83 protein-coding genes are annotated in these 83,608 nt (G+C 71.9%); 50 read left to right on the top strand and 33 right to left on the bottom strand.

The genetic code is table 11. From position 1 onward, the window contains the following. Window positions 1–521: NAD(P)H-binding protein (locus ACX6XY_RS16760; protein ID WP_460331184.1), on the bottom strand; the 521-nt coding region annotated here is incomplete at its 3' end. An 87-nt stretch (window positions 522–608) separates the two neighbouring features. On the opposite strand from ACX6XY_RS16760, the gene ACX6XY_RS16765 reads away from it, so the two are divergent. After that, window positions 609–1,034, top strand: coding sequence for a winged helix-turn-helix transcriptional regulator (locus ACX6XY_RS16765; protein WP_460331187.1), 426 nt, complete (start codon window positions 609–611; stop codon window positions 1,032–1,034). Window positions 1,035–1,114: 80 nt separating this feature from the next. After that, entirely contained in the window at window positions 1,115–2,362 is a 1,248-nt protein-coding gene (locus ACX6XY_RS16770; protein ID WP_460331377.1) for a DUF2786 domain-containing protein, read from the top strand. Between the two features lie 92 nt (window positions 2,363–2,454). On the opposite strand, the gene ACX6XY_RS16775 is transcribed toward ACX6XY_RS16770, so the two are convergent. The 3 genes from ACX6XY_RS16775 to rpmB form a co-directional block, all read right to left on the bottom strand. Further along, window positions 2,455–3,006 carry a hypothetical protein gene (locus ACX6XY_RS16775; RefSeq protein ID WP_460331189.1) on the bottom strand — a complete coding sequence of 184 codons (552 nt, stop codon included), beginning with the start codon at window positions 3,004–3,006 and terminating at the stop codon, window positions 2,455–2,457. Window positions 3,007–3,083: 77 nt separating this feature from the next. Further along, window positions 3,084–3,389: a 30S ribosomal protein S14 gene (gene rpsN, locus ACX6XY_RS16780; RefSeq protein WP_460331191.1), complete on the bottom strand. Its 306-nt coding sequence runs from the start codon at window positions 3,387–3,389 to the stop codon at window positions 3,084–3,086. Continuing rightward, complete coding sequence (gene rpmB / locus ACX6XY_RS16785) at window positions 3,389–3,625, bottom strand: 50S ribosomal protein L28 (protein ID WP_460331193.1); 237 nt, start codon at window positions 3,623–3,625, stop codon at window positions 3,389–3,391. Before rpmB ends, rpsN begins: the two co-directional genes overlap by 1 nt. A 73-nt stretch (window positions 3,626–3,698) precedes the next feature. Between rpmB and rpmG the strand changes: the two genes are divergently transcribed. From rpmG to ACX6XY_RS16810, 5 genes are all read left to right on the top strand, one after another. Continuing rightward, entirely contained in the window at window positions 3,699–3,863 is a 165-nt protein-coding gene (gene rpmG / locus ACX6XY_RS16790; protein ID WP_460331196.1) for a 50S ribosomal protein L33, read from the top strand. A gap of 1 nt (window position 3,864) precedes the next feature. Then, complete coding sequence (locus ACX6XY_RS16795; protein WP_460331199.1) at window positions 3,865–4,119, top strand: type B 50S ribosomal protein L31; 255 nt, start codon at window positions 3,865–3,867, stop codon at window positions 4,117–4,119. Further along, window positions 4,120–5,268, top strand: a complete 1,149-nt coding sequence (locus ACX6XY_RS16800; RefSeq protein WP_460331202.1) for a CobW family GTP-binding protein — start codon at window positions 4,120–4,122, stop codon at window positions 5,266–5,268. It abuts the gene before it with no gap. Next, window positions 5,268–5,522, top strand: coding sequence for a 30S ribosomal protein S18 (gene rpsR, locus ACX6XY_RS16805; RefSeq protein ID WP_460331205.1), 255 nt, complete (start codon window positions 5,268–5,270; stop codon window positions 5,520–5,522). The genes ACX6XY_RS16800 and rpsR overlap by 1 nt, the downstream gene beginning before the upstream one ends. Before the next feature lie 191 nt (window positions 5,523–5,713). Continuing rightward, entirely contained in the window at window positions 5,714–5,947 is a 234-nt protein-coding gene (locus tag ACX6XY_RS16810) for a DUF397 domain-containing protein (protein ID WP_460331208.1), read from the top strand. Window positions 5,948–6,001: 54 nt separating this feature from the next. Here the strand turns inward: ACX6XY_RS16810 and ACX6XY_RS16815 are convergent, their stop codons facing one another. After that, the gene (locus tag ACX6XY_RS16815) at window positions 6,002–6,562 is read right to left on the bottom strand and encodes an ATP-binding protein (protein ID WP_460331211.1); all 561 of its coding nucleotides are present in this window, start codon (window positions 6,560–6,562) and stop codon (window positions 6,002–6,004) included. A 280-nt stretch (window positions 6,563–6,842) separates the two neighbouring features. Between ACX6XY_RS16815 and ACX6XY_RS16820 the strand changes: the two genes are divergently transcribed. The 3 genes from ACX6XY_RS16820 to ACX6XY_RS16830 all read left to right on the top strand — a co-directional run bounded on the left by ACX6XY_RS16820 (window position 6,843) and on the right by ACX6XY_RS16830 (window position 10,003). After that, entirely contained in the window at window positions 6,843–7,703 is an 861-nt protein-coding gene (locus ACX6XY_RS16820) for a helix-turn-helix domain-containing protein (RefSeq protein ID WP_460331214.1), read from the top strand. Window positions 7,704–7,803: 100 nt separating this feature from the next. Beyond that, window positions 7,804–9,261, top strand: a complete 1,458-nt coding sequence (locus ACX6XY_RS16825) for an aldehyde dehydrogenase family protein (RefSeq protein ID WP_460331217.1) — start codon at window positions 7,804–7,806, stop codon at window positions 9,259–9,261. 103 nt (window positions 9,262–9,364) lie between these two features. Then, complete coding sequence (locus tag ACX6XY_RS16830) at window positions 9,365–10,003, top strand: PadR family transcriptional regulator (RefSeq protein WP_460331219.1); 639 nt, start codon at window positions 9,365–9,367, stop codon at window positions 10,001–10,003. Between the two features lie 88 nt (window positions 10,004–10,091). Here ACX6XY_RS16830 and ACX6XY_RS16835 read toward each other — a convergent pair whose 3' ends face one another. Together ACX6XY_RS16835 and wrbA are read right to left on the bottom strand one after the other, a co-directional pair. After that, a complete protein-coding gene (locus ACX6XY_RS16835; RefSeq protein ID WP_460331222.1) occupies window positions 10,092–11,504 on the bottom strand; it encodes a glutamate decarboxylase in 1,413 nt (470 codons plus the stop codon). Between the two features lie 7 nt (window positions 11,505–11,511). After that, window positions 11,512–12,141 (bottom strand): NAD(P)H:quinone oxidoreductase, encoded by a 630-nt coding sequence (wrbA, locus tag ACX6XY_RS16840; protein WP_460331225.1) that lies wholly within the window; start codon window positions 12,139–12,141, stop codon window positions 11,512–11,514. A 161-nt stretch (window positions 12,142–12,302) separates the two neighbouring features. Between wrbA and ACX6XY_RS16845 the strand changes: the two genes are divergently transcribed. Further along, window positions 12,303–13,061: a MerR family transcriptional regulator gene (locus ACX6XY_RS16845; RefSeq protein WP_460331227.1), complete on the top strand. Its 759-nt coding sequence runs from the start codon at window positions 12,303–12,305 to the stop codon at window positions 13,059–13,061. A gap of 59 nt (window positions 13,062–13,120) precedes the next feature. Here ACX6XY_RS16845 and ACX6XY_RS16850 read toward each other — a convergent pair whose 3' ends face one another. The 3 genes from ACX6XY_RS16850 to ACX6XY_RS16860 form a co-directional block, all read right to left on the bottom strand. Further along, window positions 13,121–14,068, bottom strand: a complete 948-nt coding sequence (locus ACX6XY_RS16850) for a DUF368 domain-containing protein (protein ID WP_460331229.1) — start codon at window positions 14,066–14,068, stop codon at window positions 13,121–13,123. Between the two features lie 196 nt (window positions 14,069–14,264). Beyond that, window positions 14,265–15,914 (bottom strand): threonine/serine exporter family protein, encoded by a 1,650-nt coding sequence (locus tag ACX6XY_RS16855; protein ID WP_460331231.1) that lies wholly within the window; start codon window positions 15,912–15,914, stop codon window positions 14,265–14,267. A 272-nt stretch (window positions 15,915–16,186) separates the two neighbouring features. Then, on the bottom strand, window positions 16,187–16,678 hold the full coding sequence (locus ACX6XY_RS16860; RefSeq protein WP_460331379.1) for an inorganic diphosphatase: 492 nt from the start codon (window positions 16,676–16,678) through the stop codon (window positions 16,187–16,189). A 176-nt stretch (window positions 16,679–16,854) separates the two neighbouring features. Here ACX6XY_RS16860 and dacB point away from each other — a divergent pair, with 176 nt between their 5' ends. The 6 genes from dacB (at window position 16,855) to folE (ending at window position 24,598) form a co-directional block, all read left to right on the top strand. Then, window positions 16,855–18,378 carry a D-alanyl-D-alanine carboxypeptidase/D-alanyl-D-alanine endopeptidase gene (gene dacB, locus ACX6XY_RS16865; RefSeq protein WP_460331233.1) on the top strand — a complete coding sequence of 508 codons (1,524 nt, stop codon included), beginning with the start codon at window positions 16,855–16,857 and terminating at the stop codon, window positions 18,376–18,378. 216 nt (window positions 18,379–18,594) lie between these two features. Further along, window positions 18,595–19,737 carry a zinc-dependent metalloprotease gene (locus tag ACX6XY_RS16870; RefSeq protein WP_460331235.1) on the top strand — a complete coding sequence of 381 codons (1,143 nt, stop codon included), beginning with the start codon at window positions 18,595–18,597 and terminating at the stop codon, window positions 19,735–19,737. 170 nt (window positions 19,738–19,907) lie between these two features. After that, window positions 19,908–21,068, top strand: coding sequence for a tRNA lysidine(34) synthetase TilS (gene tilS / locus ACX6XY_RS16875; RefSeq protein ID WP_460331237.1), 1,161 nt, complete (start codon window positions 19,908–19,910; stop codon window positions 21,066–21,068). Window positions 21,069–21,107: 39 nt separating this feature from the next. Beyond that, window positions 21,108–21,647 (top strand): hypoxanthine phosphoribosyltransferase, encoded by a 540-nt coding sequence (gene hpt / locus ACX6XY_RS16880; RefSeq protein ID WP_460331381.1) that lies wholly within the window; start codon window positions 21,108–21,110, stop codon window positions 21,645–21,647. A 191-nt stretch (window positions 21,648–21,838) separates the two neighbouring features. After that, a complete protein-coding gene (gene ftsH / locus ACX6XY_RS16885) occupies window positions 21,839–23,893 on the top strand; it encodes an ATP-dependent zinc metalloprotease FtsH (RefSeq protein WP_460331240.1) in 2,055 nt (684 codons plus the stop codon). A 99-nt stretch (window positions 23,894–23,992) separates the two neighbouring features. Beyond that, window positions 23,993–24,598 (top strand): GTP cyclohydrolase I FolE, encoded by a 606-nt coding sequence (folE, locus tag ACX6XY_RS16890; RefSeq protein WP_156727379.1) that lies wholly within the window; start codon window positions 23,993–23,995, stop codon window positions 24,596–24,598. Between the two features lie 44 nt (window positions 24,599–24,642). Here folE and ACX6XY_RS16895 read toward each other — a convergent pair whose 3' ends face one another. From ACX6XY_RS16895 to ACX6XY_RS16920, 6 genes are all read right to left on the bottom strand, one after another. After that, a complete protein-coding gene (locus ACX6XY_RS16895; protein WP_460331243.1) occupies window positions 24,643–25,125 on the bottom strand; it encodes a DUF3180 domain-containing protein in 483 nt (160 codons plus the stop codon). 42 nt (window positions 25,126–25,167) lie between these two features. Next, the gene (gene folK / locus ACX6XY_RS16900; protein ID WP_460331245.1) at window positions 25,168–25,923 is read right to left on the bottom strand and encodes a 2-amino-4-hydroxy-6-hydroxymethyldihydropteridine diphosphokinase; all 756 of its coding nucleotides are present in this window, start codon (window positions 25,921–25,923) and stop codon (window positions 25,168–25,170) included. Next, window positions 25,809–26,168 carry a dihydroneopterin aldolase gene (gene folB, locus ACX6XY_RS16905; protein ID WP_460331247.1) on the bottom strand — a complete coding sequence of 120 codons (360 nt, stop codon included), beginning with the start codon at window positions 26,166–26,168 and terminating at the stop codon, window positions 25,809–25,811. Before folB ends, folK begins: the two co-directional genes overlap by 115 nt. A 192-nt stretch (window positions 26,169–26,360) precedes the next feature. Next, the gene (locus ACX6XY_RS16910; protein ID WP_460331250.1) at window positions 26,361–26,840 is read right to left on the bottom strand and encodes a nuclear transport factor 2 family protein; all 480 of its coding nucleotides are present in this window, start codon (window positions 26,838–26,840) and stop codon (window positions 26,361–26,363) included. Continuing rightward, window positions 26,837–27,706, bottom strand: a complete 870-nt coding sequence (gene folP, locus ACX6XY_RS16915; protein ID WP_460331252.1) for a dihydropteroate synthase — start codon at window positions 27,704–27,706, stop codon at window positions 26,837–26,839. Before folP ends, ACX6XY_RS16910 begins: the two co-directional genes overlap by 4 nt. 91 nt (window positions 27,707–27,797) lie before the next feature. Next, window positions 27,798–29,597: a phosphatidylglycerol lysyltransferase domain-containing protein gene (locus tag ACX6XY_RS16920; protein ID WP_460331383.1), complete on the bottom strand. Its 1,800-nt coding sequence runs from the start codon at window positions 29,595–29,597 to the stop codon at window positions 27,798–27,800. A gap of 204 nt (window positions 29,598–29,801) precedes the next feature. Between ACX6XY_RS16920 and ACX6XY_RS16925 the strand changes: the two genes are divergently transcribed. Then, complete coding sequence (locus ACX6XY_RS16925; protein ID WP_460331255.1) at window positions 29,802–30,923, top strand: alpha/beta hydrolase; 1,122 nt, start codon at window positions 29,802–29,804, stop codon at window positions 30,921–30,923. Between the two features lie 111 nt (window positions 30,924–31,034). Here the strand turns inward: ACX6XY_RS16925 and ACX6XY_RS16930 are convergent, their stop codons facing one another. Next, window positions 31,035–32,198 carry an ABC transporter ATP-binding protein gene (locus tag ACX6XY_RS16930; RefSeq protein WP_460331258.1) on the bottom strand — a complete coding sequence of 388 codons (1,164 nt, stop codon included), beginning with the start codon at window positions 32,196–32,198 and terminating at the stop codon, window positions 31,035–31,037. 154 nt (window positions 32,199–32,352) lie between these two features. Between ACX6XY_RS16930 and ACX6XY_RS16935 the strand changes: the two genes are divergently transcribed. The 4 genes from ACX6XY_RS16935 to ACX6XY_RS16950 all read left to right on the top strand — a co-directional run bounded on the left by ACX6XY_RS16935 (window position 32,353) and on the right by ACX6XY_RS16950 (window position 36,176). Continuing rightward, on the top strand, window positions 32,353–33,123 hold the full coding sequence (locus tag ACX6XY_RS16935) for an ABC transporter permease (RefSeq protein WP_460331260.1): 771 nt from the start codon (window positions 32,353–32,355) through the stop codon (window positions 33,121–33,123). After that, window positions 33,120–33,815, top strand: a complete 696-nt coding sequence (locus ACX6XY_RS16940) for an ABC transporter permease (RefSeq protein ID WP_460331262.1) — start codon at window positions 33,120–33,122, stop codon at window positions 33,813–33,815. Before ACX6XY_RS16935 ends, ACX6XY_RS16940 begins: the two co-directional genes overlap by 4 nt. A 98-nt stretch (window positions 33,816–33,913) precedes the next feature. Continuing rightward, on the top strand, window positions 33,914–34,894 hold the full coding sequence (locus ACX6XY_RS16945) for an ABC transporter substrate-binding protein (protein ID WP_460331265.1): 981 nt from the start codon (window positions 33,914–33,916) through the stop codon (window positions 34,892–34,894). A gap of 106 nt (window positions 34,895–35,000) precedes the next feature. Next, entirely contained in the window at window positions 35,001–36,176 is a 1,176-nt protein-coding gene (locus ACX6XY_RS16950; protein WP_460331268.1) for a coiled-coil domain-containing protein, read from the top strand. Window positions 36,177–36,234: 58 nt separating this feature from the next. On the opposite strand, the gene ACX6XY_RS16955 is transcribed toward ACX6XY_RS16950, so the two are convergent. Continuing rightward, the gene (locus ACX6XY_RS16955; protein ID WP_460331386.1) at window positions 36,235–37,527 is read right to left on the bottom strand and encodes a PH domain-containing protein; all 1,293 of its coding nucleotides are present in this window, start codon (window positions 37,525–37,527) and stop codon (window positions 36,235–36,237) included. A 53-nt stretch (window positions 37,528–37,580) separates the two neighbouring features. After that, the gene (locus tag ACX6XY_RS16960; protein ID WP_460331270.1) at window positions 37,581–38,147 is read right to left on the bottom strand and encodes a PH domain-containing protein; all 567 of its coding nucleotides are present in this window, start codon (window positions 38,145–38,147) and stop codon (window positions 37,581–37,583) included. A 31-nt stretch (window positions 38,148–38,178) separates the two neighbouring features. Here ACX6XY_RS16960 and ACX6XY_RS16965 point away from each other — a divergent pair, with 31 nt between their 5' ends. Next, window positions 38,179–39,330, top strand: a complete 1,152-nt coding sequence (locus ACX6XY_RS16965; RefSeq protein ID WP_460331277.1) for an NADH-quinone oxidoreductase subunit D — start codon at window positions 38,179–38,181, stop codon at window positions 39,328–39,330. On the opposite strand, the gene ACX6XY_RS16970 is transcribed toward ACX6XY_RS16965, so the two are convergent. Further along, window positions 39,295–40,461, bottom strand: coding sequence for an SAM-dependent methyltransferase (locus tag ACX6XY_RS16970; RefSeq protein WP_460331279.1), 1,167 nt, complete (start codon window positions 40,459–40,461; stop codon window positions 39,295–39,297). The two genes, ACX6XY_RS16965 and ACX6XY_RS16970, sit on opposite strands and share 36 nt — an antisense overlap. Before the next feature lie 105 nt (window positions 40,462–40,566). Between ACX6XY_RS16970 and ACX6XY_RS16975 the strand changes: the two genes are divergently transcribed. Further along, the gene (locus ACX6XY_RS16975) at window positions 40,567–41,769 is read left to right on the top strand and encodes a sensor histidine kinase (RefSeq protein ID WP_460331282.1); all 1,203 of its coding nucleotides are present in this window, start codon (window positions 40,567–40,569) and stop codon (window positions 41,767–41,769) included. A 35-nt stretch (window positions 41,770–41,804) separates the two neighbouring features. Next, on the top strand, window positions 41,805–42,488 hold the full coding sequence (locus ACX6XY_RS16980; RefSeq protein ID WP_460331284.1) for a response regulator transcription factor: 684 nt from the start codon (window positions 41,805–41,807) through the stop codon (window positions 42,486–42,488). Window positions 42,489–42,523: 35 nt separating this feature from the next. Here the strand turns inward: ACX6XY_RS16980 and ACX6XY_RS16985 are convergent, their stop codons facing one another. After that, a complete protein-coding gene (locus ACX6XY_RS16985) occupies window positions 42,524–43,633 on the bottom strand; it encodes a DUF5937 family protein (RefSeq protein WP_460331287.1) in 1,110 nt (369 codons plus the stop codon). 169 nt (window positions 43,634–43,802) lie between these two features. On the opposite strand from ACX6XY_RS16985, the gene ACX6XY_RS16990 reads away from it, so the two are divergent. Then, window positions 43,803–43,988 (top strand): hypothetical protein, encoded by a 186-nt coding sequence (locus ACX6XY_RS16990; protein WP_460331290.1) that lies wholly within the window; start codon window positions 43,803–43,805, stop codon window positions 43,986–43,988. A 19-nt stretch (window positions 43,989–44,007) separates the two neighbouring features. On the opposite strand, the gene ACX6XY_RS16995 is transcribed toward ACX6XY_RS16990, so the two are convergent. Further along, window positions 44,008–45,165 (bottom strand): threonine aldolase family protein, encoded by a 1,158-nt coding sequence (locus ACX6XY_RS16995; RefSeq protein ID WP_460331292.1) that lies wholly within the window; start codon window positions 45,163–45,165, stop codon window positions 44,008–44,010. 197 nt (window positions 45,166–45,362) lie between these two features. On the opposite strand from ACX6XY_RS16995, the gene ACX6XY_RS17000 reads away from it, so the two are divergent. From ACX6XY_RS17000 to ACX6XY_RS17045, 10 genes are all read left to right on the top strand, one after another. After that, entirely contained in the window at window positions 45,363–46,328 is a 966-nt protein-coding gene (locus tag ACX6XY_RS17000) for a Rossmann-like and DUF2520 domain-containing protein (protein ID WP_460331294.1), read from the top strand. After that, window positions 46,325–47,317 carry a pantoate--beta-alanine ligase gene (gene panC / locus ACX6XY_RS17005; RefSeq protein ID WP_460331296.1) on the top strand — a complete coding sequence of 331 codons (993 nt, stop codon included), beginning with the start codon at window positions 46,325–46,327 and terminating at the stop codon, window positions 47,315–47,317. Before ACX6XY_RS17000 ends, panC begins: the two co-directional genes overlap by 4 nt. Continuing rightward, a complete protein-coding gene (locus ACX6XY_RS17010; protein ID WP_460331299.1) occupies window positions 47,314–49,071 on the top strand; it encodes an L-aspartate oxidase in 1,758 nt (585 codons plus the stop codon). The genes panC and ACX6XY_RS17010 overlap by 4 nt, the downstream gene beginning before the upstream one ends. Before the next feature lie 83 nt (window positions 49,072–49,154). Continuing rightward, window positions 49,155–50,156, top strand: a complete 1,002-nt coding sequence (gene nadC / locus ACX6XY_RS17015; RefSeq protein WP_460331388.1) for a carboxylating nicotinate-nucleotide diphosphorylase — start codon at window positions 49,155–49,157, stop codon at window positions 50,154–50,156. Further along, complete coding sequence (locus tag ACX6XY_RS17020) at window positions 50,156–50,962, top strand: type III pantothenate kinase (RefSeq protein WP_460331302.1); 807 nt, start codon at window positions 50,156–50,158, stop codon at window positions 50,960–50,962. The genes nadC and ACX6XY_RS17020 overlap by 1 nt, the downstream gene beginning before the upstream one ends. Before the next feature lie 127 nt (window positions 50,963–51,089). Next, window positions 51,090–51,728 (top strand): hypothetical protein, encoded by a 639-nt coding sequence (locus ACX6XY_RS17025; protein ID WP_460331305.1) that lies wholly within the window; start codon window positions 51,090–51,092, stop codon window positions 51,726–51,728. Window positions 51,729–51,742: 14 nt separating this feature from the next. Then, window positions 51,743–51,943, top strand: coding sequence for a hypothetical protein (locus ACX6XY_RS17030; RefSeq protein ID WP_460331306.1), 201 nt, complete (start codon window positions 51,743–51,745; stop codon window positions 51,941–51,943). 112 nt (window positions 51,944–52,055) lie between these two features. Then, entirely contained in the window at window positions 52,056–52,580 is a 525-nt protein-coding gene (locus ACX6XY_RS17035) for a BlaI/MecI/CopY family transcriptional regulator (protein WP_460331309.1), read from the top strand. Between the two features lie 9 nt (window positions 52,581–52,589). Further along, window positions 52,590–53,138 carry an amino-acid N-acetyltransferase gene (locus ACX6XY_RS17040; protein WP_460331311.1) on the top strand — a complete coding sequence of 183 codons (549 nt, stop codon included), beginning with the start codon at window positions 52,590–52,592 and terminating at the stop codon, window positions 53,136–53,138. A gap of 234 nt (window positions 53,139–53,372) precedes the next feature. Next, window positions 53,373–53,708, top strand: a complete 336-nt coding sequence (locus ACX6XY_RS17045) for a histone-like nucleoid-structuring protein Lsr2 (RefSeq protein ID WP_460331314.1) — start codon at window positions 53,373–53,375, stop codon at window positions 53,706–53,708. A 32-nt stretch (window positions 53,709–53,740) separates the two neighbouring features. Here ACX6XY_RS17045 and ACX6XY_RS17050 read toward each other — a convergent pair whose 3' ends face one another. After that, window positions 53,741–54,358, bottom strand: coding sequence for an SCO3374 family protein (locus ACX6XY_RS17050; protein ID WP_460331316.1), 618 nt, complete (start codon window positions 54,356–54,358; stop codon window positions 53,741–53,743). Between the two features lie 430 nt (window positions 54,359–54,788). On the opposite strand from ACX6XY_RS17050, the gene ACX6XY_RS17055 reads away from it, so the two are divergent. Both ACX6XY_RS17055 and ACX6XY_RS17060 read left to right on the top strand, forming a co-directional pair. Then, on the top strand, window positions 54,789–57,314 hold the full coding sequence (locus tag ACX6XY_RS17055) for an ATP-dependent Clp protease ATP-binding subunit (protein ID WP_460331318.1): 2,526 nt from the start codon (window positions 54,789–54,791) through the stop codon (window positions 57,312–57,314). Between the two features lie 187 nt (window positions 57,315–57,501). Further along, on the top strand, window positions 57,502–57,954 hold the full coding sequence (locus ACX6XY_RS17060) for a hypothetical protein (RefSeq protein WP_460331321.1): 453 nt from the start codon (window positions 57,502–57,504) through the stop codon (window positions 57,952–57,954). A gap of 15 nt (window positions 57,955–57,969) precedes the next feature. Here the strand turns inward: ACX6XY_RS17060 and ACX6XY_RS17065 are convergent, their stop codons facing one another. Further along, entirely contained in the window at window positions 57,970–61,131 is a 3,162-nt protein-coding gene (locus tag ACX6XY_RS17065; protein WP_460331324.1) for an NACHT domain-containing protein, read from the bottom strand. A 479-nt stretch (window positions 61,132–61,610) separates the two neighbouring features. On the opposite strand from ACX6XY_RS17065, the gene ACX6XY_RS17070 reads away from it, so the two are divergent. After that, window positions 61,611–62,318 (top strand): M23 family metallopeptidase, encoded by a 708-nt coding sequence (locus ACX6XY_RS17070; protein WP_460331326.1) that lies wholly within the window; start codon window positions 61,611–61,613, stop codon window positions 62,316–62,318. Between the two features lie 107 nt (window positions 62,319–62,425). Here the strand turns inward: ACX6XY_RS17070 and cseC are convergent, their stop codons facing one another. The 6 genes from cseC to ACX6XY_RS17100 form a co-directional block, all read right to left on the bottom strand. Next, window positions 62,426–63,760: a two-component system sensor histidine kinase CseC gene (cseC, locus tag ACX6XY_RS17075; protein ID WP_460331328.1), complete on the bottom strand. Its 1,335-nt coding sequence runs from the start codon at window positions 63,758–63,760 to the stop codon at window positions 62,426–62,428. Then, complete coding sequence (gene cseB, locus ACX6XY_RS17080) at window positions 63,757–64,473, bottom strand: two-component system response regulator CseB (RefSeq protein ID WP_460331331.1); 717 nt, start codon at window positions 64,471–64,473, stop codon at window positions 63,757–63,759. The genes cseC and cseB overlap by 4 nt, the downstream gene beginning before the upstream one ends. A gap of 74 nt (window positions 64,474–64,547) precedes the next feature. Then, window positions 64,548–65,147, bottom strand: a complete 600-nt coding sequence (locus ACX6XY_RS17085; RefSeq protein ID WP_460331333.1) for a hypothetical protein — start codon at window positions 65,145–65,147, stop codon at window positions 64,548–64,550. Between the two features lie 110 nt (window positions 65,148–65,257). Then, window positions 65,258–65,806 carry a SigE family RNA polymerase sigma factor gene (locus ACX6XY_RS17090; RefSeq protein ID WP_460331336.1) on the bottom strand — a complete coding sequence of 183 codons (549 nt, stop codon included), beginning with the start codon at window positions 65,804–65,806 and terminating at the stop codon, window positions 65,258–65,260. 199 nt (window positions 65,807–66,005) lie between these two features. Further along, window positions 66,006–66,968, bottom strand: coding sequence for an HhH-GPD family protein (locus ACX6XY_RS17095; RefSeq protein WP_460331339.1), 963 nt, complete (start codon window positions 66,966–66,968; stop codon window positions 66,006–66,008). Window positions 66,969–67,093: 125 nt separating this feature from the next. Continuing rightward, a complete protein-coding gene (locus tag ACX6XY_RS17100) occupies window positions 67,094–67,912 on the bottom strand; it encodes a phosphatase PAP2 family protein (RefSeq protein ID WP_460331341.1) in 819 nt (272 codons plus the stop codon). Between the two features lie 122 nt (window positions 67,913–68,034). On the opposite strand from ACX6XY_RS17100, the gene ACX6XY_RS17105 reads away from it, so the two are divergent. Beyond that, window positions 68,035–68,901, top strand: coding sequence for a hypothetical protein (locus ACX6XY_RS17105; RefSeq protein ID WP_460331344.1), 867 nt, complete (start codon window positions 68,035–68,037; stop codon window positions 68,899–68,901). Between the two features lie 38 nt (window positions 68,902–68,939). Here ACX6XY_RS17105 and disA read toward each other — a convergent pair whose 3' ends face one another. Further along, the gene (disA, locus tag ACX6XY_RS17110) at window positions 68,940–69,998 is read right to left on the bottom strand and encodes a DNA integrity scanning diadenylate cyclase DisA (protein ID WP_460331390.1); all 1,059 of its coding nucleotides are present in this window, start codon (window positions 69,996–69,998) and stop codon (window positions 68,940–68,942) included. Window positions 69,999–70,214: 216 nt separating this feature from the next. Continuing rightward, on the bottom strand, window positions 70,215–71,633 hold the full coding sequence (radA, locus tag ACX6XY_RS17115) for a DNA repair protein RadA (RefSeq protein ID WP_460331347.1): 1,419 nt from the start codon (window positions 71,631–71,633) through the stop codon (window positions 70,215–70,217). A gap of 172 nt (window positions 71,634–71,805) precedes the next feature. On the opposite strand from radA, the gene ACX6XY_RS17120 reads away from it, so the two are divergent. Next, window positions 71,806–73,626 carry a BACON domain-containing protein gene (locus tag ACX6XY_RS17120; RefSeq protein WP_460331350.1) on the top strand — a complete coding sequence of 607 codons (1,821 nt, stop codon included), beginning with the start codon at window positions 71,806–71,808 and terminating at the stop codon, window positions 73,624–73,626. An 89-nt stretch (window positions 73,627–73,715) separates the two neighbouring features. Here the strand turns inward: ACX6XY_RS17120 and ACX6XY_RS17125 are convergent, their stop codons facing one another. After that, complete coding sequence (locus ACX6XY_RS17125; protein WP_460331352.1) at window positions 73,716–74,558, bottom strand: hypothetical protein; 843 nt, start codon at window positions 74,556–74,558, stop codon at window positions 73,716–73,718. 71 nt (window positions 74,559–74,629) lie between these two features. Between ACX6XY_RS17125 and ACX6XY_RS17130 the strand changes: the two genes are divergently transcribed. The 9 genes from ACX6XY_RS17130 (at window position 74,630) to proC (ending at window position 83,147) form a co-directional block, all read left to right on the top strand. Next, complete coding sequence (locus ACX6XY_RS17130) at window positions 74,630–75,595, top strand: Ppx/GppA family phosphatase (RefSeq protein WP_460331355.1); 966 nt, start codon at window positions 74,630–74,632, stop codon at window positions 75,593–75,595. 105 nt (window positions 75,596–75,700) lie between these two features. Then, window positions 75,701–76,594: a sugar phosphate isomerase/epimerase family protein gene (locus ACX6XY_RS17135; RefSeq protein WP_460331358.1), complete on the top strand. Its 894-nt coding sequence runs from the start codon at window positions 75,701–75,703 to the stop codon at window positions 76,592–76,594. Next, window positions 76,591–77,202: a TetR/AcrR family transcriptional regulator gene (locus tag ACX6XY_RS17140; RefSeq protein WP_460331361.1), complete on the top strand. Its 612-nt coding sequence runs from the start codon at window positions 76,591–76,593 to the stop codon at window positions 77,200–77,202. Before ACX6XY_RS17135 ends, ACX6XY_RS17140 begins: the two co-directional genes overlap by 4 nt. Before the next feature lie 105 nt (window positions 77,203–77,307). Next, window positions 77,308–79,158 (top strand): dihydroxy-acid dehydratase, encoded by a 1,851-nt coding sequence (gene ilvD / locus ACX6XY_RS17145; protein WP_460331364.1) that lies wholly within the window; start codon window positions 77,308–77,310, stop codon window positions 79,156–79,158. A 47-nt stretch (window positions 79,159–79,205) separates the two neighbouring features. Continuing rightward, the gene (locus ACX6XY_RS17150) at window positions 79,206–79,748 is read left to right on the top strand and encodes an EamA/RhaT family transporter (protein WP_460331366.1); all 543 of its coding nucleotides are present in this window, start codon (window positions 79,206–79,208) and stop codon (window positions 79,746–79,748) included. A gap of 26 nt (window positions 79,749–79,774) precedes the next feature. Next, the gene (locus ACX6XY_RS17155; protein WP_460331369.1) at window positions 79,775–80,521 is read left to right on the top strand and encodes a class I SAM-dependent methyltransferase; all 747 of its coding nucleotides are present in this window, start codon (window positions 79,775–79,777) and stop codon (window positions 80,519–80,521) included. A gap of 97 nt (window positions 80,522–80,618) precedes the next feature. After that, complete coding sequence (locus ACX6XY_RS17160) at window positions 80,619–81,464, top strand: ABC transporter ATP-binding protein (protein ID WP_460331392.1); 846 nt, start codon at window positions 80,619–80,621, stop codon at window positions 81,462–81,464. Then, window positions 81,461–82,231: an ABC transporter permease gene (locus ACX6XY_RS17165; RefSeq protein ID WP_460331372.1), complete on the top strand. Its 771-nt coding sequence runs from the start codon at window positions 81,461–81,463 to the stop codon at window positions 82,229–82,231. The genes ACX6XY_RS17160 and ACX6XY_RS17165 overlap by 4 nt, the downstream gene beginning before the upstream one ends. A 106-nt stretch (window positions 82,232–82,337) precedes the next feature. After that, the gene (gene proC, locus ACX6XY_RS17170; protein WP_460331374.1) at window positions 82,338–83,147 is read left to right on the top strand and encodes a pyrroline-5-carboxylate reductase; all 810 of its coding nucleotides are present in this window, start codon (window positions 82,338–82,340) and stop codon (window positions 83,145–83,147) included. The last annotated feature ends 461 nt before the right edge of the window (window positions 83,148–83,608 follow it).

The raw sequence follows: 83,608 nt of genomic DNA on the forward strand, positions 1-83,608 counted from the left end.
GCCGGGGCGACGGCGACGCCCGCCGCGACCTCCGCCAGGTCGTCGCGGGCGACCGCCGCGAGGCGTCCGTCGCCCAGCGGCGCGGTGATCGTGCCGTCCGGGCCCGGCGCGGCGATCGCGGCGAGGAACTCCGCGTACAGCCCGTTGCGCAGCACCGTCCACTCCAGGGACGAGGCGCGCAGCCGCCGCTCGGTCCAGCGGTGGGCGAGCGCGTACGCCAGGTGGTCGCCGTCGCCGCTCAGGCTTGTGTAGACGAGGTGTCCGACACCGGCCTTCTCGGCCGCCGATATCGCCGCCTCATGGCGCGCGATCACGGTGTCGTCCTCGCCGAACCCGGCCGAGATCAGCAGCACCGTGTCCACCCCGGCGAACCCGTCGGCCAGCGACGCCGGGTCGTCGAAGTCGATACGGCGCTCACCCGCGGCGGGCCGCCGGGTGCCGAGTACGACGTCCTCGCGCCCGGCCAGTCGGCCGGCGATCAGCTGGCCGAGCCCGCCCGAGGCTCCGGTGATCAGCAGCATGGGATGGTTCCCCCTCGTTTCGTGGTTCTCCCCGTTGGCTGAAACCATCGTCATCGGCCGCGTACGTCAGCGTAAGGAGGCACTTTGATGTCAGCAGGGCACACCGGTGTAACCGCCCCCGTGGCCGACCCGGTGTTCGGCTGCGAGACTTCGCAGGAAGAGTGCGGGGTCCGGGACGTCCTGGACCGGCTCGGGGACAAGTGGTCCGTGTACGTGCTCGTCGAGCTCACCTCGGGCATACGCCGCTTCAAGGAGCTCCAGCGCGCGATCCCCGGTGACGTCTCGCAGCGCATGCTCACCCTCACGGTGCGCCGCCTGGAGCGCGACGGCCTGGTGCGGCGCACGGTGTACCCGACGGTTCCCCCGCAGGTCGAGTACGAGCTGACGGAGCTGGGCCGCAGCTTCACGCACCCGGTCAAGGCACTCGCCGACTGGTCGATCGCGCACCGCCCGGACATCGCCGCGGCCCGCGCCGCGTACGACCTGGCGCACCCCGAGTCGGCGGCCCGCTGATGGACCCGACGGAGGCGGCGACGGCGACGGCGCGCGACGCGGTCGAGCGGGCCTTCGCCGCGGCCCTGTACACCGGTGGCATCGGTGATGACGGCACCGGTGGCGGCGGTGCCAAAGGCCGTGGCGGCAGCGGCCGTGGAGGCAACGGCCGCGGCGGCGGGAGCCCCGGCGACGACGGCCTCGACCTCGGGGCCTCGCTGCTCGCGGCCGCGCCAGCGCCGGAGACGGGCGGCGAGCTGCTGCGCCGTGGCGCGGAGTTCGTCCGGCGCGCCTGGGAGCGCGGCTGGCAGCCCGCCGACGTCGTACGCCTGCTGCGCCGCGAGCTGCCGTACGGCGCGCAGGCTCCGCACGTCCGGATCGCCGCCGACCTGATCGCGGCGGAGGCGCGGCGGTACACCTGCCTTGAGCCCCGCTGGGCCGCCCAGCTGCGCGCTCTGGACGCGGCGGAGCCCTGGTGGGGTACGGAGGACACCGCTTACCTGGACGCCTTGGCGCGCCGTGTGCCGGCCGACCGCTTCGCGCTCTGCACGGCCGTGCTGGAGGTGCTGCGGCTGCTGTTCCGGCTGCCCGCGATCGAGCCGGTCGGTCCGGTGCCGGGCACGCCCGTCCACGTACCGCCGCCCCATCCGGAGTCACGGCTGCTGACTCGGGTACGGGCGCTCCTCGCCAAGGCCGAGGCGACGGACTTCCCCGAAGAGGCGGAGGCGCTCACCGCCAAGGCGCAGGAGCTCATGGCCCGGCACACCATCGATGAGGCGCTGCTCGCCACGGCCCAGGGCGGCGGCCTGGCGGCGGATGTGCCCGCCGCCTGCCGTATCGGCGTCGACGGGCCGTACGAGACCGCGAAGGCGATCCTGCTGGACGCGGCGGCGACCGCGAACCACTGCCGCGCGGTGTGGAACGAGGCGCTCGGCTTCGCCACGGTGATCGGCTTTGAACCCGACCTGGAGTCGGTCGAGCTGCTCTATACGTCCCTGCTGGTGCAGGGCGACGCGGCGATGACCAAGGCGGAGGCGGGGCAGCGGGCCGGTGGCCGTAAGCGGACCAAGACGTTCCGCCAGTCGTTTCTGCTGGCCTATGCCCATCGTCTGGGCGACCGCCTCGCGGAGACGGCCGCCCGGACCGCCGCGCAGACCGCCGAGCGGACCGCCGCCGACGCGGGCGCGTCGCTGCTCCCGGTGCTCGCGGCGCGCGATGTCGCGGTCGCCGGGCGCGCGGAGCGGATGTTTCCGGAGACGACCGTCAGCCGGGTACGGGGCGCCACCGACCTGGCGGGCTGGGAGCACGGCACAGCGGCGGCGGACCGGGCGACGGGCGCCGGTCTGTAACCCCCACCGCTGCCCGCGCTGCCCACCGCTGCCCGCGCTGCCGGGCCCCGTAGGCGGCCGACCGGGCGTGCCTCAGGGCTGCCGGGCGTGCCTCAGGGCTGTGGCACCGCCGTCACCAGGCCGCCCGGCAGCTTGCCGTCCTCGGACTTCTGGAAAGTCTCCTCGCCGCGGTCGTCCCAGGCGATCTTCAGCGAGGTCGCGTCGACCGACTCGACCTTGCCCACCTGACGCGAGCTGTCGCCCTTGCACACCAGCCGGAAGACCTGGGTGCCCTTGAGGTCGCCGACCGTCCCGGAGCACGTGGTGCCCCCGAGACCGAACAGCGCGGCCTTCTTGCCGTCGATGAGCAGCCCGACCGGCTTGCCGTCGGTCATCGCGATCCAACTGCCCTCCAGGCTCTCGGCCTTCACGTCCCCGGAGCCGTCCCCGGAGCCGTCCTCCGAGGAGCCGTCCCCCGAGCCGTCCCCAGAGCCGTCGCCGCCCGAGCCGTCGGGCGTCTCGCTCGGCCCGAAGCCGCTCGCCGAAGGCTTGGGCTCCTTGTCGTCGTCGGATCCGCTGTCACCGCTGCACCCCGTCAGGGCGAGAGCGGCCGCGACAGCGGCGGCGGCGATACAAACACGCGGACTGCGTACGCGCTTCAGCACAGGAGATCCCCCAGTCAGCTCGACTTGGCTCGACGAGAAAGCCCGGCCAAGCTACCAGGACGGTTCTACGGCGGTTTCTACCAGGACGACTTGCGGACTCCGGGCAGGAACCCCGCGTGCGCCTGCTCGCGCAGATTGACCCGAGACAGCCCGAAGGTCCGCAGATACCCGCGCGGCCGCCCGTCCACACTGTCCCGGTTGCGCACCCGCGTCGCGCTGGCGTCGCGCGGCTGCGCCCGCAGCTCGCGCCGCGCGGCGAGGCGTTCCGCCTCGGGGGTGCCCGGCTTGCGGATGAGTTCCTTCAGCTCGGCCCGCCGCGCGGCGTACCGCGCGACGGTCCGCCGCCGCTGCTCGTTCTTCGCGATCTTGCTCTGCTTGGCCATCAGATCCTCACCCCACGCGCGCGGATCCGCGCCACGGCCGCCTCGACCCCGATCGTGTCGACGGTCTTGACCGCCTTCGCGCTGAGGGTCAGCCGGACGTGCCGCCCCTCGCTCTCCAGCCAGTACCGCTTGCGCTGGATGTTCGGGTCGAAGCGGCGCGGGCTGCGCCGGTGTGAGTGGGAGACGTTGTTGCCGAAGCCGGGCTTGCGGCCGGTCAGCATGCAGTGCGCGGACACGTGGCGTACCTCTCTTCCGTCGGGGCGCCCATCGTATTGGTAATGGAAACCGTTTCCATTTACTCTAGCCCACATGGCCCGCAACGAACTACGCCCCGTCATCAAGCTCCGGTCCACCGCCGGGACCGGCTACACCTACGTCACCCGCAAGAACCGCCGTAACGACCCGGACCGGATGGTCCTGCGCAAGTTCGACCCGCGCGTCGGACGGCACGTCGAGTTCAAGGAGGAGCGCTGACATGAAGCAGGGCATCCACCCCGCCTACGGCCCGGTCGTCTTCCGGGACCGCGCCGCGGACTACGCCTTCCTCACCCGGTCCACCGCGACCAGCGACAAGACCGTCGAGTGGGAGGACGGCAACACCTATCCGGTGATCGACGTCGAGATCTCCGACGCCAGCCACCCCTTCTACACGGGCACCGCCCGCGTACTGGACACGGCGGGCCGCGTGGAGCGCTTCGAGCGGCGCTACGGCCGACGCGGGGCGAACTAGATGGACCCCAGGCCCTTCCCCGAGCTCGCCGTGGCCATCGTCGGCGGCCTGCACTCCGACGCCCGCGCGGCCGCCGTGCGGCGCCTGCTCGCGACCGTGCCGGACAGCGTCGCGCTCCACCACGACCTGGCGACGGCCGTCCAGGGCACCGTGACCCGCACCGTCCGCGACCACACCGGCGTCCTGTCCAGCGGGGACGCGCCCCTGGTCAACGACTGCGCCTGCTGCGCCCTGCGCGAGGACCTGGTGCCCGAACTGGAGCGGCTGGCCGACGCGGGTCTCACCAGGCTCGCGATCGTCGAGCTGTGGGACTCCGTCGAGCCCAAGGCGATGGCCGAGGTGGTCGCGTCGGGCGGGCTGACCGTGAGCTCCGTGATCACCGCCGTAGACCCGGCGCTACTGCTCCCGTACCTCGGCAACGGCGACGACCTGATCGAGGTCGGCCTCGCGGCCGCCACCACCGACCAGCGCACCGTCGCCGACACCTGGGCCCGCCAGCTGGAGTACGCCCCGGTCCTGGCCGTCGTCGGGAACGACGAGGCGGACGCCGAGGACCGGGCGCTGCTCGCCCAGCTGCACCCCACCGCGCGTCAGGTCCCCGTCGAGCGCGGCGGTGAACTGGCCGCCGCCGCGCTGGCCGGGTTCGACGTGGAGGCGGCCGCCGCGGCCCAGCATCCCGCCTGCGCGCTGCTCCCGCAGGAGGCCGACGAGGCGGGAGTCGGCACCTACGTCTGGCACGCCCGCCGCCCCTTCCACCCGGAGCGGCTCTACCAGGCCCTGGAGGACCTGACCTGCGCCGCGGCCCGCAGCCGCGGCAGGTTCTGGCTCGCCGACCGCCCGGACACCCTGCTGGCCTGGGACGCGGCGGGCGGCGCGCTCTGCGTGGAGAACGCCGGGCCCTGGCTGGCCTCGCTCCCGGACGCGGCCTGGGAGATGGTGCCGCCGGTCCGCCGGGCCGCCGCCGCCCTGGACTGGCACCCCGAGCACGGCGACTGCTGCCAGCACCTGGTCTTCACCTCGCCGGGGCTCGACCGCGACGGACTCTGCCGGGTCTTGGAGTCCTGCCTGCTCACCGACGCCGAATACGCCGCCGGGCGCGCCGCCTGGAAGCGGCTGCCGCCCGCCTTCGACACCCTCCTGGAGGTCTGATGTCCCCCCGCCGCTCCGACGGCCGCAAGCCCCACAAGCCCGCCAAGTCCCGCCCCAACCCGCTGGACGCGGCCGGTATCACGTATATCGACTACAAGGACACGGACCTGCTGCGGAAGTTCCTCTCCGACCGCGGCAAGATCCGCAGCCGCCGGGTCACTCGGGTCACCGCTCAGCAGCAGCGCCACTTGGCGCGTGCGATCAAGAACGCGCGGGAGATGGCGCTACTGCCGTATTCCGCTTCGACACGCTGACAGTGCGGGGGCGTTGCCCCGGCGGACAGGAAATCTCCTACGTTTATCGCGTAGGAGATTTTTTGTGTCACCGCGAGGAGCCGGACCGCCACCTCGCGTGCACGTGCATCTTCCCATGCATCCGCACGTGAAGAGAGGTTATGATCCAGGGCAGTTGACCGTTACACGAACTGCGCAGCCGGGAGCGATCTGTGGACCACGCGTACAACGGCATGGCGGCCACAGAGCTTCACGAGGTCGTGTGGCAGAAGAGCAGGCACAGCAACTCGCAGGGTTCCTGTGTGGAGTTCGCCAAGCTTCCGGGCGGCCGGGTGGCGGTGCGCAACTCACGCCACCCGGACGGACCGGCCCTGGTCTATACGCGCGCCGAGATAGAGGCGATGCTGCTGGGCATCAAGGACGGCGAGTTCGACCATCTGATCTGAGTCGGTCCTTCGCGTCGGTCCTTCGCGTCGGTCCTTCGCTCGCGCACGTCTGACTCAGCCCTCCGTGAGCCGGAACAGCGCCCAGACGACCTTCCCGCGCAGCGCCCCCGCCAGCGGATGCCACCCCCAGCTGTCGCTGAACGAGTCCACCAGGAACAGCCCACGCCCCGACTCCGCTGAGAAGTCCGCCAGTTCGGCCGTGTCGGTGTCGCCCTGGCCGCCCCGCGCCTCGGGCCCGGTCGCGCTCGGGTCCCGTACCGCGCACACCAGGCGCGAGGCCCAGTGCATCAGGTGCAGCCGGACCGGGGTGTCGTCACCCCGCGCCGGGTCACCGCACCCCGTGTCACCGCGGCCCGCTTCACTCCGCGCCGGGTCGGCGGGCAGCGCGTGCCGCAGTGCGTTGGTGACGAGCTCGGAGACGACCAGCGCCACATCGTCGAAGCGGTCGTCCAGCTTCCAGTCGCCCAGTGTCCGGTGGGTGAACTTCCGTGCTCCGCGCACCGCTTCGTACCGTGCGGGCAGAGCGCAGGACACGGCGCTCGTGACGGCCGATGGGTCGAGCGGAGGAAGCTCATGCCGTAACGGCTCGAGCATGGTCGATCCATTCGTCCCCATGCGAGGCACTCCCCGTTTTTTTCGCGGTCCCGGCGATGTTGCGGTGGTGCGCGCGGCCCATGGTTCCGAATGCGCAGACCGGATGCAAGGGCAGATGCACGTGCACGCGCCGGAGTTAGACGTTCCCGTACCGGTTCTTGCTCATTTCTTCCTACGTTCACTTTCGTAGCCGCCCGGTGAGGGAGTCGTTTCTGTAACCGAACAAGTACGGGCTGGAGCGTTTTAATGGCACACTGCATGCGCCGGGGGCCGGGAGCGACTGGGGAGGGTGAACCGAGTGATGACCGCAGAGTCGAGCGGCTCGGTGGTACGACGGATCCTGCTGGGGTCACAGCTCAGGCGTCTGCGCGAGGAGCGCGGCATCACCAGGGAGCAGGCCGGTTACTCGATCCGGGCCTCCGAATCGAAGATCAGCCGGGTGGAGTTGGGCAGGGTGAGCTTCAAGGCCAGGGATGTCGAGGACCTGCTCACCCTGTACGGCGTCACGGACGAGGCCGAGCGCGGCGCGCTGCTCGCCCTCGCCAAGGAGGCCAACGTCGCTGGCTGGTGGCACAGTTACTCGGACGTGCTGCCCGGCTGGTTTCAGACCTATGTCGGTCTGGAGGGCGCCGCGTCGCTGATCCGGGTCTACGAAATCCAGTTCGTGCACGGCCTGTTGCAGACCGAGGCGTACGCGCGCGCGGTCATCCTGCGCGGAGCGCCGGACCTGGCCGAGGCCGAGGTCGAGCGCCGGATCGCGCTGCGCCTGGAGCGGCAGAAGGCGCTGGTCTCCGAGCGCGCGCCGCGCTTCCACTGCGTGCTGGACGAGGCCGCGCTGCGCCGCCCGTACGGCGACCGGGCCGTGATGCGCGGACAGCTCGAGCACCTCATCGAGGTGTCCGAGCGGCCGAACGTCACCCTCCAGGTCATGCCGTTCAGCTTCGGCGGCCACTCGGGCGAGTCCGGCTCCTTCGCGCTGCTGCGCTTCCCCGAGTCCGACCTCTCGGACGTCGTCTACCTGGAGCAGCTCACCAGCGCGCTCTACCTCGACAAGCGCGAGGAGGTCGCGCAGTACGAGCGGGCCATGGAGCGGCTCCAGCAGGACAGCCCCGGCCCGGAGCAGAGCCGCGACCTCCTGCGCGGGCTGCTCCAACTCTCCTGAGCCGCAAGCGCGTTGGCGTACTGAAGCGGATGAACCATCAGTACGATGACGGCACACCCGTATCAGGCTCGTACCCGCCCAACCACAGCTAAGGGGTCGCATGTCCATCTTCACTGATCTCGCCCAGCAGTACATAGACGGCGAATGGCGGACCGGCAGCGGCTCCTGGGACATCATCGACTTCAATCCGTACAACGGCGAGAAGCTGGCCGCGATCACCGTGGCCACGGCCGACGAGGTGGACCAGGCCTACCGGGCGGCCGAGCGCGCGCAGCGGGACTGGGCGAAGACCAACGCGTACGCCAGACGGGCGGTCGTCGAGCGGGCCCTGAGGATCGTCGAGGAGCGCGAGCAGGAGATCGCCGACGCGATCGTCACCGAACTGGGCGGCACCCCGCTCAAGGCCGCCTTCGAACTGCACCTGGCCAAGGAGTTCCTGCGCGAGGCCGTCCAGGTGGCGCTGCGGCCCGAGGGGAAGATCATCCCGTCGCCGGTCGACGGCAAGGAGAACCGTGTCTACCGCGTCCCGGTCGGCGTCGTCGGCGTCATCAGCCCCTTCAACTTCCCCTTCCTGCTGTCCCTGAAGTCGGTCGCCCCGGCGCTGGCGCTGGGCAACGCGGTGGTGCTCAAGCCGCACCAGAACACGCCGATCTGCGGCGGCTCGCTGGTGGCCAAGGTGTTCGCGGAGGCGGGCCTGCCGCCGGGGCTGCTCAATGTGGTGATCACCGACATAGCGGAGATCGGGGACGCGCTGATCGAGCACCCGGTGCCCAAGGTCATCTCGTTCACCGGCTCCGACAAGGTCGGGCGGCATGTCGCGACCGTCTGCGCGGCGAACTTCAAGCAGGTCGTCCTCGAACTGGGCGGCAACAGCGCGCTCGTCGTCCTGGACGACGCCGATCTCGACTACGCGGTGGACGCGGCGGTCTTCAGCCGTTTCGTGCACCAGGGCCAGGTCTGCATGGCCGCCAACCGCATCCTGGTGGACCGCTCCGTCGCGGACGCGTTCACCGAGCGGTTCGTCGCCAAGGTCAAGACGCTCAAGACCGGCGACCCGGCCGAAGAGGGCACCGTCATCGGCCCGGTCATCAACTCCTCGCAGGCCGAGTCGCTCAGCTCGGTGGTGGAGCAGGCGCTCGCCGAGGGGGCCACCGCGTTGGTGCGCGGCAGCACGGTCGGCACACTGGTGGAGCCGAGTGTGCTCACCGGCCTGCCGGACGACTCCGCGCTGCTCCAGCAGGAGATCTTCGGCCCGGTGGCGCTGATCGTCCCCTTCGACGGCGAGGACGAGGCGGTACGGATCGCCAACGACACCCCGTACGGGCTGAGCGGGTCCGTGCACACGGGCGACATCGAGCGCGGCGTGAACTTCGCGCGCCAGATCGACTCCGGGATGTTCCACGTCAACGACAGCACGGTGCACGACGAGCCGCCGGTGCCGTTCGGCGGCGAGGGGAGCTCCGGGGTCGGCCGCCTCAACGGGGACGCGACGCTGGACGTGTTCACCACCCAGAAGTGGATCTCCGTACAGCACGGCAGGAGCCGGTTCCCGTTCTGACCGGACGGGTCTGACCGGACGGGTCTGACCGGACGGGGCGCACCCTGGGCTACCCCCTGAGCTATCTTAGTCAAAATTGATTAGGGGGGTGGAGGGAGCGGTCATGTCAGCCATCCGGCTTCTGGTGCTCGGCGCGATCCGCCAGCACGGGCGGGCGCACGGCTATCAGGTGCGCAACGACCTGGAGTACTGGGGCGCCCACGAATGGTCCAACGCCAAGCCGGGCTCGATCTACCACGCGCTGAAACAGATGGCGAAGCAGGGCCTGCTCAAGGCGCACGAGACCGCACCCTCCACGGCGGGCGGCCCGCCGCGCACCGAGTACGAGATCACGGACGCGGGCGCCGCCGAGTACTTCACGCTGCTGAGGGACGCCCTGCGCACCCGCGACCAGAAGCCGGACGTGCTGGCCGCGGGCGTCGGGCTGATCGTCGACCTGCCCCGCGAGGAGGCCGTCGCGCTGCTCCGTGAGCGGGTCGAGGGCTTCCTGGAGTGGCGGCGCTCGGTCACCGAGTACTACACGCCCGAAGAGGGCCCCGAGTCGCTCGGTCACATCGGCGAGCTGATGCGCATGTGGGTGCACCAGGCGGACGCGGGCGCCGAGTGGACCCGCGGCCTGATCGAGCGCGTCGAGGGCGGTGCGTACACCTTCGCGGGCGAGGGTGAGCCGTTCGTCGGCGTACTGGCCGAGGGCCAGGAGAACCCGTACGCGACGGACCACTCCGCCCGCGACCGGGACTGACCCGCGGGCGCGGGCCTCAATCGGCGCTGACCCCGCGGGCCTCAGTGCCTCAGCGGCTGAGTGCCTCAGCGGCTGAGTGCCTCACGCCTCAGTGGTGGAAGCCGGTCGCCTGGGCCGGGTCTCCGCCCAACGGGCACGGCTGGCGGCGCAGTTCCGGCAGCAGGCCGCGCAGGTCGCCCAGGAACAGCTCCGCCAGATCCGCCGAGAAGCCGTTGCGGCAGACCACGCGCAGCACCGACAGATCCTCCCGGTTCGCCGGGAAGGTGTACGCGGGCACCAGCCAGCCGCGCTCGCGCAGCCGCCGGGACACGTCGAAGACGTCGTACGCGCGGACGTCGGGCGCCGTGGTCAGCGCGAACACCGGCAGCTGGTCGCCGTGCGTGAGCAGGGTGAAGTCGCCCAGCGCGGCGATGCGCTCGGCCAGGCCGCGGGCGACGTCGCGGGTCGACTGCTGGACGGCCCGGTAGCCCTCGCGGCCCAGCCGCAGGAAGGTGTAGTACTGCGCCACCACCTGCGCGCCGGGACGGGAGAAGTTCAGCGCGAACGTCGGCAGGTCGCCGCCCAGGTAGTTGACCCGGAAGACCAGCTCGTCGGGCAGCTCGGCGGCGGACCGCCACAGCGCCCAGCCGACGCCGGGGTAGACCAGCCCGTACTTGTGCCCCGAAGTGTTGATCGAGCTGACCCGCGGCAGCCGGAAATCCCAGGTCAGGTCCGGGTCGAGGAACGGCGCGACCATCGCCCCGGACGCGCCGTCCACATGGACCGGGACATCAAGACCGGTGCGCTCGCGCAGGTCGTCCAGGGCCGCGCAGATGTCCGCCACCGGCTCGTACGAGCCGTCGAAGGTGGAGCCCAGCACGGCGACCACGCCGATGGTGTTCTCGTCGCAGAGCCCGGCGGCGGACCGCGCGTCGAGATGGAACCGGTCGCCCGCCATCGGCACCAGGCGGGGCTCGACCTCCCAGAAGTTGCAGAACTTCTCCCAGCAGACCTGGACGTTGACGCCCATCACCAGATTGGGGCGGGCCGCGCCCGGATAGCGGTCCGCGTTCCGCTTCGCCCAGCGCCGCTTCAGCGCCATCCCCGCGAGCATGCACGCCTCGCTCGACCCGGTGGTCGAACAGCCCACGGCGGCCGCCGGGTCCGGCGCGTTCCACAGGTCGGCGAGCATCGCCACACAGCGCCGCTCCAGCTCGGCGGTGCGCGGATACTCGTCCTTGTCGATCATGTTCTTGTCCCGGCACTCCGCCATCAGCACCCCGGCCTGCGGCTCCATCCAGGTGGTGACGAAGGTGGCCAGATTGAGCCGGGAGTTGCCGTCGAGCATCAGCTCGTCGTGCACCAGCTGGTACGCGAGCGAGGGCGCCAGCGGGCCGTCCGGCAGCCGGTGCCTGGGCGGCGCCGACACCATCCCGGCCGCCGGGTTCACCTCGGCGAACGGGCTGAGCGAGAGCGCGCGGTCGGGCTCGTCCCGCCCGCCCGCGTTCCGGTGCAGCGCCATCGGATCGTCAGCTCTCCGCGCCTGCCAGGCCCTGCTTGATCGCTCGGGTGAACCGTACGACTCGCTCGGCCTGCACCTTCGCGGCGGTCAGGGTCTGCTCGGCGACCGGCAGCTCGCCCTGCGCCCCCGAGACATGCGAGGTGCCGTACGGATTGCCGTCGGCGAACTTGCTGGGGTCGGTGTAGCCGGGGGCGACCAGGATGCCGCCGAAGTGGTGCATCGTGTGGTACAGAGCCAGCAGGGTCGACTCCTGGCCGCCGTGCGCGGTGGCCGACGCGGTGAAGCCGCTGTAGACCTTGTCGGCGAGCTGCCCGGACTGCCACAGGCCGCCCAGCGTGTCGATGAACTGCTTCAGCTGCGAGGTGACGTTCCCGAAGCGAGTGGGCGAGCCGAACAGCACCGCGTCCGCCCAGACCATGTCATCCGGCGTGGCCTCGGGGATGTCCGCGGTGGCCGCGACGTTGGCGACCCAGGCCGGGTTCGCGTCGATCGCCGCCTGGGGCGCCAGCTCCCGCGCCCTGCGCAGCCGTACGTCGGCCCCGGACTGCCGCGCCGTGTCCGCCAGGGCCTTGGCGATGGCGGCGACGGTGCCGGTGGACGAGTAGTAGATGACGGCGACGTTCACAGGCGTGGTCATGGGGGGACTCCTTCTGCCGTGCCGGATGCCACGCGCCTCACAGTATGGGGACATAGCGGACACGGCAGCTCGGGGCGGCGCACCGGAGTACGGGCTTGCACCTCACGCGACGTGAGGGCGCAGGCTGAGTCACGTACCGAGCACGACGAAGGGAGCGGGCGATGGGCTACTCCGTGGGACAGGTCGCCGGTTTCGCCGGTGTCACGGTGCGCACACTGCACCACTACGACGAGATCGGGCTGCTCCGACCGAGCGGCCGCAGCCACGCGGGGCACCGGCGTTACGACGACCGGGACCTGGACCGGCTGCAGCAGATCCTGTTCTACCGGGAGCTCGGATTCCCGCTCGACGAGGTCGCCGCGCTGCTGGACGACCCGGACACGGACCCGCGGGAGCACCTGCGGCGCCAGCACGAGCTGCTGTCCGCCCGGATCGGCAAGCTCCAGGAGATGGCCGCGGCCGTCGAGACCGCCATGGAGGCACAGAAGATGGGCATCAACCTCACACCCGAGGAGAAGTTCGAGGTCTTCGGAGACTTCGACCCCGACCGGTACGCGGCCGAGGCCGAGGAGCGCTGGGGCGGCACGGACGCCTACCGCCAGTCGCAGCGCAGGGTCGCCGGGTACACCAAGGAGGACTGGCGGCGGATCAAGGAGGCGCAGGAGGACTGGGGGCGCCGCTTCGTCGCCGTGATGGACGCGGGCGAGGAGCCGGATTCGGCGGCGGCGATGGACCTCGCCGAGGAGCACCGGCGGCTGATCTGCGACGCGTACTACGACTGCGGCTACGAGATCCACACGGGACTCGCCGAGATGTACGTCGCGGACCCGCGGTTCACCGCCACCTATGAGGCGATCAAGCCGGGCATGACCGCCTACCTGCGTGAGGCGATCCTGGCGAACGCCGTCCGGCACGCGTAAGCGGCAAGGGGCGCCCGCCGTGGCCCCTAGTCCCCTAGTTCACCAGGGGACTAGGGGACTTAGTCCACGCGCGCGTGGCGGGCGCGCCGGGGCGCGGCGGGCGGCTCCGCCTGCGCCTTGCCGCGTGCGCGGTGCTCCCAGACCAGTACGGCGATCACCACGGCCGCGCCGAGCACGATCAGACCGAATGTCAGGCCGACCGAGCCGCTGGGCGCGAGCAGCCCGCGGTCGTCGTCCTGCCAGGGCCACAGCGCGCGCAGCGAACCGGCCATCAGGCCGGTCATCACGACCAGCGTCATGTGGTGGTAGTTCTCCAGCAGCCACTTCAGCAGCTTCACGAACAGCGCGAGCCCCACCGCACAGCCAAGACCGAAGGCGGCGACATAGCCGAGGTCGCGCTCGTTGACGGCGTCGATGGTCGGCTCGTACAGGCCCATGGTCAGCAGCAGGAACGAGCCGGAGACGCCCGGCAGCACCAGCGCGCAGATCGCGACCGAGCCCGCCAGCGCGACCACCACGGGGTTGGTCGGCATCTCGCCGGGCGGCAGTCCGGTCAGCGTGAAGGCACCCGCGGCGACCACCAGACAGAGCGCGTAGTTCCCCGCGGTCCAGCGCTTCCCCGAGCCCGAGTACGGCACCCACAGCGAGGCCAGCACCAGGCCGAAGAACACGGCGTACGCGAACTGCGGGTGCTCCTCGACCACCGGGGCGATCAGCTTGGCCGCCAGCACCAGGGCCGCCGCCATGCCCGCCAGGAGCGGCAACAGCACGCTCCAGTCGACGTTCCTGAGCTCGGCTCTGGCGCGCGCGGTCCCGCGGCCGCGCGCCAGGTCGGAGGCGCCCACGCGCAGCGCGCTGGTGAGGTGACCGGCGCCGCCGATCAGCTTCTCGTACACGCCGGTGATCAGCGCGACGGTGCCACCGCTGACGCCGGGTACCGCTTCCGCGGTGCCGATGAGGGCGCCGCGGAAGGCGTTGAAGACGCGGTGACCGGATGGCTTGGCCATCATTCTCCTGTTTCGGCTGTCGGCTCGTGGCCTTGGTGCGGCACGTGGCCGTGGTTCGGCTCTCGGCTGGCGAGAGGAGCAGCGACCATCCTAGGCATCGCGCGGTCGGGGGCATATCAGGGAGGGGCTCTCCGGTCAGGGAGGGGCTCTCCGGCTCAGAACCGCCGGTCAGAAGCCGCGGGTCGGAAGCCCCGGCTCAGAAGCCGCGGGTCCGCTTCGCCGCACGGCGGGCCGCCGGGCTGGTCGCCCCCGGCCGCCGCAGGAACAGCCGAGCCAGCTCCGCGCCCAGGTTGACGCCGATCGCGATGGCCAGGGCCAGGGTCACCGCCTTGGACAGTGAGGCCAGCCCGTCGGGGAGGTTGTTCCGGGACATCTCCAGGAGCCCGAAGTAGAAGGCGCTACCCGGCAGCAGCGGCCCGATCGCCGCCGTGACGTACGGCAGCGCGGAGGCGAACCGGTAGCGCGAGAGCAGCTGGCCGAAGAGCCCCACCAGACCGGCCGCGACCGCCGTCGCGAGCACCGGCGACATCCGGCCCGCCGTGGCCATCGCGCCGAACACGACCCAGGCGACCCCGCCGTTGAGGGTCACCATCAGCACAGTGGAACGTTCCTGCTGGAGCAGTATGGCGAACGCGAGACTGAGCGCCATCGCCGCCGCGATCTGGATGAGCGGACGGCTGGGGCTGTGGATCTCCGTCTCCGGGGTGAGTCCGGCGCCGAGCGCGAGCCCCAGCGAGAGCGCGATCAGCACGCCGCAGACGATGCCGACGATGAGATACGCGACCTCCAGCAGCCGGGCGGCGGCCGTGAGGTAGTAGCCGGTCAGCCCGTCCTGGACGCCCGCCACCAGGGCCCGCCCCGGAATCAGCGCGAACAGTCCACCGGTGATCACCGCGGCGGACCGGCCCGCGGGAAGGTCGAGCACGCTGGTCAGACAGCCCATGCCGGCCGGAGCCATCGCCGCCACCACGAACTGGTAGAACTCCGGCATTCCGCGCCCCGCGACCAGCCAGGCGAACCGGTCGCCCAGCATCGCCCCGACGGCGGCCGCCACGAACACCACCACACCGCCGCCCACCAGCGTGGACGCGGCCCCGGCCAGCAGCCCGGCGGCCGCCGTGAGCGCCCACCCCGGATAGGGGTGGCGGTTCCGCCGGATCTCGGCGAGCCGCCGGTACGCCTCCTCCAGCGAGACCTCGACATCCGTGGAGCCGATGTCGTCCACCAGGCGGTAGACGGCCGCGAGCCGGGTGTAGTCGGTGCCCCGGCGGCGTACCGTCCTGGCGGCCGTCACCGGGTGGTCCACCAGGGACGGCTGGTACGAGATCGACAGCTCGGTGAAGGTGACATTCGGCTCGCAGCGGTCCAGGCCGTACGACCGGGTGACGGCGAACAGCGCGGCCTCCACGTCCTCCGCGCCCTCGCCGCCCGCGAGCAGCAGCTCGCCGATACGCAGCGTCAGGTCCAGCACGCGCGGCACGGCGGGGCCCGCCTCGTCCTCGTGCCGCTGTGTGGGCTCCGGCGCCGGGCGCTCGCCGGACGGGGTGCGCAGCATCGTCCGCATCTGGTCCTGCCAGGGCGCCTCCTTGATCAGCTTGACCAGGGGGACGCCCTCAGGGGGTGTGAAGTGGGACGCCAGGCGGGCCTCGAAGGCGGGCGGCGGGGTGAAGGCCGAGCTCTCCGGCTCCTCGGGCGCGGGCGGAATCCGCAGCCCGTCGGGAATGGTGAACTCCGACGTCGGCTGCTCGTCCGTCTCGGCCGGGGCGGCCGCGTCGAAGCCCTCCACCGGGGCGAACGCGCTGTGCGCCTCGTCCGACTGCGGTTTGCGGTCGTCGTCGTCCGACACGACACCACCTACCGAACCCAACCTCGCTCCTTAGCCCGTTCCCGCCGCGTACGTCTTAACGTCCGTCGTTTTCGCCGTCCGTCGTTCCGCCGTCCGTCGTTCCGCCGTCCGTCGTTTTCGCCGTCCGTCGTTTTCGTCGCCTGTCGCTCTTGTCGCCCGTGCCGCGCGCGTACCTCTGGTACGCCCAGTATGCGCAGGGACACGCAAACGGGCCGGGCGAGCCTCTCGGGGAGGTCGCCCGGCCCGTTCGCGCCGGTCAGGTGAGTGCCAGCTCAGTGGCCGCCCTTCGCCTCCAGCCGCTTGAACGAGGCCTCGATCTCGGCCTCGGCCTCGGCGCGGCCGACCCAGTCGGCGCCCTCGACGGACTTGCCGGGCTCCAGGTCCTTGTAGACCTCGAAGAAGTGCTGGATCTCCAGACGGTCGAACTCCGACACGTGGTGGATGTCCCGGAGGTGCTCCACGCGCGGGTCGGACGCGGGCACGCACAGCAGCTTGTCGTCGCCGCCCGCCTCGTCCGTCATCCGGAACATGCCGATGGCGCGGCAGGTGATGAGGCAGCCCGGAAACGTGGGCTCGTCCAGGATGACCAGCGCGTCCAGCGGGTCGCCGTCCTCGCCGAGGGTGTTCTCGACGAAGCCGTAGTCAGCCGGGTAGCTGGTCGACGTGAAGAGTCGGCGGTCCAGGCGGATACGACCGGTCTCGTGGTCCACCTCGTACTTGTTCCGCGAACCCTTCGGAATCTCGATCGTGACGTCGAACTCCACCGGTGGCTCCTCCATGATCAGCACATATGACGAATGGGTGCTGCGTCCTCCCGGGGGCTGACCCCCGGACCCCCGGCCTGTTAGGCGGCCACGGCTACCGGGGATGTCATCCCTCGGCAAGACGCAGTGGTTAAGTGTCCCTCACGCAAGCTGGTGATCGCGAAAGGGGCTGTCCCGTGGTGCCCGAGCTCAAGTTCCGGAGGCTTCCGAAACGCCTGAAGCTCCCGGAGCCTCCGCGGCCCGCGCGGTCCGGAAGGCTCCGTACCTGGCAGCTCACGGCGGGCTCGGCCGTGGCCGGCCTCGCGCTGTCAGCCGGTCTGGCGACCGCGGCCGGTCCCTGGGACTCAGGCCAGCGTACGGCCGAGCGGCAGCGGGCGGCTTCCCAGAGCTCAGACGGTGGCGCAGATCACGGTCACGGTACGGCGCGAAAGCCCCGGCCCGCGCCGAGCGCGCCCAGTGTGCTGGCCGCGCTGACGGCCCCCGCGGGCGCGGGACCGGGCCCCGGACCCACCGGGGACGACGTCGCGGACGTACTCGGTCCGCTCCTTGAGGACCCCTCGCTCGGCGAGCGCGCCACCGCGTCGGTCGTCGACGTGGCCAGCGGCGACGAGCTGTACGGGGCGCGGGCGGGCGAGGCGGCGACGCCCGCGTCCACCATCAAGATCGCCACGGCGGTGGCGGCGCTGTCGGCGCTCGGCCCCGACCGCCGGATCGAGACGCGTGTGGTCGCGAACGCCGAGGAGGTCACGCTGGTCGGCGGCGGCGATCCCACGCTCAGCGCGCGCGAGGACACCGACGGCGGGGCGAGCCTGCGGGAGCTGGCGGACGCCACGGCCAAGGCGCTGAAGGATCGTTCCGGCGCGTCCGGCGCGTCCGGCGCGTCCGGCCCGCCGAGCCTGACGTTCTCCTACGACGCTTCGCTCTACTCGGGACCCCTCCTGCACCCCATCGGCCCCAACGACAACATCGCCCCCGTCATGGCGCTCTCGGCCGACCAGGGGCGCCTGGACGACTCGACCTCGGGCCCGGCGCCGCGGGTCGCCGACCCCGCGCTGGAGGCGGCCCGCGCCTTCGCGGGCCTGTTGCGCGACCGGGGCGTCGAGGTCCAGGCCGAGCCCCGCGCCGCGCGGGCGCCGAAGGACGCCGAGACTCTGGCGCGGGTCCGGTCGGCCCCGGTCTCCGCCCTGGTCGAGCGCATGCTGACGCGCAGCGACAACGACACCGCCGAGGCGCTGGTACGGCATGTCGCGCTCGCCGCGGGCGAACCGGCGAGCTTCGCCGGCGCGCGCAAGGCCGTCACGGCCCAGCTGGCCGAGCTCGGCCTGCCGGTCGACGGCGCCCGCTTCGCGGACGGCAGCGGCCTGGACCGGGCGGACAAGGTCACCGCGCGGCTGCTCACCGCGCTGCTCGCCCGCGCGGCCGACCCGGCCAGCCCCGAGCTCCGCCCGGCCCTCACGGGACTGCCCGTCGCGGGCTTCACCGGGACGCTGCGCAACCGGTACACGGACCGGGACACGGCGGCCGCGACCGGCCTGGTCCGCGCCAAGACGGGCACCCTCACCGGGGTCAACACGCTCGCCGGCACCGTCGTCGACGCCGACGGCCGCCTGCTGGCGTTCGCCTTCACCGCGTACGGCACCACCGACCCGTACGCGGCCAAGGCCACCCTCGACCGCCTGGCCACCGCGCTGACCGACTGACCGCAGGTGCGCGCGTGCGTGCGTTCTGTTCGTTGTGGGGCGGGGGTGGGCGTCTTTCCGTTGTGGGCATACGTTCCGCAGGGCGGAACGGGTGGGCACAACCCCCCGACCCTGGTCAGCCGGTCCGACAGGCCCGCCTCCGTGGCGGGTTCCCTCGGGGCAACCCCGTTCCCCCGGCCGGGGCCGGATGGGTGGTCGAGCACGTACGGTTGATGCATGACGAGCATCGGTGGTGCGGAGATGGTCGACTGGAACCTCGCGGTGGCGACCGCGACCCGGCTGGTACGGCCGGGCCCGGAGGTGAGCCGCGACGAAGCGCGGGCCATCGTCGCCGAGTTGCGCAGGCACGCCAGATCGTCGGAGGAGCACGTCCGTTCGTTCACGCGGATGGGACTCCAGGGGGACGGGGAAGGCGGCGCGCTCCACGACACCCCCGTGCTGGTCGTGGACCGGCCCGGCTGGGTGCGCGCGAACGTGGCAGGGTTCCGGGAAGTCCTGAAGCCCCTGCTGGAGAAGATGCAGGACCGCCGCCCCGGCGGCCCCGGCGGTGCCATGCTGGGCGCGGTGGGCGGCAAGGTCACCGGCGTCGAGCTCGGCATGCTGCTGTCGTTCCTGTCCTCCCGCGTGCTCGGCCAGTACGAGACCTTCGCCCCCGCCACCCGCGACCTCCCCGCCGCCCCGAACGGCGGCGGCCGCCTCCTTCTCGTAGCCCCGAACATCGTGCACGTGGAGCGCGAGCTGGACGTGGCGCCGCATGACTTCCGCCTCTGGGTGTGCCTGCACGAGGAGACCCACCGCACCCAGTTCACCGCCGTGCCCTGGCTGCGCGACCACCTAGAGGGCGAAATCCAGTCATTCCTCGGCGAGACCGAGGTCGACCCGATGACCATCCTGGAGCGCTTCCGGGAGGCCGCGTCCGCGCTCGCGGGCAACCGCACCGAGGGTGAGGAGGACGACGGCGGCCGGTCCATCGTCGAGCTGGTCCAGACCCCGCGCCAGCGCGAGATCCTCGGTCGGCTGACCGCGGTGATGTCCCTGCTCGAAGGGCACGCCGACTTCGTGATGGACGGCGTGGGCCCGGACGTCGTGCCGAGCGTCGCGGAGATCCGCGAGAAGTTCCAGCAGCGCAGGGCCCGCGGCGCCTCCCGCCTCGATCAGGCGCTGCGCAAGCTGCTCGGCCTGGATGCCAAGCTCCGCCAGTACCGCGACGGCGAACGTTTCGTCCGCGCCGTCGTTGACGAGGTGGGCATGGACGGCTTCAACCGCGTCTGGACGTCGCCCAACACCCTCCCCACCAAGGCGGAGATCGCCAAACCGGCGGACTGGGTCGCGAGGGTGCACCGTAAGGCAGAGTCGTGAGCGGTGTGCTGCCGATGGCAGAAGGAAGCCCCGGCAATCACCCGTCCGAGGGACCGTGAGCCATGAGTAGGCGTGCAATGCTCGGGTAGCGGCTCGGCTCTGTCACCATCGACACACTCTGAGTGACCGAATCGAACCCCCCTCCCGAACTTCACGAAGGGAACCGGGCAATGGGTCCCCATCCCGCGGTCGCGGCGATACGTCTGGCAGTCCGCCGCGTCCTCCACGAGGTACTGGCCGAATACACCGCGCAGAACCAGCAGAACCAAGCGCGCCACCATGCGCACGCTCACGATTACGCGCACACTGCTCCAGCTCCAGCTCCAGCTCCAGCTCCAGCTCCAGCTCCCGCGGCCGCTCCCGTTCCGGCCCCCAGCGCCGGCGGCGGGACCCCGGAAGGCCGCCCCCGCACGCCGCTCGTGCTCGTCGCCTGCTCCGGCGGCGCCGACTCCATGGCGCTCGCCTCCGCCCTCGCCTTTGAAGCCCCCAAGCTCGGCATCCGGGCCGGCGGCGTCACCGTCGACCACGGCCTGCAGCCCGGCTCGGACCTCCGCGCCGCCGAGGTCGTCGCGCGGCTCACCGCCCTGCGCCTCGACCCGGTCGACTCGGTCGTGGTCTCCGTCGGCCGGGACGGCGGCCCCGAGGCCGCCGCCCGCGACGCCCGGTACGCCGCCCTGGACGCCGCCGCCGAACGCCACGGCGCGGCCGCCGTGCTGCTCGGCCACACCCGCGACGACCAGGCCGAGACCGTGCTGCTCGGCCTCGCCCGCGGCTCCGGCATCCGCTCGCTGTCCGGCATGGCCGCCGTCTCCGGACGCCCCGGCGCCACCGGCCGCTACCGCCGCCCCTTCCTCCAGCTCGACCGCCAGACCGCCCGCAAGGCCTGCATGGTCCAGTCGCTGCCCGTCTGGGACGACCCGCACAACGCCGACCCCGCCTACACCCGCTCACGCCTGCGCCACGAAGGGCTGCCCGCACTGGAGAAGGCGCTCGGCAAGGGCGTCGTCGAAGCCCTCGCCCGTACGGCCCAGCTGTCCCGCGACGACGCCGACGCCCTGGACGCCTGGGCCGCCCAGGCCGAGACCTCCGTACGCGACGAGAACGGCTGGCTGCGCTGCGCCGAGCTGGGCGCGCTGCCGCCCGCCGTACGCCGCCGGGTGCTGCGCCGCGCCGCCATCGAGGCGGGCGCGCCCGCCGGTTCGCTGTTCGCCCGGCACATCGAGGAAGTCGACCGGCTGATCACCGCCTGGCGCGGCCAGCGGGCCATCAACCTGCCCGGCCGCGTCGAGGCACACCGTCAGGGTGGCAGACTGGTCATTCGGCAAGGCTGACGGCGAACCGAAAGTGATGTGCGGGTGGACGCGAAAGACATGGGCACCGACCTGAAGTCGGTACTCATCACCAAGGAAGAGATCGACGCGAAGCTGGCCGAGCTGGCAGCGAAGGTCGACGCGGAGTACGAGGGCAAGGACCTGCTCATCGTCGGCGTGCTCAAGGGCGCCGTGATGGTGATGGCGGACCTGGCCCGCGCCCTGTCCACCCCCGTCACCATGGACTGGATGGCCGTCTCCTCGTACGGCGCGGGCACCCAGTCGTCCGGCGTGGTGCGGATCCTCAAGGACCTCGACACCGACATCAAGGGCAAGCACGTCCTGATCGTCGAGGACATCATCGACTCCGGCCTGACCCTGTCCTGGCTGCTGTCCAACCTCGGCTCGCGCGAGCCCGAGTCGCTGAAGGTCTGCACCCTGCTGCGCAAGCCGGACGCGGCCAAGGTGGACATCGACGTCGAGTGGGTCGGCTTCGACATCCCCAACGAGTTCGTCGTCGGCTACGGTCTGGACTTCGCCGAGAAGTACCGGAACCTCCCGTTCGTCGGCACCCTCGCCCCGCACGTCTACGGCGGCTGACCCGTCCGACCGCGCGGGAACCCTCGGCGGGTTCCCGCCGTTGGAGCAGGGAGAGACGGGTTCGCCCGCTGTCCCTGCAGCTTCGGGGACAATGCTGAGGTACCGTCCGAAGGGCAGTCTTCAGATCAGTCTTTTCAGTCTTTATCAAACTCACTATGGCAGGAGGGACGGGGCGACACCGCTCCGTATGGATGGACGTGAAGCGATACTTCCGTGGGCCGGTCATGTGGATCGTGCTGGCCGTCCTCGCCGTGGTCGTGTTGATGCAGGTCGTCGGTTCGTCCGGCGGCCACAAGACAGTGGACACCGGCAAGGTCGTGCAGGCGATCGACGACAAGCAGGTGGAGAGCGCCAAGCTCACGACCGGCGATGAGCAGAAGATCAAGGTCGAGCTGAAGGACGGCGCAGACAAGGACAAGTACGGCGGCAGCGCCAAGATCCAGGCCAGCTATATCGGCGAGCAGGGCACCCAGCTCGCCGCCAAGCTCCAGGAGCACTACGAGAACGGCGACATCGAGAAGAGCTACACCGTCTCGCCCGAGAAGCAGAACATGTTCGTCACGTTCCTGCTCTCGCTGCTGCCGTTCATCCTGATCATCGTCGTTTTCCTGTTCTTGATGAACCAGATGCAGGGCGGCGGCTCCCGTGTCATGCAGTTCGGGAAGTCCAAGGCCAAGCTGATCACCAAGGACACCCCGAAGACGACGTTCGCCGACGTCGCGGGCTCCGACGAGGCCGTCGAGGAGCTCCACGAGATCAAGGAGTTCCTCCAGGAGCCGGCGAAGTTCCAGGCCGTCGGCGCCAAGATCCCCAAGGGCGTGCTGCTGTACGGCCCGCCCGGCACCGGCAAGACGCTGCTCGCGCGTGCCGTCGCGGGCGAGGCCGGGGTGCCGTTCTACTCGATCTCCGGCTCCGACTTCGTCGAGATGTTCGTCGGTGTGGGCGCCTCGCGTGTCCGCGACCTCTTCGAGCAGGCCAAGGCGAACGCCCCGGCCATCGTCTTCGTCGACGAGATCGACGCCGTGGGCCGCCATCGCGGCGCCGGCATGGGCGGCGGCCACGACGAGCGCGAGCAGACGCTCAACCAGCTGCTCGTCGAGATGGACGGCTTCGACGTCAAGGGCGGCGTCATCCTGATCGCCGCCACCAACCGCCCGGACATCCTGGACCCGGCGTTGCTGCGGCCCGGCCGCTTCGACCGGCAGATCGCCGTCGACCGCCCGGACATGCAGGGCCGCCTGGAGATCCTCAAGGTCCACCAGAAGGGCAAACCGGTCGCCCCGGACGTCGACCTGGCCGCCGTCGCCCGGCGCACGCCCGGCATGACCGGCGCCGACCTGCAGAACGTCCTGAACGAAGCCGCGCTGCTCACCGCGCGCAGCGACAAGAAGCTGGTCGACAACCACTTCCTGGACGAGGCCATCGACCGTGTCGTGGCGGGCCCGCAGAAGCGGACTCGGGTCATGTCGGACAAGGAAAAGAAGATCACCGCGTACCACGAGGGCGGACACGCCCTGGTCGCGGCGGCCTCGCCGAACTCCGACCCCGTGCACAAGATCACGATCCTGTCGCGCGGCCGGGCCCTGGGCTACACCATGGTGCTGCCCGACGAGGACAAGTACTCCACCACGCGCAACGAGATGCTGGACCAGCTCGCGTACATGCTGGGCGGCCGCGCGGCCGAGGAACTCGTCTTCCACGACCCGACCACGGGCGCGGCGAACGACATCGAGAAGGCCACCGCCACGGCTCGCGCCATGGTCACGCAGTACGGCATGACCGAGCGGCTCGGCGCGATCAAGTTCGGCGGCGACAACACCGAGCCGTTCCTGGGCCGGGACATGACGCATCAGCGTGACTACTCGGAAGAGGTCGCCGCGCTGGTCGACGAAGAGGTCAAGAAGCTCATCGAGACCGCGCACAACGAGGCCTGGGAGATCCTGGTCGAGAACCGCGACGTCCTGGACAACCTGGTGCTCGAACTGCTGGAGAAGGAGACCCTCGGCAAGGAGGAGATCGCCGAGATCTTCGCCCCGATCGTGAAGCGCCCGTCCCGCCCGGCGTGGACCGGCTCCTCGCGGCGTACGCCGTCGACCCGCCCGCCGGTGCTCTCGCCCAAGGAGCTGTCGCTCACCAACGGCTCCACGCCCGCGGTGACGGCGGGCTCCGCGCTGGACATCAGCTCGGCCTCGGTGGACATCACCAAGACGCCCGAGCCCGCTCCGGAGGACCGTCCGGAGAGCTGAGCCGGGCCCGGAATGGAGCCGCACCCCCCAGGGTTCTAGCCTTGGGGGGTGCGGCTTTCCCATGAGGCCGCACGCAAGGCGTACAGGAACGAGGCAGACATGACCGACCCGGTGACACTGGACGGCGAGGGCTCGATCGGCGAGTTCGACGAGAAGCGGGCCGAGAACGCCGTGCGGGAGCTGCTCATCGCGGTCGGCGAGGACCCGGACCGCGAGGGCCTGCGGGAGACTCCGGGGCGGGTGGCGCGGGCGTACCGGGAGCTGCTGGCCGGGCTGTGGCAGCAGCCGGAGGACGTGCTCACCACGACGTTCGACCTGGGCCACGACGAGATGGTGCTGGTCAAGGACATCGAGATCGTCAGCTTCTGCGAGCATCACCTGCTGCCGTTCCACGGCGTGGCCCATGTGGGGTACATCCCCGCGGACAGCGGGAAGATCACCGGACTGTCGAAGCTGGCCCGGCTCGTCGAGGTCTACGCACGGCGTCCCCAGGTGCAGGAACGACTCACCACGCAGATCGCGGACTCGCTGATGCGGATTCTCGAGGCGCGCGGTGTGATCGTCGTCGTCGAGGCCGAGCACATGTGCATGTCGGTCCGCGGCATCCGCAAGCCGGGCGCGCGGACCGTGACGTCGGCGGTACGCGGCCAACTCCGCGACGCGGCGACCCGCGCGGAAGCGATGAGCCTGATACTGGCGAAGTAACCTCGGCCCTCGGCACCGCCTGGCCCGGACAGCCGGGCGGTGCCCTATGCCGGGGCCGCGCCCTCGGCTGTGTCGTCGTCATCGGGGAGCTTGCAGACGCGCTCCAGGAACAGTGCCGCCGCCACCACCGCCGCGCCCGCCAGGACCGAGAAGCCCGCGTAGATCGCCTGGTCCTGGCGGGCGGGCTCGTCGAGGCGGCTGAGCAGGAAGACGCCCGTGCCGCCGTACATCCCGGCGACCAGCGCGGCCACCAGCGCGCTGGCCTGCCCGAAGACCACGGCGCGCGCCGCCATCATCGGCTCCACGCCCTTCGCGCCGGGGCGCCGCTCGCGCTGGGCGCGCAGCCTGGACCGGAGCGAGAGCGCCGTCGCCAGCAGCACGGCCGCGATCGCCGCCAGCACGATCGGCGCGGCCGACGGGACGCTCGGCAGGGTGCCGAGCGAGTCCCACATGCTGGCCCCGCCCCAGGACAGCACCCCGGCCACCAGGAACAGGCCGACCAGCGTCCTGATGCGCAACTGCTTCACAGGTGGCCTCTCACGTTCGTTCCGTATCTGGCAGCCTAACGACTAATCGGGCAGCCGGAGTTCCAGGTCGTCGCGCTGGGCGATGCCTTCGCGGGTGACCGACGCCAGGAGCTGGGCGACCGGGCCGTGGCCGGGGAGCTGGGCCTCCGGCTCCACGTCGTGCCAGGGGGCGAGGACGAAGGCGCGCTGATGGGCGCGCGGGTGGGGCAGCGTGAGCACCGGGTCGTCGGAGACGACGTCCTGGTAGGACACGATGTCGACGTCGATGGTGCGGGCCGCCCAGCGCTGGTCACGGGCGCGGTGGAAGGCCTCCTCGACCGCGTGCGCCCGTTCGAGCAGCGAGGACGGGGGCAACGTGGTCTTGACGACGACGATCGCGTTGAAGTACGACGGCTGGCTGTCGGGGTCGACGCCCCAGGGCTCGGTCTCGTACACCGGGGACACCGCCTTGACCCGCAAGCCCGGAGTGTCGCCGAGCGCGTCGACCGCGCCCTGGAGGTTCTCCAGGCGGTTGCCCAGGTTGGCCCCGAGGGCGATCACCGCGCGCTTGGGGTTGCTCAGCGTGCTGTCGGCCGCGTCGACCTGTTCGACCACGGAGTCGGGCACCGGCTGCACGGTCGGGTCGCCGCCGGATGCGCCGCGGGCGTCGGCTCCGCCCGGCGCGTCCGGGAGTCGGGGGGATTTCATACTCGGCTCCGGGTGATCGTGATGGTCACATCGTCGAACGGCACGGTGATCGGGGCGTCCGGCTTGTGCACGATCACCTCGACCTCTTGTACCCCGTCGTGCTTGAGGCACTGTTGGGCGATCCGCTCCGCGAGGGTCTCGATCAGATTGACGGGCTCACCCTCGACGACCCCCACGACCTCCTCAGCGACCACGCCGTAGTGCACGGTCTTCGCCAGGTCGTCATCGGACGCGGCCGCCGTGGTGTCCAGGCCGAGCACCAGGTCCACGATGAAGGTCTGGCCCTCCTCGCGCTCCCTGGGATACACGCCGTGGTGCCCACGGGCCTTCAGGCCGCGCAGCGCGACACGATCCACGCGAATCACTCCTGCAATCGTCGTTCCGGCAGGCCCGCGCCGAGTGCGGTCGGCACGCAAGCCTTGAGGCGAATCTACCCGCGCGCACTGACAGCGCCCGCCCACGGGGCCCTGGGGACGGGCGGGGCCACCGCTGGAACCCGGCCTATACCCAGGAGGGCCGGATCCAATCCCGCCGGACCCGCGGCCCACTCAGGCAGGTGACGCGCCGCCCTCGCCGCCGCCGTCCTCCTCGTCGGAGTCCGCGAGGACCGGGGACGAGTGGTGGGCCCACATCTTCCAGCCGTCGGGTGTGCGGTGGAACACATTGGTGGCGACGAACTGCTGGCCGACCAGGGGGCCGATGTCGTCGCCCTCCTCGCTGGGGCCGCCGAGCAGGATGTTCTCGGTGCAGGTCACCACGGCGGTGTCCCCGGACGCGCGGACCGTGAGATCGGTCAGGAAGTACTGGATGTAGTCGATCTGCGCCATCAGCGCGGCGTACGACCTCAGGACCTCGCCGCGCCCCGTGAGCACGTGCCAGCCGGGGTGCACACACGACACGTCCGACCACGAGTCGGGTCCTGAGCCGTCGTCCAGCCAGAGCGCGGAGAGCCCGTCGTAGTCACCGCGCTCCATCGCCTCGTAGAACGCCGTGTTCGCCTCCGTGACGGCTTCGGTGTGCGACGTCACATGGCTCCCTTGGCGTCCTGGATGGCACGGGCGACGCGGACCGCGTCCGCGGTGGCGCGCACCTCGTGGACCCGCACCGCCCAGGCGCCCTCGTGCGCGGCGATGGCGGAGACCGCGGCGGTGGCGGAGTCCCGCTCCCTGGCGGGCGGCGGCGCCCCCTCGGGACCGGCCAGCACACGTCCCAGGAAGCGCTTACGGGACGCGGCGACGAGGATCGGGCGGCCGAGCGACCGCAGGTCCGCCAGGCGGGCCAGCAGCGCCAGGTCGTGCTCGGCCCGCTTGGCGAACCCGAGCCCCGGATCGATCACGATGCGCTCGGGCGCGATGCCTCCGGCGACCACGGCGTCCACGCGCGCGTGGAGCTCGGCGACGACCTCGCCGACCACGTCCGCGTAGACCGCCTTGCTGTTCATGTCCGCGCTGAAGCCGCGCCAGTGCATGACCACGAAGGGAGCGCCCGCGTCGGCCACCGTAGGCACCATGCCGGGGTCGGCGAGCCCGCCGCTGACGTCGTTCACCAGGCGGGCGCCCGCCCGCAGCGCCTGCTCGGCGACCTTGGCGCGCATGGTGTCCACGGAGACCGTGACACCCTCGGAGACCAGGTCACGCACCACCGGCACGACCCGGCGCAGCTCCTCGGCCTCGTCGACCCGGCTGGCGCCGGGGCGGGTGGACTCGCCGCCGACGTCGACCAGGTCGGCGCCTTCGGAGACCAGGTCGAGGCCGCGCTTGACGGCGGTCGTGGTGTCGAACCAGCGCCCGCCGTCGGAGAAGGAGTCGGGCGTCACATTGACGACTCCCATGACCGCGCAGCGGTCGAACCTGGGCAGCCCGGCGACCGGCCCTCGGTCATACAACGTACTCATGCCTCAAGCGTAGGCCCGGATGGCGTACTGCCCACGCCCCCAGGCCCCGGAGCGGCGGAATCCGCCAGTCGCCACGGGCGCTGCCAGGCCGCTACGCGGGCCGGACTTCACGGTCCTGCCGGTCCGCCGCCGGGTGCGGGCACGGGCGCCTGGTCCACACCCGCAGAACGCGGGGCGGCGCGAGGGTGACGAAGCCCTCGGCCCGCATCGCGGCGACTCCGATACGGGGCAGGTCGCGCGTGTTGCGGAAGACGAGGAAGCGAGGTTCCCAGCGGGGCCGGAACTTGGCGTTGAACTTGTACAGGGACTCGATCTGGAACCACCGGGACAGGAACACCAGCAGCCCGCGCCAGCAGCGCAGCACCGGACCCGCGCCCAGCTTCTCGCCGCGGGCGAGCGTGGAGCGGAACATCGCGAAGTTCAGCGAGACCCGGCTGACGCCGAGCCGCGGCGCCGCCCGCAGGGCCGCCACGATCAGCAGTTCGTTCATTCCCGGATCGGCCGCGCGGTCGCGCCGCATCAGGTCGAGCGAGACGCCGTCCGCGCCCCAGGGGACGAAATGCAGCACGGCCTTCAGATCGCCGTACGGCCCCGGCTCCTCGTCCCGCTTGTGCGCGGTGGCGATCAGACAGGCGCTGTCGGCCGGGTCGCCGATCCGGCCGAGCGCCATCGAGAAGCCGCGTTCGGTGTCGGTGCCGCGCCAGTCGGCCGCGGCCCGCTGGATCCGGGCCAGCTCGGGTTCGGCGAGGTCAGCCACCCGCCGCACGCGGGTCTCGTAACCCTGGCGCTCGATGCGCTTCACCATCTGGCGCACATTCCGCATCGCGCGCCCCGTGAGGGAGAAATCCGCGACGTCCACCACCGCCTCGTCGCCCAGTTCGAGAGCGTCCAGGCCGGTCTCACGGGTCCACACCTCGCCGCCGGTCTCCGAGCAGCCCATCACGGCGGGCGTCCAGGAGTGCCGTTTGGCCTCGTCCATGAAGCGTTCGATCGCGCCCGGCCAGGCCTCCACATCGCCGACGGGGTCGCCGCTGGCGAGCATCACCCCGGAGACGACGCGGTAGCAGACGGCCGCCTTGCCGCTGGGCGAGAACACCACGCCCTTGTCGCGGCGCAGCGCGAAGTGGCCCAGCGAGTCGCGGGCGCCGTGCCGGTCGAGCAGCGCGCGCAGCCGTGCCTCGTCGCTCTCGGTGAGCCGGGCCGCCGGATGTTCCGGGCGGAACGCCAGATAGCAGGTGGTGAGCGCGGTCAGCAGGCCGAGCGCGCCCAGCGAGTACGCGACGGTCGCGGACGTACGGCCGGTGTAGTCGACCGGGCCCGTGACGCCGACCAGGCCGAAGAGGACATGCGTGAGGTAGTCGGCGATGCTCGGGTCGCCGACCACCTTGCCCGGACGGCCGCTGACCACGACCGTGCCCAGGATGATCGAACCCGTGCCCATGAGGACGAAGTTGGCCAGCGCGTACCAGCGGCTGCGCGGGTCGGGCAGGGCGGTGAACTCCGCGCGGTGCCGCAGCAGGAGGGCGAGCAGGGCCAGCGATATCAGCGTGCCGGCGAAGGAGTGCCGGTACAGCAGTTGCGCCAGCGCCCCGACCGGCAGCAGCGCCACGGCGGCCCGCCAGGCCCGCCGCTTGCCGCGCCGCAGCCCATGGCCGAGCAGGAGCAGCAGGACGCCCGCGCTGAGCGAGAGGGCGGCGGCGAAGGGGCCCAGCGCGCCGGGGAGCACCTCGGCGAACGCGTGCATCCTGCTGTGCCTGAAACGCGGGATCGCACCCGCCGCGATGTCCAGGAGTCCGACGAACGTGCAGGCGGCGGCGACCAGAGCGGGAACCTTCGCCGGGCGTGGCCCGCGGAGCACGCGGCGCAACGTCCCCGGAACCTCACCGGATATTTCCCCATCTACCCTGACAGACATCGCATCCCGTAGTTCGGCGAGAGAGTTGACGCCCGGCCGCTGAACGCTCAATGCCGGACAAATGACGCTTTCTAGGACGTTCTCGGCGGGAGGCGGGTTCACTCTCCGGTCGGGAAATCCCGTGGCGGAGTCCACTGAGTCCACTGAGTCCACTGAGTCCACCGAGAACGGGAACGCCCCATGGGTCTCAAGAGCAACCTGGTGCTGGCACTGGCGGTCACGCTGGCCGTGCTGCTGTTCCTCGGCGCCGTCTGGCTCTGGCCGAGGCTCGGCCGCCGTACCTGGCGGGCCGTGACCGGACGTGTCGCGCTGCTGCTGGCCACCCAGGCGCTGGTGTTCGCCTCCGTGGGGCTCGCCGCCAACAGGACTTACGAGTTCTACGCTTCCTGGGACGACCTCCTCGGCCAGGAGCAGCGGATGGGCGTCGTCCAGGACCACGGCCAGGGCGGCGCGCGGGCCCTGGTCAGGGTGCTGGACAAGCGGCGCGTGCCGCACGTGCCGGGCGGCTCCGGGCCCGCGGTCGGCGGCCAGATCCAGCGGATCGAGGTGTCGGGGCAGAAGTCGCGCATCGCCAGCGCCGCCTACGTCTATCTGCCGCCGGAGTACTTCCAGCCAAAGTACGCGGACCGTGCCTTCCCGGCGGCGGTGGTGATCACCGGCTATCCCGGCACCGCGGAGAACCTGCTCAACGGCCTGCGCTATCCGGCGACCGCACAGCGGCAGGCCCGCGAGGGCCGGATGCGGCCCATGGTCCTGGTGATGCTGCGGCCCACGGTCGCCCCGCCGCGGGACACCGAGTGCGTGGACGTTCCGGGCGGCCCCCAGACGGAGACTTTCTTCGCGCGGGACCTGCCGACGGCGATCTCCCGCCACTACCGGGTCGGCGGGAGGGCCGCTGACTGGGGCGTCATCGGCAACTCCACCGGCGGATACTGTGCGTTGAAGATCGCCGCGAAGCACCCCGACCGCTTCGCCGCCGGGGCCGGGCTCTCCGCCCACTACAAGGCCCCCGTGGACCGGGCCACCGGCGACCTCTTCCACGGTGACAAGCGGCTGGAGCGGCGCGCCGACCTGCTGTGGCTCCTGGACCACGAGCCGCCGCCCGCGGTCTCGCTGCTGGTGACCAGCAGCAGGAAGGGCGAGAGCAACTACGGCGACACGCTGAGGTTCATCGACAAGGCGCGGTCACCGACCCGCGTGTCGTCGATCGTCCTCGACAGCGGCGGGCACAACTTCACCACCTGGCGACGGGAGATCCCGCCCGCGCTGGAGTGGCTCAGCGGCCGACTCACGGCCGACTGAAGCCCGACTAAAGCGACTAAAGCAGATGGAGCGGGCGGGGCGGGTGAGGCGGCGGAGCGGGCGAGGCGGCGGGGCGGGCGCGCTGGCCGCTGACGTCACCGGTCGCCGTCGTCACCGGCCGCTGACCGTCTCCAGCTCCACCTCGCTGCGGGCGACGGCACGGGCGTCGGCGGCGGTGGAGCGGCGTAGCGCCTCGTGCAGCGTCGCGGGCGTGAGGACGCCCAGGAAGCGGCCCGCGCCGTCCTCGTCGATGACCGCGATCCAGCCCGCGTCGTGCTGGAGCATCGTCGCGAACGCCTGCTTGAGCGGGGCGCCGACGGGCAGCCAGGCCTCCATCCGGCGGGCGTGGTCGCGTACGGTCCCGTCGAGCCGGGTGTGCTCGGCGGAGATCCAGCCGTGCAGATCGCCCTCGGTGTCCAGGACGACCGCCCAGCGGGCGCCGCTCGCGCGCAGCCGCCGTGCGGCCTCGCTCACCGGGTCGTCCAGGCGTACCACCGGGGGCTGTTCGAGGTCGCTCTGCTCGATCGGGGTGACCGACAGCCGCTTCAGTCCCCGGTCGGCGCCCACGAAGTCGGCCACGTACTCGGTGGCGGGCGCGCCGAGCACGGTGGCCGGTGCGTCGAACTGCTCGACGCGCCCCGCGCCGTAGACGGCGATGCGGTCGCCGAGGCGAACCGCCTCCTCGATGTCATGGGTGACGAAGAGCACCGTCTTGCGCACGGCCGACTGCAGTCTGAGGAACTCCGACTGGAGGTGCTCGCGTACGACGGGATCCACCGCGCCGAACGGCTCGTCCATCAGCAGGACGGGCGGGTCGGCGGCCAGCGCACGGGCGACGCCGACGCGCTGGCGCTGGCCGCCGGAGAGCTGGTCGGGGTAGCGGTCGCCGTAGACGGCGGGGTCGAGGCCGACCAGGTCGAGGAGTTCCGCGGCGCGCGCACGGCCCGCGCGCCGCTTCCAGCCGAGCAGGTGCGGGACGGTCGCGGTGTTGTCCAGGACGGTCTTGTGCGGGAACAGCCCCACTTGCTGGATGACATAGCCGATCCGCCGCCGCAGCCGGACCGGGTCGATGGTGGATATGTCGTCTCCGTCGAGGAGGATGCGTCCTGACGTGGGCTCGATGAGCCGGTTCATCATCTTCATCGTGGTGGTCTTACCGCAGCCGGACGGGCCGACGAGGGTGACCAGTTCGCCCTCGGCGATCTCGAACGACAGGTCGTCCACGGCGGTCGTGCCGTCCGGGTACCGCTTGCTGACGTGCTCGAACCGGATCATGACTCCCCATTTTGTGGTGCGCTCGCTGTTCCCCGTTCCCCTCATGGTGCTGTACGAAGACCGTTCGCGGCGATTGTCAGTGGTCGGGGTTAGGGTCGTTCGCCAGTGGACATCCGTGTGTGACGGGACAGGCGTTCGGGGGAGGTGCGGCGGGGTGAGTGAGCCCAATTGCCTGGTGGCCAATGACTGGGTGTGCGGTGAGTATCTGCGCACGCGCAGCCAGGAGCTGACCGACGCGACGGTCCAGCACGTGGGCATCACCGTGGTGTCGGTGGTCATCGGCCTGCTGATCGCTTTTCCGCTGGCGTTGTTCGCGCGCAGGCGGCGGGCCTTCGCGGGCGCGGTGCTGGGGCTGACCACGCTGCTGTACTCGGTCCCGTCACTGGCCATGTTCTCGCTGCTGTTGCCGGTGTTCGGGCTCTCCGCGGCGCTGGTGGTCACGGGCCTGGTGCTGTACTCGCTGACGATTCTGGTGCGGAACATCCTGGCCGGACTCGAAGCCGTCCCCCTGGAGGCGCGGGAGGCGGCGCGCGGGATGGGGTACGGCTCGTGGCGGCTGCTGTGGGAGGTCGAACTGCCGCTGTCGCTGCCCGCGTTGTTCGCGGGGCTGCGGATCGCCACGGTCTCCACCGTCGCGATGACGACCGTCGGCGCGATCGTGGACTACGGCGGCCTGGGCGGGCTGATCATGTCCGGGCTGCGGACCGACTTCAGGGCGGAGGTGCTGACGGCGTCGGTGCTGTGCGTCCTGCTCGCGGTGACCGCCGATCTGCTGCTGCTCGGGCTGCAACGGTGGCTGACGCCCTGGACCCGCATACGCGCGGCGCGTGCGACGCCCGCGCCCGCCGCCGCGCGGACGGCGGCGGCCGGGATATCCGACGCGGCAGAGGTGACAGAGGTGACAGAGGTGACCGGGAAGAGATGAACGTGATCCCGGAGGCGTACGGCTGGCTGACGACCGGCGCCCACTGGCAGGGCGAGAAGGGCGTTCTGAGCCGCCTCGGCGAGCACCTTTACTACAGCGGGACCTGTCTGGCGGCGGCCTGCCTCATCGCACTGCCGGTCGCGCTGCTGCTCGGGCATATCGGCAAGGGGGGCGCGCTCGCGGTCAACATCTCCAACGCGGGGCGGGCGATACCCACCCTCGCGGTACTGGTGCTGCTGACCCTCACCCCGCTGGGGAGGCACGGCGATCTGCCCACGCTGATCGCGCTGGTGCTGTTCGCGGTGCCGCCGCTGCTGACCAACGCCTACCTCGGAATGCGCGAGGTGGACCGGGCGGTGCTGGAGGCGGCACGGGGCATGGGGATGAGTGGCCGCCAGCTCTTCCTGCGGGTCGAACTGCCCCTCGCGTACCCGCTGATCATGTCCGGGCTGCGGTCCGCCGCGGTCCAGGTGGTCGCCACGGCCACGCTGGCGGCGATGGCGGGCCAGGGCGGTCTGGGCAGGATCATCACGGAGGGCTTCAACCTCCAGAACACGCCGCAGGTGGTGGCGGGCGCGGTCCTGGTGGCGGCGCTCGCGCTGCTGGTGGAGGGCGTCCTGATCGTGACGGGCCGGTGGTGCGACCCGATGCGGGGACGCGACACCGTACGACCCGCGGGCGCGACGGCCTGACGGGGCGACGAGACGATGAGACGTCGGTACGACGGCCTTGACGGTACGACGACGTGACAGCTTCTGACGACGTGACAGATTACGGATGGTGGTTCCCCATGAAGACGTTCCCGCGCGGCGTACGCACGGCCGGGGCGGTGCTCGGAGCTCTGGCGCTGTCCGTGGGGCTCGCGGCCTGCGGCGGCGACAGCCTGGAGGACAAGGGCTCCGACAAGGTGGGCGACAAGGGGCAGAAGGGCTCGCTGGTGGTGGGCGCGGCCGCGTTCACCGAGTCCAAGGTGCTGGCCGAGCTCTACGCACAGCTGCTGAGCGACGCGGGATACAGCACGTCGATCAAGACCGTGGAGAACCGCGAGCTCTACGAGCCCTCTCTGGAGAAGGGCGAGATCGACGTCATGCCGGAATACGCCGCGACGCTCGCCGAATTCCTGAACGCCAAGGTGAACGGCCCGAAGGCGCCGGAAGACAAGCCTGTCGCGTCCAGCGATGTGGACGACACGGTGGCCGGGTTGAAGAAGCTCGCCGAGCCGCGCGGGCTGAAGGTGCTGCCCGCCGGCGAGGCGGTCGACCAGAACGCCTTCGCGGTGAGCGAGGAATACGCGAAGAAGCACAACCTCAAGACCCTTTCGGATCTCGGCGAGTCGAAGCTGAAGGTCCGGATCGCGGCCGGTGACGAGTGCGAGGTGCGGCCGTTCTGCGCGCCCGGTCTGAAGTCGACGTACGGCATCGACGTGGCCGGGATCGACCCCAAGGGCGTGGGCAGCCCCCAGTCCAAGAAGGCCGTCCAGGACGGCATCGACCAGATGATGCTGACCACGACGACGGACGCGACGCTGAAGAACTACGACCTAGTCCTGCTCGAGGACGACAAGAAGCTGCAGAACGCGGACAACGTCGTTCCGGTAGTGAACGCCAAGGACGCGGGAAGCACCGAGATAGCCGACGTACTGGCGAAGTTGACCGACGCGCTCACGACCGCGGACCTGATGGAACTCAACCGCAAGGTCGACGCGGAACGCGTGAAGGAGGCGGACGCGGCGAAGGAGTATCTGGAGTCAAAGGGGCTGCTCAAGCAGTAGCCGGGTAGCCGGCAGAGAAGTCGCCCCGTGCCCGGCACGGTAAAAGTTGCGGGAGATTGACGGGCGGGCGCCCCGCGCCGCGCGCACGCACGGTAAGTTTTTGGCCATGCCACGTGGACGCCACCGCCATTCCCCACCCCTGCACAGGCTGCTTCCCCCCTCCGGGGTGGCAGGTGCCGCCGTCGTGTGTGCGGCCGCCGCCTGGCTGTTCGCGGAACCCGTGATGCTCCGCGCGCTGGCCGCGGCGGCGGCCGCCGCCGCCGTGACCGGCGCGGCCGTGATGCGCCAGTGGGACCTCCAGGCCGGTAAGCGGGTCGCGGAGCTCACCCGCGCCAGGACGAGCGACGAGTGGCGGTACGAGGAGCGCACGGCCGAGCTGGAGACCGACCTCGACGAGTCCCGCGAGCTGCGCGGGAGGCTGGAGGCCAAGCTCCGGGCCAAGCGCGTCGAACTGGCGAACCTGCGCAGTGAGCACGCCGCGCTGCTGCGCCGGTACGCCACCGCGGAGTCCGAGCGCGCCAGCGCCCTGGAGAGGCGTCGGCAGCTCGCGATCGAGGCGGCCGAGCCGACCAAGGCGCTGCCGTCGTCGGACGCGGCGTCCGAGGCCGCACCGTCCGGGACTGCCGAACGGCCCGGTGCCCTCGTACCGTCCAGCGCCGTCGCGCTGCGCGGTGTCCCGGACTCCGGGCTGTACGCGCGGGCCAACCAGGCGCTCGACCGGCTCGCGCGGGGCGGCGACACGGCCGAGGAGGCGGACGGCGGGCAGGGGAAGCCCGAGGCGGTCGCCGTGCACGAACGGTCGGCCGCCGGGCACTACACCGTTCCGGCCGCCGCGGCGGTCGTGCCGCACATCCCCGTGCGGCGCGGCGTGGAGGGCGGCTTCGACTTCTTCGGCAACCAGTCGGCCAGTTCGGTCAGCCCGGCCAGTTCGGCCAGTTCGGCCAGCCCGGCCAGCCCGGTCAGCCCGGCCAGTTCGGTCAGCTCAGGCAGTGCGACCAGTCGGGCCGTGGACAAGGAGGACCTCGCGGACGTGGTGGGCGAGGAGGCCCTGGCCATCCACCGGGCAGAGTCCGTGAACGCGGACGCGGACGCGGCCACGGAGCCGGACACGGCCCCTGACTCCGGCTCTGGCCCCGACTCCGGCGACTCGGGCACGAGCGCGGACGCGGACGCCAGTCCGCTGAACGCGGATCAGCGTGTGGCGGGCGAGGTCATCGACCTCACGGAGCACGACGAGACAGAGCAGCTCAACATGGCCGAACTCCGCAGCGCGATCTCCTGACCGACAGCGCCCCACCCGTCGAAGCCGCCCGCCCGATACGTTGAGCCCCGGCACGCCGTCACGCCATCCAGCGGTCGGGGCGGGCCGCGCGACGGCCCGTGCGGGAGCGGTCCGCCTGGGCCGCGAGCAGCGCCGCGGCCTCGTCGGCGTCACGCCGCCGCGCCGTGACTGACTTGTCGGCGCCGGTGTCCACGGTGACGTCCGCGATGCCGTGCCGACGCTCCCACGGCCCCTGGCTCAGCCGTACGCTCTGCACCTTCGCGTGCGGCACGAGCGAGAGCCGCCGGGTCAGCAGCCCCTGACGGGCCGCGAAGACACCCTCGGTGACCCGGAACCCGTAGCCCCGCCACCAGACCAGGGTGACCCAGGCCGCGCGGCGCGGCGCCGGACTCAGCTCGTGCGGGACCGCGACGCCCGGCAGCACCCGGCCGATCAGCGACTCGGCGAGCTCCCGCGACGCCACCGGCACCAGCAGGTCGTTGGACGAGCCCGCCACGTCCAGCTCCACCCGCACCCACCCGCGCCGCCGCCACAACAGCGGCTCCACGATGCGCACCGTCTGCACCCGCCCTGGCGGCACCGTCTCGTGCAGCTTGTCGAGCAGCCCGTGGTCGATGCGGAGCCCGTCCGGTGACTCCCCGAGCGTCCAGCCGTACTCCCTCACGAACCGCCCGACGCTGCTCGCCCCGGCCATGCCGAGCAACGGCAGACCGGTGACGAGCAGCAGCCCGACGCTGTGCGTGGTGACCCAGAGCACCACCGGAACCACCAGCCCGGCCAGCGTCAGCGCCCAGACCGAACCGCTGAGCAGCAGCGACACGGCCAGCGTGCGCGGCTGTACGTACAGCAGGTTCCGTACCGGCGCCTCGCCCACCTCGTGCGCGGTCTCCGGCGCGAACCCGGCGGCGCGCGCGAGGAGTTCGGCCCGCAGGGCGCGGGCGTCCCGCTCGCTCAGAAAGGCCAGCTCGTCCTTGGAGTCGGTGCCGATGACGTCCATCTTGAGTTTGGCGACCCCGAAGAAGCGGGCCAGCAGCGGCTGGGTGACGTCCACGGCCTGCAACCGGTCGAGTCTGATGTGCGCGGTACGCCGGAACAGCAGCCCGGTGCGGATGCGCAACTCGGTGTCGGTGACCGCGAAGTGGGTGACCCACCAGCTCAGAAAGCCGTACAGCGCCGCGAGGGGGATGACGGCCGCGAGCACCAGGAGCGCCGAGGTGGGGCTCATCCTGGTGATCGTGCGCTCCGCCCGGTCGAGGTCGTGCAGCGTCGTGCCCGCGAGCACCGCGATCGGGGCCCAGGCCCGGCGCAGCGGCGTGACGGGGTGCAGCCGCCGCTCCCGCCGCTCCCGCAGCTCCCGCTGCCCGTCGGTCCCGGCGCCTTCAGTCCCGACGCTTTCGGACCCGGTCACAGCCCCGCCGAACGGGCCTCGCCCAGCTCGGTGAGCCGGTCCCGCAGCCGCTGCGCCTCGTCGGGCACCAGCCCCGGAATCGTCGCGTCCGTCGCCGCGGCCGCGGTGTGCAGCTGCACGCTCGCCAGGCCGAACTTCCGCTCAAGCGGCCCCGACGTCACCTCCACGAGCTGCATCCGCCCGTACGGCACGACCGTCTCCTCACGCCACAGCACCCCGCGCTTGATCAGCAGGTCGTCGGCGCGTTCCCGGTACCGCCAGGAGCGCCAGTTGCGGGCGAGCAGCACCCATCCCCACACCGCCAGGCCGCCCGGCAGCAGCGCGAAGGCCGACCAGCCGGGCCCGGCGAACACGCCGAGCAGGACCCCTGTGGCCACGGTCAGCGGTACCAGCCACAGCACCAGCACCAGCCTGCGCAGCCTCAGCAGCGCGCGCGGCAGCCCGGTCCAGGCAGGCTCGCCGCCCGCCCCGCCCGAGCCGCCCGCCCTGTCCGAGCCGCCCCGGCCATCCGAGCCACCCGACTCGTCCGGTGTGCGCGGCGTCTCCACCGTCCCCGTATTCATACATCCACCCTACGTACGGGACACTGTCCCCATGACGCCCAAGACGGAGACCGTGGTCGGCATCGGCGGTGCGGCGGAGAGCACCGACATGGTGCTCAACATCGGGCCCCAGCATCCCTCTACCCACGGGGTGCTGCGCCTGCGCCTGGTCATCGACGGCGAGCGCGTCCAGCAGGCGGAACCGGTCATTGGCTATATGCACCGCGGCGCGGAGAAGCTGTTCGAGGCCCGCGACTACCGGCAGATCGTGATGCTGGCCAACCGCCACGACTGGCTCTCCGCCTTCTCCAACGAACTCGGTGTGGTGCTCGGCGTCGAGCGGATGCTCGGCATGGAGGTGCCGGAGCGCGCGGTCTGGACGCGGACCCTGCTGGCCGAGCTGAACCGCCTGCTGAACCACCTGATGTTCCTTGGTTCGTACCCGCTGGAACTGGGCGGAATCACCCCGGTCTTCTACGCCTTCCGCGAGCGCGAGGAGCTGCAGGCCGTCATGGAGGAGGTCTCCGGCGGCCGGATGCACTACATGTTCAACCGCGTCGGCGGGCTCAAGGAGGACCTGCCCGCCGGCTGGCTCGGCCGGGTGCGCGACACGGTCGCGTCCGTCCGTTCGCGGATCGATGTGTACGACCGCCTGGTACTCGGCAACGAGATCTTCCGGGCCCGCACCAGAGGCGTCGGCGTCCTGACGCCCGAGGTGGCCCACGCGTACGGTGTGAGCGGCCCCGTCGCCCGCGCCAGCGGCGTGGACTTCGACCTGCGCCGCGACGAGCCCTATCTGGCGTACGGGGAGCTGCGGTCGGTGCTGAAAGTCCCGACCCGCCAGGAGGGCGACTGCCTGGCCCGCTTCGAGTGCCTCCTGGAGCAGAGCCACAACTGCCTCGACCTCGCGGACGCCTGCCTGGACCGCATCGCGGAGCTGCCGCCCGGACCGATCAACCAGCGCCTGCCGAAGGTCCTGAAGGCCCCCGAGGGGCACACCTACACCTGGACCGAGAACCCGCTCGGGATCAACGGCTACTACCTGGTCTCCAAGGGCGAGAAGACCCCCTACCGGCTGAAGCTGCGCTCGGCGTCGTACAACAACATCCAGGCGCTGACGGAACTGCTGCCCGGCACGTTGATCTCCGACATGGTGGCGATCCTGGGCTCACTGTTCTTCGTCGTCGGCGACATCGACAAATAGCCGCCCGGCCGGTACGAGGCCGCCGCCCCCGGTGTCGGCACGGGCGCCCACGGGCTGCACCAGCCACCCGAAGTCCCCGAGCCCGCCCGCCGCGGTGAGCTCGGCGGCCTCGCCCGCGCCGGACAGCTGACGCAGATAGCCCGCGGGATCGCGGGAGGCGAGCGCGAGCGGCGGGCGCGTCCCTCGTACCCCGAGCCCGCGCAGCGCGTCCCGCTGCGTCAGCAGCAGCGGGGCCGCTTCGGCACTCGCCGCACCCGCCGCACTCGCCGCACTCGCAGCACTCGCAGCACCCGCAGCACCCGCAGCCGCGCAGGCGTCCAGGGCCACATGGGCCGTGATGTCGCAGCCGCCGTCCGGGACCGCGCGGCACTCCCGGCCGTCCCGGAAGCCGGTCAGGGTGCCGAAGGCCGGGCGGTCCGCGCGGGTGTGGCCGTAGTCCACGGCGACCGCGACCCCCCGCGCCAGGCGTCCGACGGCCGTCGCCCACGCCACGTCCCGTGGCGCCCCGAGCTCCGCGCGCAGTCCGGGCTCGGCGGCGAGCGGCCACCAGCGCGCCAGCCAGTCCGCGTCCGGGCCGGTCAGCTCGGCCCCGAGCGACTCCGTGCCGTCCGGGTGCACGAGGACGCGACGGATCACCCCGGACGGGTCCGCCTCCGCCACGTCCAGGGGCACGTTGTCGAGCCACTCGTTGGCGAAGAGCAGCCCGGTGACGCCGTCCGGGACGGCGTCGGTCCACTCGATCCGGTCGACCCTGCTGGTCCCGTCGCTCCGGGGACCGTCTTCGGCCAGGTCCGCCGGGCGGGGCGCGCGCTCGACCGCGTACGCCCGCACCCGCGCCGCCACAGCGGCGGGCAGCGCCGCGAGCACTCCGGTGACGAGCTCACCGCGCCCCGCGCCGACGTCCACGAAGTCCAGCCGCGCGGGCCGTCCCAGGGCGGCGTCCACGCGGCACAGCAGCCGGGCGACCGCCCCGGCGAACAGCGGCGAGGCGTGCACCGACGTACGGAAGTGCCCCGCGGGCCCCTCGGGGCGCAGATAGAAGCCCCCCGGCCCGTAGAGCGCGGCCTCGGTGGCCTCCCGCCACCCGAGGCCGGTACCGGTACCGGTTGCGTGCGTCCTGCCGTTCGTCACATCAGCAGGGTAGGACGGCCTCCACCTTGCGGAGTACGCGGCCGGAGCGCGGATCGACCCTGCGGCTGACCCCCGCACGCGCGGCGTGTCCCTACGCTGGGTTACGTGCAGCGCCTCTACGACTTTCTCCGCAGACACCCGACAGCTGTCGACAGCTTCTGGGCTGTCGCCTTGCTGATCGTGGCCGGGAGCAGTCACCTGTACGGCGGGGAGTACGACCACCGGGGCCCGCTCGGCGTCGGGATGCTGGTCATCGTGGCCCTGTGCACCGCCGTCGCGCTGCGCCGCCTGATGCCCGAGAAGATGCTGCTCCTGGTGGCGGCGACGGGTGTCGTCCAGCTGGCCACCGGTGTCGGGGTGATGCCCGCGGACTTCGCGATGCTGGTCGTGATCTACACCGTGGCGTCCAGGGGCGCACCCTGGGCCCGCAGGTTCGCGCTGGCCGGAGGGCTGCTCGCGGCGCCGCTCGCGCAGCTCCGCTGGCCGTCCGCGGGGGACAGCGTCTTCGGGAACATCCTTTTCGCGGGCTTCACGATGGTTCCCTTCGTCCTCGCCTGGGTGCTGGGCGACTCGGTCCGCACCCGCCGCGCGTACTTCGCGGAGATCGAGGAGCGCGCCGCCCGGCTGGAGAAGGAACGCGAGGCACAGTCCAAGATCGCGGTCGCGGCCGAGCGGGCCCGGATCGCCCGCGAGCTGCACGACGTCGTGGCGCACAACGTCTCGGTGATGGTGGTGCAGGCCGACGGCGCCGCCTATGTCCTGGACACCGCCCCCGACCAGGCGAAGCAGGCCCTGGAGACCATCTCGGGCACCGGCCGCCAAGCGCTCGCCGAGATGCGCCGACTCCTCGGAGTGCTGCGCACCGGGGAGCACCAGGAGTCCGGCGAGTACGTCCCGCAGCCCGACGTCGAGCAGATCGACGAGCTGGTCGAGCAGGTACGGGACTCCGGCGTCACGATCGACTTCAAGATCGAGGGGACCCCGCGCCCGCTGCCCAGCGGCGTGGAGCTCACCGCGTACCGCATCGTGCAGGAAGCCCTCACCAACACGCGCAAGCACGGCGGCCCGAACGCGGGCGCCAGCGTCCGCATCGTCTACTTCGACGACGGGCTCGGGCTGCTCGTCGAGGACGACGGCAAGGGCGCGCCGCACGAGCTGTACGAGGACGGCGGCGCCGACGGCGCGGGACACGGCCTGATCGGCATGCGCGAGCGCGTCGGTATGGTCGGCGGCACGCTGGACGCCGGACCGCGGCCGGGCGGCGGTTTCCGGATCAGCGCGCTGCTGCCGCTCAAGCCTGCCCACTGACACCTGTCATCTGTCATCCCCTGGAGGGACCCCGTATGCCGAGTGCGCCGATCAACGTGATGCTCGTCGACGACCAGGCGCTGCTGCGCACCGGCTTCCGGATGGTGCTTGCCGCGCAGCCGGACATGGAGGTGGTCGCCGAGGCGAGCGACGGCGTCGAGGCGCTGGAGAAGCTGCGCGCCACGGCGGTCGACGTGGTCCTGATGGACGTACGGATGCCGAAGCTGGACGGGGTCGAGACGACCAGCCGGATCTGCGCCCAGGACGACCCGCCCAAGGTGCTGATCCTGACCACGTTCGACCTGGACGAGTACGCCTTCTCCGGGCTGAAGGCGGGGGCGTCCGGCTTCATGCTCAAGGATGTGCCGCCGGGCGAATTGCTGGCCGCGATCCGCGCGGTGCACAGCGGTGACGCGGTGGTGGCGCCGTCCACGACGCGGCGGCTGCTCGACCGGTTCTCGCCGATGCTGCCGTCCACCGCGGCCCAGCCGCAGCACAAGGGGCTGGAGCGGCTCACCGACCGCGAGCGCGAGGTGATGGTGCTGGTCGCCCAGGGCCTGTCGAACGGCGAGATCGCGGCCCGGCTGGTGCTCTCGGAGGCCACGGTGAAGACGCATGTGGGCCGCATCCTCACCAAGCTGGGGCTGCGCGACCGGGTGCAGGTGGTCGTGCTCGCCTACGAGACGGGCCTGGTACGGGCCGGAGGCGGCGCGGGCTGACCCCTCGGCCACGGCCACGGCCTCGACCACACGCCCTAGCGCAGCACCCCCTCGATGAAGTCGCTGCCGAGCCGGGCCACCGTGCTCAGGTCCAGCTGGTGCAGGACGTAGCGCCCGCGCCGCTCCGATGTGAGCAGTCCGGCCTTCTTGAGTACGGCCAGGTGCCGGGATATCTCGGGCGCGCTCATCCCGAGCGCGTCCGCCAGCTCGCCGGTGGTGTGCGGGCCGCGGGCCAGATAGCGGCAGAGCCGCATCCGCGCGGGGTGCGCCAGGGCCTCCATGCGCCGGGTCAGCTGTCGTACCGAGGAGCGGGCGGACAGCGCGGGGGCGGCGACCGGGTAGTGGATCACCGGCTGCCAGGCATACCGGTGCAGCACCATCAGATGCGGCGCGCCGAGGCTGGTCGGCACGAGCAGCAGGCCGCCGCCCGCGGTGCGAGTGTGGCCGTCGGCGAGCTTGTCGACGGTGATGGTGCCGTTCCCCTCGTCCAGGGCGACGGCCTGGGAGGTCGCGGCCAGGGCCTCGCCGAGCCCCCGGCGCCTGAGCAGTTCGTTCTTGTGCCGGGCGTCGGCGGCGAGCTCCGGGCCGAGGCGGGCCCAGGTGTCCGCGAAGAACGCCTCGTCGCAGTCCTCCATCAGCTCCCGGAACCAGCGGCGGACGACGGGCGGGTCGTCGAGCAGCCGCCGGGTGAAGTTGACCTGCTGCGGGCCGCGGGTGGCGGACAGGTCCAGGGCGCGCTGCCGGGTGGCCGGGTCGGTCAGCGGCTCCGGGTGCGAGGGCAGGCCGTACGTCGGCTGGCAGGTGAACTCCAGGGCCGCGTCCACGAACTGGTTGTCGCTCAGCTTGTCCAGCTGGTCCAGGTCTTCGCCGAGCGTGCCGCCGGGCAGCGCGGCCCCGCCCGGTATCCCGGCGAACGGCAGGAAGACGTCCGAGAACGAGCTGCGCCACAGGAACTCCGCCTCACAGAGCCGGTCGGCGAGGCAGGGGTTCAGCCGGGCGGCGGTGGCGGTCGCCCAGCCCTGCAGCCCCGGATGGTGTCCGGGTTCGGTCAGCGCGTGCAGCGCCATGCCCAGTTCGCTCAGCGGCGAGGGCAGGGCGGTGACCCGCTCGGGCGGGAGGCCGGAGATGTCGATGGTCACGCTCACGTCCCCATGGTGCACCTCGGGTCTGACAGCGGTCGCACCGATTGACGGCTCTCATCAATCGGCGTGACCAGGGGGGTGCGCCGGGCGGAGTCTCGATGCGTCGGCGTCGCCGCGGCACAGCCCGCGCCGCCGCCGCGCATCCCGCCGCACACACGTCGAGAGGACCGTCATGAGCATCGCCGCCCAGTACGCGCTGGACTCCTACCGCGCCCTCCAGCACGGCGAACCCCACCTGCCCGCGCCGGGCAGCTACGACCGGCGCCTGCTCGATGAGCTGCGCGACGCGCCACGAGTGGCCGTCCCCCGACGCCACGGGGGCCGCATCGCCCGGCTGTTCACGCGCCGCGCCGCGTGAGCCCGCCCGAGCCCTGTCGTTACGCGCTCCCGGTCGCCCGTTCCACCCGCTGGACGAAGTCCGCGACCGCGGCCCGGACGTCGTCGGCGGTCCACTCCAGGCCCTCTCCGGTCACCGAGACCTCGGTCACGGACAGTCCGGGACCGGCCGTGTCCCAGTACCGGAAGAGCGCGGTCTTCGTCTCCTCGGCCTGGCTGACCGCCGCCTCGTTCAGCACCTCCGGCGGGTACGGCAGCCACAGCTGGAACTCGTGGGTGTGCGGCACCTCCGGGTGCACCCGGCCCCACGGCACCCCCGCCGCCGCGAACCCCTCCCGCAGCGCGTCGGCGACCACGCGCGCGTGGGCGACGTACTCCGGTAGCCGGGGCAGTTCCCGCTCCAGCCCCAGCAGCGCCGACAGCGCGGTCGGGAACTGCCGGAACACCTGCCCGCCGTACCGGTGCCGCCAGGCCCGCGCCTCGTCGACCAGCGTCTCGGGACCGGCCAGTGCCGCCCCGCCGAGCCCTTGCAGCGACTTGTAGAACGACACGTACACGCTGTCCGCGAGCGCGGCGATCTCGTCCAGCGGCCGCCCGAAGTGCGGGGTGCACTCCCACAGCCGCGCGCCGTCGAAGTGCACCACGGCGTCCCGTTCGCGCGCCGCCTGAACCGTGTCGGTCAGCTCCTCCCAGGTAGGCAGCACGAACCCGGCGTCCCTGAGCGGCAGCTCCAGCATCAGTGCCCCGAAGGGCTCGCCGAAGTCGCGTATCTCGTCCGCCGTGGGCAGCCGGGGCTCGCGCGTGGGATGCACCGTCCGCAGTCCGCCCACCGCGCCGAGCGCGCCGCGCTCGTGCTGTTCGGGGTGCGCGAGCGGATGCAGCGCGACCGTGCTGTTCCCGGTGCGCCCGGCCCAGCAGCGCAGGGCGACCTGCTGCGCCATGGTCCCGGTGGGGAAGAACGCGGCAGCTTCCTTGCCGAGCAGCCCGGCCACCCGGCGTTCCAGCTCCTCGACGACCCCGTCGCCGTAGACGTCCGCTGACTGCTCCAGGTCATACACGCTGGACGCGCCCTCGACCAGCGCCGCCAGCCGATCCCCGATGGAGGCACCGGCGGTCCCCGGCATCGAAAACTTCCGCGTCGCCCCCCGCAGCGCGGCGCGCCGCCGTTCCCGTTCTCCTGCCATGTCTTCCCCCGCCATGTCTTCTCCCCGATGCACCCGTCTCGGTCGTCCACAGATCCTCTCGCACACCCGTCCGCTCGCCCACACCCTGTGGATAAGTCGTGCGCCCGAGGACGGGCCTGTGGACAGCCCGAGCCTCGCCGGAGCACCTCGCGTTAGCATGACGAGAAATCGTCCGGTACCCCGAGCGGACTGGAACGGAAGGCCGTCGACGCGTGAACGCACCCCAGCAACCAGGTCCCCCACCGGGGCACTCGCAGGACCCGAAGGACCCACAGGACCGCCCTGCCCGGCTCACCGTCGGCGTCGTGGGCGCGGGCAGGGTCGGGCCCGCGCTCGCGGCGTCCCTGAAGCTCGCGGGGCACCGCCCGGTCGCCGCCTCCGGAGTGTCCGAGGCCTCCGTGCGCCGGGCCGCCGTGCTGCTGCCCGGTGTGCCGCTGGTGCCGCCCGCCGAGGTCTTCGCCCGTGCCGACCTCGTCCTGCTCACGGTGCCGGACGACACCCTGCCGGGGCTCGTCGAAGGCCTGGCCGAAACCGGCGCCGTGCGTCCGGGACAGCTGGTGGCGCACACCTCCGGGCGGTACGGCGCCAGGGTGCTCGACCCGGTGCTGCGGTCCGGCGGGCTGCCGCTCGCCCTGCACCCCGCCATGACGTTCACCGGCACCCCCGTGGACGTTCAGCGGCTGGCTGGCTGCTCGTTCGGCGTGACCGCGCCCGACGAGCTGCGGCTCGCCGCCGAGGCGCTGGTCATCGAGATGGGCGGCGAGCCCGAGTGGATCGAGGAGGCCGCCCGCCCGCTCTACCACGCGGCTCTCGCGCTCGGTGCGAACCACCTGGTCACCCTGGTCGCCGAGGCCATGGACCTGCTCCACAAGGCGGGCGTCGAGGCCCCGGACCGAATGCTCGGCCCGCTGCTCGGCGCCGCGCTCGACAACGCGCTGCGCTCCGGCGACGGCGCGCTCACCGGACCCGTCGCGCGCGGGGACGCGGGCACCGTCGCCGCCCATGTCGCGCAGCTGCGCGAGCACGCGCCCGGCACGGTCGCCGGATACCTGGCCATGGCCCGCGCCACCGCCGACCGCGCGCTCGCGCACGGCCTGCTCAAGCCGGAGCTCGCCGAGGACCTGCTGGGCGTCCTGGCGCACGAGGGTCAGGGCGGCACCGAGGGAGGCGCCCGATGACCACGTTGACGCACACCGCGGCCGACCTCGGCCGCCACGCGTGCGGAGCGGGCCGCCGGGCCGTCGTGATGACCATGGGCGCGCTGCACGAGGGCCACGCGACCCTGGTGCGGCAGGCCCGCGAGCTGGTCGGCCCGCGGGGCCAGGTCGTGGTCACCGTCTTCGTCAACCCGCTCCAGTTCGGCGCGGGCGAGGACCTGGACCGCTACCCGCGCACCCTGGACGCCGACCTCAAGATCGCCGAACAGTCCGGCGCCGACCTGGTGTTCGCTCCCTCCGTCGACGAGGTCTACCCCGGCGGTGAGCCGCAGGTCCGGATCACCGCGGGCCCCATGGGCGAGCTGCTCGAAGGCCGTACCCGGCCGGGACACTTCGACGGCATGCTCACCGTCGTGGCCAAACTGCTGCACCTCACCGCGCCCGACGTCGCGCTGTACGGGCAGAAGGACGCCCAGCAGCTGGCCCTGATCCGCCGCATGGCGCGCGACCTGAACTTCCCGGTGGAGATCCTCGGCGTACCGACCGTGCGCGAGGCGGACGGCCTGGCCCTGTCCAGCCGTAACCGCTACCTCTCACCGGCCGAGCGGCGCACCGCGCTCGCCCTGTCCGCCGCGCTGTTCGCCGGGCGTGACCGGCTCGCGGCCCAGCAGGCCCTGCACGCGCGCGCGGTGGCGACGCCCGCGCCGCGTGAGCGCGCGGCCGGTCTGAGCGCCCTGGGCGAGGCCCGCGCCGCCGCCGACGCGCACGCGGTGGCGCAGGCCGCGCTCGGCGTACCGGCCGCGGTGCGCGCGGCCGCCAGGTCCGTACTGGACGACGCGGCGGCCGCGCAGCCGCCCCTGGCCCTGGACTACCTGGCCCTGGTCGACCCGGCGGACTTCACCGAAGTCCCGGACGACTTCACCGGCGACGCGGTACTCGCCGTCGCCGCACGGGTCGGCACGACCCGCCTGATCGACAACCTCCCCCTCACCTTCGGAGCCGCTTCATGACCCCCGTGAACGGCGCCAGCGGCGTCAACGGCACCGGAGGCGGCACCGGAGGCGGCACCGGAATACGGCTGCACGCCCCGGCCCCCAGCTGGGCCATCGAGGCCGACGTGGTCGTCGTCGGTTCCGGCGTGGCGGGCCTCACGGCCGCACTGCGCTGCGCGACGGCGGGTCTGCGGACCGTCGTCGTCACCAAAGCCCGCCTGGACGACGGCTCGACCCGCTGGGCGCAGGGCGGCATCGCGGCCGCGCTCGGCGACGGCGACACGCCCGAGCAGCACCTGGACGACACCCTGGTGGCGGGCGCGGGGGTCTGCGACGAGGAGGCGGTACGGCTCCTGGTCACCGAAGGTCCGGACGCGGTACGCCGACTCATCGCCACCGGCGCGCACTTCGACACCTCGGACTCCGGGGAGATCGAACTCACCCGCGAGGGCGGCCACCACCGCCGCCGCATCGCCCACGCGGGCGGCGACGCGACCGGCGCGGAGATCTCCCGCGCCCTGGTCGAGGCGGTACGCGCGCGTGGCATCCGCACGATCGAGAACGCCTTGGTGCTCGACCTGCTGACGGACGCCGGAGGCCACGCCGCCGGGGTCAGCCTGCACGTCATGGGCGAGGGCCAGCACGACGGCGTCGGCGCGGTGCACGCGCCCTCGGTGGTGCTCGCGACCGGCGGCATGGGCCAGGTCTTCTCGGCCACCACCAACCCGGCGGTCTCCACGGGCGACGGCGTGGCCCTCGCGCTGCGCGCCGGGGCCGAGGTCAGCGACCTGGAGTTCGTGCAGTTCCACCCCACCGTGCTGTTCCTCGGCCCGGACGTGGAGGGCCAGCAGCCGCTGGTCTCCGAGGCGGTACGCGGCGAGGGCGCGCACCTGGTCGACGCCGACGGCACTCGCTTCATGCTGGGCCAGCACGAACTGGCCGAACTGGCGCCCCGCGACATCGTCGCCAAGGCCATCACGCGCCGCATGGCCGAGCAGGGCGCCGAGCACATGTACCTGGACGCGCGGCACTTCGGCGCCGATATGTGGGCCACCCGCTTCCCCACGATCCTCGCCGCCTGCCGCGCCCACGGCATCGACCCGGTGACCGAGCCCATCCCGGTCGCCCCGGCCGCCCACTACGCGTCCGGCGGCGTGCGCACCGACCGGCTGGGCCGCACCACGGTCGCGGGACTGTACGCCTGCGGTGAGGTCGCCTGCACCGGTGTGCACGGCGCGAACCGGCTGGCCTCCAACTCCCTCCTGGAGGGGTTGGTCTACGCCGAGCGGATCGCGCACGACATCGCCGCCCACACGCGCGTGGGCGGCGACGCCCCCAGGCCGGTCATCACTCCGGCACCCGAGCGGCCCGCCCACCCGCTGCTCCCCGCCGAGGCCCGCCTCACCATCCAGCGGATCATGACCACCGGCGCCGGAGTGCTGCGCTCGGCCGAGAGCCTCGACGCGGCCGCCGCCGAACTGCGGCGGATCCACACCGAGGCGCGTGGCGAGCTCGTCGAGAACGGCAAGACCGCGGAGCCCGGCACCGACACCTGGGAGACCACAAACCTGCTCTGCGTCGCGCGCGTACTCGTCGCAGCGGCCCAGCGCCGCGCGGAGACCCGCGGTTGTCACTGGCGCGAGGACTACGCGGAGCGCGACGACACGGCCTGGCGGCGGCACATCGTCGTCACGCTGAACCCGGACCGCACCCTCGCCGTACGCACCACCGACTCGCCCGATTTCCCTCCCACCAGGCCCCAGGAGCAGTGACCGAAGTGAGCGCCCCCAGCTCGTCAGACACCCCAGACACCCCAGGCACCCCAGGCACCTCTGGCACCTCTGACACCCCAGGCATCCCCGACAGCTCCGGGCTCCCGCTCGCCCAGGACGCGGGCGGCTGCGGTGACGCCTGCGGCTGCGCGGCGGACGACGGCCTCGACGACGGGGCGGGCGACCCCATGGAGTGCGGTCTCGACCCCTCCCTGGCCGGGCTGCTCGCCGACGCCGGACTCGACCCGGTCGAGGTCGAGGACATCGCCCATATGGCGATCGCCGAGGACCTGGCGGGCGGCGTGGACGTGACCAGCGTCGCCACCATCTCCGAGGACGCCGTCGCCACCGGCGACTTCACGGCCCGCGAGAGCGGCGTCGTCGCGGGCCTGCGCGTTGCCGAGGCGGTCCTCTCGGTGGCCTGCGCCGAGGAGTTCGAGGTCGAGCGGCACGTCGAGGACGGCGACCGGGTCGTGGCCGGTCAGAAGCTGATCTCGGTCACCGCCCGCACCCGCGACCTGCTCACCGGCGAGCGCAGCGCGCTGAACATCCTGTGCCGCCTCTCCGGCATCGCGACCGCCACGCGCGCGTGGGCGGACGTACTCGACGGCACTCGGGCCAAGGTCCGCGACACCCGCAAGACCACCCCCGGACTGCGCTCCCTGGAGAAGTACGCGGTGCGCTGCGGCGGCGGGGTCAACCACCGTATGGCCCTCTCCGACGCCGCCCTGGTCAAGGACAACCACGTGGTCGCCGCGGGCGGCGTGGCGGCCGCCTTCAAGGCCGTACGGGAGCGGTTCCCCGACGTGCCGATCGAGGTCGAGGTCGACACGCTCGACCAGCTCCGCGAGGTCCTGGACGCGGGCGCCGACCTGGTCCTCCTGGACAACCTCACCCCCGAGGAGACGGCCGAAGCGGTCGCCGTCACCCAGGGGCGCGCCCTGCTGGAGTCCTCCGGGCGGCTCACCCTCGACACCGCGCGCGCGTACGCCGAGACCGGCGTCGACTACCTCGCGGTGGGCGGGCTCACCCATTCGGCGCCGATCCTCGACATCGGCCTCGACCTGCGTGAGGCGAACGTCTGATGCTGCTCACTATCGACGTCGGCAACACCCACACCGTCCTCGGCCTGTTCGACGGCGAGGAGATCGTCGAGCACTGGCGCATCTCCACGGACGCCCGCCGTACCGCGGACGAACTGGCCGTCCTGCTCAACGGCCTGATGGGCATGCACCCGCTGCTCGGCGTGGAGCTGGGCGACGGCATCGACGGCATCGCGATCTGCGCCACCGTGCCGTCCGTCCTGCACGAGCTGCGCGAGGTCACCCGCCGCTACTACGGCGACGTGCCCGCCGTCCTGGTGGAGCCCGGCGTGAAGACCGGCGTCCCGATCCTGATGGACAACCCCAAGGAGGTCGGCGCCGACCGCATCATCAACGCGGTCGGCGCGGTCGAGCTGTACGGCGGCCCGGCGATCGTCGTCGACTTCGGCACGGCGACCACCTTCGACGCGGTCAGCGCGCGCGGCGAGTACGCGGGTGGCGCGATCGCCCCCGGCATCGAGATCTCCGTCGAGGCGCTCGGCGTCAAGGGCGCCCAGCTCCGCAAGATCGAACTGGCCCGCCCGCGCAGCGTGATCGGCAAGAACACCGTCGAAGCCATGCAGTCCGGCATCCTGTACGGCTTCGCGGGCCAGGTCGACGGAGTCGTCAGCCGGATGGCGCGCGAGCTCGTCGGCTCCGCGGGCGACCCCGACGACGTGACGGTGATCGCCACCGGCGGCCTGGCCCCCATGGTGCTCGGCGAGTCCGCGCTCATCGACGAACACGAGCCCTGGCTCACCCTGATCGGCCTCCGCCTGGTCTACGAACGCAACGTCGCCCGAGGCTAGGGTCTGTCCTCAAACTCCCGCCCGCCGGGCGACGCCTGGCACGCGGCCAGCCACGCGGCCGGCCCGCGCCGCGCCCACAAAACGCACTTGTCGGGGCTTTTGTCTGATTAGTGCGTATTGTCGGGCCATGCCCACGCCATACGGAACCCGCGGCGGCATGGCGTTCAGCGCGGACGAGCTGCGTGTGCTCCGACGCGCCCTCGCCCTCGCCCTCCACCCCGGCCCCGCCACCGACCAGGACCTCCAGGACTGCCTCCGGCTCGCCGACTCGGTCCGGGAAGCGGTGCGTGAGGGAGTCAGACACCGCGCCTTCCTGCTGGCCGACCTGGCCCGCTACCGGCAGGCGCTCCCCGGCACCGTCACCGGATATCTGGAGCTGCTCGCCGACGCCCTGGCCACCGGCTACCACCCCGACCCGGACGACCTCGCCGCGCTGCGCGCCCTGCGCGGCAACCCGACCGCCGCCGCGCTGCTCGCCCACTGCCAGGCCCGCGCCGAGCTGGCCGTACGCGCCAAACTGACGGGCCGTACGGTCCCGGAGTCCCGCACCAGGCTGCGCGCGCTGCCTGGCGGCAGGCCGGACTCCGGTCAGGCGGCGGACGCCGACCCCAAGCGGCCCGCTCCGGCCGACCGCCCCGACCGGGGCCGGCCTGCCCCGGTCCGCCCCGTGCCGACCCCGGCCGAGGTCTTCCCGCCCCGCCGACCGTCCGCGCCCGAACCGACCCCGGAGCGCCCCGCCCCGCCGGAGAAGATCGCCGCCGGATAGCTACTCTGGGGGGCATGGACTACGTCTCCGCGCTCCTGCCCCCCGTTGTGATGGCCGCGTTCTTCATCGGTCTGATCGTGACGATCGTCAAGACCCAGGGCGGCACCAACAAGACCAAGGAGGACGCCGCCGTCGACGCCGCGGTCGCCCGCGCCGAGAGCGTCCGCCAGCCCGGCCCGTCGGCCGCCCCGTCCTCGGGCCCCGGCGAGGCCTGAGGGCCCCGCCCGACCCCCTTCCACGCGTACGGCTCGCCCAGTTCCGAGCCGTACGCCCTTTTTGTTGGCCAAACAGCACATCCGGGGCCCATCTCCCACTATTGTTCGTGGTGTGCCTCGCCCATTGGGAGAACTCGAAGACGCGGTCATGACGCGGGTGTGGAAGTGGAACCGCCCGGTCACCGTTCGAGAAGTCCTGGAAGACCTTCAGCAGGAACGGTCCATCGCGTACACCACGGTCATGACCGTATTGGACAATCTCCATCAGAAGGGCTGGGTCCGCCGTGAAGCGGAAGGCCGGGCCTATCGATATGAGGCGGTCTCGACCCGTGCCGCCTACGCGGCCGCACTGATGAACGACGCCTGGTCGCAGAGCGACAACCAGGCCGCCGCGCTCGTCGCCTTCTTCGGGATGATGTCCCCAAAGCAGCGGGAGGCCCTCGCGGACGCGGTACGCATGGTGCAGGGACCGGAGAGCCCGGAGAGCCCGGAGAGCCCGGAGATCTCCGGGACGTCCGCAACCTCCGGAACCCCCGACGGACCCGGAAGCTCCGGAAGCTCCGGAAGCCCCGAGAGCCCTGAGGGCTCCAAGGGCTCCGAGAGCCCCGAAGCGGCGGGGGGCGGCACAGAGCGATAGCGTCCGCTCATGTCCGAAGAGCTCCCCGCGTATCCCGGTCCCGATGTCCCCGCCAAAGCCGTCACCATCCGCCGGGCGAGGACCGGCGATGTTCCAGCGGTACGCGAGCTCCTCGACTCGTACGCGCGCCGACGCATCCTGCTCGACAAAGCGACCGTCACGCTTTACGAGGACATCCAGGAGTTCTGGGTCGCGGAACGCGACGACAACGCGCAGGTCGTGGGCTGTGGCGCGCTGCATGTGATGTGGGAGGACCTGGCGGAGGTGCGCACCCTCGCGGTGAACCCCGAGCTCAAGGGCTCGGGCGTGGGGCATCAGCTGCTCGGCAAGCTGCTCCAGACCGCGCGCTGGCTCGGTGTGCGCCGGGTATTCTGCCTCACCTTTGAAGTCGACTTCTTCGCGAAGCACGGCTTCGTGGAGATTGGCGAGACGCCGGTCGACGGAGATGTCTACAGCGAGCTGCTGCGTTCCTATGACGAAGGCGTCGCCGAGTTCCTCGGACTCGAACGAGTGAAACCGAACACCCTGGGTAACAGTCGGATGCTTCTGCACCTGTGATCGTCCGCGCGCTTTCCGTTCCCGATCCGTTACGGTGCACACCCGACGCGGTGGCTATGTCCGAAACGCGCACGTTTCAAGGGTCCTTGGGCCGTCGTCTTCTCCCCAGGGGTTTGTGTTTTCCGAGGAAAAGCGGTTTGCTTTCCGACGTACTCCATATAACCGGAGACGGTGAAACAGCCGCGGACGCGCCGCTGACACCGGCCTCTGAAGTTATCGATGAAGGGAAATCCGGTGGCACAGAAGGTTCAGGTCCTTCTTGTCGATGACCTCGACGGCGGCGAGGCAGACGAGACCGTGACGTTTGCGTTGGACGGCAAGCAGTACGAGATTGACCTCAGCACCGCCAACGCGGAGAAGCTGCGCGGCGCACTGGAGTCCTACGTCAAGGGCGGCCGCCGCACCGGTGGTCGCGTGGGCCGTGGCAAGGGGCGCGCCGCCACCGCCGCCGCGGGCAGCCAGGACACCGCGCAGATCCGCGCCTGGGCGAAGGCGAACGGCTACGAGGTCAACGACCGCGGCCGCGTACCCGCCTCCATCCGCGAGGCGTACGAGAAGGCCAACGGCTGAGCGGTCGGCAGCGGCCCGAGCGAAGCGCCGTCCTACCGGGACGGCGGCTGAGCGACGGGCGGGCGTAGCAGCCGGGCGCGGTGGCACTGTGTGGCCGCCGTGTCCACGAGCCGTACGAGGTCGGCCCCCGCGGCGCAGGCGCCCTGGCCCGCGTCCGCACGGCGGGCGAAGCCGGTGAAGGCCGGCAGCGTCGGCTCGACCTCGCGCCCCGGCTCGGGGGTCCGCAGCCAGCGGACGGCTCCCCGCGGGCCCGGCTCGGTGGGAGGCGGTGGCGCCGTGATCCGGCCGCCCGCGCCGAAGGCGGTCAGATCACGCGCCAGCGAACCCCACTCCAGCCAGGCGAGCAGCCCCGGCAGCTCGTCCGCGCTGCCCGCCGCGACCAGCAGCTGCACCGCGTCGCCCGCCAAGGCGACCGGGCTGGCGCCCAGCGCGTCGCCGAGCCGCCGCAGGACGGCGTACCCGGCGTCGGCGGGCATCTGGAGGACGTCGAAGCGCAGTCCGGTCAGCAGCTGTACGGGCGGCCCCGGCGCCGTCGCCCAGCCGAGCTCGGTCTCGTACCACTGCCGCACCGGATCGCCCGCGGCGAGCGGGCCGCGCGCGCCGCGGGGGCCGCGCGGTGCGGGTACGGAGGCGGGCGGCGTGTGCACCATGTCCGGAGCAACTTCGGAGAGCCGCCATGGTTACGCTTGGTGGCGCGATGGATGCGTAGGGTGTCCGGTATGGGGGCGTACGGGCGCGTTCGGGGGCGCAAGCTTGTTCGCCCGTAGCGGAGGGAACCGGGGTGCGCCGCATGGAGTGTCAGTCCCTACGGGTAAGACATTCCTAGTGGGGAGGGGCGACACGCTGGCCTGGCGGCCTCCCGTTCGCCATCGGCGTACTGGAGAAGAGGGTAACTGCCTGGCCTGCGGGAACATCGTCTCGCACCATCGGGTTGGAGTAGTTGTCGGCGTTCGGGGTCAGGAGGCCATGGACGGGTGTCGGCAGTTGGAATGAGCGGTCCCCGCTTGCGGGACTAAGCTGCGGAAGGACAGGGAGGGGACCGACCCCTTACTGCCTGACCGCTCTGAGGAGCGATTAACGATGTTCGAGAGGTTCACCGACCGCGCGCGGCGGGTTGTCGTCCTGGCTCAGGAAGAAGCCCGGATGCTCAACCACAACTACATCGGCACCGAGCACATCCTCCTGGGCCTGATCCATGAGGGTGAGGGTGTCGCCGCTAAGGCCCTGGAGAGCCTCGGGATTTCGCTCGAGGCGGTCCGCCAGCAGGTGGAGGAGATCATCGGCCAGGGGCAGCAGGCCCCGTCCGGCCACATCCCCTTCACCCCCCGTGCCAAGAAGGTCCTGGAGCTGTCGCTCCGCGAGGCCCTTCAACTGGGCCACAACTACATCGGCACGGAGCACATTCTGCTCGGCCTGATCCGCGAGGGCGAGGGCGTCGCCGCCCAGGTCCTGGTCAAGCTGGGCGCAGACCTCAACCGAGTGCGGCAGCAGGTCATCCAGCTGCTCTCCGGTTACCAGGGCAAGGAGACCGCCGCCGCCGGCGGCCCGGCCGAGGGCACGCCCTCGACCTCGCTCGTCCTGGACCAGTTCGGCCGGAACCTCACGCAGGCCGCTCGCGAATCCAAGCTCGACCCGGTCATCGGGCGCGAGAAGGAGATCGAGCGGGTCATGCAGGTGCTGTCCCGCCGTACGAAGAACAACCCGGTCCTGATCGGTGAGCCCGGCGTCGGCAAGACCGCCGTCGTCGAGGGCCTCGCCCAGGCCATCGTCAAGGGCGAGGTGCCCGAGACCCTCAAGGACAAGCACCTCTACACCCTGGACCTCGGCGCGCTCGTCGCCGGTTCCCGGTACCGCGGTGACTTCGAGGAGCGCCTGAAGAAGGTCCTCAAGGAGATCCGCACCCGCGGCGACATCATCCTGTTCATCGACGAGCTCCACACCCTGGTGGGTGCGGGCGCCGCCGAGGGCGCGATCGACGCCGCCTCGATCCTGAAGCCGATGCTCGCCCGCGGCGAGCTCCAGACCATCGGCGCCACCACGCTCGACGAGTACCGCAAGTACCTGGAGAAGGACGCCGCGCTTGAGCGCCGCTTCCAGCCCATCCAGGTCGCCGAGCCGTCGCTGCCGCACACCATCGAGATCCTCAAGGGTCTGCGCGACCGCTACGAGGCCCACCACCGCGTCTCCATCACGGACGAGGCCCTCGTGCAGGCCGCCACCCTGGCCGACCGGTACATCTCCGACCGCTTCCTCCCGGACAAGGCGATCGACCTGATCGACGAGGCCGGTTCCCGGATGCGCATCCGCCGGATGACCGCGCCGCCGGACCTCCGCGAGTTCGACGAGAAGATCGCCGGAGTCCGCCGGGACAAGGAGTCGGCCATCGACTCCCAGGACTTCGAGAAGGCCGCGTCCCTGCGCGACAAGGAGAAGCAGCTCCTGGCCGCCAAGGCCAAGCGGGAGAAGGAGTGGAAGGCGGGCGACATGGACGTCGTCGCCGAGGTCGACGGCGAGCTGATCGCCGAAGTCCTCGCCACCGCCACCGGCATCCCGGTCTTCAAGCTGACCGAGGAGGAGTCCAGCCGCCTGCTGCGCATGGAGGACGAGCTCCACAAGCGCGTCATCGGCCAGGAGGACGCCATCAAGGCGCTCTCCCAGGCGATCCGCCGCACCCGCGCCGGTCTGAAGGACCCCAAGCGTCCCGGTGGTTCCTTCATCTTCGCCGGTCCGTCCGGCGTCGGTAAGACGGAGCTGTCGAAGACCCTCGCCGAATTCCTCTTCGGCGACGAAGACGCGATGATCTCCCTCGACATGTCGGAGTTCAGCGAGAAGCACACCGTCTCGCGGCTCTTCGGCTCGCCTCCCGGCTATGTCGGGTACGAAGAGGGCGGCCAGCTCACCGAGAAGGTGCGCCGTAAGCCGTTCTCCGTGGTTCTCTTCGACGAGGTCGAAAAGGCCCACGCGGACATCTTCAACTCGCTCCTGCAGATCCTGGAGGACGGTCGCCTGACCGACTCCCAGGGCCGCGTGGTCGACTTCAAGAACACGGTCATCATCATGACGACCAACCTCGGCACGCGGGACATCTCCAAGGGCTTCAACCTGGGCTTCGCCGCCCAGGGCGATGTGAAGACCAACTACGAGCGCATGAAGAACAAGGTCAACGAAGAGCTCAAGCAGCACTTCCGCCCCGAGTTCCTCAACCGCGTCGACGACACCGTGGTCTTCCACCAGCTCACCGAGGAAGACATCATCCAGATCGTCGACCTCATGATCGACAAGGTCGACGAGCGCCTGAAGGACCGCGACATGGGCATCGAGCTCAGCTCGACCGCCAAGTCGCTGCTCGCCAAGCGCGGCTACGACCCGGTGCTCGGCGCCCGGCCACTGCGCCGGACGATCCAGCGCGACGTCGAGGACGTCCTCTCGGAGAAGATCCTCTTCGGCGAGCTGCGCCCCGGCCACATCGTGGTCGTGGACACCGAGGGCGAGGGCGACGAGCAGAAGTTCACCTTCCGCGGCGAGGAGAAGTCCCCGCTGCCGGACGTCCCGCCCATCGAGCAGGCCACGGGCGGCTCGGGCCCGAACCTGACGAAGGACGCGTGACGCGCGCGTAAGCGTTCAGGCGCGTGAGCGCCTGAAGGTCTGAGCGTCTGAGCGGCACGAAGGGGGCCGCCCCGGAACTCCGGTTCCAGGGCGGCCCCCTTCGCGTGCTGCCCAGGGCGAGCCGGTGGGAACCGGCCCTTGGAACCGGCCCTGTCCGGGCGATGTCTGGACAGGCGTGGATGCTCTTATGATCTTGCTCTTGGCCCTGCTCCTCGCGCCGTTTCTGGCGCCCTGCGTCGTCCTGGGCATAGGCGTCGTACTCGTCCGACGAGCCTGCAAACGGCGGCTGTTCCTGGCCGGACGCCTGCCGCGTGTCTCCACCTGTGTCCTGGTGGCGGTCATGGCCGCCTCGGCGGCGTTCGGCGCGTACGCGTGGGGGGTGATGTCGGGGTTCTACATCCTGGACCCGGATCAGATGTGTGCGGCGAAGGGCGCACCGGGCGAACGCGTCGTGACGCGCTGGACGCTGCCGGTCGGCGCGCAGTGCGTCACGTCGGACGGCGAGGCGACCGAGCTCGCCCCCGGCTGGGTGAACCCCGTGGTCTTCACGAGCCTCGCGCTGCTGCTCGTGTCGGTCGTCGCCGGGGCCCTGGCAGCGGTGGTACGCCGACGTCCCGCCCCGCGTCCGATCACCCGGTGAGGCGGCTGTCACGGGTCAAGGGAGCACGCGCACTTCGATGTGGTCGGGGAGGGATTCCAGGCCGTCTGCCTCACCGCCCGAGACGTGCACGCGAGTGAGGTGGCGGAGCGGGAGCAGACGGCCGAGGTCGATACTCCGCGAGAAAGCGGGCCGGGCCACACGCAGGTCCGTGAGATGCGGGAAGAGCTGCGCGGTCCGGTTCACTGTGAGGGCCCAGCCGACCACGTCGGTCAGTATCAGCTGCGTGACGCTGGGCAGGGTCAGCCCGGACGGCGCATGGGCGAGGCTGCAGGATGTCAGGTACAGCTGGGTGAGGTGGGGCAGCTGGGCCAAGGCCTGCCAGTCTTCTGCCGAGTCCGGGCCGTCGCCACGGCCGAAGGCGGCCGAGTCAAGCGTCAGCCAGCGGCCGATGCGGCCCAGGTCAGTCAGAGACCGGCGGGCGCCGAAGAAAACGAGGTCGCGCAGCGGGGCCTCGGCGGGGAAGTCGGTCAGGCTCCAGGGCTCGGCGATTTCGTTGAGGCGGAGCACCTCCAGGTCGCGCAGGGCGGGGCCGCGTGCCTCGGGGGTGAGGCGGCCGGGCGGGAGGGAGAGCCGTAGCAGCGTGGGGGTGCAGGCCGTGATCAGTTCGGACGCGGCGTCGGCGGACACCGTGGCCCGGATGTCCAGTTGCTTCGGGCGGAGTCCAAGTCGCAGGATCTCCGCGACCTGTTCGTCCTTGCGGACGGTGAAGTGGGTCTCGCCGTCGTCGAGATGGACGATGATCTGCTCCGCGTACGGGCGGCACTCGTGCCGGTCCCAGGCCCACATCAGCTGTCGGCGGGCGAAGACGGACGAGCACTGGGCGAACCGCGCGAGGAAAGGGATCGCGATGTCTGCTCGCACATCTGTCGCGGTGATCACCACGTGGTGTGCGTCCTCGTCGCTCAGTTCCTCCGGGCCGGGCAGCAGGTCCAGCACCATCGGGCCGACCGCCGCGAGGTCGCAGGCGGCCTCGGGGTCGCGCGGCGGGATGAGAGTCGACGTACGGTGCTCGACCTCTTCCCGTACGGGCGCGGCCAGGTCCGTGGCGTGCTCCAGGCACGCGGCCGCCAGGAGGTAGGTGCGGCTCTGGGTCCGCTGGTCCGGTGCGCCGTCCCCGTGCGCGAGCAACTCGCCGATGATCTCCGCGCGTTCGCGCGGGCGGGCGTGGGCGACGGCCATGCGGATGACGTCCTCCCACTGGTCGTCCGCCGCGTGTGAGACCAGGACGCCGAAGTCGCCGTCCTCCACGGCGGCCCGTGCGCCGAGGAAGTCCTGGAAGGTGCGATGGACGAAGTCCACCGTTTCCGGGGCGGGTTCGCGCAGCAGACCGCTGCGGTGCAGGAAGTGGGTGTAGACCGCCGCCGCGTCGCCCAGCGCGGCCACCTCCGGGACGGCGGGCAGGGCGTCCTGGATGATGCTCTCCGCGCGCGTGCGGTCCATCGACGTACGGCCGTTGCGGATCAGCCAGTACGCGAGGCGTTGCAGGAGCTGGATCTGGGGCTCCTCGCGCAACTCCGGTACGCGCATGTCGCGTTCGCGGTCGCGGCGGGTGAGGAGCATCGAGAGGGCCGCCGTGTAGAGGTCCTTGCGGCCGTGCGGGAGGAAGCCGCGCCGGTCCCGGTGCAGGGCGCAGATCAGGCCGCACATCAGGGGGTTGGTGGCCAGACGGCCCAGATCGGTTTTGGTGCGTACGGCTTCGAGGAGCTGGATCTCGTACGCGGGCAGCTCGGCGTCCTCGTCCGCCGCGCCCGTGCGCGCGGCCTGGTGCCAGCGCCGGATGAACGCCGTCACGGCGTCGCGGCTCATCTCGGTGAGGGTCAGCTCGGCGAACCCCTCGTCGGCGAGCCAGTCCTCGCGTACGGCGGACGGGCGTGAGGTCACCAGCCAGCGGTTGTCCGGGTAGGCCTCGATCAGGTCGCTGAGCCAGGTGCGGGTGCGGGCGCGCTCGGTCTCCGGGATCTCGTCGATGCCGTCGACCAGGACCAGGCCCCGGCCGGAGGCCAGTACGCGGGCCTCCCAGCCGTCTGGCTGGGTTCCGGCGAGCGGGGAGCCGACGGCGGCCAGGAAGTCCCTGGGGGAGGGGAGGCGTTCGCCGTGCCGGGTGAGGGTGCGCAGGGGGAGGACGAACGGGACGCGGTCGTGTACGTACGCCATCCGGTCGTCGGGGTCCTGGCGGGTCGCGCTCACGGCCAGCCACTGGACGAGGGTGGTCTTGCCGGAACCGGCCTCGCCGCGCAGCAGTACGCGCTCGTGGCTGGCCAGGGCCTGGTCGGCGGGGCGGGCTTCGGGGGCCGCGAACGCGAGCTCGGGATCGGGATGGGGGTCGGCGCGGTCCTCTTCGGACGTGCGGTCGCTCAGCCTGGCCGCCAGGAACTGGGGGTACTGCTGATACCGCTCGGCGGAGCTGCGGAGCTGGCGGGCCAGCTCGCGCCTGGTCAGCTCCGGCGCCGTCGCCTCCAGGCTCAGGTACGCCGAGTCCAGCGGCCACCGCCCCGGAGAGTTGGCCAGGTCGAGCCCGTAGATCGTGAGCTTGCTGTGTTTCTTCGCGATGTGGGCGAGGTAGCGCCGCTCGAACTCCGTGTCGCGTCCGTCCGGCCTGGGGGTGCGGGCGACCAGCTCGTCGACCTTGGCGATCAGCTCGGCCTGGCCGCGGCTCTGCTGGACCAGGGTGCGCGGCACGAAGGTCGAGCGCTGGGTGAAGAAGTGCAGGATGTGCAGGGACGCGGTGTCGAGCAGGCGGGTGTAGAGGCGGGTCCCGTCGGCCGAGAGGTGCCGGGCGGCGTCGCCGCTCGCGCGGCGCAGCCGGGCCGCGAACGCCTCGTGCCCGAGCCGCACGGCCTCCACGTCGCTGAGGTCCAGGTCGCCGATGGCGTGCAGGGTGCGGGCCAGGGCGTCGGCGACCTCCTGTTCCTCGTCGGGCGGTATGGGGCGCTCGCCGCCGCGTACGGCCTGCTTGACCAGCTCGGCGGAGAGGCGGCGCAGGTCGGCCTCGACGAGGGTGCGTTTCTCGCCGCGGAAGGAGACGAGCCGGGAGACGCGGATCGGCTTGTCGACCAGGCCCGCGCCCGGCCCCTCGTCTACGAAGAGCCTCTTGACCAGCGGTACCACCACGCTCGACGCGATCCGTACGCCCGCACCCGTGATCGCGGCGTCCATGCCGTGCCCTCCCGCTCTCCGACTCCCCGTTGGCGGGTGTCAGCGTAGTCCGCGTCACACTCGGCGGGTGGTGGATCTTGCCGTCCGGTGACATGCCGCACAGGCGATTTGTCCGTTACTATGCGGAATAGTGGTGCGGATGGGCGGGGGAGCCGGGCCCTTCGGCGGGCAACGGGAGGGACCTTGGTCCCGCGCGGGGCCGGGGGCGGTCCGGGGCGGACGGCCGGGCCTGCGGCAGGGTCCCGAAGTGGGATTAAACCTCATTCGGGTGACCGAATTGGGTGGTTTTAAGTGATAGGCATGGATCATGGTGAGCCGTACCGGTGTCTGAGGCCGTGTACGAGATTGGGTAGTAGACGGGGTGTTTGGGCCGTGATGGGGGTGCGCGTTACCAAGGGATGGCCATCCCGGTCTCGGGGTTCCCGCAAGGGTGCCCGCGGCCGGGTCCCTTCTTGTCCGGCCCCGGAGGTCACCCCGCGATGTCGAAGCGCACCAAGTCCCACCGCACCGCCGCATCCCTGCTCCGTACGCGGGCCGCCGTCGTGGCCGTCGGCCTGGGGACGTCGGCGCTGCTGGGGACCGGGGTCGCGGCGGCCGCCGAGAAGAGCGCGAGCGAGGCGCTGGCCGGTGCCGCCGCCTCGATCAAGAAGCAGGCCGAGGCCCAGCAGAAGGCCGCCGCCAAGAAGGCCGCCGCGGAGAAGAAGGCCAAGCAGGCGAAGGCCAAGGCCAAGAAGGCCGCGGCCAAGAAGGCCGCGGCCAAGAAGGCCTCCGCCTGGTCGGACCCGGTCGACTCGTACACGCTGACCGCGACCTACGGCAAGGGCGGCAGCATGTGGGCCAGCAAGCACTCCGGCCAGGACTTCGCGGTGCCGGTCGGCACCCGAGTCGAGTCCGTGGGCGCCGGTACCGTCGTCAAGGCCGGGGGGAACGGCGCCGGTGACGGGCCCGCGTACGGCAACGCCGTGGTGATCAAGCACGCCACCGGCCGCTACTCGCAGTACGCCCACCTGTCGAAGATCAATGTCAAGGTCGGCCAGAAGGTGAAGGCGGGGCAGCGGATCGCGCTCTCCGGCAACACCGGCAACTCCAGTGGCCCGCACCTGCACTTCGAGATCCGCACCACCCCGAACTACGGCTCGGCGATCAACCCGGTCACCTTCCTCCGCTCCAAGGGCGTGTCGCTCTAAGCGACCGCGCCCCGAGCCCCGAGCCCCACGCCCCGAGCCCCGAGCCCCACGCCCCGAGCCCCAAGCCCCACGCCCCGCGCCCCGAGGCCGAGGCCCGAAGCCGGAGGTCAGTCCTCCGGCAGGTGCACGATCGGGAAGCTGCCCGTGCTCGTCGGCGCGTGCTCCGGCAGCCAGAGCACGGCGACCGCCCCCTCCGCGGGGCCGTCGTCACCGTCCGGGCCGACGTTGCGGAACGTCAGCCGCGCGCCGAGCACCCGCGCCTGGCCCGCCGCGATCGTCAGGCCGAGGCCGTGGCCGTGCCCCGCGCGGTCGCTGCTGCCGGTCCTGAAGCGGCTCGGCCCGTCGGCGAGCAGATCCGGCGGGAAGCCCGTGCCGTGGTCCCGTACCCGGATCACCCGGCCCTCGACGCTGACCTCGACCGGCGGCTTGCCGTGCTTCGCCGCGTTGGCCAGCAGGTTGCCGAGAATCCGCTCCAGGCGGCGCGGGTCGGTGCTCACCCGCCAGTCGTGCACCACCTGCACGGCGACATCCGGGTTCAGCGCCGCGATCCGCCGCGAGACGAACTCGCCCAGGTCGATCTCCTGGAGCTCCGCCCGCTCGGTCGCCCCGTCCAGGCGCGCCACTTCCAGAACGTCCTCGACCAGGGTGCGCATCGCCTGCGCCCGGTCCTTGACCAGCTCGCTCGGCCGTCCGGGCGGCAGCAGCTCGGCCGCCGTGAGCAGCCCGGTGACCGGGGTGCGCAGCTCGTGCGCGATGTCCGCGGTCACCCGGCGCTCCGCCTCGTACCGCTGCTTCAGCGCGTCCGCCATCGCGTCCACGGCGTAGGCGAGGTCGTCGGTCTCGTCCCGCACGACCCCGTCGATGGCCTCGCGCACCCGTACGTCGGTGTTGCCCTGCGCGACCTCGTGCGCCGCGGTCGCGGCCTTGCGCAGCCGCCGTGACACCTGCCCGCCGATCAGCACCCCCAGCGCGCAGCCCCCGAACACGGCCGCGATGGAGCCGATCCACAGCGCCTGGTCGAGATCGCTGATCATGGTGACGCTGCGGTCGGTGAACCGCGTGTGCAGCGACAGGACCCGGCCGCCGCTGACCGGGGTCGCGGCCCAGATGTCGGGCGGCCCGTCGTCGTGCTCCTGTACGTACGAGGCGCGCCGGCCCGCCGCCGCCTTCGCCTTCAGCTCGGCGGGCAGCTTCGGGTCGTCGAGCTTGGCGCCGAACTGGGTGCGCCCGGTGGACTCGTAGATCCGCTGCGCGTACCGGACGCGCTCGTCCTGCACATCGCGCGCGTTGTCCAGCATCGAGACCCGCGCGGCGTTGTGTACGACCAGGCTGAGCGCCAGCGCCACCAGCGCGCCCACCGCCGCGATCGCCACACTGATCTTCCAGCGCAGCCCCGTGCGCAGCCCCCTGGGAAACCTGCCGAGCAGCCTGAGCAGCTTCATCCCCTGAGCTTGTAGCCGAAGCCGCGGACCGTTTCGATCCGGTCCTGGCCGATCTTCGCGCGCAGTCGCTGCACATGGACGTCCACGACGCGGGTGTCCCCGCCCCAGCCGTAGTCCCAGACCCGCTCCAGGAGCTTGTCGCGCGAGAGCACCGTGCCGGGCGCGTGCGAGAATTCAAGCAGCAGCCGCATCTCGGTGGGCGTCAGCGCCACCGGAGCGCCGTCACGGCGCACCTCCATGCCCTCGGTGTCGATCTCCAGGCCGCCGAAGTTCAGCACCGACGCGGTCGCCGCCCGCCGTTCGTCCTCGGCCGCCGCCTGCGTGCCGCCGGGCCCTCCGGCGTGCCCGAAGCGGCGCAGCACCGCCCGGATACGGGCGACCAGGACCGCGCCGTCGAACGGCTTGGTCACATAGTCGTCGGCGCCCGCCTCCAGGCCGAGTACCACGTCGATGGAGTCGGCCCGCGCCGAGAGCATGATCACCGGCACGGTGGACTCGTCCCGGATACGGCGGCACAGACTGACCCCGTCCAGGCCCGGCACCATCACGTCGAGCAGCGCGATGTCCGGCTGGTCGCTGCGGAACGCCTCCAGGCCCGAGAGGCCGTCGGGCATGGCGGTCACCACGAAGCCGTCGCGCTCCAGGGCGAGCTGCGTGGCCTCGCGGATGACGTCGTCGTCCTCGACGAACAGGACATGGGTCTGCTCAGCCATCCGCTGCTCTCTGTTCTCTCAGCTCTCGCGGGTTCTCGTCAGTAGCGCGTTCAGCAGTACGTAGTACGTTCTCGTCAGTTCCGCTCGGGTGCCGGGTCTTCCCCGCCGACCGCACCGCTGTACTCGTTGTACATCACGTCGCGCTTGACGAACCGGTCGGACTGCCACCGGTACGTCACCACTTCCTCGGCGGAGGGAACGAGCGCCACGTCGGTGTCCTGGTACACCTGCGTGACGACCACCAGCTCGCCGTGGTCGATCTCGGAGTAGACCGGGGCCCGCTCGGACATGAACACGTTCGTGTACCGCCTGCCCTCCTCGCGGTACACATAGGTGCCGATCCCTGCTGAGTCGGCGCAGGTCAGCACGTTCACGACGACATCGGACACCGATCCTCCGGTCAGATTGCCGTAGGACACGTCGACCGGGTACTCCTTCCGGTCCCCGTCGCAGGGCTGCAGATCGCGCTTGACGTCCGCGCTGACCTTCGGGTCGTCCATCACCAGCCGGACCGGGTCCACCCGCCGCACCGTCTCCGAGCGCGAGGGCAGCGGCGAGGCCTGGGCCGCCGGGTCGGTGCTGTGCGCCGGGCCCTCGTCGCGCGCGCCGGTGCCTCCCGTGCCGCAGGCGACCAGCGATCCGGTGAACAGGGCGGCGACGGTGAGACCGCCCACCGCCGTGCCCGCCGCCCGCCGTGCCCGCCGCCGGTCTCGCCGTTGACCCGGTTGTCGCCCCGTTCGGCGCCCCCGTTGTCGACCCCGACGTTGATCAGGGTCGCCGCCTCTCAGGCCGCGCAACGCTCCCGCTCCTCACGTTCCAGCACCCGCCCGACCGCCTCGTCGGCGGCCCGGCTCTCCAGCTCCTGCCGGAGCCTGGCCAGCGCCCGGTGCAGGGTGCTCTTGACCGTACCGGCCGACATGCCCAGTGCGGCGGCCGTCTCCTCGGTGGACATCTGCTCCCAGTGTCGCAGCACCACCACGCTGCGCTGCTTGGGCGCCAGTACCTTCAGGACGTCCATCAGGAGGGCACGGTCCGCGTGCTGCTCGGCGGAGTCGTCGACGCTCGCGTCCGGGAGCTGCTCGGTGGGCACCTCCTCGATGCGGCGGGCCCGCCACCACTCCGTACGCGTGTTGATCATGACACGGCGGAGGTAGGCGTCCGCCAGGCGCTTGTCGGCTATGCCGTCCCAGCGGTGGTACGTCCGTACCAGCGCCGTCTGGAGCAGGTCCTGCGCGTCCACGGGATCGGGGACGAGGCGGCGGGCACTTCGCAGGAGGGCGTCCTGCCGGGTGCGTACGTACTCCTCGAACTCGAGCACCTCTCCGTGCGCCATGCTCAACCGCCTCCGTTTGCGCCGTGGAACCGGATCGTTCTCCGGCTCATCCACGAAGCTACGGATGAGGTGTAACGGCCCTTTGTGACGAGGCCTTCGGCAGGGGCACGGCTATCCCTCGGTTGTGTAACAAAGGTAGGCGGTGCCTAAAACCTACGAATCATTTATGCGGTCGCGCCCTTTATGGGTGATGTAGGGGCTAGGTCAGGGGCAGTCGGTAGGTTCCGCCGGGCAGCGGCTCCACCAGGCCGTCGGCGACCAGGCCGTCCAGCGCGCGGGCCCGCTGCACCGGCTCGTCCCACACCCGGTCGAGTACCGACCCCGGTACGGGCGTGGACGCCTCGCGCAGTACGGCGAGCAGTTTGCCGCGTACCTGCCGGTCGGTGCCCGCGTAGGTCTGCCCGCGGCGCGGCGGCCCCTCGTGCTCCGGTTTCCCGGCCAGCCGCCAGGCGCACCGCGAGGCGATCGGGCAGCGCGCGCAGTCCTCGCCCCGCGCCGTGCAGACGAGCGCGCCCAGTTCCATCGAGGCGGCCGCCCAGCGCGCGGCGGTGGCGTCGTCGTCCGGCAGCAGCGCCCTGGCCAGCTTCCGCTCGGCCGCGGTGGTCGCGTTCGGCGGGTAGCGCAGGCCATTGACGGCGCGGGCCAGGACCCGGCGCACATTGGTGTCGAGCACCGGGTGCCGCTGCGCGTACGCGAACGAGGCCACGGCCGCCGCGGTGTACTCGCCGATTCCGGGCAGCGCGAGCAGCTGCGCGTGCTGGGTGGGTACGTCGCCGCCGTGCCGTTCCGTTATCGCCAGGGCCGCGCCGTGCAGCCGCAGCGCCCGCCGGGGATAGCCGAGACGGCCCCAGGCGCGTACCGCCTCGCCGGGCGGCTCCTTGGCCAGGTCAGCGGGGCGCGGCCAGCGGGACAGCCACTCCTCGTACACCGGGAGCACCCGGCTGACCGGGGTCTGCTGGAGCATGAACTCGCTGACCAGCACGGCCCAGGGGCCCGCGTCGGGGCGGCGCCAGGGCAGGTCGCGGGCGTGCTGCGCGAACCACGCGATGACGGGCGTGTGCAGCGCGGTGGGCGCCTCGCCTATGACGTCGGCGGTGGCCGTGGCCGTGGCGGTGGCGTGGGGTTGGGGCTGGGGTCCGGGGGTGCGTGCGGTCGCAGTCATGGCAGGGCGATCCTCCCACGGGGCCGCCCGCGCGGGGCCCAAGGGCCTGGGCCCTGTCGGGCGGCGCGGTGCGTCGGGGTGCGTCGGGGTGAGTGCGGGGCGTGGGCGCGCGGCGGGCGCGGGGATCAGCGCCGGGGCGCGTGCTGGGGTGGGGCGGTGCGCGGGTCGGGCTGCGCGTACGGGGCGTGCGGCTGCTGGCGGATCTGGCGGATCTGGCGGATCTGGAGGGTCTGCTGAGCCTGGTGCGGCTGGTGCGGCTGGTGCGGCTGGTGCGGCTGGTGCGCCGCGTCCGCCCTGGGCGCGGGTACGGGCGCGGGCGTCGCCGCCGCCGCACCGGGTCCCGCGAACCACCGCACCGCGGCGCTGCCGGACCCCCGCATCGCCTCCGTCACCCGTGTCATGGGCCGCGTACTCAGCCGCACCACCAGGTAGACCACCAGCACGCCGAGCACCAGACCGGCCGCCACGTCATGCGGGTAGTGGACACCGAGGAACACCCGCGAGAAGGCGACCAGGACCCCGATCGGCAGCGTCAGCCAGCCGATGCCGCGCCAGGCGAGCGCCAGCGCCGTCGCGGCGGCGCACGCGATGGTGGCGTGGTTGCTCGGGAAGGACCAGTCTCCGGGCGGCGGGCACCGCACCAGCGCGCTCGCGGCGTCCGACACCGCCCGGCAGGGGCGCTCCTCGTCGAACCAAGACTTCAGCGCCTCACTGCACACATACGCGACCGCGGTGGCCAGCGGGGCCAGCACCGCGAGGGCCAGCGCGCGCGGATCCCCGCGCCGGGCCCGCCACCAGGCCACGACGAACAGCGCGACGAGGATCAGCAGACCGGCCTCGGTCCAGATCTCGACGAGGTGCTGCACCCACTCGGGGGTGTCATGCGCGAAGTTGAGGACGTCGCGATAGAGGCCTGAGGTGTCCACGGGCGTGTTGGGGTCCATGCGTACATGGTTAACGACAGCGTGGCGCGGTCGTTAACCGGGATGATGATCTGCGGGAACTTTGTGGTGTGCGGCGGCGGGTGGGGCGGGCGTCGGGCCGGATCTCTCGTAGAGTTTGGGCCGTGGGATCTCTGCGCAATCCGATCGGGCCGCTTCCCTCCTCCATCTACTGGCGACGGAGGGCCGTTCTGCTGTCCGCGGCCGTGGTGTTGCTGCTGCTGGTCGTATGGCTCGTCAGTTCGCTTGGCGGGGAGGGCCGTACGGGCGCGAGCGGCGCCAACGACAAGGGTGGCGGCCCCACCCCGTCGATCACCCCTGGGCCCTCGGGTTCCGGAACCCCGATCGACGAACGCCCCGGCGGCCGGGACGAGTCGAGCGATGCGCCAGGTGAGGGCGGCAACGGCAGCGGCGGTGACGACGGCGACGGCGACGGCGACGGTTCGGGCTCCGACGGCGGCTCGGGCGGCGACGGCTCGGGTTCCGGCGGGGACGACGCCAAGGGCAGCGGCGGCGCGAGCGCGGGCGGGAGCTCGGGCAGCGGTGCGGGCGGCAGTGCGGGTGAGCGGGTGCCCGCGGGGTCCACGCTGGCCAACTGCACGGCCAGCGGCGTCAAGTTGACGCTGCGCAGCGCCGAGAAGGAGTACCGGCCCGGCGAGAAGCCCGAGCTCGAACTCATCGTGGAGTCCACGTCCGGCGAGGACTGCAAGATCGATCTCGGCCCGAAGCGGGTGGTGCTGACGATCACGCCGGTCGAGGCGGACGACCCGCTGTGGGCGTCGGACGACTGCCCGAGCGGCGCTGGCAGCCTGCTGCTGCGGGTGCCGGGCGAGCAGCGGATCACCCACACCGTGAAGTGGGACCGCGCGGCGAGCGCGCCCGAGTGCGCGACGCCGCGGCCGGGCTCCGCGAAGCCCGGCCGCTACCTGGCCGAAGCCAAGGCGCCGGGCTTCCCGAAGGCCTTCGCGTCCTTCGAACTGGTCGAGTCCTGAAAGATGTCCTCAATCGCCGGACAGGCTCAGAATGAGCCCTAGACGTAGCGTTCGAGGATCGACGACTCCGCCAGCCGCGACAGGCCCTCGCGCACCGACCGGGCGCGCGCCTCGCCGACGCCGTCCACCGTCTGGAGATCGTCCACGCTCGCCGCGAGCAGCTTCTGCAGGCCGCCGAAGTGCTCGACCAGCCGGTCGATGATCGCGCCGGGCAGCCGCGGCACCTTCGCCAGCAGCCGGTAGCCACGCGGCGACACCGCGGAGTCCAGCGCCTCGGGCGACCCGGTGTAGCCCAGCGCACGGGCCACGATGGGCAGTTCGAGCAGCTCGGTGTGGGAGAGCGCGTTCAGCTCGGCGAGCGCCTCGGGGACCGTACGCGACCGCTTCGCGCTCGGCTCCGGAACGTAGTCGCGTACGACCAGCTCGCGCTCGGGCTCGACGCCCGCGATCAGCTCGTCCAGCTGGAGCGCGAGCAGCCGCCCGTCGGTGCCCAGTTCCACCACGTACTCGGCGATCTCGGTGGCGATCCGGCGGACCATCTCCAGACGCTGCGCCACCGCCGTGACGTCCCGGACCGTGACCAGGTCCTCGATCTCCAGCGCGGAGAGCGTGCCCGCCACCTCGTCGAGGCGCAGCTTGTACCGCTCCAGCGTGGCCAGCGCCTGGTTGGCGCGGGAGAGGATCGCGGCCGAGTCCTCCAGCACCCGGCGCTGGCCGTCGACGTAGAGCGCGATCAGCCGCATGGACTGGGACACCGAGACGACCGGGAAGCCCACCTGCTTGCTCACCCGGTCCGCGGTGCGGTGCCGGGTGCCGGTCTCCTCGGTGGGGATCGTCGGGTCGGGGACCAGCTGGACCCCGGCCCGCAGGATCTTGGTGATGTCCTTGTCGACGATGATGCCGCCGTCCAGCTTGCAGAGCTCGCGCAGCCGGGTCGCGGTGAACTCGACGTCCAGGACGAAGCCGCCGGTGCACATCGACTCGACGGTCTTGTCCCAGCCCAGGACGATGAGCCCGCCGGTGTTCCCGCGCAGGATGCGCTCCAGGCCGTCCCGCAGGCCCGTACCGGGCGCGACCGCGCTCAGCGAGGCACGCATCAGCCGGTCGGTACTGGAGCTCGCGCCCGGTTTGCCGCTCGCGCTCGCCCCTGGCTTTCCGCCGGAGCTCGCGCCCGGTTTGCCGCCGGAGCTCCCGCCTGGCTTGCCGGGAGCTGCCGCCCGGTCGTTGGCTGCCACTGCACTCCTCAGGTCGCGACTTGGCTCGGGCCCTGGCGCCCTGGAACGTCATACGGATGGGCGAGACCGGGGCAAAGTCTACCGGCGGTCATCGGCCTCCCGCGGGGCCTCGGCCCGACGTCTCCTGGGCAGCGCTCGCAGCGCCTCTCCCATATCTGCTACTTCGATCACTTTCATCCCTGTGGGGATCCTCCCCGGATCGCTGGGAACGAGGGCGTGGGTGAAGCCGAGCCGGTGCGCCTCGGCGAGCCGCCGCTGGACCCCGGTGACCCGTCTCACCTCGCCCGCGAGACCGACTTCGCCGATCGCGACGAGATTCTTGGGCAGCGGGGTGTCACTGGCCGCGGAGGCCAGCGCGAGGGCGACCGCGAGGTCGGCGGCGGGCTCGGAGAGCTTCACCCCGCCGACCGTGGCGCTGTAGATGTCGCGCTTGCCGAGCGCGCTGATCCGGCCGCGCTGCTCCAGGACGGCCAGCATCATCGAGACCCGTGAGGTCTCGAGGCCCGAGGTCGTACGCCGGGGCGAGGGGATCTGCGAGTCCACCGTGAGCGCCTGCACCTCGGCGACCAGGGGGCGGCGGCCCTCCAGGGTGACCGTGAGACAGGTGCCGGGAACGGGCTCGGCGCGGCGGGTGAGGAAGAGCCCGGAGGGGTCGGCGAGGCCGGTGATGCCCTCGTCGTGCAGCTCGAAGCAGCCGACCTCGTCGGTGGTTCCGTAGCGGTTCTTGACGCCGCGGACCAGCCGCAGCCGGGCGTGCCGGTCGCCCTCGAACTGCAGCACGACGTCCACCAGGTGCTCCAGCAGCCGCGGGCCCGCGATCGCGCCGTCCTTGGTGACATGGCCGACCAGGAGCGTGGACATGCCGCGCTCCTTGGAGGCGCGGATCAGCGCGCCCGCGACCTCGCGGACCTGTGCCATCCCGCCGGGCGCGCCGTCGATCTCGGGGGACGCCACGGTCTGGACGGAGTCCAGGACGAGCAGGGACGGCTTGACCTGGTCCAGATGCCCGAGCACCGCGGCCAGGTCGGTCTCGGCGGCCAGATAGAGGTGGTCGTCGATGGCGCCGATGCGGTCGGCGCGCAGTCTGACCTGGCTCGCGGACTCCTCGCCCGTGACATAGAGCGTGCGGTGCTCGTCGCTGGCCGCCTTGGCCGCGACGTCCAGCAGAAGCGTGGACTTGCCGACGCCCGGCTCGCCCGCGAGCAGCACGACGGCGCCGGGGACCAGACCGCCGCCCAGCACGCGGTCGAGTTCGTCGACGCCGGTGGAGCGCGCGGTGGCCTGGCGGCCGTCGACCTGCCCGATGGGCAGCGCGGAGCTGCTGACCCGGCCGGGCGCGGTGGTGCGGACGGCGGGCGCGCCGTACTCCTCGACCGTGCCCCACGCCTGGCACTCGGGGCAGCGGCCGAGCCATTTGGCCGTCTGCCAGCCGCACTCGGTGCAGCGGAAGGACGGTCGTTGCTTCCCGGCGTTGCCGGATTTCGTACGGGCAGCCATGCGGAAACCGTAACCGGCCGCACTGACAGCACGGCCCCTGGCGGACTCCGCCGGGCCGCCAGTCGCGGAAGGAACGATTCCTGTCCCCTTTTGAGGGATCTGTTCACCCGTAAGGATTAAACGTTTTGAAGGGGCCGGACCCGTCCCTTACCAGCCGCATACGGTCGCACGGGTGACGACCAGCAGCCCGGAGCACCCCGCACCCGCCACCGGCGCACACCGGGCGCACAGTCGTGCGCCCCATGCCGCCCCGCAGGCGCCCCCTGCCCACTACGAGCCCTATCTGGACGGCCTGTTCACCTATTGCCTGTCCGTGCTCTGTGATCACGACGCGGCGACCGGGGCGCTCGGCGAGGTCCTGGCGCTCGCCGAGCGGCGTCTGTCGCGTGCCCCGGAGAGCGAAGGCGAGCGCAGGGCCTGGTTCTACGCGCTGGCCCGGTGGGTGTGTCTGCGGGAGCTGGCCGCCGCGAGGAGCCGACGGCAGGGGGCGCACGGGGCTCAGGGCGCACGAGGGGCGCGAGGGGCGCATGGGCCGGGGGCGGCGGCCGCCGCCCCGCAGCCCGACCCGCGGTCGGTCCCGGAATCCGATCCGGAATCCGCCCCGGAATCCGCCCCGGAAGATGTCGAGCGCCGCAGGGGTGAACTGGCCCTGCTGGCCTGGCCGGAGGCCGCCGGTACCACGCCCGAGCAGCGTGAGGCCCTGGAGTTGGCGGTACGCCACCAGCTCGCGCCCGGCGAGGTCGCCGCCGTACTCGGCCTCGAACCCCCGGCCGCGCGGGAGCTGCTGGCCACAGCGGCCTGCGAGGTGGAGCGGACCCGCGCCGCGCTCGCGGTCGTCGAGACCGGCGCCTGTCCGTTCGCCGCCCGGTTCACGGGCGACCATCAGGTGCTGCTCGGCACGGCCCTGCGCCTCGAACTCGTACGGCATGTGGACGACTGCCCGCGCTGCCGCCGCACCGCCGAGCGCGCGGAGGCCGCGGCCTGGCCCGGTACCGCGGTCACGCCGAGGGAACTCCCGGTGCTCGCGGCGCCGCGGGACGCCGTCCGCGCCGCGATGGCGCGCGCGCCGCGTGGACGCGCACGCGCGCGTGGCGCGGCGCCGCGCTTCGATCGGCGCGGATTTCCGATGGACCCCAAAGACCACGCCGCCCGGCGCGACCGGCTACGCGCGCGTGCCGTGACGACCACCGTCGTGGCGACGGTGGTGGCGGCGCCGGTTCTCGCCGTGTGGGCGGCGTACCGGGGGGCGCCGCTCACCGGAGAGGGACACGAGACAGGCGGGATCTCCGCGCATGAGGGGGACCGGCCCGACGGGATCAGCGGCGAGCGGCGGCGGGACGCGTACGAGAACGCCGGTAGCGCCCGCGCCGAGCCCGGCTCGGGCCGCCCGACGGGGGGCCGCTCGCCGGACGTCTCGGTCGAGGTGGTCAGCCCGGACGCGCCGCCGTCGCGGGCCGCCGGGACGGGGCCTGGACGACTCACCGTCGACGCGCGGCCGCACGGCGCGACGACGGTGATCACCCTCACGGCGTCGGGCGGCTCGCCGGTCTCCTGGTCGGCGCGGACCAGCGCGTCCTGGCTTCGGCTGAGCCGGTCGGCCGGGTCGCTGCGGCCGGGGGATTCCGTCACGGTCCAGGTGTACGTCGACGAGGGGCGGCAGCCTGACGGGCGGTGGCGGGCGCGGGTTCTGGTGGGGCCGGGGGGCTCGGTGATCGTGATCGACGGTCACGGTCGTCCGTCCGGTCCGTCGCCCACGGACCCGGACCCGGACCCGTCGCCCGCTCCGGTGACCCCGGCGCCGTCTGATCCCGACCCGACGCCGTCGGATCCGCCGCCGTCCGACCCCGACCCGACGCCGACACCCACTCCGACGCCGACGCCGACCCCGTCCGAGCCTGACCCCGACCCGGAGCCGGACCCCGACCCGGACCCCGACCCGTCGCCGACCGACTCCGCACCGGGCGATGAGCCGCCCTCGGACCCGTCGGACTGAACCTTCGGCGGGCGGGCGGGGGCGGGCAAGCCCTCAGACCCCAGTCGCCTGGAGACTCGTCCTCAATCGCCGGACGGGCTGAATTCAAGTCAGCGCGGCGGATCCGCCGGATGCGGGGCCAGGAGCGGGAGCCGCGACGCCAGGCGGGCCTCGCACAGCTCGACCAGCCGGTCGTACGCCGCCTTGCCCATCAGCTCCGTCAGCTCCGGCCGGTACGAGACGTACACCGGGTCGCCCGCGCCGTGCGCGGACGTCGCCGAGGTGCACCACCAGTGCAGGTCGTGCCCGCCCGGCCCCCACCCCCGCCGGTCGTACTCGCCGATCGACACCTGGAGCACCCGAGTGTCGTCGGGCCGGTCGATCCACTCGTAGGTGCGCCGCACCGGCAGCTGCCAGCAGACGTCCGGCTTGGTCTCCAGCGGCTCCCGGCCCTCCCGCAACGCCAGAATGTGCAGTGAGCAGCCCGCGCCGCCCGCGAAGCCGGGGCGGTTCTGGAAGATGCAGGAGCCGTTGTAGCGGCGGGTCTGGCGGTCGCCGTCCTCGTCCTCCTGGGTCCAGCCGCTCGCGGCGCCGACCGCGTGGTGCTGCCAGATGTCGGGGGTGAGCCTCGCCACGTGGCCCGCCACCCGCTGCTCGTCCTCCTCGTCCGAGAAGTGCGCGCCGAGCGTGCAGCAGCCGTCGTCCGCGCGGCCCGCCTGGATGCCCTGGCAGCCACTGCCGAAGACGCAGTGCCAGCGGGACGTCAGCCAGGTCAGGTCGCAGCGGAAGATCTGCTCGTCGTCGGCCGGGTCGGGGAACTCGACCCAGGCCCGTGCGAAGTCCAGGCCCTGCTCGTCTTCCTGCCCGTCCCCCTGCTGGTCCTCCCGCTCGTCGCGCCCCTTCTTCGATCCCGTGGAGGATTTGTCGGTCTTCGCCTTTTTCGTCTTGGCCACCTAGCAAGGGTATGCGGGCCACGGGGGTCGTGTGGACCGACGGCCGCTGAACGCGCAGTAGCGTTTTCCCTATGAGACTCGGTGTCCTCGACGTGGGATCGAACACGGTGCATCTGCTGGTGGTGGACGCACACCCCGGCGCACGCCCGCTCCCCGCGCACTCGCACAAGGCGGAGCTGCGGCTCGCGCAACTTCTCGACGCCGGCGGCGCCATCGGCCCCGAGGGCGTCGACCTGCTGATCGTCACCATCCAGGACGCCCTCCAGGCCGCCGAGGACAAGGGCTGTGAGGACGTCCTGCCCTTCGCGACGTCGGCGGTACGCGAGGCGGTCAACGCCGACGTCGTACTCCAGCGCGTCCGGGACGAGACCGGCGTCGACCTCCAGGTGCTCAGCGGCGAGGAAGAGGCCAAGCTCACCTTCCTCGCCGCCCGCCGCTGGTTCGGCTGGTCGGCCGGGCGGCTGCTGGTGCTGGACATCGGCGGCGGCTCCCTGGAGGTCGCGTACGGCATCGACGAGGAGCCGGACGCCGCGGTGTCCCTGCCGCTCGGCGCGGGACGGCTGACCGCCGCCTGGCTGCCGGGCGACCCGCCCGACCCGCAGGACGTCAAGGCGCTGCGCCGCCATGTACGCGCGCAGATCGCCCGCACGGTCGGGGAGTTCAGCCGCTTCGGCAGCCCGAACCACGTGGTGGCGACCTCGAAGACGTTCAAGCAGCTCGCCCGGCTCGCGGGCGCCGCGCGCTCGGCCGACGGGCTCTACGTACAGCGCGAGCTCAAGCGCAGGTCCCTGGAGGACTGGGTGCCGCGGCTGGCCGCGATGACCGAGCGCGAGCGCGGTGAGCTGCCGGGCGTATCCGAGGGCCGGGCGGGACAGCTGCTCGCCGGTGCGCTGGTCGCCGAGGGCGCGATGGACCTGTTCGGCGTCGAGACGCTGGAGATCTGCCCCTGGGCCCTGCGCGAGGGCGTCATCCTGCGCCGCCTGGACCACCTGCCGGAAGACCAGGAAGAACGGGAAGACCAGGTGGCGTCGCTCTGACGCCGCGGCGCAGCTCTGACGCCGGGGCGTCGCTCTGGTGCGGGGCGTCGCTCCGACGCCGGGGTGCCGCTCGGCCGCCGCGCCCAGGCCCGTACGCTGTCCCTCGTGGCAGAACCAGTGGTGCGCGTCCCGGCCGCGAAGGTCGCCCTGTCGACGGCCTCGGTCTACCCGGAGTCAACGGCGACGGCCTTCGAGATCGCCGCACGCCTGGGCTACGACGGCGTCGAGGTCATGGTCTGGACGGACCCCGTCAGCCAGGACGTCGAGGCCCTGCGCCGACTCTCCGACTACCACGGCGTTCCCGTGCTCGCCGTGCACGCGCCCTGCCTGCTGATCACCCAGCGGGTCTGGTCGACCGACCCCTGGGTGAAGCTCCAGCGGGCCAGGGCGGCGGCCGAGAAGCTGGGCGCGTCCACCGTCGTGGTCCACCCGCCGTTCCGCTGGCAGCGTCAGTACGCGCGCGACTTCGTCAGCGGCCTGTGGCGCATGGCGGAGGAGACCGACGTGCGTTTCGCGGTCGAGAACATGTACCCGTGGCGCTACCGCGACCGCGAGATGCTCGCGTACGCCCCCGAGTGGGACGTGACCAAGGACGACTACCGGCACTTCACCGTCGACCTCTCGCACACCGCCACCGCCCGCACCGAGGCCCTGGAGATGGTCGACCGCATGGGCGACCGGCTCGCCCACGTGCACCTCGCGGACGGCAACGGCTCCGCCAAGGACGAGCACCTGGTGCCCGGACGCGGCGCCCAGCCCTGCGCCGAACTCCTGGAACGCCTCGCCCGCACCGGCTTCGACGGCCATGTGGTGGTCGAGGTCAACACCCGGCGCGCGATGTCCAGCGCCGAACGCGAGACCGACCTGGCGGAGGCCCTGGCCTTCACCCGGCGGCACCTGGCGTCCGCCGCCTCACCGGCCGCCCCCGCCCCCGCCCCCGCAACCCCCACCACTCCCGCCACCCCCACCACCCTCCGCGCGTCCACGGAGCCGTCATGAGCGCCGCGGCCCCCCGCCGCCGGGGCCGTCCACCCCGTACGGAGTCCGCGGACACGCCCGCGACCCGCGACCGCATCCTGACCGCGGCCCGCGAGGAGTTCGCCGAGCGCGGCTACGACAAGACCTCGGTACGCGGCATCGCCAAGGCCGCGGGCGTGGACCCGGCCCTGGTCCATCACTACTTCGGCACCAAGGACGAGATCTTCGCGGCGGCCATCGAGGTGTCCTTCGAGCCGACGCTGGTGGTCACGGACGTACTGGCGGAAGGCCCCGAGGGGGTCGGCGAGCGGCTGGCCCGCTTCTTCCTGTCCGTCTGGGAGAACCCCGCGACCCGTAAGCCCCTGCTCGCGGTGATCCGCTCGGCGGTGACCCACGAGGCGGCCGCGAAGGTGCTGCGCGCGTTCGTGCTGCGCCGGGTGCTGGAGCGGGTCGCGGCGGACCTGGACGTACCGAACCCGAAGTTCCGCGCGGAGCTGGCGGCCTCGCACATGGTGGGCATCGCGGTGCTGCGGTACGTGCTCCAGGTGGAGCCGCTCGCGTCCGCGGACCCGGAGGAGATCATCGCGATGGTCGCGCCGACTCTCCAGCGCTACCTGACCGAGAAGTGACCGCCCAGCGAGCCAGCTGTCCCGCATTCCGGACATGCCGTCCGGATCTTGGATGGACGGCGTAGGCTCGGCAGCAGCCTTACCCGCCTGAAGGAGCGAGCGACGATGCCCGAGCTGAGGTCCCGCACAGTCACCCACGGCCGCAACATGGCGGGCGCCCGCGCCCTTATGCGGGCGTCGGGCGTAGCCAGCGAGGACATCGGCAAGCCGATCGTCGCGGTCGCCAACTCCTTCACCGAGTTCGTCCCCGGCCACACCCACCTGGCGCCGGTCGGCCGGATCGTCAGCGAGGCGATCCAGGCCGCGGGCGCCGTCCCGCGCGAGTTCAACACCATCGCGGTCGACGACGGCATCGCGATGGGCCACGGCGGCATGCTGTACTCGCTGCCGTCCCGCGACCTGATCGCGGACTCGGTCGAGTACATGGTCGAGGCGCACTGCGCGGACGCCCTGATCTGCATCTCCAACTGCGACAAGATCACCCCCGGCATGCTGATGGCCGCCCTGCGCCTCAACATCCCCACGGTCTTCGTCTCCGGCGGTCCCATGGAGGCGGGCCAGGCCACCCTCGTGGACGGCACGGTCCGCAAGCTGGACCTGGTCAACGCGATCGTCGACGCCGTGGACGACAAGGTCTCGGACGCGGACATCCTCCGTATCGAGGAGAACGCCTGCCCGACCTGCGGCTCCTGCTCGGGCATGTTCACGGCCAACTCGATGAACTGCCTCACCGAGGCGATCGGCCTGTCCCTGCCCGGCAACGGCTCGGTGCTCGCCACGCACACCGCCCGCAGGGCCCTGTACGAGAACGCGGGCCGCACGGTCGTCGAGCTGGCCGAGCGCCACTACGAGCAGGGCGACGAGACGGTCCTGCCGCGCGCCATCGCCACCCGCGAAGCCTTCGAGAACGCGATGGCCCTGGACATCGCCATGGGCGGCTCGACCAACACGATCCTGCACCTGCTGGCCGCCGCCCAGGAGGCCGAGGCCGACTACGGCCTGGCCGACATGGACGAGATCTCCCGGCGGGTCCCCTGCCTGGCCAAGGTCGCCCCGAACGTGGCGCCCGGCGGCACGTACTACATGGAGGACGTGCACCGCGCGGGCGGCATCCCCGCGATCCTCGGCGAGCTCTACCGCGGCGGCCTGCTGAACGAGGGCGTGCACAGCGTGCACGCCGACTCGCTCGCCGAGTGGCTCAAGACCTGGGACGTACGCGGCGGCTCCCCGTCCGCCGAGGCCGTCGAGCTGTGGCACGCGGCCCCCGGCTGCGTCCGCTCCGCGACCGCCTTCTCGCAGTCCGAGCGCTGGGAGTCCCTGGACACCGACGCCGAGGGCGGCTGCATCCGCTCGGTCGAGCACGCGTACTCCAAGGACGGCGGCCTCGCCGTGTTGAAGGGCAATCTGGCGGTCGACGGCTGCGTCGTGAAGACCGCGGGCGTCGACGAGTCGATCTGGACCTTCGAGGGCCCGGCCGTGGTCTGCGACTCGCAGGAAGAGGCCGTCGACAAGATCCTCAACAAGGGGGTCAAGGAAGGCGACGTCGTCGTCATCCGCTACGAGGGCCCCAAGGGCGGTCCGGGCATGCAGGAGATGCTCTACCCGACGTCCTTCCTCAAGGGCCGCGGCCTGGGCAAGGCCTGCGCGCTGGTCACCGACGGCCGTTTCTCCGGCGGTACGTCCGGCCTGTCCATCGGTCACGCGTCGCCGGAGGCCGCGTCGGGCGGCGCGATCGCGCTGGTGCGGGACGGCGACCGGATCCGTATCGACATCCCGAACCGCTCCATCGAGCTGCTCGTCTCCGACGAGGAGCTGGCCGCCCGCCGCACCGCCCTGGACGGCGTCTACGCGCCCAAGTCCCGCGAGCGCAAGGTCTCACAGGCTCTGAAGGCGTACGCGGCCATGGCCACCAGCGCCGACAAGGGCGCGGTACGAGACGTCACCAAGCTGGGCTGACCTGTACCGGGGGCACCGGGTGCCGGGCACCGGGGATAATCGACGGCGTGAGCGACGAACCCGACACCAGCCGCACCCCCAGCGCCTCCGGCGTCCCCGGTGCCCCCGGCTCGTCCGGTGGCCCCGAGCCCGAGGAGATCCGGTTCTTCGGCACGACCTGGGTCGACCACGACGGCCGTTACGCGCTGCGCCGCGTCGGCGTCGCCGTCGGCGCACTGGCCCTCGCGGCGATCGGCTGCCTGGCCCTGCGGTTCGGCTATGAGGGGCTGCAGATCGCGCAGATCGGCAGCTTCGTCGGCGTGTTGGTCGTGGTGATGTTCGCGGTGTGCAGCGCGATCGCGTTCCGCCGCACCTGGGAGTCGTACGGCAAGCGCCTCGACCCGCAGACCCAGCAGTCGCTGCGCAGCATGATGGCGATCGGCTTCGTCGGCGCACTTCTCGCCTATTTCTTCCGCTCGCTGGTCGAGGCGCCCGGCGAGAAGCTCCGCCGCGCCGAGTACGAGACAGCCCGCGACCAGTACGAACGCCGCCAGGCCCGCCGCGCGGGCAACCCGCAGGCTCGAACAAAGAAGCCAAAGCGCAAGAAATGAACTAATCAGGCCGGCACGATGGGTGCATGACTGATTACGCATTGTCTTTTGACGCGGTCGCCCCCCAGTACGCCACTGCCCGTCCCGGCTATCCCCCCGCACTCCTGGACGCGATCGAGGAACTGACCGCACGTCCTCTGCGCGGCGCGCGCGTCCTGGACGTGGGCGCGGGCACCGGCATCGCGACCCGCCTGCTCGCCGAACGCGGAGCCAGCGTCATCGCGGTCGAGCCCGGCCCCGAGATGGGCGCCCAGCTCCGCGAGGTCCTGCCCGACGTCCCGCTCGTACGCGCGGTGGGTGACGCCCTGCCGTTCGCCGACCGCAGCGCCGATCTGATCACCTACGCCCAGGCCTGGCACTGGACCGACCCGGAGCGCTCCGTTCCGGAGGCCCTGCGGGTCCTGGCGCCGGGCGGCGCGCTCGCCCTGTGGTGGAACCAGCCCGACCCCGATGTCGACTGGGCCGCCGAGCAGGAGGCCCGGCTCAGGCGCAGGCTGCCCGGCTATCACACGAACGAGCTGAGCGTCCGGGTGGCGGAGATCATCACCCGGCTCGCCCCCGGCCAGCCGGTGTCCCGGCGGCTGCGCTGGACCCGCCGCGTCCCCGTCGACGTCCACCTGGCGCACCTCGGCAGCAGGTCCTACTTCGCGGCGCTCGGACCCGAGCGGGCGGCGCCGGTGCTGGCGGACGAGCGCGAGCGTGTACTGCGCGCGTTCCCCGACGGCGTGGTCGACGAGCCGTACGTCCTGGACCTCACCGTCACGCACCGCTGACCGCCGACCGCTGACCGCCGACCGCTTCCCGCGGTGGGCGGCGCACCGGCCGCCCGGCTTGACGCGAGGCGACGCCCGACGCATTATTCATCACATGATGAATTTTGCGGACGGGGTGCCGAACCGTGTGCCGGACAGCACGCCGGACAGGTCGGCTGGCACCCGGCCCGTCGTCGCCATCCGCGCCGCGGGCCTCACCGTCGTCCGCGGCCCGCGCGAAGTGCTCCGCGGCCTCGACTTCACCGTGCCGAGAGGGCAGATCACCGGCCTCCTCGGCCCGTCCGGCTGCGGAAAGTCGACCCTGATGCGGGCGATCATGGGCACCCAGGCCAAGGTCACCGGCACCCTGGAGGTGCTCGGCCACCCCGCGGGCGACGCCCGGCTGCGCTCCCGCATCGGCTACGTCACGCAGGCGCCGTCCGTCTACGACGACCTGACCGTCCGCCAGAACCTCGACTACTTCGCGGCGATCCTCGACCCCGGCCGCGCGGCCGCCGCCCGTCGCCGCGAGCACGTCACCCGCGCGATCGCCGACGTCGACCTCGCCTCACACGCCGACGCGCTCGCCGGGAACCTCTCCGGCGGCCAGCGCAGCCGCGCGTCCCTCGCGGTCGCCCTGCTCGGCAGCCCCGAACTGCTGGTACTCGACGAACCGACCGTCGGCCTCGACCCCGTACTCCGCCGCGACCTGTGGAACCTCTTCACCGACATCGCCAGCGGCGGCACCACCCTCCTCGTCTCGTCCCACGTCATGGACGAGGCCGAGCGCTGCCACCGCCTGCTCCTGCTGCGCGAGGGCGAACTCCTCGCGGACGACACCCCGGACGCCCTGCGCCACCGCATGGACACCGAAACCGTCGAGGGTGCCTTCCTCCACTTGGTCGACGAGGCGGCCGCCCGCAAAGCGGCCCAGGCGGACGCCAGCAAGGAGCCCACACAATGAACACCGCGAACACCGCGAACACCGCCGTACTCTCCGCTCCCCGGACCCTCGCCACCGCCGCACGCGTCCTGCGCCAGCTGCTCCACGACCCGCGCTCCATCGCGCTGATGCTCCTGGTCCCCAGCGTGATGCTGCTCCTGCTCCGGTACGTCTTCGACGGCAGCCCAGGCGTCTTCAACAACATCGGCGCCTCCCTGCTCGGCATCTTCCCGCTGATCACGATGTTCCTGCTGACCTCGATCGCCACCCTGCGCGAACGCCGATCGGGCACCCTGGAACGCCTGCTCGCCATGCCCCTGGGCAAGGCCGACCTGATCGTCGGCTACGCCCTCGCGTTCGGGGCCCTGGCCGTCGTCCAGTCGCTCCTCGCCACCGGCCTCGCCCTCTGGGCACTCGGCCTCGACGTGATCGGCAGCCCCTGGCTGCTCCTCCTGGTCGCGCTGCTCGACGCGATCCTCGGCACCGCGCTCGGCCTCTTCGTCTCGGCCTTCGCGTCGTCCGAGTTCCAGGCGGTCCAGTTCATGCCCGCCGTGATCTTCCCCCAGCTCGTCCTCTGCGGCCTGTTCACCGCCCGCGAGAACATGCAGCCGATCCTGGAGAAGATCTCCAACGTCCTGCCCATGTCCTACGCGGTCGACGGCATGAACGAAGTCCTGCGCCACCCGGACATCACCGCCGACTTCGTCCGCGACATCGTGATCGTCGCCCTCTGCGCCCTCCTGGTACTCGCTCTGGGCGCGGCCACCCTCCGCCGCCGCACCCCCTGAGCGCGTACCCGTACATACCGCGCATCGGACACGCCGTCCCCAGCCACACTCCCGGTGCGAGGATGGCCCCGGACGCGACACCAGCACCCCGGAGGGCGAACCCGACATGACCCAGAAAGTCGCCGTGCTCGGCACCGGCAAGATCGGCGAGGCCCTGCTCAGCGGAATGATCCGGGCCGGCTGGGCCCCCAGTGACCTGCTGGTCACCGCCCGCCGCCAGGAGCGCGCCGATGAGCTCCGCACCCGCTACGGCGTCACCTCCGTCAGCAACGTGGAGGCCGCGAAGACCGCCGACACCCTCATCCTCACAGTCAAGCCGCAGGACATGGGCACCCTGATGGACGAGCTCGCCCCGCACGTCCCCGCCGACCGCCTGGTCATCAGCGGCGCGGCAGGCATCCCCACCTCGTACTTCGAGGAACGGCTGGCCCCGAACACCCCCGTCGTGCGCGTCATGACGAACACCCCGGCCCTGGTCGACGAGGCCATGTCCGTCATCTCGGCGGGAAGCCACGCCACCGCCGAGCACCTCGCCCACGCCGAGGAGATCTTCGGCGGCGTGGGCAAGACCCTCCGCGTCCCCGAGGCCCAGCAGGACGCCTGCACCGCGCTCTCCGGCTCGGGCCCGGCGTACTTCTACTTCCTGGTCGAGGCCATGACCGACGCGGGCATCCTCCTCGGCCTGCCCCGCGACAAGGCCCACGACCTGATCGTCCAGGCCGCGATCGGCGCGGCCGTGATGCTCCGCGACAGCGGCGAACACCCGGTCAAGCTCCGCGAGAACGTCACCTCACCCGCCGGCACGACCATCAACGCCATCCGCGAGCTGGAGAACCACGGCGTACGAGCCGCCCTCATCGCCGCTCTGGAAGCGGCCCGCGACCGCAGCAGAGAACTGGCCTCCGGCAACGGCTGACCGACCGCGCGAGTGCCCCCGCCGCGCCAAGTTGACACCCCCATGGCCGCTCCGTAGTGTTCTCCGAGTTGTCCGACGTGAGCGCCGACTCCTGGTCGGTCCCCGGACAGCCATCCCGCAAGATCTATGAGAACCACCCATGCTCAACCGTGGGCTTGTTTTCGTGCGCCTTTGCGGAATGAGGAATCCGCGTTCGAAAGGGCGGGACTCGATTAGGTTCGAGGCCGGGATTCCGCTAAAGTCTCACTCGTCGGAACGGCCCAACGGCCGTGAGGACAAGCCCTTCTGACTGGGAGTCAGGCCCGAAAGGATCTGATAGAGTCGGAGCCGCCGGAAAGGGAAACGCGAGAGCGGGAACCGGGAAGGCACCGAGGAAATCGGACACGAAAGAGTCTGATAGAGTCGGAAACGCAAGAACGAAACACCGAAGGGAAGCGCCCGGAGGAAAGCCCAGGGAACTG

The organism is Streptomyces sp. O3 (assembly GCF_054788135.1).

What these genes read in the sequence shown, in the direction of transcription:
- folP (WP_460331252.1), bottom strand. Translation starts at nt 27,706, where the DNA reads ATGAGTACGTTGTATGACCGAGGGCCGGTCGCCGGGCTGCCCAGGTTC.
- rpmG (WP_460331196.1), top strand. Translation starts at nt 3,699, where the DNA reads ATGGCCCGCAACGAACTACGCCCCGTCATCAAGCTCCGGTCCACCGCC.
- ACX6XY_RS16825 (WP_460331217.1), top strand. Translation starts at nt 7,804, where the DNA reads ATGTCCATCTTCACTGATCTCGCCCAGCAGTACATAGACGGCGAATGG.
- ACX6XY_RS16940 (WP_460331262.1), top strand. Translation starts at nt 33,120, where the DNA reads ATGAACGTGATCCCGGAGGCGTACGGCTGGCTGACGACCGGCGCCCAC.
- hpt (WP_460331381.1), top strand. Translation starts at nt 21,108, where the DNA reads ATGGGCACCGACCTGAAGTCGGTACTCATCACCAAGGAAGAGATCGAC.
- panC (WP_460331296.1), top strand. Translation starts at nt 46,325, where the DNA reads ATGACCACGTTGACGCACACCGCGGCCGACCTCGGCCGCCACGCGTGC.
- ACX6XY_RS17070 (WP_460331326.1), top strand. Translation starts at nt 61,611, where the DNA reads ATGTCGAAGCGCACCAAGTCCCACCGCACCGCCGCATCCCTGCTCCGT.
- radA (WP_460331347.1), bottom strand. Translation starts at nt 71,633, where the DNA reads ATGGCTGCCCGTACGAAATCCGGCAACGCCGGGAAGCAACGACCGTCC.
- ACX6XY_RS17050 (WP_460331316.1), bottom strand. Translation starts at nt 54,358, where the DNA reads ATGGTGCACACGCCGCCCGCCTCCGTACCCGCACCGCGCGGCCCCCGC.
- ACX6XY_RS17100 (WP_460331341.1), bottom strand. Translation starts at nt 67,912, where the DNA reads ATGGACCCCAACACGCCCGTGGACACCTCAGGCCTCTATCGCGACGTC.
- ACX6XY_RS16850 (WP_460331229.1), bottom strand. Translation starts at nt 14,068, where the DNA reads ATGGCCAAGCCATCCGGTCACCGCGTCTTCAACGCCTTCCGCGGCGCC.
- ACX6XY_RS16990 (WP_460331290.1), top strand. Translation starts at nt 43,803, where the DNA reads ATGAGCATCGCCGCCCAGTACGCGCTGGACTCCTACCGCGCCCTCCAG.
- ACX6XY_RS16795 (WP_460331199.1), top strand. Translation starts at nt 3,865, where the DNA reads ATGAAGCAGGGCATCCACCCCGCCTACGGCCCGGTCGTCTTCCGGGAC.
- ACX6XY_RS16765 (WP_460331187.1), top strand. Translation starts at nt 609, where the DNA reads ATGTCAGCAGGGCACACCGGTGTAACCGCCCCCGTGGCCGACCCGGTG.
- ACX6XY_RS16845 (WP_460331227.1), top strand. Translation starts at nt 12,303, where the DNA reads ATGGGCTACTCCGTGGGACAGGTCGCCGGTTTCGCCGGTGTCACGGTG.
- ACX6XY_RS16870 (WP_460331235.1), top strand. Translation starts at nt 18,595, where the DNA reads ATGACGAGCATCGGTGGTGCGGAGATGGTCGACTGGAACCTCGCGGTG.
- ACX6XY_RS17030 (WP_460331306.1), top strand. Translation starts at nt 51,743, where the DNA reads ATGGACTACGTCTCCGCGCTCCTGCCCCCCGTTGTGATGGCCGCGTTC.
- ACX6XY_RS16995 (WP_460331292.1), bottom strand. Translation starts at nt 45,165, where the DNA reads ATGGCGGGGGAAGACATGGCAGGAGAACGGGAACGGCGGCGCGCCGCG.
- ACX6XY_RS16925 (WP_460331255.1), top strand. Translation starts at nt 29,802, where the DNA reads ATGGGTCTCAAGAGCAACCTGGTGCTGGCACTGGCGGTCACGCTGGCC.
- ACX6XY_RS16930 (WP_460331258.1), bottom strand. Translation starts at nt 32,198, where the DNA reads ATGATCCGGTTCGAGCACGTCAGCAAGCGGTACCCGGACGGCACGACC.
- ACX6XY_RS17160 (WP_460331392.1), top strand. Translation starts at nt 80,619, where the DNA reads ATGAATTTTGCGGACGGGGTGCCGAACCGTGTGCCGGACAGCACGCCG.
- ACX6XY_RS17130 (WP_460331355.1), top strand. Translation starts at nt 74,630, where the DNA reads ATGAGACTCGGTGTCCTCGACGTGGGATCGAACACGGTGCATCTGCTG.
- ACX6XY_RS16820 (WP_460331214.1), top strand. Translation starts at nt 6,843, where the DNA reads ATGACCGCAGAGTCGAGCGGCTCGGTGGTACGACGGATCCTGCTGGGG.
- cseC (WP_460331328.1), bottom strand. Translation starts at nt 63,760, where the DNA reads ATGAAGCTGCTCAGGCTGCTCGGCAGGTTTCCCAGGGGGCTGCGCACG.
- ACX6XY_RS16835 (WP_460331222.1), bottom strand. Translation starts at nt 11,504, where the DNA reads ATGGCGCTGCACCGGAACGCGGGCGGGCGGGACGAGCCCGACCGCGCG.
- ACX6XY_RS17055 (WP_460331318.1), top strand. Translation starts at nt 54,789, where the DNA reads ATGTTCGAGAGGTTCACCGACCGCGCGCGGCGGGTTGTCGTCCTGGCT.
- ACX6XY_RS17095 (WP_460331339.1), bottom strand. Translation starts at nt 66,968, where the DNA reads ATGACTGCGACCGCACGCACCCCCGGACCCCAGCCCCAACCCCACGCC.
- ilvD (WP_460331364.1), top strand. Translation starts at nt 77,308, where the DNA reads ATGCCCGAGCTGAGGTCCCGCACAGTCACCCACGGCCGCAACATGGCG.
- ACX6XY_RS16815 (WP_460331211.1), bottom strand. Translation starts at nt 6,562, where the DNA reads ATGGGGACGAATGGATCGACCATGCTCGAGCCGTTACGGCATGAGCTT.
- ACX6XY_RS17140 (WP_460331361.1), top strand. Translation starts at nt 76,591, where the DNA reads ATGAGCGCCGCGGCCCCCCGCCGCCGGGGCCGTCCACCCCGTACGGAG.
- ACX6XY_RS17040 (WP_460331311.1), top strand. Translation starts at nt 52,590, where the DNA reads ATGTCCGAAGAGCTCCCCGCGTATCCCGGTCCCGATGTCCCCGCCAAA.
- ACX6XY_RS17155 (WP_460331369.1), top strand. Translation starts at nt 79,775, where the DNA reads ATGACTGATTACGCATTGTCTTTTGACGCGGTCGCCCCCCAGTACGCC.
- ACX6XY_RS16960 (WP_460331270.1), bottom strand. Translation starts at nt 38,147, where the DNA reads ATGAATACGGGGACGGTGGAGACGCCGCGCACACCGGACGAGTCGGGT.
- ftsH (WP_460331240.1), top strand. Translation starts at nt 21,839, where the DNA reads ATGGACGTGAAGCGATACTTCCGTGGGCCGGTCATGTGGATCGTGCTG.
- proC (WP_460331374.1), top strand. Translation starts at nt 82,338, where the DNA reads ATGACCCAGAAAGTCGCCGTGCTCGGCACCGGCAAGATCGGCGAGGCC.
- cseB (WP_460331331.1), bottom strand. Translation starts at nt 64,473, where the DNA reads ATGGCTGAGCAGACCCATGTCCTGTTCGTCGAGGACGACGACGTCATC.
- ACX6XY_RS16965 (WP_460331277.1), top strand. Translation starts at nt 38,179, where the DNA reads ATGACGCCCAAGACGGAGACCGTGGTCGGCATCGGCGGTGCGGCGGAG.
- ACX6XY_RS16800 (WP_460331202.1), top strand. Translation starts at nt 4,120, where the DNA reads ATGGACCCCAGGCCCTTCCCCGAGCTCGCCGTGGCCATCGTCGGCGGC.
- ACX6XY_RS17025 (WP_460331305.1), top strand. Translation starts at nt 51,090, where the DNA reads ATGCCCACGCCATACGGAACCCGCGGCGGCATGGCGTTCAGCGCGGAC.
- ACX6XY_RS17060 (WP_460331321.1), top strand. Translation starts at nt 57,502, where the DNA reads ATGATCTTGCTCTTGGCCCTGCTCCTCGCGCCGTTTCTGGCGCCCTGC.
- tilS (WP_460331237.1), top strand. Translation starts at nt 19,908, where the DNA reads ATGGGTCCCCATCCCGCGGTCGCGGCGATACGTCTGGCAGTCCGCCGC.
- ACX6XY_RS16980 (WP_460331284.1), top strand. Translation starts at nt 41,805, where the DNA reads ATGCCGAGTGCGCCGATCAACGTGATGCTCGTCGACGACCAGGCGCTG.
- ACX6XY_RS17010 (WP_460331299.1), top strand. Translation starts at nt 47,314, where the DNA reads ATGACCCCCGTGAACGGCGCCAGCGGCGTCAACGGCACCGGAGGCGGC.
- ACX6XY_RS17065 (WP_460331324.1), bottom strand. Translation starts at nt 61,131, where the DNA reads ATGGACGCCGCGATCACGGGTGCGGGCGTACGGATCGCGTCGAGCGTG.
- rpsR (WP_460331205.1), top strand. Translation starts at nt 5,268, where the DNA reads ATGTCCCCCCGCCGCTCCGACGGCCGCAAGCCCCACAAGCCCGCCAAG.
- ACX6XY_RS16945 (WP_460331265.1), top strand. Translation starts at nt 33,914, where the DNA reads ATGAAGACGTTCCCGCGCGGCGTACGCACGGCCGGGGCGGTGCTCGGA.
- ACX6XY_RS17090 (WP_460331336.1), bottom strand. Translation starts at nt 65,806, where the DNA reads ATGGCGCACGGAGAGGTGCTCGAGTTCGAGGAGTACGTACGCACCCGG.
- ACX6XY_RS16950 (WP_460331268.1), top strand. Translation starts at nt 35,001, where the DNA reads ATGCCACGTGGACGCCACCGCCATTCCCCACCCCTGCACAGGCTGCTT.
- rpsN (WP_460331191.1), bottom strand. Translation starts at nt 3,389, where the DNA reads ATGGCCAAGCAGAGCAAGATCGCGAAGAACGAGCAGCGGCGGCGGACC.
- ACX6XY_RS17020 (WP_460331302.1), top strand. Translation starts at nt 50,156, where the DNA reads ATGCTGCTCACTATCGACGTCGGCAACACCCACACCGTCCTCGGCCTG.
- wrbA (WP_460331225.1), bottom strand. Translation starts at nt 12,141, where the DNA reads ATGACCACGCCTGTGAACGTCGCCGTCATCTACTACTCGTCCACCGGC.
- folE (WP_156727379.1), top strand. Translation starts at nt 23,993, where the DNA reads ATGACCGACCCGGTGACACTGGACGGCGAGGGCTCGATCGGCGAGTTC.
- ACX6XY_RS16830 (WP_460331219.1), top strand. Translation starts at nt 9,365, where the DNA reads ATGTCAGCCATCCGGCTTCTGGTGCTCGGCGCGATCCGCCAGCACGGG.
- disA (WP_460331390.1), bottom strand. Translation starts at nt 69,998, where the DNA reads ATGCGTGCCTCGCTGAGCGCGGTCGCGCCCGGTACGGGCCTGCGGGAC.
- ACX6XY_RS17165 (WP_460331372.1), top strand. Translation starts at nt 81,461, where the DNA reads ATGAACACCGCGAACACCGCGAACACCGCCGTACTCTCCGCTCCCCGG.